The 111432-nt window shown below is 69.7% G+C and carries 113 protein-coding genes, 2 pseudogenes and 1 riboswitch (2 of these 116 running past the window's edge); of the genes and pseudogenes, 67 read left to right on the forward strand and 48 right to left on the reverse strand.

Features of this window, described 5'->3' with window-relative positions:
• On the forward strand, nt 1–709 hold the 3' portion of the coding sequence (locus tag AMK34_RS38690) for a GlxA family transcriptional regulator (protein ID WP_073848736.1). 254 nt of this gene lie to the left of the window's left edge; the window shows 709 of its 963 coding nt (coding positions 255–963); its start codon lies beyond the left edge, outside the window; the stop codon is at nt 707–709.
• 18 nt (nt 710–727) lie between these two features.
• On the forward strand, nt 728–1471 hold the full coding sequence (locus AMK34_RS38695; RefSeq protein ID WP_073848738.1) for a DJ-1/PfpI family protein: 744 nt from the start codon (nt 728–730) through the stop codon (nt 1469–1471).
• Here AMK34_RS38695 and AMK34_RS38700 read toward each other — a convergent pair.
• Nucleotides 1468–2694: an FAD-dependent monooxygenase gene (locus AMK34_RS38700; RefSeq protein ID WP_073848740.1), complete on the reverse strand. Its 1227-nt coding sequence runs from the start codon at nt 2692–2694 to the stop codon at nt 1468–1470. The two genes, AMK34_RS38695 and AMK34_RS38700, sit on opposite strands and share 4 nt — an antisense overlap.
• Before the next feature lie 31 nt (nt 2695–2725).
• Nucleotides 2726–5713 carry an ATP-binding protein gene (locus AMK34_RS38705; RefSeq protein WP_073848742.1) on the reverse strand — a complete coding sequence of 996 codons (2988 nt, stop codon included), beginning with the start codon at nt 5711–5713 and terminating at the stop codon, nt 2726–2728.
• A 507-nt stretch (nt 5714–6220) separates the two neighbouring features.
• Here AMK34_RS38705 and AMK34_RS38710 point away from each other — a divergent pair.
• Nucleotides 6221–7852 carry a purine-cytosine permease family protein gene (locus AMK34_RS38710; protein ID WP_073848744.1) on the forward strand — a complete coding sequence of 544 codons (1632 nt, stop codon included), beginning with the start codon at nt 6221–6223 and terminating at the stop codon, nt 7850–7852.
• 9 nt (nt 7853–7861) lie between these two features.
• Here AMK34_RS38710 and AMK34_RS38715 read toward each other — a convergent pair whose 3' ends face one another.
• From AMK34_RS38715 to AMK34_RS38730, 4 genes are read right to left on the reverse strand one after another with little or no spacing between them, the layout of a single operon-like run.
• Entirely contained in the window at nt 7862–9202 is a 1341-nt protein-coding gene (locus AMK34_RS38715) for an ABC transporter ATP-binding protein (protein WP_073848747.1), read from the reverse strand.
• The gene (locus AMK34_RS38720) at nt 9199–9984 is read right to left on the reverse strand and encodes an ABC transporter permease (protein WP_073848748.1); all 786 of its coding nucleotides are present in this window, start codon (nt 9982–9984) and stop codon (nt 9199–9201) included. Before AMK34_RS38720 ends, AMK34_RS38715 begins: the two co-directional genes overlap by 4 nt.
• A complete protein-coding gene (locus AMK34_RS38725; RefSeq protein ID WP_083650121.1) occupies nt 9978–10919 on the reverse strand; it encodes an ABC transporter permease in 942 nt (313 codons plus the stop codon). The genes AMK34_RS38720 and AMK34_RS38725 overlap by 7 nt, the downstream gene beginning before the upstream one ends.
• Before the next feature lies 1 nt (nt 10920).
• Nucleotides 10921–12429: an ABC transporter substrate-binding protein gene (locus AMK34_RS38730; protein WP_073848750.1), complete on the reverse strand. Its 1509-nt coding sequence runs from the start codon at nt 12427–12429 to the stop codon at nt 10921–10923.
• A gap of 80 nt (nt 12430–12509) precedes the next feature.
• A riboswitch (cobalamin riboswitch) is annotated at nt 12510–12664 on the reverse strand.
• 23 nt (nt 12665–12687) lie between these two features.
• Between AMK34_RS38730 and AMK34_RS38735 the strand changes: the two genes are divergently transcribed.
• Both AMK34_RS38735 and AMK34_RS38740 read left to right on the forward strand, forming a co-directional pair.
• Nucleotides 12688–13431, forward strand: coding sequence for a class I SAM-dependent methyltransferase (locus AMK34_RS38735; RefSeq protein ID WP_073848752.1), 744 nt, complete (start codon nt 12688–12690; stop codon nt 13429–13431).
• Between the two features lie 228 nt (nt 13432–13659).
• On the forward strand, nt 13660–15393 hold the full coding sequence (locus AMK34_RS38740) for a cation:proton antiporter (protein ID WP_073848979.1): 1734 nt from the start codon (nt 13660–13662) through the stop codon (nt 15391–15393).
• A 10-nt stretch (nt 15394–15403) separates the two neighbouring features.
• Here AMK34_RS38740 and AMK34_RS38745 read toward each other — a convergent pair.
• From AMK34_RS38745 to AMK34_RS38755, 3 genes and pseudogenes are all read right to left on the reverse strand, one after another.
• Nucleotides 15404–17085: pseudogene (locus AMK34_RS38745) on the reverse strand (FAD-dependent oxidoreductase).
• Nucleotides 17082–18263, reverse strand: a complete 1182-nt coding sequence (locus AMK34_RS38750; RefSeq protein WP_073848754.1) for an NAD(P)/FAD-dependent oxidoreductase — start codon at nt 18261–18263, stop codon at nt 17082–17084. Before AMK34_RS38750 ends, AMK34_RS38745 begins: the two are co-directional and overlap by 4 nt.
• A gap of 118 nt (nt 18264–18381) precedes the next feature.
• Nucleotides 18382–19629 carry a PucR family transcriptional regulator gene (locus AMK34_RS38755; protein ID WP_241832959.1) on the reverse strand — a complete coding sequence of 416 codons (1248 nt, stop codon included), beginning with the start codon at nt 19627–19629 and terminating at the stop codon, nt 18382–18384.
• A 130-nt stretch (nt 19630–19759) separates the two neighbouring features.
• Between AMK34_RS38755 and AMK34_RS38760 the strand changes: the two genes are divergently transcribed.
• The 4 genes from AMK34_RS38760 (at nt 19760) to AMK34_RS38770 (ending at nt 23002) form a co-directional block, all read left to right on the forward strand.
• Nucleotides 19760–21172, forward strand: a complete 1413-nt coding sequence (locus AMK34_RS38760) for a fatty acid desaturase (RefSeq protein WP_073848759.1) — start codon at nt 19760–19762, stop codon at nt 21170–21172.
• 15 nt (nt 21173–21187) lie between these two features.
• Nucleotides 21188–21706, forward strand: a complete 519-nt coding sequence (locus AMK34_RS38765; protein ID WP_038510860.1) for an RNA polymerase sigma factor — start codon at nt 21188–21190, stop codon at nt 21704–21706.
• 7 nt (nt 21707–21713) lie between these two features.
• Nucleotides 21714–21842 (forward strand): hypothetical protein, encoded by a 129-nt coding sequence (locus AMK34_RS43810; RefSeq protein WP_267284147.1) that lies wholly within the window; start codon nt 21714–21716, stop codon nt 21840–21842.
• 62 nt (nt 21843–21904) lie between these two features.
• The gene (locus AMK34_RS38770; protein ID WP_073848980.1) at nt 21905–23002 is read left to right on the forward strand and encodes an Rv2629 family ribosome hibernation factor; all 1098 of its coding nucleotides are present in this window, start codon (nt 21905–21907) and stop codon (nt 23000–23002) included.
• A 162-nt stretch (nt 23003–23164) separates the two neighbouring features.
• Here AMK34_RS38770 and AMK34_RS38775 read toward each other — a convergent pair whose 3' ends face one another.
• The gene (locus AMK34_RS38775) at nt 23165–24076 is read right to left on the reverse strand and encodes a DMT family transporter (protein WP_051972792.1); all 912 of its coding nucleotides are present in this window, start codon (nt 24074–24076) and stop codon (nt 23165–23167) included.
• Nucleotides 24077–24149: 73 nt separating this feature from the next.
• Here AMK34_RS38775 and AMK34_RS38780 point away from each other — a divergent pair, with 73 nt between their 5' ends.
• Nucleotides 24150–25073: a LysR family transcriptional regulator gene (locus tag AMK34_RS38780; RefSeq protein ID WP_073848761.1), complete on the forward strand. Its 924-nt coding sequence runs from the start codon at nt 24150–24152 to the stop codon at nt 25071–25073.
• Nucleotides 25074–25088: 15 nt separating this feature from the next.
• Nucleotides 25089–25451, forward strand: a complete 363-nt coding sequence (locus AMK34_RS38785; RefSeq protein ID WP_038510867.1) for a DUF5313 family protein — start codon at nt 25089–25091, stop codon at nt 25449–25451.
• Here AMK34_RS38785 and AMK34_RS38790 read toward each other — a convergent pair.
• Together AMK34_RS38790 and AMK34_RS38795 are read right to left on the reverse strand one after the other, a co-directional pair.
• On the reverse strand, nt 25434–26111 hold the full coding sequence (locus AMK34_RS38790; protein ID WP_038510869.1) for a response regulator: 678 nt from the start codon (nt 26109–26111) through the stop codon (nt 25434–25436). The two genes, AMK34_RS38785 and AMK34_RS38790, sit on opposite strands and share 18 nt — an antisense overlap.
• On the reverse strand, nt 26108–27205 hold the full coding sequence (locus tag AMK34_RS38795) for a sensor histidine kinase (RefSeq protein WP_073848764.1): 1098 nt from the start codon (nt 27203–27205) through the stop codon (nt 26108–26110). The genes AMK34_RS38790 and AMK34_RS38795 overlap by 4 nt, the downstream gene beginning before the upstream one ends.
• Nucleotides 27206–27398: 193 nt before the next feature.
• On the opposite strand from AMK34_RS38795, the gene AMK34_RS38800 reads away from it, so the two are divergent.
• The 4 genes from AMK34_RS38800 (at nt 27399) to chrA (ending at nt 30170) form a co-directional block, all read left to right on the forward strand.
• Nucleotides 27399–27743 carry a DUF6223 family protein gene (locus tag AMK34_RS38800; RefSeq protein ID WP_073848766.1) on the forward strand — a complete coding sequence of 115 codons (345 nt, stop codon included), beginning with the start codon at nt 27399–27401 and terminating at the stop codon, nt 27741–27743.
• A 122-nt stretch (nt 27744–27865) separates the two neighbouring features.
• Nucleotides 27866–28627: an arsenate reductase/protein-tyrosine-phosphatase family protein gene (locus AMK34_RS38805; RefSeq protein ID WP_083650124.1), complete on the forward strand. Its 762-nt coding sequence runs from the start codon at nt 27866–27868 to the stop codon at nt 28625–28627.
• Nucleotides 28624–29007: a VOC family protein gene (locus AMK34_RS38810; RefSeq protein ID WP_073848771.1), complete on the forward strand. Its 384-nt coding sequence runs from the start codon at nt 28624–28626 to the stop codon at nt 29005–29007. Before AMK34_RS38805 ends, AMK34_RS38810 begins: the two co-directional genes overlap by 4 nt.
• Nucleotides 29004–30170 (forward strand): chromate efflux transporter, encoded by a 1167-nt coding sequence (gene chrA / locus AMK34_RS38815; RefSeq protein ID WP_073848773.1) that lies wholly within the window; start codon nt 29004–29006, stop codon nt 30168–30170. Before AMK34_RS38810 ends, chrA begins: the two co-directional genes overlap by 4 nt.
• 3 nt (nt 30171–30173) lie before the next feature.
• Here chrA and AMK34_RS38820 read toward each other — a convergent pair whose 3' ends face one another.
• Nucleotides 30174–30788, reverse strand: coding sequence for a carbonic anhydrase (locus tag AMK34_RS38820; protein WP_038510883.1), 615 nt, complete (start codon nt 30786–30788; stop codon nt 30174–30176).
• Nucleotides 30789–30834: 46 nt separating this feature from the next.
• Nucleotides 30835–31284 carry a MarR family winged helix-turn-helix transcriptional regulator gene (locus AMK34_RS38825; protein ID WP_073848981.1) on the reverse strand — a complete coding sequence of 150 codons (450 nt, stop codon included), beginning with the start codon at nt 31282–31284 and terminating at the stop codon, nt 30835–30837.
• Nucleotides 31285–31363: 79 nt separating this feature from the next.
• Between AMK34_RS38825 and AMK34_RS38830 the strand changes: the two genes are divergently transcribed.
• A complete protein-coding gene (locus tag AMK34_RS38830) occupies nt 31364–31840 on the forward strand; it encodes a cupin domain-containing protein (RefSeq protein ID WP_073848982.1) in 477 nt (158 codons plus the stop codon).
• Here AMK34_RS38830 and AMK34_RS38835 read toward each other — a convergent pair.
• Nucleotides 31825–32205, reverse strand: coding sequence for a hypothetical protein (locus tag AMK34_RS38835; protein ID WP_241832960.1), 381 nt, complete (start codon nt 32203–32205; stop codon nt 31825–31827). The genes AMK34_RS38830 and AMK34_RS38835 overlap by 16 nt on opposite strands.
• A 99-nt stretch (nt 32206–32304) precedes the next feature.
• Here AMK34_RS38835 and AMK34_RS43815 point away from each other — a divergent pair, with 99 nt between their 5' ends.
• Nucleotides 32305–34581 carry an ATP-binding protein gene (locus tag AMK34_RS43815; protein ID WP_073848777.1) on the forward strand — a complete coding sequence of 759 codons (2277 nt, stop codon included), beginning with the start codon at nt 32305–32307 and terminating at the stop codon, nt 34579–34581.
• A 34-nt stretch (nt 34582–34615) separates the two neighbouring features.
• Here the strand turns inward: AMK34_RS43815 and AMK34_RS38845 are convergent, their stop codons facing one another.
• The 4 genes from AMK34_RS38845 to AMK34_RS38855 form a co-directional block, all read right to left on the reverse strand.
• Nucleotides 34616–35476, reverse strand: coding sequence for a poly(ethylene terephthalate) hydrolase family protein (locus AMK34_RS38845; RefSeq protein WP_081975980.1), 861 nt, complete (start codon nt 35474–35476; stop codon nt 34616–34618).
• Nucleotides 35400–35660: a hypothetical protein gene (locus tag AMK34_RS43335; protein WP_198941847.1), complete on the reverse strand. Its 261-nt coding sequence runs from the start codon at nt 35658–35660 to the stop codon at nt 35400–35402. The genes AMK34_RS38845 and AMK34_RS43335 overlap by 77 nt, the downstream gene beginning before the upstream one ends.
• Before the next feature lie 204 nt (nt 35661–35864).
• Nucleotides 35865–37055, reverse strand: a complete 1191-nt coding sequence (locus AMK34_RS38850) for an oxygenase MpaB family protein (protein WP_073848780.1) — start codon at nt 37053–37055, stop codon at nt 35865–35867.
• Between the two features lie 39 nt (nt 37056–37094).
• Nucleotides 37095–38654 carry a long-chain-fatty-acid--CoA ligase gene (locus AMK34_RS38855; RefSeq protein ID WP_073848783.1) on the reverse strand — a complete coding sequence of 520 codons (1560 nt, stop codon included), beginning with the start codon at nt 38652–38654 and terminating at the stop codon, nt 37095–37097.
• 159 nt (nt 38655–38813) lie between these two features.
• Here AMK34_RS38855 and AMK34_RS38860 point away from each other — a divergent pair, with 159 nt between their 5' ends.
• Both AMK34_RS38860 and AMK34_RS38865 read left to right on the forward strand, forming a co-directional pair.
• A complete protein-coding gene (locus tag AMK34_RS38860; protein ID WP_038510900.1) occupies nt 38814–39977 on the forward strand; it encodes a TetR/AcrR family transcriptional regulator in 1164 nt (387 codons plus the stop codon).
• Between the two features lie 66 nt (nt 39978–40043).
• Entirely contained in the window at nt 40044–41147 is a 1104-nt protein-coding gene (locus tag AMK34_RS38865; protein ID WP_073848785.1) for an acyl-CoA dehydrogenase family protein, read from the forward strand.
• Between the two features lie 11 nt (nt 41148–41158).
• Here AMK34_RS38865 and AMK34_RS38870 read toward each other — a convergent pair whose 3' ends face one another.
• Entirely contained in the window at nt 41159–42379 is a 1221-nt protein-coding gene (locus AMK34_RS38870; RefSeq protein ID WP_073848787.1) for an oxygenase MpaB family protein, read from the reverse strand.
• A gap of 157 nt (nt 42380–42536) precedes the next feature.
• On the opposite strand from AMK34_RS38870, the gene AMK34_RS38875 reads away from it, so the two are divergent.
• Nucleotides 42537–43181 (forward strand): TetR/AcrR family transcriptional regulator, encoded by a 645-nt coding sequence (locus AMK34_RS38875; RefSeq protein ID WP_073848789.1) that lies wholly within the window; start codon nt 42537–42539, stop codon nt 43179–43181.
• Nucleotides 43182–43183: 2 nt separating this feature from the next.
• Here the strand turns inward: AMK34_RS38875 and AMK34_RS38880 are convergent, their stop codons facing one another.
• Nucleotides 43184–43945 carry an IclR family transcriptional regulator gene (locus tag AMK34_RS38880; protein ID WP_038510908.1) on the reverse strand — a complete coding sequence of 254 codons (762 nt, stop codon included), beginning with the start codon at nt 43943–43945 and terminating at the stop codon, nt 43184–43186.
• A 55-nt stretch (nt 43946–44000) separates the two neighbouring features.
• Here AMK34_RS38880 and AMK34_RS38885 point away from each other — a divergent pair, with 55 nt between their 5' ends.
• Genes AMK34_RS38885 through AMK34_RS38900 form a run of 4 tightly spaced genes read left to right on the forward strand, consistent with a single transcriptional unit; the run spans nt 44001 to nt 48064 of the window.
• Nucleotides 44001–44981, forward strand: coding sequence for a 2-dehydro-3-deoxygalactonokinase (locus tag AMK34_RS38885; RefSeq protein ID WP_073848791.1), 981 nt, complete (start codon nt 44001–44003; stop codon nt 44979–44981).
• Entirely contained in the window at nt 44978–45574 is a 597-nt protein-coding gene (locus AMK34_RS38890; RefSeq protein ID WP_073848793.1) for a 2-dehydro-3-deoxy-6-phosphogalactonate aldolase, read from the forward strand. Before AMK34_RS38885 ends, AMK34_RS38890 begins: the two co-directional genes overlap by 4 nt.
• 10 nt (nt 45575–45584) lie before the next feature.
• Nucleotides 45585–46733: a galactonate dehydratase gene (gene dgoD, locus AMK34_RS38895; RefSeq protein ID WP_073848795.1), complete on the forward strand. Its 1149-nt coding sequence runs from the start codon at nt 45585–45587 to the stop codon at nt 46731–46733.
• A gap of 5 nt (nt 46734–46738) precedes the next feature.
• Nucleotides 46739–48064, forward strand: coding sequence for an MFS transporter (locus tag AMK34_RS38900; RefSeq protein ID WP_241832961.1), 1326 nt, complete (start codon nt 46739–46741; stop codon nt 48062–48064).
• Here AMK34_RS38900 and AMK34_RS38905 read toward each other — a convergent pair.
• Nucleotides 48042–48776, reverse strand: a complete 735-nt coding sequence (locus tag AMK34_RS38905) for a hypothetical protein (RefSeq protein WP_073848800.1) — start codon at nt 48774–48776, stop codon at nt 48042–48044. The two genes, AMK34_RS38900 and AMK34_RS38905, sit on opposite strands and share 23 nt — an antisense overlap.
• Nucleotides 48777–48935: 159 nt before the next feature.
• Here AMK34_RS38905 and AMK34_RS38910 point away from each other — a divergent pair, with 159 nt between their 5' ends.
• The 9 genes from AMK34_RS38910 (at nt 48936) to AMK34_RS38950 (ending at nt 56267) form a co-directional block, all read left to right on the forward strand.
• Entirely contained in the window at nt 48936–49652 is a 717-nt protein-coding gene (locus tag AMK34_RS38910; RefSeq protein ID WP_073848802.1) for a helix-turn-helix domain-containing protein, read from the forward strand.
• 93 nt (nt 49653–49745) lie between these two features.
• On the forward strand, nt 49746–50606 hold the full coding sequence (locus AMK34_RS38915; protein ID WP_073848804.1) for an NAD(P)-dependent oxidoreductase: 861 nt from the start codon (nt 49746–49748) through the stop codon (nt 50604–50606).
• Nucleotides 50603–50992, forward strand: a complete 390-nt coding sequence (locus AMK34_RS38920) for a nuclear transport factor 2 family protein (protein ID WP_073848806.1) — start codon at nt 50603–50605, stop codon at nt 50990–50992. Before AMK34_RS38915 ends, AMK34_RS38920 begins: the two co-directional genes overlap by 4 nt.
• On the forward strand, nt 50989–52059 hold the full coding sequence (locus AMK34_RS38925) for a maleylacetate reductase (RefSeq protein WP_073848808.1): 1071 nt from the start codon (nt 50989–50991) through the stop codon (nt 52057–52059). The genes AMK34_RS38920 and AMK34_RS38925 overlap by 4 nt, the downstream gene beginning before the upstream one ends.
• The gene (locus AMK34_RS38930; RefSeq protein ID WP_073848811.1) at nt 52056–52925 is read left to right on the forward strand and encodes an intradiol ring-cleavage dioxygenase; all 870 of its coding nucleotides are present in this window, start codon (nt 52056–52058) and stop codon (nt 52923–52925) included. Before AMK34_RS38925 ends, AMK34_RS38930 begins: the two co-directional genes overlap by 4 nt.
• An 83-nt stretch (nt 52926–53008) precedes the next feature.
• The gene (locus AMK34_RS38935) at nt 53009–54220 is read left to right on the forward strand and encodes an MFS transporter (protein ID WP_073848814.1); all 1212 of its coding nucleotides are present in this window, start codon (nt 53009–53011) and stop codon (nt 54218–54220) included.
• Between the two features lie 8 nt (nt 54221–54228).
• Nucleotides 54229–55281: a zinc-dependent alcohol dehydrogenase gene (locus tag AMK34_RS38940; RefSeq protein ID WP_073848983.1), complete on the forward strand. Its 1053-nt coding sequence runs from the start codon at nt 54229–54231 to the stop codon at nt 55279–55281.
• Between the two features lie 84 nt (nt 55282–55365).
• A complete protein-coding gene (locus tag AMK34_RS38945) occupies nt 55366–55836 on the forward strand; it encodes a carboxymuconolactone decarboxylase family protein (RefSeq protein WP_073848816.1) in 471 nt (156 codons plus the stop codon).
• Entirely contained in the window at nt 55833–56267 is a 435-nt protein-coding gene (locus AMK34_RS38950) for an ester cyclase (protein ID WP_037345201.1), read from the forward strand. Before AMK34_RS38945 ends, AMK34_RS38950 begins: the two co-directional genes overlap by 4 nt.
• A 3-nt stretch (nt 56268–56270) precedes the next feature.
• Here AMK34_RS38950 and sigJ read toward each other — a convergent pair whose 3' ends face one another.
• The 4 genes from sigJ to AMK34_RS38970 form a co-directional block, all read right to left on the reverse strand.
• Nucleotides 56271–57182: an RNA polymerase sigma factor SigJ gene (gene sigJ / locus AMK34_RS38955; RefSeq protein WP_073848818.1), complete on the reverse strand. Its 912-nt coding sequence runs from the start codon at nt 57180–57182 to the stop codon at nt 56271–56273.
• 85 nt (nt 57183–57267) lie between these two features.
• The gene (locus AMK34_RS38960; protein ID WP_083650126.1) at nt 57268–58086 is read right to left on the reverse strand and encodes an RNA ligase family protein; all 819 of its coding nucleotides are present in this window, start codon (nt 58084–58086) and stop codon (nt 57268–57270) included.
• Nucleotides 58087–58188: 102 nt separating this feature from the next.
• Nucleotides 58189–58764, reverse strand: coding sequence for an ankyrin repeat domain-containing protein (locus AMK34_RS38965; protein WP_073848821.1), 576 nt, complete (start codon nt 58762–58764; stop codon nt 58189–58191).
• A 149-nt stretch (nt 58765–58913) separates the two neighbouring features.
• Nucleotides 58914–59465, reverse strand: coding sequence for a GlcG/HbpS family heme-binding protein (locus tag AMK34_RS38970; protein WP_037345206.1), 552 nt, complete (start codon nt 59463–59465; stop codon nt 58914–58916).
• Between the two features lie 186 nt (nt 59466–59651).
• Here AMK34_RS38970 and AMK34_RS38975 point away from each other — a divergent pair, with 186 nt between their 5' ends.
• A complete protein-coding gene (locus AMK34_RS38975) occupies nt 59652–60821 on the forward strand; it encodes a sensor histidine kinase (RefSeq protein WP_073848823.1) in 1170 nt (389 codons plus the stop codon).
• Nucleotides 60818–61444 (forward strand): response regulator, encoded by a 627-nt coding sequence (locus tag AMK34_RS38980; RefSeq protein ID WP_037345210.1) that lies wholly within the window; start codon nt 60818–60820, stop codon nt 61442–61444. Before AMK34_RS38975 ends, AMK34_RS38980 begins: the two co-directional genes overlap by 4 nt.
• Before the next feature lie 31 nt (nt 61445–61475).
• On the opposite strand, the gene AMK34_RS38985 is transcribed toward AMK34_RS38980, so the two are convergent.
• Nucleotides 61476–62534, reverse strand: coding sequence for an aldo/keto reductase (locus tag AMK34_RS38985; RefSeq protein ID WP_073848825.1), 1059 nt, complete (start codon nt 62532–62534; stop codon nt 61476–61478).
• 117 nt (nt 62535–62651) lie between these two features.
• Here AMK34_RS38985 and AMK34_RS38990 point away from each other — a divergent pair, with 117 nt between their 5' ends.
• From AMK34_RS38990 to AMK34_RS39005, 4 genes are all read left to right on the forward strand, one after another.
• Entirely contained in the window at nt 62652–63491 is an 840-nt protein-coding gene (locus AMK34_RS38990) for a helix-turn-helix transcriptional regulator (protein WP_073848827.1), read from the forward strand.
• Nucleotides 63492–63724: 233 nt separating this feature from the next.
• The gene (locus AMK34_RS38995) at nt 63725–64093 is read left to right on the forward strand and encodes a roadblock/LC7 domain-containing protein (RefSeq protein ID WP_073848829.1); all 369 of its coding nucleotides are present in this window, start codon (nt 63725–63727) and stop codon (nt 64091–64093) included.
• A 25-nt stretch (nt 64094–64118) separates the two neighbouring features.
• Nucleotides 64119–64490 (forward strand): hypothetical protein, encoded by a 372-nt coding sequence (locus AMK34_RS39000; protein WP_038510936.1) that lies wholly within the window; start codon nt 64119–64121, stop codon nt 64488–64490.
• Nucleotides 64491–64512: 22 nt separating this feature from the next.
• A complete protein-coding gene (locus AMK34_RS39005) occupies nt 64513–65223 on the forward strand; it encodes a hypothetical protein (RefSeq protein ID WP_073848831.1) in 711 nt (236 codons plus the stop codon).
• 69 nt (nt 65224–65292) lie between these two features.
• Here the strand turns inward: AMK34_RS39005 and AMK34_RS39010 are convergent, their stop codons facing one another.
• The gene (locus AMK34_RS39010) at nt 65293–66417 is read right to left on the reverse strand and encodes a S1 family peptidase (RefSeq protein WP_073848833.1); all 1125 of its coding nucleotides are present in this window, start codon (nt 66415–66417) and stop codon (nt 65293–65295) included.
• A gap of 196 nt (nt 66418–66613) precedes the next feature.
• Here AMK34_RS39010 and AMK34_RS39015 point away from each other — a divergent pair, with 196 nt between their 5' ends.
• From AMK34_RS39015 to AMK34_RS39035, 5 genes are read left to right on the forward strand one after another with little or no spacing between them, the layout of a single operon-like run.
• Nucleotides 66614–68263: a fatty acyl-AMP ligase gene (locus AMK34_RS39015; RefSeq protein ID WP_073848835.1), complete on the forward strand. Its 1650-nt coding sequence runs from the start codon at nt 66614–66616 to the stop codon at nt 68261–68263.
• Nucleotides 68256–68519 (forward strand): acyl carrier protein, encoded by a 264-nt coding sequence (locus tag AMK34_RS39020; RefSeq protein ID WP_037345229.1) that lies wholly within the window; start codon nt 68256–68258, stop codon nt 68517–68519. The genes AMK34_RS39015 and AMK34_RS39020 overlap by 8 nt, the downstream gene beginning before the upstream one ends.
• Before the next feature lie 5 nt (nt 68520–68524).
• The gene (locus AMK34_RS39025) at nt 68525–68836 is read left to right on the forward strand and encodes a hypothetical protein (protein WP_073848838.1); all 312 of its coding nucleotides are present in this window, start codon (nt 68525–68527) and stop codon (nt 68834–68836) included.
• Complete coding sequence (locus tag AMK34_RS39030; protein WP_073848840.1) at nt 68836–71793, forward strand: WXG100 family type VII secretion target; 2958 nt, start codon at nt 68836–68838, stop codon at nt 71791–71793. Before AMK34_RS39025 ends, AMK34_RS39030 begins: the two co-directional genes overlap by 1 nt.
• Nucleotides 71794–71813: 20 nt before the next feature.
• Complete coding sequence (locus AMK34_RS39035; protein ID WP_038510952.1) at nt 71814–72215, forward strand: hypothetical protein; 402 nt, start codon at nt 71814–71816, stop codon at nt 72213–72215.
• Between the two features lie 10 nt (nt 72216–72225).
• On the opposite strand, the gene AMK34_RS39040 is transcribed toward AMK34_RS39035, so the two are convergent.
• Complete coding sequence (locus AMK34_RS39040; protein ID WP_073848842.1) at nt 72226–73563, reverse strand: GntP family permease; 1338 nt, start codon at nt 73561–73563, stop codon at nt 72226–72228.
• Between the two features lie 143 nt (nt 73564–73706).
• Between AMK34_RS39040 and AMK34_RS39045 the strand changes: the two genes are divergently transcribed.
• From AMK34_RS39045 to AMK34_RS39055, 3 genes are all read left to right on the forward strand, one after another.
• The gene (locus AMK34_RS39045) at nt 73707–74585 is read left to right on the forward strand and encodes a LysR family transcriptional regulator (RefSeq protein ID WP_073848845.1); all 879 of its coding nucleotides are present in this window, start codon (nt 73707–73709) and stop codon (nt 74583–74585) included.
• Nucleotides 74586–74657: 72 nt separating this feature from the next.
• A complete protein-coding gene (locus AMK34_RS39050; RefSeq protein WP_073848847.1) occupies nt 74658–75707 on the forward strand; it encodes a tartrate dehydrogenase in 1050 nt (349 codons plus the stop codon).
• A gap of 82 nt (nt 75708–75789) precedes the next feature.
• Nucleotides 75790–76233: an SRPBCC family protein gene (locus AMK34_RS39055; protein WP_073848849.1), complete on the forward strand. Its 444-nt coding sequence runs from the start codon at nt 75790–75792 to the stop codon at nt 76231–76233.
• Between the two features lie 76 nt (nt 76234–76309).
• Here AMK34_RS39055 and AMK34_RS39060 read toward each other — a convergent pair whose 3' ends face one another.
• Genes AMK34_RS39060 through AMK34_RS39070 form a run of 3 tightly spaced genes read right to left on the reverse strand, consistent with a single transcriptional unit; the run spans nt 76310 to nt 79796 of the window.
• On the reverse strand, nt 76310–77362 hold the full coding sequence (locus tag AMK34_RS39060; RefSeq protein ID WP_073848853.1) for an NAD-dependent epimerase/dehydratase family protein: 1053 nt from the start codon (nt 77360–77362) through the stop codon (nt 76310–76312).
• A gap of 11 nt (nt 77363–77373) precedes the next feature.
• A complete protein-coding gene (locus tag AMK34_RS39065) occupies nt 77374–78957 on the reverse strand; it encodes a phytoene desaturase family protein (protein ID WP_073848855.1) in 1584 nt (527 codons plus the stop codon).
• 2 nt (nt 78958–78959) lie between these two features.
• A complete protein-coding gene (locus AMK34_RS39070; RefSeq protein ID WP_073848858.1) occupies nt 78960–79796 on the reverse strand; it encodes an arylamine N-acetyltransferase family protein in 837 nt (278 codons plus the stop codon).
• 72 nt (nt 79797–79868) lie between these two features.
• Between AMK34_RS39070 and AMK34_RS39075 the strand changes: the two genes are divergently transcribed.
• Complete coding sequence (locus AMK34_RS39075; RefSeq protein ID WP_073848861.1) at nt 79869–80456, forward strand: TetR/AcrR family transcriptional regulator; 588 nt, start codon at nt 79869–79871, stop codon at nt 80454–80456.
• Here AMK34_RS39075 and AMK34_RS39080 read toward each other — a convergent pair whose 3' ends face one another.
• Both AMK34_RS39080 and AMK34_RS39085 read right to left on the reverse strand, forming a co-directional pair.
• Nucleotides 80457–81518 carry a hypothetical protein gene (locus AMK34_RS39080; RefSeq protein WP_083650127.1) on the reverse strand — a complete coding sequence of 354 codons (1062 nt, stop codon included), beginning with the start codon at nt 81516–81518 and terminating at the stop codon, nt 80457–80459.
• An 83-nt stretch (nt 81519–81601) separates the two neighbouring features.
• The gene (locus AMK34_RS39085) at nt 81602–82558 is read right to left on the reverse strand and encodes a zinc-binding dehydrogenase (RefSeq protein ID WP_073848866.1); all 957 of its coding nucleotides are present in this window, start codon (nt 82556–82558) and stop codon (nt 81602–81604) included.
• Nucleotides 82559–82637: 79 nt separating this feature from the next.
• Here AMK34_RS39085 and AMK34_RS39090 point away from each other — a divergent pair, with 79 nt between their 5' ends.
• Entirely contained in the window at nt 82638–83273 is a 636-nt protein-coding gene (locus AMK34_RS39090) for a TetR/AcrR family transcriptional regulator (RefSeq protein ID WP_073848868.1), read from the forward strand.
• 1 nt (nt 83274) lies between these two features.
• Here AMK34_RS39090 and AMK34_RS39095 read toward each other — a convergent pair whose 3' ends face one another.
• Complete coding sequence (locus tag AMK34_RS39095) at nt 83275–83916, reverse strand: TetR/AcrR family transcriptional regulator (RefSeq protein ID WP_198941832.1); 642 nt, start codon at nt 83914–83916, stop codon at nt 83275–83277.
• A 62-nt stretch (nt 83917–83978) separates the two neighbouring features.
• On the opposite strand from AMK34_RS39095, the gene AMK34_RS39100 reads away from it, so the two are divergent.
• Nucleotides 83979–84338 (forward strand): nitroreductase/quinone reductase family protein, encoded by a 360-nt coding sequence (locus tag AMK34_RS39100; RefSeq protein ID WP_073848873.1) that lies wholly within the window; start codon nt 83979–83981, stop codon nt 84336–84338.
• A 94-nt stretch (nt 84339–84432) separates the two neighbouring features.
• Nucleotides 84433–85590: a serine hydrolase domain-containing protein gene (locus AMK34_RS39105; RefSeq protein WP_073848876.1), complete on the forward strand. Its 1158-nt coding sequence runs from the start codon at nt 84433–84435 to the stop codon at nt 85588–85590.
• A 245-nt stretch (nt 85591–85835) separates the two neighbouring features.
• Here the strand turns inward: AMK34_RS39105 and AMK34_RS39110 are convergent, their stop codons facing one another.
• Entirely contained in the window at nt 85836–86750 is a 915-nt protein-coding gene (locus AMK34_RS39110; protein ID WP_073848878.1) for a LysR family transcriptional regulator, read from the reverse strand.
• A 72-nt stretch (nt 86751–86822) separates the two neighbouring features.
• On the opposite strand from AMK34_RS39110, the gene AMK34_RS39115 reads away from it, so the two are divergent.
• Nucleotides 86823–87791: a DMT family transporter gene (locus AMK34_RS39115; protein ID WP_073848880.1), complete on the forward strand. Its 969-nt coding sequence runs from the start codon at nt 86823–86825 to the stop codon at nt 87789–87791.
• Here AMK34_RS39115 and AMK34_RS39120 read toward each other — a convergent pair.
• Nucleotides 87705–88166, reverse strand: coding sequence for a universal stress protein (locus AMK34_RS39120; protein WP_073848882.1), 462 nt, complete (start codon nt 88164–88166; stop codon nt 87705–87707). The two genes, AMK34_RS39115 and AMK34_RS39120, sit on opposite strands and share 87 nt — an antisense overlap.
• Nucleotides 88163–89713 carry an MDR family MFS transporter gene (locus AMK34_RS39125; protein ID WP_073848884.1) on the reverse strand — a complete coding sequence of 517 codons (1551 nt, stop codon included), beginning with the start codon at nt 89711–89713 and terminating at the stop codon, nt 88163–88165. Before AMK34_RS39125 ends, AMK34_RS39120 begins: the two co-directional genes overlap by 4 nt.
• An 81-nt stretch (nt 89714–89794) precedes the next feature.
• On the opposite strand from AMK34_RS39125, the gene AMK34_RS39130 reads away from it, so the two are divergent.
• Entirely contained in the window at nt 89795–90376 is a 582-nt protein-coding gene (locus AMK34_RS39130; RefSeq protein WP_073848886.1) for a TetR/AcrR family transcriptional regulator, read from the forward strand.
• On the opposite strand, the gene AMK34_RS39135 is transcribed toward AMK34_RS39130, so the two are convergent.
• Complete coding sequence (locus tag AMK34_RS39135; RefSeq protein WP_073848888.1) at nt 90364–91254, reverse strand: LysR family transcriptional regulator; 891 nt, start codon at nt 91252–91254, stop codon at nt 90364–90366. The two genes, AMK34_RS39130 and AMK34_RS39135, sit on opposite strands and share 13 nt — an antisense overlap.
• Nucleotides 91255–91355: 101 nt before the next feature.
• Here AMK34_RS39135 and AMK34_RS39140 point away from each other — a divergent pair, with 101 nt between their 5' ends.
• Nucleotides 91356–92231 carry an NAD(P)H-binding protein gene (locus tag AMK34_RS39140; protein ID WP_073848890.1) on the forward strand — a complete coding sequence of 292 codons (876 nt, stop codon included), beginning with the start codon at nt 91356–91358 and terminating at the stop codon, nt 92229–92231.
• Between the two features lie 6 nt (nt 92232–92237).
• Here AMK34_RS39140 and AMK34_RS39145 read toward each other — a convergent pair whose 3' ends face one another.
• The 4 genes from AMK34_RS39145 to AMK34_RS39160 form a co-directional block, all read right to left on the reverse strand.
• Nucleotides 92238–93455: a glycosyltransferase gene (locus tag AMK34_RS39145; RefSeq protein WP_073848892.1), complete on the reverse strand. Its 1218-nt coding sequence runs from the start codon at nt 93453–93455 to the stop codon at nt 92238–92240.
• 144 nt (nt 93456–93599) lie between these two features.
• Entirely contained in the window at nt 93600–94265 is a 666-nt protein-coding gene (locus AMK34_RS39150) for a helix-turn-helix transcriptional regulator (protein ID WP_037345255.1), read from the reverse strand.
• Nucleotides 94266–94421: 156 nt separating this feature from the next.
• Complete coding sequence (locus tag AMK34_RS39155; RefSeq protein WP_038511008.1) at nt 94422–95069, reverse strand: TetR/AcrR family transcriptional regulator; 648 nt, start codon at nt 95067–95069, stop codon at nt 94422–94424.
• A gap of 51 nt (nt 95070–95120) precedes the next feature.
• Nucleotides 95121–97352: an ATP-binding protein gene (locus tag AMK34_RS39160; RefSeq protein WP_073848894.1), complete on the reverse strand. Its 2232-nt coding sequence runs from the start codon at nt 97350–97352 to the stop codon at nt 95121–95123.
• A 93-nt stretch (nt 97353–97445) separates the two neighbouring features.
• On the opposite strand from AMK34_RS39160, the gene AMK34_RS39165 reads away from it, so the two are divergent.
• Nucleotides 97446–98090 (forward strand): helix-turn-helix transcriptional regulator, encoded by a 645-nt coding sequence (locus tag AMK34_RS39165; protein ID WP_073848896.1) that lies wholly within the window; start codon nt 97446–97448, stop codon nt 98088–98090.
• A 6-nt stretch (nt 98091–98096) separates the two neighbouring features.
• Here the strand turns inward: AMK34_RS39165 and AMK34_RS39170 are convergent, their stop codons facing one another.
• Nucleotides 98097–98666, reverse strand: a complete 570-nt coding sequence (locus AMK34_RS39170) for a helix-turn-helix transcriptional regulator (protein WP_083650138.1) — start codon at nt 98664–98666, stop codon at nt 98097–98099.
• Between the two features lie 401 nt (nt 98667–99067).
• Between AMK34_RS39170 and AMK34_RS39175 the strand changes: the two genes are divergently transcribed.
• The 7 genes from AMK34_RS39175 to AMK34_RS42915 all read left to right on the forward strand — a co-directional run bounded on the left by AMK34_RS39175 (nt 99068) and on the right by AMK34_RS42915 (nt 104621).
• Nucleotides 99068–99595 (forward strand): Arc family DNA-binding protein, encoded by a 528-nt coding sequence (locus AMK34_RS39175; RefSeq protein WP_198941833.1) that lies wholly within the window; start codon nt 99068–99070, stop codon nt 99593–99595.
• 51 nt (nt 99596–99646) lie between these two features.
• Nucleotides 99647–100492, forward strand: a complete 846-nt coding sequence (locus AMK34_RS39180; RefSeq protein WP_073848900.1) for a DUF4097 family beta strand repeat-containing protein — start codon at nt 99647–99649, stop codon at nt 100490–100492.
• Between the two features lie 11 nt (nt 100493–100503).
• On the forward strand, nt 100504–101454 hold the full coding sequence (locus tag AMK34_RS39185) for an ATP-binding cassette domain-containing protein (protein WP_073848901.1): 951 nt from the start codon (nt 100504–100506) through the stop codon (nt 101452–101454).
• Nucleotides 101451–102239 (forward strand): ABC transporter permease, encoded by a 789-nt coding sequence (locus tag AMK34_RS39190; protein ID WP_073848902.1) that lies wholly within the window; start codon nt 101451–101453, stop codon nt 102237–102239. Before AMK34_RS39185 ends, AMK34_RS39190 begins: the two co-directional genes overlap by 4 nt.
• 241 nt (nt 102240–102480) lie before the next feature.
• Nucleotides 102481–103734: an HNH endonuclease signature motif containing protein gene (locus AMK34_RS39195; RefSeq protein ID WP_073848984.1), complete on the forward strand. Its 1254-nt coding sequence runs from the start codon at nt 102481–102483 to the stop codon at nt 103732–103734.
• 77 nt (nt 103735–103811) lie between these two features.
• On the forward strand, nt 103812–104243 hold the full coding sequence (locus AMK34_RS39200) for a MepB family protein (protein WP_073848903.1): 432 nt from the start codon (nt 103812–103814) through the stop codon (nt 104241–104243).
• Between the two features lie 159 nt (nt 104244–104402).
• Nucleotides 104403–104621 (forward strand): hypothetical protein, encoded by a 219-nt coding sequence (locus AMK34_RS42915; RefSeq protein WP_143202751.1) that lies wholly within the window; start codon nt 104403–104405, stop codon nt 104619–104621.
• On the opposite strand, the gene AMK34_RS39205 is transcribed toward AMK34_RS42915, so the two are convergent.
• Nucleotides 104591–105031 (reverse strand): hypothetical protein, encoded by a 441-nt coding sequence (locus tag AMK34_RS39205; RefSeq protein WP_241832962.1) that lies wholly within the window; start codon nt 105029–105031, stop codon nt 104591–104593. The genes AMK34_RS42915 and AMK34_RS39205 overlap by 31 nt on opposite strands.
• Nucleotides 105032–105515: 484 nt before the next feature.
• Here AMK34_RS39205 and AMK34_RS39210 point away from each other — a divergent pair.
• Nucleotides 105516–106727 (forward strand): annotated as a pseudogene (locus AMK34_RS39210) (alpha/beta hydrolase); the annotation flags it as partial.
• A 15-nt stretch (nt 106728–106742) separates the two neighbouring features.
• On the opposite strand, the gene AMK34_RS39215 reads toward AMK34_RS39210, so the two are convergent.
• Nucleotides 106743–107462, reverse strand: coding sequence for an ABC transporter permease (locus tag AMK34_RS39215; RefSeq protein WP_073848904.1), 720 nt, complete (start codon nt 107460–107462; stop codon nt 106743–106745).
• A gap of 14 nt (nt 107463–107476) precedes the next feature.
• Nucleotides 107477–108352: an ABC transporter ATP-binding protein gene (locus AMK34_RS39220; protein ID WP_073848905.1), complete on the reverse strand. Its 876-nt coding sequence runs from the start codon at nt 108350–108352 to the stop codon at nt 107477–107479.
• A 119-nt stretch (nt 108353–108471) separates the two neighbouring features.
• Between AMK34_RS39220 and AMK34_RS39225 the strand changes: the two genes are divergently transcribed.
• On the forward strand, nt 108472–109575 hold the full coding sequence (locus AMK34_RS39225) for a sensor histidine kinase (RefSeq protein WP_083650129.1): 1104 nt from the start codon (nt 108472–108474) through the stop codon (nt 109573–109575).
• The gene (locus tag AMK34_RS39230; protein ID WP_073848907.1) at nt 109572–110174 is read left to right on the forward strand and encodes a response regulator transcription factor; all 603 of its coding nucleotides are present in this window, start codon (nt 109572–109574) and stop codon (nt 110172–110174) included. The genes AMK34_RS39225 and AMK34_RS39230 overlap by 4 nt, the downstream gene beginning before the upstream one ends.
• On the opposite strand, the gene AMK34_RS39235 is transcribed toward AMK34_RS39230, so the two are convergent.
• A complete protein-coding gene (locus AMK34_RS39235) occupies nt 110171–110740 on the reverse strand; it encodes a helix-turn-helix domain-containing protein (RefSeq protein WP_038511041.1) in 570 nt (189 codons plus the stop codon). The genes AMK34_RS39230 and AMK34_RS39235 overlap by 4 nt on opposite strands.
• A gap of 68 nt (nt 110741–110808) precedes the next feature.
• On the opposite strand from AMK34_RS39235, the gene AMK34_RS39240 reads away from it, so the two are divergent.
• Both AMK34_RS39240 and AMK34_RS39245 read left to right on the forward strand, forming a co-directional pair.
• The gene (locus tag AMK34_RS39240; RefSeq protein ID WP_073848986.1) at nt 110809–111402 is read left to right on the forward strand and encodes a class I SAM-dependent methyltransferase; all 594 of its coding nucleotides are present in this window, start codon (nt 110809–110811) and stop codon (nt 111400–111402) included.
• Nucleotides 111399–111432, forward strand: partial view of a DinB family protein gene (locus AMK34_RS39245; protein WP_073848908.1) — the 5' portion only. 431 nt of this gene lie beyond the right edge of the window; 34 of the gene's 465 nt are visible here — the first part of the coding sequence; its start codon is at nt 111399–111401; the stop codon falls past the right edge of the window. The genes AMK34_RS39240 and AMK34_RS39245 overlap by 4 nt, the downstream gene beginning before the upstream one ends.

Genomic DNA, 111432 nt, shown 5'->3' on the forward strand with positions numbered 1-111432 from the left:
TCTGCTGACGCAGGTGCGGCGGCTGGCCGGACGGAGCAGGCGGATCGCCTCGGTGTGCACGGGTGCCTTCGTGCTGGCGGCCGCCGGGCTGCTCGACGACCGGCGGGTCACGACGCATTGGGGATACGGCGAGCTGCTCGCCGCCACCTTCCCGGCGGTGAACGTGGATCCCGCCCCGCTCTACATCCGCGACGGCAACGTGTTCACCTCGGCCGGGGTCATCAGCGCGCTGGATCTCACGCTCGCGCTGATCGAGGACGACTGCGGTCCGACGCTGGCCCGCGAGGTCGCCCGCGAACTGGTGACCTATCTGCACCGCCCGGGCGACCAGGCCCAGATCAGCACGTTCCTGGCCGTCCCGCCGCCGGGCAACCGGGTCGTGCGCGACCTCTTGGGATACATCGCCGCGCATCTCGCCGAAGACCTGAGCCCTCCGGCGCTGGCGGCCCGCGCCGGGGTCACCACGCGGCACCTCACCCGGCTGTTCACCGCCCAGCTGGGCAGCACCCCGGCCCGTACCGTGCGGACGGCGCGGACCGAAGCCGCCGCCCAGCTGGTGCGGTCCACCGCGTTGCCGCTGGCCGCGGTCGCGCGGCGATGCGGATTCGCCTCGGCGGAGACCCTGCGGACGGCTTTCCGCCAGTACTACGGGATCACCGGGGACACACTTCGCAGGATGACGGACATGCCCCGCCCGATCGGCGCCTGAGCTCCCCAGAATCGCGGCATGGACAGTGCGAAGACCACCCGCAGGACCGTTCTGGCCGGAGTCGCGGCAGCCGCGGTGTTCGGCCTCGGCACCGGCACGGCTCAGGCGGAGACCAAGGGACCGAAGATCGGCATCCTGCTCTACGACGGGTTCAGCCTGCTGGATCCGACCGGACCGGCCGAGGTGTTGTCCCGGCTGCCCGGCGCCACGGTGACGATGATCGCCCAGGAACGCGGCCCGGTGCGCACGGACACCCGTGACGTCGCGGTGCTGGCGGAATGTTCGGTGGCCGAGGTGCACCGCCTGGACGTGGTGCTGGTCCCGGGCGCGGGCAACCGCGGGACGGTCGCCGCGATGGAGAACCCGGTCCTGCTCGACTGGATCCGCCGTATCCATCGGCACACGACGTGGACGACGTCGGTGTGCACGGGATCCTTGATCCTCGGCGCGGCCGGGCTGCTCCGCGAGCGGGCCACGACGTACTGGGCCTCCGCGGACTATCTGGAGAAGACCTTCGGCGTACGTTATGTGCCCGAGCGCTACGTTCAGGTCGGCAAGGTCGTCACCGCGGCGGGGGTGTCCGCCGGGATCGACCTCGCCTTCCATCTCGCGTCCCTGTTGGCCGGTGAAGAGATCGCGCGCGGTATCCAGCTCGCCGTCGAATACGATCCGCAGCCGCCTTTCGACTCGGGCAACGCCGCGAAGGCCAGCCCGGAACTCAAGGCCCTCGCACTGAAACTGCTCGCGGATTCGCAGGTCTAACGGGGGCCGTCCGAGACCGGGCGCTGGGCGTAATCCTTCAGCACCAACGCGTTCGCCGCTTCCCGGATCGGGCGGGCCATCTGCTCCAGGACACGGTTGCGGCCGGGGAGATAGGGCATCAGCTTGATCATCCGCGTGTTGAACCACGCGAACGCCCGCGACTGCGGGATGATCCCGCGTAGCGCCATCTTGGCCAGAGCCTGGTTCTTCTCGACGTACGGACGCATTTCCCTTTCGTAGCGGGAAAACGCCGTCGTGAAGTCGTCCGAAGCCGCCAGCTCGCCCGCCAAGACGTACGCGCCGACGAGGGCCAGGCTCGTGCCCTGCCCTGAGGCGGGCGACGGGCAATAGCCCGCGTCACCGAGGAGGGTGACGCGCCCGGCCGAAAACCGGTCCATGCGGATCTGGCACACCGGGTCGAAGTAGAAGTCGCCCGCCTCGCGCATGGCGTCGAGCAACGCCGGGATCTCCCAGCCCAGTTCGGCGAACTGGCGGGCGACGAGGTTCTTCTGGCTCTCGACGTCCCGCCGGTCGTAGGGCAACGGCGGGGCGCTGAACCAGAACGCGGCCTTGGCGTCATCGGCACGCGCGGTGCTGTAGACGTTGACCATCTTGCCGGGCGCGGCCGAGTGCAGCAGTTCCCAGCGGTCGAGTTCGAAGGTGTTGGGCACGGTGGAGATCGAGATGTAGGCGTCGAACCGGTGCAGGAAGTCCTCCTCCGGCCCGAAAGCGAGCGCGCGGACGCCGGAGTGCAGCCCGTCGGCGCCGACGACCAGGTCGAACCGGCGCGGGGCACCGTGGGCGAACGTCACGTCGACGCCGTCGGAACACTGTGCCAGCCCGGTGATCCAGTCGCCGAAGACGTACTCGGTGCTCTCCCGGGTGGCGTCGTACAGGATCTTCGCCAGGTCGCCGCGGAGGATTTCGGTGTCGTCGCCATGGCGGAAGCCGAAAGTGTCGGCGTCGAGCGTGGCGAGCCGCTTGCCTCGTTTGTTCACGAACGCGGCGCCTCGCATGTCGGTGCTCGCCGCGTGCACCTCGTCGAGCAGGCCCATCCGGCGGACGACGTCGACGGCGACGCCGCGGATGTCGACCTTGTAGCCGCCTTCACGTGGGCTCGGGGCCCGCTCGACGACGGTGGCGCTGAAGCCGTGGCGGTGCAGCCACCAGGCGAGGGCGGGCCCGGCGACGCCGGCGCCGGAGATCAGGATGTTCTTCGTCATGTCCGGCAGCGTGGACGTGCCCGCTCACCGGTCACGAACCGAGCGCGAACCGCCGCTGACCGAGTTCGTGGATCGCCTGGTCAGGAGGCATTTCCCGGCCGCGGGCGAAGGCGTCGGAGTAGGCATCGGCGCCGATCCGGGCCTGGACCCGGTGCACCACTCCGTCGACGTCGGCGTCCCCGGCGACGGGCGCGCCGCGCAGCCCGACCGCCACGCCGAGCAGGAACGCCGCCCTCTCGTCCTCGTCACGCGCGGCGAGGACCCCGGCCAGCCCCTCGATCGCCTGGGCCGCGCCGGGCAGATTCGCGTACTCCAGCGCGGTCGCGAGCGCTTCCTGGTGCAGTTCGGTCGCCGCGTCGAGGTCGCCGGCGGCGGCCATCGTCCAGCCGAAGCCGGTGTGGAGCCGGATCCGTGTCTCGCCACCGGTCACCGGGCCGGTGTCCAGGCCGAGCGCGGCGGTGTACCAGCGTCGGGCCGTCGCCAGGTCGCCCTCGCGACGGGCGATCTCGCCCAGCCCGCCTCGGGCCCGCGCGAGCGTCAGCGGGTTGCCGCGCGCTTGACTGGCGGCTTCGTAGTCGGCTTTCGCGGCCTCGATGTCACCCTCCCGCAGGACGCCGTCGGCGCGGCGGCAGAGCAGATCGGCGGCGTCTTCGAAGGAACCGAGTTCCGCGGCCAGACGCACGGATTCGTCCATCAGCTCGCGGAACCGGACGTGGTCGCCGCGCCAGTCCGCGAACTCGGCGAGCTTCTCCAGCGTGCTCGCCGCGCCCCAGCGGTCACCCAGTTCGCGGAACCCGGTCAGTGACGCGGAGAAGTGTTCTTCGGCGTCGGCGATCCGGCCGTCGTACTGCGCGCCGAGGCCGTCGCTGATCCGCGCGAACGCCCGCGACCAGCGATCGTCGCCGATGAGCGCGGCGAGCCGTTCCCCCTCCTTCGCCCTGGGGTGCGGGGAAAACGCCCACAGCAGGAACAGGTACGGGTAGCGCAGCGGGCCGTCGAGCCGCCGCAGGATCGGTTCGATCCCGACGTCGGCGGCCGACGCGTGGACGAGACCGAGGACGTATTCCTCGGTCAGCCCCGGCGGTGGTTCGGGGCCGATGGCGGCGAGCGCGGCGTCCGCGAACGGTGTCGCTTCGCCGCGCAGCCCACGCAACCACCAGTACCAGGTCAGGGCCGCGATGAGCCGCAAGGCGAGGTCCGGGGCGGCGGTCACGCTCCAGCGCAAGGCGGCGTGCAGTTCGGCGTGCTCGGCGCTCAGCGCTTCCAGCGCCACGAGCTGGTCCGCGCCGCGCAGCTTCGGTTCGGACGTGAGGGCGAGATCGAGGAAGTACTGGGCGTGTTCGGCGCGCCGGTCCTCGCCGTGCTCGGCGCAGAACGCGCGAATGGTCTCCAGCATCCGGTACCGGCCGCCGCCGAACTCGACGAAGGACTTCTCGACCAGCCCGGCCAGCACGCCTTCCGCGTCGGGCACGGCGCAGACGCGTTCGACGGCGTCGAGCCTCGCACCACCGGCGAACACCGAGAACCGGCTGGCCAGCCGCTGTTCCCGCGGGTCGAGGAGGTCCCAGCTCCACTCGACGACGCCGCGCAGCGTCCGGTGCCGTGGTTCGGCGGTCCGCTCGCCGCGGGACAGCAGCCCGAACCGGTCGCCGAGCCGGGCGGCGACATCGGCGGCGGACAGGGTCCGCAACCGCGCGGCGGCGAGCTCGATCGCCAGCGGCAGACCGTCGAGCTCGGCGCAGATCCGGGCCACGGCGGCCGGGTCCGGCGTCTGCCCGGGAGCGACCGCCGCGGCCCGCTCGGAGAACAACCGGGCGGCGGCGCCCGCGGGCAGGGGACCGACCGGTACCAGCGTTTCGCCGGTCAGGCCCAGCGCTTCGCGGCTCGTGACGAGCACCCGCAGGCCAGGGCACTCCGACAGCAGGCGCCGCACCAGCCGCGCGGCTTCTTCGACGACGTGTTCGCAGTTGTCGAGGACGAGCAGCGGCGACCGGTCGGCTAGCCCGGCGACCAGACGGTCGGCGGGATCCGAAACCGCCCCCGGTGTCAGGACGCCTTGTTCGCGCAGGCCCAGCGCGGCGAGGACGGCGGGCGCGACCTCGGTCGCCGCGGCGAGTTCGACGAAGCAGACTTCGCCGTCCTGCAAGGAAGTCGCTTCGACGGCGAGCCGTGTCTTGCCCGCTCCACCGGGCCCCGTGAGCGTGACGAGCCGCGTCGTCCCGAGCGCGGCGACGAGCCGGCCGAGTTCGTCGCGGCCGACGAATCCCGTGAGCGGCACGGGAACCCGGCGCGCTGGTGACCCTCGCAGAACGGCGGCGTGCGCGTCGGCGAGATCCGCGGACGGGTCGGCGCCCAGTTCGTCGGCGAGCCGGCCGCGGGCCTCGGCGAACGCGGCGAGCGCCTCGGCGGACCGGCCGCTGCCGTGCAGGGCGCGGACGAGCTGGGCGGTGAGCCGTTCCCGCAGCGGATGTTCCCGCGCGAGCTCACGGAGTTCGGCGACGAGCTTTTCGTGCTGTGCCAAGGCAAACCCGGCCTCGACGCGGTCCTCGATCGCGGCCAGCCGCAACTCGGCGAGCCGGGCCGCGCGCGGTGGGTCGGCGAGCCCGTCGAGAGCGGGCCCGCGCCAGAGCGCCAGGGCTTCGGTGAAGAGCGCGAGCTTCGTGTCCGCCTCGGCGGTTTCGCGCGCCTGGGCGGTGAGGCGTTCGAAACGGTGGAGGTCGACGTCCTGCGGGTCCACGGCCAGCCGGTATCCGGCGGGGGTGAACTCGACGAGCCCGTCGGGCGCGCCGCCGTCCTTCAGCCGCCGCCGGAGCCGGGAGACCTGGGACTGCAGGGCTTCGGCGGCGCCCTCGGGCGGATGGTCGCCGTGCAGGCCGTCGATCAGCCGGTCGGCGCCGACGATCCGCCCGGCGTCGAGCGCGAGGAGGGCGAGCAGACCCCGCAGCTGCGGCCCGCCGAGCGCGACGGGCGTCCCGTCGGGGCGGCGGGCTTCGACCGGCCCGAGGATGGCGAACTGCACGCCGTCGATTCTGGCCCACTCGCGCGACTCGTGACGGGACCCGGCCGCGCTGATGTCGCGAAAGCCACTTTCGGGACATCAGACGTCCCGAAAGTGGCTTTCGCGACACGCCACCTTTGCCTTACCCCTCAATAACCGCCTTTATCACTCGCGACAGGCATGAACTGGACACCTGGCCGACGCGGAATGTCCCTTGTGGACACTTCCTGAAGGTCGCCATGACTGGGAAACCGTGCAGCTGGGTTGTCAATCAGACATTTCGCCCTCTAAGGTTGTCGCTCTAGGGCGGCCGTGGCCGCTGACGTTGCGAAAGCCACTTTCCCAACCTCCAACGTTGCGAAAGTGGCTTTCGCAACACGCCGCCTTCGCCCTACCCGCCTTGTTAACGGCCGCGCGGACATCCGGCAACACACGGAAACCCGCCCGTCACAACCGGGCGGACGGGCGGAAACGAGGCGTTCGTACCTTCTGGCTCCCGTCCCCGGTGCCCTGGAGGAGACCTCGGTCATGACCATCGAAGAATCGGAGACCCGTGCCGCGCCCGCCGGCCTCGGCGCGACCAAGGAAACCCTCGAGGACTACACCCTCCGATTCGCGCCGAGGACGTACCGTCGCTGGACACCGGCGGTGGTCGGCGCTTCCGCGTTGGGCGGGATCGCCTACATGGCGGACTTCTCGATCGGCGCCGGTATCGGCCTGACCCACGGCACGGGCAACGCGCTGCTGGCGATCGCCCTGGCGGCGGTGATCATCTTCGTGACCGGGTTCCCGCTGGCCTACTACGCCGCCCGGTACAACATCGACCTCGACCTGATCACCCGCGGTTCCGGTTTCGGTTACTACGGTTCGGTGCTCACCAGCGTCATCTTCGCCAGCTTCACCTTCATCTTCTTCGCGCTCGAAGGCTCGATCATGGCGCAGGGCCTGAAATACGCGATATCGCTGCCGTTGTGGCTCGGCTACCTCGTGTCCACCCTGGTCATCATCCCGCTGGTCGTCTACGGCATGAAGGTACTGGCGAAACTGCAGAGCTGGACGAATCCGCTGTGGCTGCTGCTGATGGTGGCCCCGCTGGTGTTCCTCGTCGTGAAGGATCCCGGTTCGGTCCAGCGGTGGCTGTCCTACGAAGGCGAGGGCGGCGCCGGGCTGAGCACGGCCGCGATCATGCTCGGTGCCGGAGTGTGCCTTTCACTCATGGGGCAGATCGGGGAGCAGGTCGACTACCTGCGTTTCATGCCGCCGCGTACGGCGGAGAACCGGCGCGCCTGGTGGACCTCGATGGTGCTGGCCGGGCCGGGATGGGTGTTCTTCGGCGCGATCAAGCAGGCGATCGGCGTGTTCATGGCGGTCTACATCCTCGACGCGGTGGGCAAGGCGGCCGCCGTCGAGCCGATCGAGCAGTTCACCGGCGTGTTCACCGAAGTCCTGCCGTCGTGGCTGGTGGTACCGCTGGCGCTGGTCCTGGTGGTGCTCAGCCAGGTCAAGATCAACGTCACCAACGCCTATTCCGGATCGCTGGCCTGGACGAACTCCTTCACCCGGATCACGAAACGCTATCCGGGCAGGCTGGTGTTCGTGCTGGTGAACCTGGCCATCGCGCTGATCCTGATGGAGGCGGACATGTTCAGCTTCCTCAACGGCATCTTGAGCTTCTACTCGAACTGCGCGATGGCGTGGGTGGTCACCGTCGCCACCGACATCGCGATCAACAAATTCGTGCTCGGGCTTTCGCCGAAACAGCCGGAATTCCGGCGCGGCATGCTGTTCGCGGTCAACCCGGTCGGTGTCGTCGCGTTCCTGGGTTCCTCGCTCCTGTCCATCTCCGTCTACTTCGGACTCTTCGGGGCCGGCCTCCGGCCGTACTCGCCGTTGGTCGCGGTGGTGGTCGCGATCGTGCTGACCCCGTTGATGGCGGTGCTCACCCGAGGACGTTTCTACCTTCGCCGCACCGATGACGGCATCATCGAGCCGCCACTGGACGAAGACGGCAATCCGAGCGGCACCCACTACGACTGCGAGGTCTGCGGAGAGGCCTATGAGCGCCCCGACATGACGGCGTCCGCGACCGGCGGGACGATCTGCTCGTTGTGCCTGAGCACGGACCGCGAAGGACGCCACATCCTTCCCGCCCGGCCGTGATCGAAGGGCTCAAGCGAGACGTCCACCGGCCATGGTGAACGTGCCGTCGACGAACGGCGCGGCCGCGGTGTCGTGGCTGATCACGAGCAGCGCGATGCCGTGCCGGAGCGCCGTCGCGGTCACGAAATCCCAGAGCCGGTCGCGGTTGGCCGCGTCGAGGGCGGACGTCGGCTCGTCGCAGACGAGGACCCTGGGGCGGGCAAGGAGCGCGCGGGCCACGGCACAGCGCTGGAGCTGGCCGCCGGAGAGCAGACCGGGGCGGCGGTCGGCCGGGTCGACGCCGAGGGCGTCCAAGATCTCCGTCGCTTCGAGCCGGGCTTCTTCGCGGCCGAGACCGCGAAGGAAGCGGGCGGTGTCGGCGACCTGGTCGAGCACCCCGCGGAACTCGTCGAAGGACGCGCGGCTGTCCTGGTGGACGTATTGGACGGCCCGCAGTTGCGCGCGATCGCGACGGCGGGCGAGGCGGGGGAGCCGCACGCCGTCGACTTCGATCGTGCCCGCGGTCGGCGGGGTCAACCCGGCGAGCGCACGGCCGAGTGTCGTCTTGCCCGCTCCCGAGACGCCGGTGAGCATGGTGCGGCTGCCCGCCGCCAGCTCCAGATCGACGTCCTCGATGAGCGGCGTCCGCCCGGCGCGCACCGTGAGACCGCGAACGACGAGCACCGGCGACGTCGGCGACGGGGGCGCGGGCTCGTCGAGGCGCGCGTGTTCGGGGACGCCCTCGCACGGCAGGAGACGGTGGTCGCGGAGTTCGGCGACGTCGCCGTCCAGGGCACGTGCCAACGTGAGGTCGTGGGTCAGGACCAGCAACGCCGTGCCGGCGCCGGAAAGCTCCGCGAGCCTGGCGGTGAGCACGGCCTTGTTCGCCTCGTCGAGACCACTGGTCGGCTCGTCGAGGACGAGCACGCGAGGCCGGGTCACGAGGGTGGTGGCCAGCGCCATGCGTTGCTGCTGCCCGCCGGACAGCTGATGCGGGAACCTGCGCCATAGCTCCGGCTCCAGTCCCGCCTCCGCCAGGGCGGCGCGGGCCGCCGCCAGCCGTGCGGCGCGGCCACGGTGGTGAAGCCCGGCGAGTTCGGCCAGCACCGGTCCGCAGCGGCGGACCGGGTCCAGCACCGCCGACGGTTGCTGCGGCAGATGGCCGACGGCCCCGGCCGTCCGGACCGAACCGGACAGCGTGATCCCCGGGCGTGCCCGTCCGGTCGCGGCGAGGCCCAGGGTGGTCTTCCCCGCGCCGGACGCGCCGAGCACGACGAGGACGCGGCCCGGTTCGAGGGTCAGTGAGACGTCGTCGAGCAGGACGGTTTCCCCGGCGCGGGCGGACAGGCCGGTGATCTCCAGGACGCTCACGCGATCACCCGCCGGGCGGCGAGCAGCCGATCGGTGACGAGGTTCGTGCCGACGCACAAGGCCATCAGCAGTGCGGCGGGCACGAGGACCACCGCGGGTGCGGTGTAGAGGGCCTCGCTGTTGCGTTCGATGACCACGGCCCAGTCCGGGGAGTCGGCGGGTAGGCCGAGGCCGAGGAAGTTCGCCGACGCCAGCAGGTAGAGCACCACGCCGAGCCTGGTGCCGGCGTCGGTCGCCACCGGGCCGGTGACGTGCCGGGCGACGTATCCGAGCTGGATGCGCCACCAAGGTTTTCCTTGCAGGGTCAGGGCTTCCACGGCAGTACGGCAGCCGGGCGCCAGTGCGGCCGCCCGCACCACGCGGGTGATCGCCGGTACCTGGAGGACGGCCACGGCCGGGATGAGCACACCGGGCCCGCGGTGCCCGGTCGCGGCGAGCACCATGAGCACCAGCAGCGACGGGAAGGCCAGCACGAGGTCGAGGGAGCGCATCACGGTTTCGTCGGCCCGCCGTCCGTGCCCCGCGGCGAAGAGACCGAGCGGCAGCGCGGCCAGATAGGCGAGCAGGAGCGCGGCGACCGTCATCCCGATCACGGGAAGCCCGCCCGTGAGGATCACCGTGAGCGCGTCGCGGCCGAGGACGTCGGTGCCCAGCGGATGCGCGGCGTCCGGCGCCTGCCAGGGCGCGCCGACCGAAACCACGGGGCCCGCGAGCACCGGCCCGGCCACCGCGAGCACGAGCGGTATCGCGAGCAGCGACCACCCGAGTGCCCGGCTCACCACGTGACCAGCTCCCGGCGCGGGGTCAGCCGGTGGGCGACCAGATCGGCGGCGAGGTTCCCGACCACGACCACGCCGGCGAACACCAGCACGTAGCCCTGCACCTGCGGGATGTCCCGGTTCTGCACGGCTTCGACGAAACCCGTGCCGAGCCCGGTGATCGCGAACAGGGATTCGACGATCACCGTGCCGGTCAGCAGGCCTTCGACGGCGCGGGCGAGCTGTTGCACGGCGGGAGCGGCCGCGGCGGGTAGGAGATGCCGCAGCACGACGGTGCGTTCGGGCAGCCCGAGCAGGCGCAGATGTTCGGCCACCGGACCCCGGGTCTGCTCGGCGATCCCGATCCGCAGCTGCCGGGCGACGTCGCACAGCTGCCGGGCGACGAGCACGATCACCGGCAGCACCAGGACTTCGGGCCGCGCGGCCGGATCCGTTCCGGCCGCGGTGGCCGGAAGCAGTCCGGTGTGGACGGCGAATCCCGCGACCAGCAGCAGCCCGAGGACGAACTCGGGGATCGAATGCAGGAACAGCGTGACCGCGGTGAGCACCCGGTCGATCCGCGATCCTTCGCGCAGCCCGCAGACCACCCCGACGACCAGCGCGAGCGGAACGAGCACGAGCAGCGTCACCCCGGCGAGCGCCGCGGTGGCGGCGAAACGGCGGACGATCTCGTCGGCCACCGGGGCGCCGGTCACGAGCGACCGGCCGAGATCGCCGGTGACCAGCCCCGAAAGCCAGTTCCCGAACCGGTCGAGCAGCGGCTGGTCGAGCCCGAGCTGGTGGCGGACGGTCGCCACCTGCTCGTCGGTGGCCTGTTCGCCGAGCACGACCGAGGCCGCGTCGCCCGGCAGCAACGCGGTCACGGCGAACGTCGCGACCAGCACGAACATCGCCTGCACCACCGCGAAACCCAGCCGTCGTACGGCGTGACCCCGCACGTCAGGACAGCCGGGCGCGGTCGAACCGAGCCCAATCGAAGGTGTTCGGCGGCGCGGTCACCACCCCGGAAACCCGTTTCGACACGGCGATGGTCCAGGTGCTGAACCCCCAGGCGAGCAGACCGCCGGTTTCGTGGACGATCCGTTGCGCGTCGCCGAACAGCGCCAGCCTGGCGCGTTCGTCCGCGGTGGCCGTGGCGCGATCCAGCAGCGCGTCGAACTCCGGCGAGCCGAAGCCGTTCACGTTGTTCGAGCCGCGCGTGCGGAAGCGCTGGTTGAGGAACGTCGGGACGGGCAGGGTGGCCGTGCGGGTGAGCGCGGCGACGCCCTTGGTCTTGACCTCGCTGAAATAGGTGCTCGACGCGCGGGTGTTCGGGGTGGCGGCGAGCCCGATCTCCTTGAGCTGCTGGGAAATCAGTGTGGCCGCGGTGGCGAAACCCGGGTCGACGTCGCTGGTCTCGACGGCGAAGGCCAGCCCTTCCGCGCCCGCCTCGCGGACGAGCGACCGGGCCAGGTCCACATCGCGGCGGCGTTGGGGGATGTCCGCGGCATACCCGCGAAGTCCCTTGCCGAACAGGTCGTTGCCGATCTCCCCGCGTCCGGCCAGCGCGACGCGGTTCAACGCCTCTCTGTCCACTCCGGACAGTACGGCGCGCACCAGCCTCGGGTCGGAGAAGGGGGGTTGCGTCAGGCGCAGCATCATGCCCTGCATCGTCGTGCCCTTGGCTTCGAGCAGCGAAACGCGTCCGTCGCCCGCCAGCCGTGCCGCGGTTCCGGCCGCGAGGTCGTGGGCGTAGTCGACCTGCCCGGACAGCAACGCGTTGACGCGCGCGGTTTCTTCGTTGACCGGCACGAATTCCAGCTCGTCGATACTCGGCGCGCCGTCCCAATGCGACTCGTTCTTGCGGAACACCGCCGCGCCGCCGGGGGTGAACGAGACGAAACGGAACGGCCCCGAGCCGACCGGCGCGGTGAAGTCCGTCGTCCCGGCGGGCACGATCTCCGCACCGGGAGCGCCCCAGCCCGACGGGAATTCGAAGTCGGGCGCGGTCAGCGTCAGCTCGAGTTCGGTGGGGGACAATGCCTTGCTGCGGGCGAAGTCCATCTTCGCGAAGTATTGCCGCGACGAGGAAGCCAGCGCGGGGTCGGCGATCCGCCGGAAGCTGTAGAGCACGTCGTCCGCGGTGACCGGACGACCGTCGTGGAAGGCCGCCTGCCGCAGCCGGATCCGCCAGCGCGTGCCGGCGACGTCGCTTTCCCAGGACTCGGCCAGCCGCGGCCGCAAGGAGGTGTCGGCGTTGTAGGCGACCAGCGTGTCGAAGAGCGCCTTGGCCCGCGCCTGGTCGACGAAGAGCGAAACCTGGGACGGGTCGAGGGTTTCCTTCGACCCGCCCGCGGCGAACGCCACTCGCAACCGGCCCGTGTCCGCGGGCGCGGTCCCGCAGGCGGCCAACGGCGTGAGCGCGGCCAGCGCGAGCAGTCTCCGACGGGTGAGCGGATGACGCGTCATAGGGACCTCCGGGACGTCGAGCACTGTCCCGGGCGCGCGACCGCACGTGAACGGGACCCCGCTCCGCACTCCACGACAGTTGGGGTTGGCGGTGTCCGGCGGGCAGTCCGGCTCACGGCTCGGCGGCCGATCACGGTTGCGGGTCAGCGCCGGATTCACACCGGCTTCCCCCGACGGGCACCTTCTTACGTTGTGGCGCACACGGTAACCCATGACCGGCGTGTGCTACACAGGATCAAGATCACGAAGGGGAGGCCGGTGGACGAGAAGCTCGCGGCGGACTGGGTGCGCCGGTGGGACGTGCAGCAGGAACGCTATGTCGCCGACCGTGAAGAACGTTTCACCGTGGTGATCGACGTCGTCGAACACGTCTGCCGCGACGTCGCCGAGCCACTGGTGCTGGATCTAGGCTGCGGCCCCGGCTCGCTGACCACCAGGCTCGCCCGGCGGTTACCGCACGCACGGATCGTCGGCCTCGACGACGACCCGTTCCTGCTCGCCCTCGCCCGCGCGACCCGGCCGGAGCGGAGCGACATCGAGTACGTCCGGGCCGATCTCGCCGAGAGCGGCTGGCTGAAGTGGCGGCCTGTCGACGCCGCCGTCTCGACGACCGCGTTGCACTGGCTGCGCCCCGAGCGGCTCGCCGAGGCCTACCGTGACCTCGCCGTCGCGCTGAGGGCGGGCGGAGCGCTCGTGAACGGCGACCACCTCTACGACGAGCAACCGGCCATCCGCGAGCTCGCCGAAGTCGTCAAGGAGCGCCGGGCGGCCCGTGCCGGGGTCCACGCCAACGAGGACTGGAAGACCTGGTGGGCGGCGGTGGCCGCGGATCCCGCGCTGCGGGAGCGCTTCACGGCCGATGAGTTGCGCGGCACCTCGACCGGCTACGGCAACCGGCTCAGCCCGCAGGAGCACACCCGGCTGCTTCGAGCGGCGGGGTTCGCGGAGGTGGCCCCGGTGTGGCAGTCCGGCGACGACTACGTCCTGGCGGCCCTGCGCTGACCGGCTGCGGATGTTGTGAAAGTGGCTTTCGCAACACCTGCTCGGACTCTGCCACCCATGAGGACCGCAGGCCGGGGTGAAGGGGACTTTCCGCTCGTGCGATGAGGGGAAGGTCCCCTTCACCCTGTCGGTCGCCACCGTACTGACCGGCTCCGACTTGCGGGTCCGCCGGCCTCGTGTCCAATGGACACGGCAAGCCACTGACCGGCGAGAGGACACGTGAACCCGGTGAACCTGACCCTCGTCGTCGTCCTCGGTGTCGTCAGCATCGTCCTGGTGGCCGCGTTCTCCGAACGGCTCAACGTGGCCGCTCCGCTGAGCCTCGTGGTGGCCGGTATCGGCCTGAGCTTCCTGCCCGGCGTCCCGCATCCCGAGGTCGAACCGGAGCTGATCCTCGCCGGAGTACTCCCGCCGCTGCTGTATTCGGCGGCGGTGAACATGCCGGTGGTCGATTTCCGGCGGAACATCCGGCCGATCACCGGTCTCGCGGTGCTGCTCGTGGTGGGGACGACCCTGGGCGCGGGCTGGCTGTTCCACGAGCTGATCCCGGACATCGGCTGGCCCGCCGCGTTCGCGCTCGGTGCGGTCATCAGCCCCACTGACGCCGTCGCCGCGACTTCCGTGGGACGGCGGCTCGGCCTCCCGCCCCGGCTGCTGACCGTGCTCGAAGGCGAAGGACTCGTCAACGACGCCTCCGCGCTCGTCCTGCTGCGGTCGGCCGTCGCCGCGGTCGCCGGGTCGGTGTCCGTCTGGGGCATCGTGGGGGAGTTCGTCTTCGCGGTCGTCGTGGCGGTCGGGATCGGGCTGCTCGTCGGGATCGTCAACGTCCGGGTGCGCGCGTTGCTGGGCAACGCCGTGCTCAACACCGCGATCTCCTTCGTGGTCCCCTTCATCGCGTTCCTGCCCGCGGAAGAGGCCGGAGCCTCCGGCGTGCTCGCGGTCGTCGTCGCCGGCCTGGTGACCGGTCACCTCGCTCCGCGGCATCTGCGCGCGACGGATCGGCTCGCCGAGGCCGTCAACTGGCGCACCGCGGCCTTCCTGCTGGAAAGCGCGATGTTCCTGCTCATGGGACTCAGCGTCAAAACCCTCATCGACGAGGTGCACGACGACGGTTCGAGCGTGTGGCGCGCGCTCGGCATCGGGCTGGCCGCGTCGGCGCTCGTCATCGTCGCGCGCATCGTCTTCGTCGGGCCCTTGGTCGGTGGCCTGTACCGCGAGCAGCGGAAGGCAGCTCGGTTCAAGCCCCGGCTGGAAACGACGCAGGCGGTGCTGCGGGGCGACGAGTCGAATCCCGCCGTCACCGAACGGCTGGACAAAGCGTCACCGAGGCTGGTGGCGCATTTCCGGAAACGGCTCGACCGGGCCGCCGCCGACGTCGAGTTCCGGCTCACCGAGACCTTGGGCTGGCGCGGTGGCGTGGTGCTCGGCTGGGCGGGGATGCGCGGCGCGATCACCCTCGCGGCGGCGCAGACCCTTCCGCAGGACACGCCGGACCGCGCCCTGCTGGTCCTGATCGCCTACGTCGTGGCGACCACGACGCTGCTGGTCCAGGGAATGACGCTGCCCGCGGTCATCCGCGCGGCGCGCGTGCCGTCGGAGGACCCGGGCCGGTTGCGGCGCGAGTACGTCCGGCTCACGACCGAACTGGCCGACGCGGCGAAGTCCCTTTTGGACGATCCCGGCCTGGAGGATTCCGGCAACGGGCCCTTCGGTGACCGGGTCGTGGACCGGGTGCGCTCGGACGTACGCGTCCCGCCCGCGTCACCGGGCGACCGCCCGGCTCCGGAACAGATCGAGCAGTACCTGCGGTTACGCCTGCGGGTCCTGACCGAACAGTCCGAACGTCTCCAGCACGCCCGGTCGAGCGGCGCGTACAGCTCCGAGGCGCTGAGCCGGGCCCAGACCGCCCTCGACGTCGAGATGGCCAGGCTCGAACAGCTGGCGGACCGGCCGATCTCCTGACCGGATCACGTCACCGCAGGGCGGCGGGAGCACCGGCCGGGACCGCGGGATTCCGTGGCGGCACCGGATCGATCCGCCGGTAGGCCTCGCCCAACGGCGGGCGGGGGTCGGCGTCGCCGCGATTGGGCCAGTACGCCATGGCCCGTTCCGCCTGCGCGGTGATGGTGAGGGAAGGGTTGACGCCGAGGTTCGCCGAGATGGTGGATCCGTCGACGATGTGCAGGCCGTCGTAGCCGTGCACCCGGTGGTACGGGTCGATCACGCCACGGCCCGGATCGTCGGAGATGGCGCAGCCGCCGATGAAATGCGCGGTCATCGGGATGTTGAGGATCTCGCCGGTCGTCCCGCCCGCGATGCCGTCGATCTTCTCGGCGACGCGGCGCGCGGCGTCGTTGCCCGCCGGGATCCAGGTCGGGTTCGGTTCGCCGTGTCCCGGCCCCGAAACCAGTTTGTGGCGGCCGGTGCGGGTGCGACGGCCGGATACGGTGATGGAGTTGTCGAGCGTCTGCATCACCAGCAGGATGATCGTGCGCTCGGACCAGCGCCGCGGCGAGAACCACGTGACGTTGCGGGGATCCCGCACCAGCGTGCCCAGCCAGGTGAGCCAGCGCGGGACGCGTTTCCCGCCGTCGGTGAGCGCGGTCTGCAGCAACGACATGGCGTTGCTGCCCTTGCCGTAGCGGCACGGCTCGACGTGGGTGTGCGCGTCGGGGTGGATCGACGAGGTGATCGCGACGCCCCGGGTGAAGTCGGCGTCCTTCCGCTTCGTTTGGCACCGAGGATGGATTCCGAGTTCGTCCGTGTGAGCCTGCCGAGGCTCGCGGACAGCCGTGGCAGCGCACCCGTGGCGCGGGCACGGTGAAGCAGCTTCTGGGTGTTGTACGTGCCCGCGCTGAAGACGACCTCGCGGGCGGTGAACGTCCGCACGTTCTTGCGGCGGCGAGGCGAGGAGCCGGTCCGCACGGTACGGACGACGTAGCCGCCGTCCGGGGCGGGGCGGACGTCGAGCACCGTGGTCATCGGCACGACTTCGGCGCCCAGCCGTTCGGCGAGGTGCAGGTAATTGCGGTCGAGCGTGTTCTTGGCGCCGACCCGGCAGCCGGTCATGCAGGAGCCGCATTCGGTGCAGGTCCGGCGCTCCGGCCCGGCCCCGCCGAAGTAGGGATCCGGCACGACGCTCCCCGCCGGAGTCCTTTCGTCACCGAAGAAGACGCCGACGGGCGTCAGCCGGAACGACGAGCCGACGCCCATGTCGGTGGCGACCTCGCGCAGTACTTCGTCGGCGGCCGTCACGGTCGGGTTCCGCGTGACACCCAGCATGCGGCGAGCCTGGTCGTAATGCGGTTTCAGTTCCGTCCGCCAGTCGGTGATGTGGGCCCACTGCGGATCCTCGAAGAACGGCGCGGGCGGCTCGTACAGGGTGTTGGCGTAGTTGAGGGAACCGCCGCCGACCCCGGCGCCGCCGAGGATCACGACGTCGCGCAGGAGATGGATGCGCTGGATCCCGTAGCAGCCCAGCCGGGGCGCCCACAGGAAATTGCGCACGTCCCAGGACGTCTTGGGCAGCGTCTCCTCGGTGCGGCGCGGGCCGGCTTCCAGCACCGTGACGCGATATCCCTTCTCCGCCAGGCGAAGGGCGCTCACCGCGCCGCCGAATCCGGAGCCGATGACGAGCACGTCCACGGGGCTCATCGCGCGACCGCCTTGGCGAGGTCGGCGGCGTCCCGCCACGACGAGCGGCGTGCGACGTGCGCCCGGTACTTCATGATCCGGCCGGGCTGGTTCACCGCGAGCGCGCCGACGAGCCGATCGCCCGAGCGGTAGAGCGCCAGCCAGCTCTCGTCTTCGGGATCGCCGAACAGGTCGACGTCGTCGGCCGCGACGCCGACCATCTGGATCCGCTTGCCGTACCAGTCGGACCAGAAATACGGAACGGCCGAAAACGGCGTCGCTTTACCGGGGGCGACGGCGTTACGGGCGGCCGCCTCCGCCTGCGCCGAGGCGGAAGTCCAGTTCTCCAGCCGCATCGTGGTCTCGAACAGCGGGTTGTGCCAGCGTGCGACATCGCCCGCGGCATAGATCCCCGGGGCGGCACACAGCGTCCGGTCGCACAGCACGCCGTCTCCCAGCGGTACACCGGAGCCGTCCAGCCAGCCGACCGAGGGGCGGGCGCCGATACCGGCGATCACCAGGTCCGCGTCGAGCACATCGCCGTCGGACAACGCCACCTTGCTGCCCCCGCCGTCTGGAGAGATGTCGCGGACCGCCGTGGAAAGCCGCAGATCGACGCCGTTGCGGGCGTGCAGCCCCGCGAGCGCGGCCGCCATGCGCGGGCCGACGGCACGCACGAGGGGGACCTCGGCCGCCTCCACGATCGTCACCGCCGCGCCCCGCTTCCGCAGGGCCGTGGCGATCTCGGCGCCGATGAACCCGCCGCCGACGATGACGGCGCGGGAGGTCGTGGCGAGCCGGGCCCGGATGGCGCGCGCGTCGTCCAGCGTCCGGAGGGTGTGCACCCCGTGTCCCGGCAAGGGGATCGCGGCGCCGCCGGTGGCGATGATCAGCGATCCGAACGGGACGGCGGTCCCTCCGACCAGGACTTCACGGTCCTCTGTGGACAGTCTGGTGGCCGCTTCGCCGAGCCGGACGTCGATATCGAGGTCGGCGAGCGCCTCGGCACTCGCGAGCGTAGGCGGCGTCCGCTCCGGGTCTGTGAGGAACGCCTTCGACAACGGCGGCCGGTCGTAGGGCAGGTGCGGTTCGGCGCCGACGAGCGTGACGGGTCCGTCGTAGCCCGCCCGGCGGGCGCCGGTGGCGGCGCGCAGGCCCGCCAGTGATGCTCCGACTACGACCAGTCCTGCCTTGTCCATGGCTCAGTCCTCGCTGACGGTGTCCGTTGCGAGGAGTCTTCGCCGCGTGGCACGGCCGGGCATCGGTCCGCGGACCGGGAAAGGCGGGCCGGACTGTGCCCGGCGCACAAAACCGCGGTCAGTCGCCGACCGGGCGCAGGACGGCGGTGCCCAGCAGACGGCACGCCAGCAACGCCACTTCGACGTCGATGCGGCCCTCGGACAGCGGTCTGCCCCGCGCCTGTTCGGCCTTGCGGAGCCGGTACTGGATCGTGTTCTTGTGCAGGTGGAGCTCCTGGGAGGCCAGCATCAGACTGCTGCCGCTGGACAGATAGGCCCACACCGTCTCGCGCATGCGGCGATGCTGTTCGTCGTCGTCGGCCAGCGCGCCGAGCACCGTCCGCACCCAGGTGGCGACGGCGGCCGTGTCGGCGGCCACCAGGGCCAGCGGGCCGAGCTGGGACGCCGTGGTCACGGACCGGGACAGGCCGTCGCCGGCCATCAGCGCGACGGCCTGCGCCTGAAGGGCCTGCTGATGGGTGCCGCGGAAACCGTCCAGCCCGCTCGCGGGGTCGCCGAGCGCCACCCGGACCGGCTCCGGCGAGCCGTCCAGGACGCGCGTCACCAGGTCCGGATCGATCGACGACGCCGGGAACCAGGCCCAGACCGTGGACGCGTCCGGCGCCACGATCAGCGGCGCCCGGCCGCCCGCCGCGGTGGCGAGCAGACCGGCGTGCCGTTCGAGACTGCTGAGCCGGGCGCCCTCGTCGACGTCCGGCCCGCACCACAGCACGGCACCGACGTGCCGATCCGAGAGGACGTATCCGATCGCCTTCTCGATCTCGCCGCTTTCGACGGCCTTGCCGGACAGGACGGTCCGGACCTTCGCCAGCCGGTTCGCGTTGCGGTTGCGCAGCCAGGTGTCGCGTTCCAGCTGGTAGGCCTCGACGACCTCCTCGGAGATCTTGTCGATGTAGCCGAAGGCGACCGACGACAGTTCGGTCGCGGCGACGGCGACGTCCCCGGCGCTCACCGGCTCGGCCGCGATCCGGGTGATCATCTCCTGCTGGAAGGCGGCCTGGCCGAGCCGGTACGCCCGCAGCATCGTGGTGATGGGGACGCCTCGTTGCGCCAGCCGCCGGGCGAACTCCAGCGCGACCGGGGGCGCGCCGACGTCGACCCGGCGCGTGGCGCCGCCGAACACGCCCAGCGCGGCGATCAGGTTCTCTCGCACCGTGCTGACGAGGAGGTCCCTGGCCTGCGCGTCCTGCGCCAGCTCCGGCAGCTCGCCGGAGACCTCCTCGACGATCCGATCGCGCAGGGCGGCGACCTCGGTCAGCACCGAGCCCGCGACCTTGACCAGGGTGTCGGCGGCCGTTGACGTCACAGGCAGCACCGTACGCGCTCGGGGCCGTTGGTGCCGTGGACCCAAGCGGGCGGCCGCTTTCGGTTCAGCGCACAGTGATCCGCGCCGTCCGGCTTCCTACCGTCCCAGGAACACGGATTCGGAGGCTGCGATGAAGAAGTACCACCTCGCCGGGGCGGAGAACGGAGCCGCCACCTGGCACGACCGGAAGCGCTACCTGTGGTTGCTCGGGCTGGTGGTGCCGCTGCTGCCCTTCGCCGCGATCGGGCTCCACGCGGCGACCGGGGCGGGCGTCGTCCTCTGGCTGGGCCCGTTCGTCATCCTCGTTCTCGTGCCTCTCGTCGATCTCCTGGCGGGGTACGACCACACCAATCCGCCGGACGAGGTGATGGAGGCACTCGAAGAGGACCGCTACTACCGGTGGATCACGTATCTGTTCCTGCCGCTCCAGTACGCGGGTTTCGTGGTGGGGGCGTGGGTGCTTTCGGGCGACGGGATCTCCGTGTTCGGCAAGATCGGCCTCGCCGTCACACTCGGCACGGTGGCGGGTATCGGGATCAACACCGCGCACGAACTGGGGCACAAACGCGAGAACGTGGAACGCTGGGCGGCGAAGATCGCGCTGGCGCAATGCTTCTACGGTCATTTCTACATCGAGCACAATCGTGGGCACCACGTCCGCGTCGCGACCCCGGAGGATCCCGCGTCGAGCAGGCTGGGGGAGAGCTTCTACCGGTTCTGGCCGCGCACGGTCTTCGGTTCGGTGCGCAGCGCGTGGGGCGTCGAGAAGAAACGCTACGCCCGCAAGGGAAGCCACCCGTTCCACCTGGGCAACGACGTGCTGAACGCGTGGTTGATGAGCGCGGCGCTGTGGGGAGTGCTGATCGCGTGGCTGGGTTTCGGCATCCTGCCGTACCTCGTCATCCAGGCCGTCTTCGGGTTTTCGCTGCTCGAAATCGTGAACTACATGGAGCACTACGGGATGCTCCGCAAGAAGGTCACCAACGGCGCGAAGTCGCGCTATGAACGCGTGACGCCGTCGCATTCGTGGAACTCGAACAACGTCGCCACCAATGTCCTGCTGTACCACCTCCAACGGCACAGCGACCACCACGCGAACCCGACCCGGCGATTCCAGACCCTGCGTGATTTCCAGGAAAGCCCGGTGCTGCCGACGGGATACACCGGGATGATGATCGTCGCGCTCGTCCCGCCGTTGTTCCGCAGGGTGATGGACCCGCGCGTGGTCCGCCACTTCGACGGCGACCTCCGCCAGGCGAACGTCCAGCCGGGAAAACTGGCCTCGTTGCTGAAGAAATACCCGCCCGCCACCTTCGACGACCGGGAAATGTCCTTTTCGGACAGTGTCACCACGCTCGCCGACGAGGTCGACGCCGCCCGATGCCCGGGATGCGGCTACACCTACAGCGTCGTCGAAGGCAACGAGCTCGAAGGATTCGCCGCCGGCACCGCCTGGTCGGACATCCCCGACGACTGGACCTGCCCGGACTGCGGTGTCCGCGACAAGATCGATTTCGTGCCGGTCCGCCGCGAGGTGGTCTGACATGCGACCGCGCGGATGACCGATCAAGCGGCCTTCGCCACCATCTACCGGCAGCATTCCGTCCCGATCTTCCGGTACCTGCGGATGCGCGTCCCCTCCGCCGCGGCGGCGGAAGACCTCACCAGTGAAGCGTTCCTCCGTGCCTGGCGGAAACTTCCGGATTTCCAGCCGGGGGTCGGTTCCTTCACCGGATGGCTCTACACGATCGCCGACAACCTGGCCCGCGATTACCGCAAATCGGCAAGGTACCGGCGCGAACTGCTCGACGGCGAGGACCACGACGGTCCCGATCACCTCGGCGGCGCCGAACAGCTCGCGCTGGCCAGGATCGAGGCGGCCGCGCTCCGGCGGAGCCTGGCGGACCTCAGCGAGCCACAACGGCAATGCCTGCTTCTGCGGTTCTTCGCGGGCCTGACGGTCGCGGAAGTCGCCGAAGCGATGAACAAGAACCCCAACAGCGTCCGGGCCCTTCAGCACCGCGCGGTGCGCGCGCTCGCGACCTCGATGGCCGGATTCGCGACCGAAGGAAGGTGACCGCGCGATGTACGCGTTCCTGATGATCGCCAAGGTGATGGGTCCACTGCTCGTCCTGATGCTCTGCCCGATCTGGCTGCCGATGATCGGCGTGCTGGTGGGCAGGGTCTTCGACGCCTTCTCCGGCAAAGGGTGATTCACCCGCCTCCTCCCGGGTACCCGAAGATCGAAAGCGGAACCGACGAGGCAGGAGGCATCGTGCAAAGCTCAACGCTCCGGGACGTCACCGTCCGAGAAGGACCGTTCGCGTCGGTCTATTTCGACAACTCGCACGACACCGAGGACGCCGCCGCGCAAGTGGAGCTGCGCTGGCGGTCGCTCCGCAAACGGCTGGCCGACGAGGGCGCGCAGGAGCGGACACTCACCGCTCTCGACGCCGCGGTGGCCGCCGCCCCGCCTTCGGAGGGCAAGGCGGGCCGGGCCCTGGTCGCGGAGGGGGACGAGGTCGTACTCGACGAGGAACTCGTGGAGCCGCCGCCGCGTGAGGTCGCCCGCGTCGCGCCGCAGCCGTATCTCCTCCCGCTCCTGCGGCTCGCCCCGGCCGTCGTACCGCACGTCGTCGTGGTCGCGGACCGGACGGGGGCCGATCTGTTCGCGTCGGGTGAGGACGGTGCCGAACAGCGGACCGTCCAGGGCGAGGACCATCCGGTGCACAAGGTGCGCGGTGGCGGCTCGGCCTACTGGAACATCCAGCATCGGGTGGAGGCCGTGGCCGAACGCAACGCCGCGGAAGTCGCGCACGAGGCGGTGAAGCTCGCCGATTCCGTCGGCGCCGAAGTGCTGGTTCTCGCGGGAGAGGTGCAGGCGCGAGCGCAAGTGCGTGACGAACTCGCCCCGCGCGGCAAGGAGAAGGTCGTCGAGCTGGAGGAAGGCGGCCGGGCGGACGGAAGCGGCCCGGAGGCACTCGAAGCCGAGGTACGCCGGGTGCTGACCGAACACGCCGAACGCGGCCGCCAGGACGTGATCGACCGCTTCCGCGCCGAACAGGGTCGCGAGGGCGGCCTGGCGGCGGACGGGCTCGCGCGGACGACGGCCGCCCTGCGTTCGGGTGCCGTCGAGACCTTGCTGATCGACGCCGATTCCTTGGCCGATCGCCTGGTCTGGGTCTCCGGCGAACCGACCCAGGTCGCGGTCGCGAAGGAGGATCTCGAACTCTCCGGCACGGAGACGCTGACCGAGTGCCGCGCGGACGAAGCGCTTCCGGTGGCCGTGCTGGCCGAAGGCGCGGACATCGTCCCCGTCAGCGGTGAGGGTCTGGCGGAGGGCGTCGGCGCGGTTCTTCGGTTCGCGATCTGACGATCAGGACGTCGCGACGGCGTCGCGCGCCTTGTCCCCACTCGCCCAAGACGACAGCCGGCACTCAGCCGAGGAAACTCGACCTTCACACCTTCCCAAGTACATGAAGGCCCCCTTCCTTGCGCCTAGGTACATGAAGGGGGCCTTCACGTACTCCAGCCATCACGCGCCGGCCGCGGACACACGTTCCCGCCGCGGAGTCCGGCTCACCGCCCAAACACTGACGACGACCAGCAGACATCCGGCCAGCTGCGTGATCGTGGGCCGCTCGTGCAGGGCGATGACACCGAACACGACGGCCAGAACCGGGTGCAGCAACAGAAGTGAGGCACTCACCTGAGGCGCCAGCTGGGAAAGCGCTCCCGCGATGAGGAGCCAGGCGAGCACCTGCCCGACCAGCGCGAGCGCGATCAGCCACAGCCACGCGGCCAGGTCGAGGTCCAGGTCGATCCCCGTCCACAGACTGCCGACCACGACCGCCGCGGCACACGCCGCCGTCGTGGAAGCGCACACCGGGAACACGACATGGCCTTGGCCGCCGCCCTGCCGCATGAAGAACAGATACCCCGCGTAGGCGATGCCCGCGATGGTGCCGAACACGATGCCGCCGACCGGGTCCGTACCCGGCTCGGCCTGGCCGATCACACCGGCCGCCATGGTCACGCCGATCAGCATGACCGGTATGAGCGCGAGGAACCGTCTGGACGGGACCGACCCCAGGAACAGCCAGGTGAGCAGCGGGAACACCACCACCTGGATGGTGAGCAGCACCGTGGAGATGGACGCGCCGACGTCCTCGATGCTGGCCACCCAGAACACGTAGTCGATGCCGAGCAGCACCCCCGCCGCCAGGTCGAACCGCATCAGCCGCCACGGCCGCGGCCCGAGCCGCCGCCATTCCCGGATCGACAGCGGGACCAGCACCGTCAGCGCGATGGCGCAGCGCAGGAACGCGGTGGTCCCCGGACTCGCGCCGGACAGTTTGGCGAACCCGGCCGACACCGAAGTGCACGCCGCGCCCCCGGTGATGCGCAGTGCGGCCGTGCGGTGCCGATCGGGTGCCCGAACACTCATGGCGATCACTATGCCGAGTCCGGTCGCATAGCAAAAGTGAATGTTCCTACGGTGAAATCGGTAGCATCGCTTCATGAACCTGGGTCGGCTGCAAGCGCTCGCGTCGGTCGCGAAGTACGGATCCGTCGCCCGCGCCGCGGAAGTCCTGCACGTCACGCCGTCCGGGGTGTCGCAGCAGCTGAACAAGCTGGAGAAGGAGACCGGACACCCGCTGCTCGAGCCTGCGGGGCGCGGCATCCGGCTCACCCGTGCGGGTCAGGTGCTGGCCGAACACGCGGCGCGGGTGCTCGCCCAGGTCGCCGCGGCCGAAGCCGACCTCGCCGCGCTGGACCAGGAAGTGGCCGGGCCCCTGCGGATCGGGGCCGTCGGCAGCGCGATCCGGGAGCTGCTGCCGAACGTGCTGGCCGAACTGGTCGCCGATCGGCCACGGCTCAGGGTGTCCCTGCGCGACGGCGAGGTGGTGGATCTGCTTCCCCGGCTGCTCACCGACGAGCTCACCGTGCTGCTGATGGAGAGCTGGGAGGCCCGGCCGCCGCTCCTGCCCGCGGGGGTCGCCGTACGCACGCTCGTCCGGGAACCGGCCGAGGTCGCCCTCGCCGCGGATCATCCGCTCGCCGACCGGTCCGTCGTCGACCTGGCCGACCTCGCCGGGCAGACCTGGACCTGCTGCCCGGCGGGCACGGAAGCCCACGTGGCCCTCACGCAGACCATGCGCGGGCTCGGCGCCGAGCCGGACATCCGGTTCGCCGTCGCCGAGTACCCCACCCAGCTCGCGCTGGTCGCCGCGGGACTCACCGTCGCGCTCGTTCCCAAGATGGCCCAGCGGCCGACGCCGGACGGTGTCCGGTTCCTCCGCACGCGCCCGGTGCTGCACCGGGAAATCCGCGTCGCCTGGCGAACCGACGACCAGGGCCCGCCGATCCGCGCCCTGCTGGCCGCGCTGGTCTCGCGTCAAGAAGCGGTGAACGCGACAGCAAATGGGTACCCCTCCAGGTAGCGGAGGTGATTCGCGATGGACAGGCCAGGCCCGATCCGGTGGGTGCAGTACGTCTACGGGCGCAGGCTGCCGGAGCGATACCGCGAATGGGTGCTGTACGACGCGACCTCGCGCACGTGGCTGCTGCGGTTCGCCCTCCGGATCTGTTTCGAGGCGTTGCCGTGGCTCGCGATCGCGTTCGTGCTCCTGGTGACGCTCACGCCGATACCCGTTCCCGCGGTCCTGGGCGCGTTGATGCTGAGCCTGTTCCTGGGGCTGTTCTTCACGATGACCAGCGCCGACGAGCTGGCCGAGGTCCGGCTCGGCAAACACGGTTTCCCGCGTGGCACCGGAAAAGCGGCCAGATCCGCCCGAGGTGGCTCAGGCAGCTGGCCCTGATCGCTCACCCGGTGTGACGAGGCCTGATTCGTAAGCGAGGACCACGAGTTGCGCGCGGTCGCGGGCGTGGAGTTTGGTCATGGCGCGATTGACGTGCGTCTTCGCGGTCAGCGGGCTGATCACCATGTGATCGGCGATCTCGTCGTTGGACAGCCCCCGCGCGACCAGGACCACGGCTTCGCGTTCGCGGTTGGTCAGTTCCTTCAGCCCGGAACCGCTGCCGCCGCCGAGCGGGACGGTGACGTACCGGTCGATCAGCTTGCGCGTGATCGACGGCGCGAGCAGGGCGTCACCGCGCGCGGCGACGCGGACGGCGTGCAGGAAGTCTTCGGGCTCGATGTCCTTGACGAGAAAGCCCGCCGCGCCCGCGCGCAGCGCGTTGAAGACGTACTCGTCCAAGCCGTAGTTGGTCAGGATGACGACGTGCACGCTTGCCAAGGCCGGGTCGGCGGCGATGCGCCGGGTCGCCTCGATGCCGTCCACGCCGGGCATCTGGATGTCGATGAGCGCGATGTCGGGCAAGTGTTTTCTGGCGAGTGCCACGCCTTCGCCTCCGTCGGCTGCTTCGGCGACGACCTCGATGTCGTCCTCGACGTCGAGCAGCGCGCGGAAACCGCTACGGAGAAGGGGCTGGTCGTCGACCAGCAGGACGCGAATCACGAGCGCTCCACGGGAAGTTCTGCCCGGACGGAGAAACCGCCCGTGTCTCTTGGTCCGGCGTCGAGACGGCCGCCGAGCGCGGTGACCCGTTCACGCATCCCCAGCAGCCCGACACCGGGGATCGGTGCGGCGCCCGGTGTGGCCTTGCCGTCGTCCTCGACCTGGATCGTCAGCGCGTCGGGACGGTGGTCGATGCGCACCGACGCGGTCTTCGCCGCGGCGTGCCGGGCGATGTTGGTCAAGGATTCCTGAACGATCCGGTACGCGGTGCGGTCCACGGCCGCGGGCAGATCGTGTCGCCGCCCTTCGACGGTGAGCGTCGCGTCCAGACCGGCGGCCTGGGCGCGTTCCACCAGGCCGGGGATCCGATCGAGTCCGTGCGGCGGATTCGTGTCGTCGTCACGCAGGGCCTCCAAGGTCGCCCGCAGCTCCCTGGTCGCCTCACGGCCGGCTTCACGGATCGCCAGCAACGATTCCGGCACCGCCTCGCCCCGTTTGGTGGCCAGATGGACGGCGACCTCGGCCTGCACCTTCATGACGGAGATCTGGTGGGTGAGCGAATCGTGCAGTTCCCGCGCGATGTGCAGCCGTTCCTCGTCGGCCCGGCGCCGCGCGGTCTCCTCACGGGTGCGCTCGGCCTCCTCGGCCCGCCGTTCGGCCTGTCGTAGCGCTTCACCCGCCGCGCCGGCGGCGATCAGCCAGGCCAGCTGGAGCGCGTCACGGCTCTGGGCGAAGGCCTCACTGACGGAAAAGGCGTTGGCGGAGGCCAAAAGCACGAGCGGGAGCGCGCCGATCATGAGCACCGACCCGGCGACGGCGACGATCCGGTGTCCGGCGCGGACCGCGGCGTAGACCGCGACCAGGTAGGCGACGGCGGGCACGGTGAAACCCATGGCCTGGTATCCCAGCGCGCACACCGCGGTCACGGCCAGGACCGTGAGGGGCGCCCGGCGATGCGCGGCGAGCGCCAGGCCACCGGCGACCAGCACCACGTAACCGAGGGGGTTCATGGTGGTGTCCTCATCGGACAGTGCCGTGACCAGCAGGACCACCGTCACCCCGACGGCGATCGCCCAGTCCCAGACCCTGTTCATGCGAGAACCCTAACCAGCCGCCCCCGCGCGCGACTCCTCCGCACGGACGATCCCGGGACTACCACGCACGCGGTAGTCCCGGGATTTCCACGACCTCGGCGGCAGTCCGGAATGCCTGCGTTCACCGGACGACGCGGGGCGGGTCCGGCGGACACGATCTGCGGACATCAGTCACCGAGCGAAGGAGCACCCCATGACCGTCCACTTGCTGTCCGCCGCCTACCTGACTCCCGGGCGCCTGTGGTCCTTGATCGCCGTGCTGGTGGGGGTGATCGGGGTCGTCGCCGGAGGACTGGCCGTCGCCCGGAGCCGGTCCGGTGACACGCGACGAGGAGCCGTCGTGGCACTGGCGGCGGGGCTGCTCGGCATGGCGGGTGGCGTTTACGTGGTGACCGCGGCGAAGGGCGGACCTGGCACGGGCTACGGAATCGTCGGTGGGTTCCTCGCCTTGGTGGTCGGGCTGATCGCCGCGGCTCTTGGCGGGCTGGCTCTTTCGCGGTCCCGTCGTGCCGGGCGGGTGTCCGGCGAAGTCGCGTGACGTCCGCGATCGTGTTGCGAAAGCCACTTTGGCAACCTTCAACGTTGCGAAAGTGGCTTTCGCAACCCCGGTGCGACACCGAGGTCTAGATATATCAACCTGCATTGATGTACCTTCGGCCAGTGGCGACCTTCGAGACGGCAGATCCGCCGCCGTTCGTACGGCTGGCGAGCGATCCGCTGCGCTGGCGGCTGTTGCGCGAGTTGTCGCACGGCGACCGCCGGGTGCGGGAGCTGGTCGACCTGGTCGGGCAGCCGCAGAACCTGGTGTCCTATCACCTGCGCAAGCTGCGGGCCGCGGAGCTGGTCACGGCGCGGAGGAGCAGTTTCGACGGTCGCGACACGTACTACCACCTCGATCTGGGGCGGTGCGCGGACGCGCTCGCCGAGACGGGAAGCTCGCTGCATCCCGCCCTGTCGCCGATCGGGGTGGACGTGAAGCGGGCCGGGTCCCGGATCAAGGTGCTGTTCGTGTGCACCGGGAACAGCGGGCGCTCGCCGATGGCCGAGGCGCTGCTGCGGCACCGCGCCGGTTCGAGGGTCGAGGTGTCCAGCGCGGGCAGCCACCCAAAACCGCTGCATCCCGACGCCGTGCGCGTTCTCGCCGAGCGCGGCATCGCCCTGACCCACGAACCGTCCCATGTGGACGATCTCCGGCGCAGGCGATTCCATTGGGTGATCAGTCTTTGTGACCGGGTCCGCGAGGTCTGCCCGGAGTTCCCCGGGCATCCGCACGTCGTCCACTGGAGCCTGCCGGATCCGGCCAAGGAACCCGAGAGCCATCCGGCGTTCCGTCGGCTCGCCGGCGAACTGGACCGCCGGATCGGGTTCCTGACCGCCCGGTTCGGCGTGAAATATCGCGATGATGAGGTGAACAGGACATGACTTCGGATCTGGTGAGTGTGCGTTACCTGGTCGACGACGTCGCTGCCGCCGTCGAGTTCTACACGGGACACTTGGGTTTCGCCGTGCGTTCGAGCGTGTTGCCCGCGTTCGCCGACGTGGTGCGCGGGAATCTCCGGCTGCTGCTCAGCGGTCCGGCGAGCTCGGCGGGGCGCGCGCTGCCGGACGGTACGAAACCGGCGCCGGGCGGGTGGAACCGCATCCATCTCATCGTCGACGACATCGACGCCGAAGTCGCGAGGTTGCGCGCGGACGGCGTCCTGTTCCGCAGTGACGTCGTGACCGGGCCGGGTGGCCGCCAGATCGTGTTCGACGACCCGGCGGGCAATCCGGTCGAACTGTTCCAGCCCGCGGCCCGTTGACGCCGCACCACGAGCCGAGCCTGGGCACCGTCCTGCGGGAGTGGGGCCGGATCGGCTGCATCGGGTTCGGCGGGCCGCCCACCCATATCGCCCTGCTCCGCAAATTGTGCGTGCAGCGCCGGGAGTGGTTGTCGGATCAGGAATTCGAGGACGCCATCGCCGCCTGCAACCTGCTGCCCGGCCCGGCGTCGACGCAGCTCGCGATCTTCACCGCGTGGCGGGTCCGCGGCCGGGCGGGGGCGCTGGTCGGCGGCGCGGCGTTCATCGTGCCCGGCCTCATCGTGATCCTGGCGCTGGCCGCGCTGTTCCTCACCGGATCCCCGCCCGCCTGGGTACGCGGGGCCGGTGCGGGCGCGGGTGCGGCGGTCGCCGCCGTCGCGGTGCACGCGGGGGTCGGCCTGATCCCGGCGGGCTGGCGGCGCGCGGCGTCCACCGGCCGCGTGCGCTGGGCCCTGTACGTCCTGGCGGGTGTCGTGTCGGCCGCCTTGCTCGGGCCGTGGCTGGTGCTTGTCCTGCTGGGCTGCGGCGCGGTCGAACTGACCGTGAACCGCGCGCGCCGCGGTGAGTCCAGTGCCGCGTTGTTCGCCGTCCCCGCCCAATCCTGGGCCGCCGCGGTCGCGGGTGCCGGCGTGTTCGCGTCCGTCGCGTGGGTGGCGCTCAAGGTCGGGATGCTGTCCTACGGCGGCGGCTTCGTGATCATCCCGCTCATGCAGGACGACGCGGTGAACACCTACCACTGGATGAGCGCGGGGGAGTTCCTGAACGCGGTCGCGCTCGGCCAGGTCACCCCCGGTCCGGTGGTGCAGACCGTCGCCGTCGTCGGTTACGCCGCGGCCGGGCTCACCGGCGGCATCCTGGCGTCACTGGTCGCCTTCGCCCCGTCGTTCGTGTTCATCCTGTTCGGTGCCAAGCATTTCAACCGGCTGCGCGGCAACCCGAACGTCCGGGCGTTCCTCGACGGCGCCGGCCCGGCCGCGGTCGGCGCCATCCTCGGCTCGGCGATCCCGCTCGCGCTCAGCCTGACCCAGGGATGGCAGTACGCCGTACTCGCCGGTGCCGGGGTTCTGCTGTTCGTGCTGCGGCGCGGAGTGGTGACCACGATCCTGGCCGCGGCGGCCGCCGGAACCGGGCTCGCGCTCGCCGGAGCGCTCCTGCCGAGCTGAGGTTCAGCCCAGTCCCCGGGTGGTGACGACCCGCGCGTTGCCGTCGGACAGGTGGTAGGACAGCCCGACCACGGCGGTCTTCCCGGCGTCGATCTGCTCGGAGAGCAGCCGGGAGCGGTCGACCAGGAGGTCGACGGTGTGGCGGATGTGCTCGTCGATGATGTCGTCGTTGCTGGTGAGCCCGGCGGCGCGGGCGGCGAGGACGCTCGGGGTGACGCGCTCGATGACGTCGCGGACGAAGCCGTTGGTGCCGAGCCCGTCCTTCAGCGCTTCGCGGGTCGCGGCGACGGCACCGCAGGAGTCGTGGCCGAGGACGACGACCAGCGGGCAGTCGAGGATGCTGACGGCGTACTCGATGCTGCCCAGCACCTCCGAACCGGCGACGTGGCCCGCGGTGCGGACGACGAACAGGTCGCCGAGCCCGCGGTCGAAGATGATCTCGGCGGCCAGTCGTGAGTCGGAGCAGCCGAAGAGGACCGCGAAGGGGCTCTGTTCGGGGGCGGTCGCCGTGCGGCGGACGGCGTCCTGGTTCGGGTGTTCCGGGGTACCGGCCACGAAGCGCCGGTTGCCGGCGAGCAGAAGGTCGAAGGCCTCGGAAGGGGTCGGCGCGTCGCTCATGGAGCGGACATTACCGGCTGCGACCGGCTCCGGCAGGTGTGCCGCGTCACTGATCGAGTCGTCCGGAGACGGCACGCATGGCGCGGCCGACGGCCCGGAGGTCGTCGGGTGCGATCACGTCCACGAAGTGTTCGCGGACGGTGCGGAGATTGTCCGGTGCCGCGCGGCGCAACGTCTCGTATCCCTGGTCGGTGAGCCGGGCCCGCACGCCGCGGCCGTCGTCGGCGGTCGACTCCCGCTGGACCAGGCCGCGCGTCTCCAGCCCGTTTATGCGGTGCGAAAGGCGGCTGCGCGAGTAGTACGCGGATTTCGCGAGGTCCGCCATGCGCATCGACCGGCCGGTGGCTTCGGAAAGCCGCACCAGGAGTTCGAACTCGGCCAGGGAAAGCCCGTGCTCCTCGCGGAGCCGCCGGTCGAGCAGGTCCACGAAACGCACGGATCCTTCGATGAACGCCCGCCAGTCGCGCTGCTGTTCCGGGTCGAGCCAGTCGGTCACGGCGCACACAGTAACAGTTGACGCCTTCAACCACTTCGGGCTAGCTTTGGTTGAAGACTTCAACTAGATGGGGAACGCGATGACGAACGAAGCCTGGGTGATGCGGGAGAAGGACGCGGAGGTCATCGAGCGGCCCGCGTTGCGGCTGCTGGCCGACGGCGAGCACACGGGCGGGCTGCTCGGTGCGAACCGGTTGTCGCTACGACCGGGGGAACCCGGGACGAAACCGCACTATCACCGGAAATCCGCGGAAGCGTTCTACGTGCTTGACGGGGCGCTGCGGATGCTGGTGGGTGCCGAAACGATCACGGTCGAGCGCGGGGGTTACGTGGTGATCCCGCCGGGCGTCCGGCACGCGTTCGCCGCGCCGCCGGAGGTCGCCGCGGACGTCCTCATCACGCTGGCGCCCGGCGTCGACCGGTTCGGCTATTTCCGGATCCTGCCCGAGATCCTGCGCGGAAACGTCGCACCGGAAGAGGTCGAGCGCCTTCACGAGCAGTACGACGTGCACTTCGTCGACGCGCCCGAATGGGACTCGCCTCAGCCGACGCCGTAGCGCTCGCGCACCTGGCCGACGTTCGGCACGCCGGTGAACCCGAGGTCGTTCGCCCCGACGACGATCGTCCCGTCGTTGTTCGTGTACTTCTGCGGGGTCGCCCAACCGTCCTCGAGATCGGGAGAAGCGGCGAAGGCGCGCAGGACCTCTTTCATCACCGCGATCGCCTTGCCCTTGTCGCCCGCCGCGATCCGCACGTCGCCTCGCTGCCATCCACCGCCGAAGCCGTTGTCGCAGTCCCAGGTCGCGGAGATCACGCCGGGGACCGCTGTCGCTGCCGCGGCGAAGGCCTCTTCGCATTTCTCCGCGCTGGACGCGCACGCCGAGACGGGCAGGGTCAGCGCCATGACCACGGTGACCGTCACAACCCGCGCACATCGCCTCATTCGGGCATTATGCGGGGATGCCCGGGCTGTGGTGTGAACAGCCCACTCCGTCCGGCGAGCATGTTTCGATGGGGAATCATGACGAACGACAGCGAGGTCCGGTCGCGGCCCCTGACGAGCTACGTCAACCGTACGGACGACGAGGACGAGGTGCGGCGGCTGCTCGGCGCGGGCCGTCTGGTCACCTTGACCGGCGCCGGTGGCGTGGGCAAGACACGGCTGGCCGCCCAGGTGGCCAGTTCGCTCACCCGGGCCTTCCCCGGCGGCGTGGCGGTCGCCGGACTGAGTGAACTGCGGGACGAACGGCTGGTCGCGCGCACGGTCGCCGACGCCTTGGGCCTGCACGACACGGCGGGACGCACCGACCTGGAGGCCGTCGTCTCGTATCTGCGGCCGCGGCGGTCGTTGCTGCTGCTGGACAACTGCGAACACCTCCTCGACGGCAGCGCGGACCTGGTGACGGCGTTGCTGCGTGACTGTCCGGATCTCGTCGTCCTGGCCACCAGCCGCTGCTCGCTGGGGCTGGCCGGTGAGCACGTCCTGGCGATCCCGCCCCTGGGCGTGCCCGACGAGGAGGTCGGGACACCGCGAGAGGCGTTCACGTTCGGCGCGGTGCGGCTGTTCGCGGAGCGCGCCGCCAACGTGTTGCCCGCTTTCGAGGTCACCGAGAGCAACGTCGCGGACGTCGTCCGCCTCTGCCGACGGCTCGACGGACTGCCGTTGGCGATCGAACTCGCCGCGGCCAGGATCCGGGCCCTGTCGCCGTCGCAGATCGCGGAACGGGTCGAGAGCAACTCGGGCGTGCTGGCCACCGGGCTCCGCATGCCGGTCGAGCGGCATCGGACGCTGCGCGCCACCATCGAGTGGAGTCATTCCCTGTGCACGGAGACCGAACGGGTCGTCTGGGCACGCTGTTCGGTGTTCGCCGGGCAGTTCGACCTGTCCGCCGCGGAGGACGTCTGCGCCGGAGCCGGACTGGACTCGCTCGCCGTGCTCGACGCGGTGGACGGTTTGGTGGACAAGTCGGTGCTGGCGCGCATCGACGGCACGGACCGGGTCCACTACCGGATGCTCCGCTTGCTCCGCGAATTCGGCGGGCACCGGCTCGCCGAATCCGGTGACGAGCTCGCCGTGGCGAGGACGCATCGTGACCACTACGCCTGGCTGATCGACCAGGCCGCCGCGACGTGGTTCGGGCCGGGGCAGGACGAGGCGTACGAGCGCCTGACCGCGGCACACGCCGACATCCGCGAGGCGCTGTCGTGGTCGCTCCGCACCCCCGGCGAAGGCGCGGTGGCGTTGGGGATGGCCGTCGGCGTGATCGAGTACTGGGTGGCCCGCGGCGCGGCCTGGGAACTGCGGGACTGGATCGATCGCGCGCTCGAGGCGATGCCGCCGGAGACCCGGGGCCGGGCCCGCGGCCTGGCCGTCGCCGCCCTTTGCGCCGCGCTGCACGCGGATCTGCCGGGCGCGCGGCAGCGGTTGGCCGCCGCCGAGGCGATCGGGGACGACGAAGCCGCCCCCTACATCGCCCATGCGTGTGCTTTCGTGAGGATGCTGTCCGCGGAACCGAACACCATGGTCCGCGCGGCGGAGGCCGTGCGGCTGTTCGGCGAGCGAGGCGACGTACGGCGCCAGATGCATCCGATGTTCATCCAGGGGGTCGCGCTGGCCTACCGGGGCGACCTGCCGGGCGCGCGGGAGTTGCTGGGCTCGATGCTCCGCACCTGTGAGGAAGCGGGGGAGTACCGGTATCGCTCCATGGCGCTGTACGGGTTGGGAGTCGTGGAAGTCTGCTTCGGTGGAGATGACGACGACGGCGAGCGATTCATCCGCTCCGCGCTGGAGATCGACCTCCGTACGTCGGACATGATGTCCGCGGCCTACCGCCTGGACGGTCTCGCCTGGGTCTCGGCGAGGCGCGAGGAGTGGGTCCGGGCGGCGGAACTGTTCGGGACCGCCGCCACGCTCTGGGACCGCTGCAACGCCGAGCCCGACGTGGCCGTCACCGCGTCGCACCGGATGTTCCACGACGCCACCCGGAACGCCTTGGGGGCAGCGAGGTTCGACTTGGCTTTCGCCGAGGGGCGGCGGCTGAATCCGCACGACGCCCTGGCCGGTCCCGAGGCTTCGTCCGCCGGAGAACCGGCCGACCTCCCGCCGCTGACGCCGCGCGAGTCGGAGATCGCGCGGCTGGTCGCGGCCGGGCTGAGCAACCGGGACATCGCGGCGAGACTGGTCATCGCCCGGCGAACGGTCGAGACGCATCTGCAGCACATCTCGCACAAACTCGACTTCGCCAACCGGACCCAGCTGGCCGTCTGGGTCGAGCAACGGGACCGCGGACCGCTGTGACCCGCCGAGGTCACGGCGGCCCGCGCCCCTTGAGTCAGCCGAGCGGGCAACTTCCCCGATATACGGCGATCTTCGGGTCGTTCGCCGGGAGCGGGCACAGGAACTGGTCGTACCTGGTGTCTTCGTCGACGAAGCGTTTCAGCCAGGAAAGGCTGTACTTCGCGATGGTCACGTTCGGCTTCGTCGGCGCCATGTGACCGGCGCCGGCCAGCAGCATGTACGCCTTGTCCAACGACTCGGGAAGGCTTTGGTAGAACGGCCGGGAATGCGAGCCGTCCGGGGCGATGAAATCGTTCTGGGCACTGACGACGAACGTGGGGACCTTCAGGTCGGAGAACGTCGTGTTCGGGTTCCAGCCCGTCAACGGGATGGCGGCCTTCAGCGTGGGTGCTTTCTGCGCGGCTATCAACGACCCGCCGCCGCCCATCGAATGGCCCATGACGGCGAGCCTGCCCGGGTCGACGCGGTCCTTGGCCTGGCTCTTGTCCGTCACGTAGCGCAGAGCCGCGAGCAGCTGATCGGACCGGACGTCCGGGGTGTCCCAGGTGCTCTTGGTGGAGAACGTGATGACGACGAATCCCTGGGAGGCCAAACGCGGGCCGTACCAGGCGATCGCGCTCTCCGTTTCCAGGAAGCCGGGCGCGATCGCGATCGCGCCGAAGGTGCCCTGGCCGGTCTCGGTCGGGTAATGGATCGTCCCGCCGCCGAAACCTTGTCCGGCGGGGACCTTCTCGGTCGCGGTCTGGAACGATCCCCTGTCCGCCTCGATACTGGCGTTCGTCGGAGCGGGGCCGCGGGCATAGGGATTCTCTTCGGCGTCAGCCGGTGCCGCCGCCACGAGCAGTGCGGTCACCGCACTGAGCACCGCGGCGCCCCATCGTGATCCACGCTTCATCGCGCATGTCCTCTCGGAAGAACCGTTCCGGAGCCGGAACGGTTTCCCAGATATAGCGGGGACCCGGCCGGGCGCGCGTCGTGGAAACTACTGAGAAGCGAAAAACTGTCACGTCGGGAAGGTTTTCGGCCTCGTGAATGCGGAAGTCCGTGAAGGCCTCCTTGAGGGACTCTTCCTTGTTCACCCACCAGTCTTTGACGGATGAGTGTCCCCAATGCGGCATTGGGGACACTGAGCGTCTCCGATGCCACATTGGGCGCACCGGATGGAGCCGCGACTCGGGGCAGACTGGTAGTAGGTAAGCCCGTGAAGGCCTCTTTGAGGGACTCTGGGTCCCTCAAGGAGGCCTTCACGGACTGGGCATGCAGGCGAGGCGTGACGGGGGCGGTCAGGTGCCTGCCCGGTTCCCGGTGGGGATGGTGATCAGGGTCGTCGTCGGTGAGGTGCCCTTGTTGAGGAACAACATCGCCAGCGCCCGCACCATCTGGTCGAACATGTAGAACCCGGCCGGCATGATCGGGATCAGCCCCTCGCGGAACGCGATGTAGGCCGGCCACGCGGTGCGGATGAGGGCCGCGGATGCGTAATCGCGGCGCAGCCCGAGCCAGTCGCCGATCGCGTCGCTCAGCACGTAGCGCACGAATTCGTTCAGGAATCCCCGGGTCACGCCAAGATCGACCTGCGCGGTCAGCCCCAGCAGATCTTCCGCGAGCTCTTTTCCTTCGTGCGAAGGGGAAAGGATCGGCGTGAGCACCTGCGCCGACTGAGCTTCCGCGGCCGCCCACGTCTTCGGGATGAACTCCTCCCGCACGCCGAGCAAGTGGATGGCGACCTGCCACATGTGGAGGAAGGCGTCCTCGTCGGCGGCCGACATCGGGACCTTCCATTCGCGCAGCTTCCGGTGCACGTAGGTGCCTAGGCTGTGGAAGGTGACCAGGATGTCGCCGTTGCTGATCGGGATCCGCTCGTCCGCGACGGCCTTCCAGTACGGCGACTGCGGCAGAAGATGCCGCACCGCGGCGTGCACCAGCCGCGTCTTGTTGGCGGTGACCACGAACTGGCCGTCGGGCTCGAAGGCGTTCAGGTCGCTCAGGTCGTAGCCGAAGGTGAACGTCTTGGCCGCGCGGTCCTGCATGTCGGCCCCGCCCGCGGACCAGTAGACCGATTTGGCCTCACGCGGGATGACCGTGCTCATGATGCCGCTGCCGAGCCCGTACAGCATGAACAGATAGGTGTCCTTGCGCCGGTTGAAATCGGCCGCGCGGCGCAGTTTCGTGGGGTCGGCCCAGGACGGCAACCGGTTGACGCGCTGGAGGTGGCCCGCCAGATCGGCGGGCAGTCCGCCGGGGAGCGGGTCGTTGTTGTCCACCCAGGACCGCAGCGCGGTGTTGACCGCGGGCACCTGGCCCGCTTCGAGAACCCCCGCCATGATGCGGTCGATCTCGTCGTCCCAGACCCACCAGGGGTCGGCCGCGGTACCGGTCTGCGTCGCGCCCCAGGCGGGGGCGACGCTCGCCGCGCCCACCAGGCCCAGTGCGACGCCGAGGGACAGGACATTCCTCCTGCTGAGATCGCTCATTTACTTACCTAACTTCCTTGGTAGGTTCCGATGAGTGATTCACCATCGTTTTTCGTCCAGGTCGCGAAGCGCACCCTTGACCACTTTCCCGCCCGCGTTGCGCGGGAGTTCGGGGACCACCACGAGATCCTTGGGCATTTTGAACGAAGCGAGCCTGCCGTCGAGGAATTCGACCAGTTCGGCCAAGGATGGTTCGGGCTCTGTCGTGGTGATGAAAGCGACCGGCACCTGGCCCCAGCGCTCGTCGGGCCGTCCGATCACGGCGACCTCCCGTACCGACGGATGCGCGGAGATCGCGTTTTCCACTTCGGCGCAATAGATGTTCTCGCCGCCGCTGATGATCATGTCCTTCTTGCGGTCGACCACCCAGATGAAACCGTCTTCGTCCTGCGAAACCAGATCGCCGGAATGGAACCAGCCGCCGGCGAAGGCTTCCGCCGTCTCCTGGGGTTTCTTCCAGTAGCCCTTGGTCACCGAGGGCCCGCGGTAGACGATTTCGCCCACTTCGCCCGGCGAGACGTCGTTCATGTCGTCGTCCACGACGCGGTATTGGAGCGTCGGGATCGGTTTGCCGACGGAGCCGAGTTTGCGCGTCGAGTCCTCGCCGCTGAGCACGCAGGTGATCGGGGAGGTCTCGGTCTGGCCGAACACGGCCACGTTGAGGGCGCCGGGGAACTTCTCGGCCATGGCGAGCAGCGTCGCCCGCGTCGCGGGAGCCGCGCCCCAGCTGATGATCCGCAGTTTCAGCTTCCGTTCGGCGATGTCCGGCTGGGCGCAGAGCAGATCCCATTGCTGGGGAACGTTGAACACCACGGTGGCGCCTTCGCGTTCGTAGGCGTCGAGCACCGCGCGCGGATCGAAGGCGCCCAGCGGGTGGATCACGACCACCCCGCCGACCAGGAAGTTCGCCACGATCGAACCCAGTCCGGCGATGTGGAAGAACGGTGCGGTCAGGAAGGCGACGTCGGTGTCGTCGAAGATCTTCATCGCCCGGATACAGGTGATCGCCTGCATCTGCAGGTTGCGATGGGACAGCATCACCCCTTTCGGCCTGCCGGTGGTGCCCGAGGTGTACATGATCAGCGCCGTCGATTCCTCACTGACGTCGGGCAGTTCCAGCGGTGCGTGCGCGGTCAGGAATTCCTCGTACTCCGTGCGCCCTTCGGCGTCGTCCGGTTCGCCGATGACGAGCACGGTCCCGATCGACGCGGCGTTCGGCGCGGCGTCGAGCAGGGGGAGCAACCGCGCGTCGACGACGACGGCGGACGGCGTGCAGTCGGCCAGGATGTAGTCGAGCTCCGCCGGCGCGAGGCGGAAACTGAGCGGGACGGCCATGGCGCCCAGGCTGTTCGCCGCGAACACGGTCTCCACGAACCACGGGTGGTTCAAGGTCAGCGTCGCCACGCGATCGCCTTCGGTGACGCCTCGTGCGGCGAGGGCGGCGGCCAATTGCAACGACCGCCGTGAGAGTTCCGCCCAGGTGGTCGTCTCGCCGAGGTACCGCAGAGCGGGCTTGTCCGGTCGCATCATCGCGTGCGTTGCCGCGTGCGCCATCCAGTGGTGCCGGAAGGACGAGGCGGGAGCCGAAGCGGTCGACATGGCCATCCTCAGGTGTCGGAACGGGACCTCTCGCGTGGCCAGTATGCATGCCAAGCCGCCGGTTGAGAAGCGATAAGTTAATCGAAAATCACATTGCGGCGCCGGTTGCGCCCGTCAGTCGTCCCTGGTGGTGATCCGGTTCGTGGTTGACTTCCCGGCATGAGCGCCGAGTCGACCGCGGCCGTCCGGCCGCGCAACCGCAAGCAGCAGATCGTCGACGCGGCCGGGCGGATCTTCAGCGAGCACGGCTACCACGCGGCGTCGATGGAGGAGATCGCCGCCGACGTCGGCATCACCGCGGCGGCCCTGTACCGGCACTTCCCGAACAAGTACGCGTTGTTCGCCGCGTGCGCGAACGTCATGGCCGACCGGCTCGTCGCCACGCTCGACGAGGTGGCGCCCGGCGCGCCGCTGGCGGACGTGCTCGCCGCCGTCACGCAGGGGACGGTCGTCCATCGCGCGTCGAGTGGCCTGTACCGCTGGGAATCCCGGTACCTCGAACGTGCGGACCGGCAGTCGCTCGCGCTGAAGTTCGGGCAGGTCGTGGACCGGGTGGCCGAGGCGGTGCGGCGGGAGTACCCGCTCCCAGACGAGGGTTTGCGGGCGGTGGCCGCCCTCGGCGTGATCGGATCGATCACGATGCACCGCACCTCGATCGCCCAGCGCCGCGTCGAAGAAGTGCTGGTCGAGTCCGCCCTGCGAGTGGTCGCGACCGATCCGGCGGCGGGTGCCGGGGGCGCGCACGCCGTCGAGTTGCCGTCCAATCCGGAGCCGCGCACCCGGCGTTCGGAGATCCTCGCGGCGGCCATCCCGCTGTTCGAACGGGACGGATTCGCCAACGTCACGAACGGCAGGATCGCCGAGGCCGTCGGTCTGGTGCCCTCCGCGCTCTACCGATACTTCCCCGGCAAGGCCGACATTCTCGCCGCCGCTTGCCTGCAGGCCGCGGGAATCCTGGCCCAGGCGGTGGAACAGAACCTTCGCGACGTCGAGGGCCCGAGCGACGCGCTGCTCGCGCTGGCGCGGACCTATGTGGCCTACAGCTTCGAGCACACCGCGCTCACCAGTGTCGCCAACGCCGAACTCGCGGGTCTGCCCGCGGCCCTGCAACGTCCTTTGGTCAGCGCGCAGCGCGAACACATCGCCGTCTGGGAACAACATTTGCGGTCGGCGCGGCCGGAACTCGACCAGCGTCAGGCGAGGGTGCTCGTGCACGCCGGTTTCGGGGTGGTGGTCGAAGCGGGACGGAGGTTGCGCTGGGAGGACGTCCCCGCCAACCGCGACGCCGTCAGCGCCTTGCTCGTCGGCGCACTGGGGGTTTGACGCCGTTGATACGGTGATACGTGACTTGATGCCGCGTATCATCACGGCGGTTCGACGGGAGAAGAAATGCGACTCACCTCCGAGCAGAACGAATTCGCCGCGTCCGTGGCGGAGCTGTGCCGCCGCGAAGGTGGTGCCCGGGAAGCCCACGACGACGTGCTCTACCGCAAGATGGCCGCGCTGGGCTGGATCGGCGCCGGGCTGCCCGCCGAGTTCGGCGGGGCCGACGGCGGCATGGTCGACATCTGTGTCTTCCTGGAACAGACCGCGCGCGGGATGGCGCCGATCGGCGGCTTCACCACGTCGATCATCGTCGCCGAGGCGTACCGCAGGTTCGGTTCGCCCGAGCAGAAGAAGCTCGTGATCGGTGGCGTCGCGGAAGGCGAGGTCGCGTCGATCGCGATGTCCGAACCCGAAGCGGGATCGGACGTCGGCGCGCTGACCTGCCGGGCCGAACGCCGTGACGGCGGCTGGGTGATCAACGGCCAGAAGACCTGGTGTTCCAACGCGCATATCGCGAACACGATCCTGCTCGTGGCCAGGACGTCGTCCGAGGGCGGCAAACACGACGGCCTGACGATGTTCCACGTCCCCGCCGACAGCGCCGGGCTCACCGTCAAGGGCATCGAGACCTTGGGCGGGAGTGACGTCAACGACCTCTACTTCACCGACTGCGTGCTGCCCGCGGACGCCGTGGTCGGCAAGGTGGGGGAGGGCTGGCGGCAGCTGATGGCGGGGCTGAACCTGGAGCGGCTGATCCTCGCCGCCGGAATGCTGGGAACCGCGCAGCGCGCCTTCGACGACACGCTCGCCTACGTCCGCGAGCGTCGCCAGTTCGGCAAGCCGATCGGGACCTTCCAGGCCATCCGGCACCGGCTCGCCGATCTGGCGACGGAGATCGAGTGCTGCCGCCTGCTGGTCTATCGCGTCGCGGAACTCGTCGACGAAGACCCCGAACGGCTGCTGCCCAGGGAAGCGTCGATGGCGAAGCTCAAGGTGACCGAGACGGCGAAAAAGGTGGCGCTGGAAGGTATGCAGATGATGGGCGGCTACGGCCACGCGATGGAATTCGACATGCAGCGGCATGTGCGGAGCACGCTGGTGTCCACTGTGTACGGTGGAACCAGCGAGATCCAGCGCGACATCATCGGCAAGACCTACGGCCTCTGAACGCCTTCCGGTCAGGACGGCCGGTTGGCGTCGGGGATCTCGATGCTGATCGGCCGTAGTTCGGACAGGAACAGCAAAGCGGCCTTGCGAAGGAACTCGTCGAACAGCCAATAGACCTGCGGTGCCGTCGGGAAGGGCAGCAGTCCTTCCCGCACGGCGACGAAGGGGCCCCACGCGGTGCGGAGAAGCGGGTCCCAGATCGGCTCACGCGGGATCTTCAGCCAGTTCGCGATCCGGTCGCCGAGCAGGAACCGGGTGAACGCGCCGAGGATGGGCTTGCTGAGGACGCCGGCGTCGACGGACGAACCGAGGCTGAGCAGGATGTCGGCCAGTTCGATGCCTTCCGTTGTGGCCGCCAGGATCGGGGTCAGCACCTGGGCGGCCTGCGCGTCCGCCTCGGCCCACGACGCGGGAAGGTATTCGTCCGCGATGCCGAGCATATGCCCGCCGAGTTGCCAGGAATGCAGGAACGCCTCCGACTCGTGCGCCGGGATGGGGACCTTCCAGGCGGTCAGCTTCTGCATCACGGTCGTCGGAAGACTGTGCCAGGTCACCATCATGTCGGCCTGGCTGATCGGGATCCGTTCGTCGGCGACGGTGTCCCACTGCGGCGACTGGGGGAGGAGATGACGCACGGCCGCGTGCACCAGCCGGGTCTTCACACACGTCACGATCATTTCGCCGTCGGGGGCGTAGGCGTTGCGGGTGCCGATGTCGTAGCCCAGTTTGGCGGTCTTGGAGATGCGGTCCTTCATGTCCGCGCCGCCCTTCGAGTAGTAGACCGCGCGTGCCTCCTTGGGAATGACGGTGCTCATCATTCCGCTGGCGAAACCATAGAGGACGCCGAGATACAGGCCGCGCTTCTCGTTGAACTCGTACGCGGTGGCCAGTTTGCGCTGATCGGCCCAGGACGGCAGCCGCCGTGCCCGTTCCATGAAATCGCGCAGATCCGACGGCAGTTCGTCGGGGAGCGGCTGGCCGTTCTTCTTCCAGGTGCGCAAAAGCGCGTTCACCTTCGGCAGGTCGCCCCGGAGGATCACCGAGGCGACCAGGGTGTCGGCCTCCGGATCCCAGACCCAGCGCGGATCGGCCCCCGTTCCGGTGCCCGCCACCGAACCCGCGGCGGACCACGTCCATGGCGCCGCCTGTGCGGGAGCAGCGAGGCCCAACGCGCCGAGCGCGCCGAGTGCCCCTCCGGCCTTCAAAACGCCACGCCTGCCGTGTTCGTCCATGTCGCCGTTCCTCCGCGTCGAGTCGGCCGAGCTCTGATACGATGAAACACGTTGCGAATCTGCGTATCACCATGAGAGCACGACGGCCGGGACTTCACAAGGCCCGATGTGACGAGGTGCCTTGTCCGCAAGGCACAATCGGGTGCGGGAGGTGGCCATGGAACCGGCGTTGGAGTCCTTGCTGGAGCTGGCGTACTCGGACGCCGTCGAGCGGGTCGACGAGACGGACGAGACGCGGACGCGGATCCTCGACGCGGCGTACACCCAGTTCTCCAAAACCGGCATCCAACGGTCCACAATGGAGGATGTCGCCCGGCGCGCGGGGGTTTCCCGGATCACCGTCTACCGGCGCTTCCCGGGGAAGGACGTCCTGGTCGAGCAGGTGGTGCGGCGGGAGTTCCGGCGGTACTTCGACCGGTTCCTCGCCGACATCGAGCAGGCGGACACCGTCGGCGAACGCGTGGTGCTGGGCTTCGTGAGCTCGCTGCGGGCGATCCGCGGCAATCCGCTGATCGGCGGGCTGCTCGACGTCGAGCCGGACCTCCTCATGGCGTCCATGATCGGCGACGGTGGCCGCACCCTCGCCACTGTCCGCGCCTTCGTCGCGGGCCAGTTGAAGCAGGAACAGGCGGCGGGCAACGTCTCACGGAAACTGGACGTCGATCTCGCGGCCGAACTGATGGTGCGGGTCTCGACCTCGTTCCTGCTGATCCCCGGCCAGGTCGTCGACGTCGACGACGACGAGCAGCTCGCCGCCGTGGCGAGGCGGTTCCTCGTGCCCCTGCTGGAGTTGCGGGACTGACGTCAGGGCTCGCGGTGGCCGAGGCCTGCGGAGACCTGCCGGGCCGCGCGGCCGACGACGCGGTTCAGGCCGCGCATCCGGGCGGCGGGCATGTACGGCCGGGTCGCCGAAACGCTGATGGCCCCGGCGATCGCGCCGGTGGCGTCCCGGATCGGCGCCGCGACACAGCGGATCCCCGGTTCGTTGTCCTCCAGGTCCATCGCCACCCCGGACTCCGCGTACTCACGCATGCGCGCCAGGAACGCGTCGACGTCCTCCGGGCGCACCCTGCCGGGTTCCACGGGTGTCTCGGCCAGGTAGAGGTCCCGCCATTCCGGCGCGGAGTCCAGCAGCAGCGCCATGCCGACACCGGTGCGGGTCAACGGCATCCGGTGCCCGATCCGGGAACGCATCTCCGCGCCCCGTGAACCGGGCAGCTTGTCCAGGTACAGCACCGAATCCCCGTCGCGGACGGCCAGATGCACGGTGTCGCGCAACTGCTCCGCCAGCTCCTCCAGCACCGGCCGGGCGACCACCGGCAGCGGACTGCCGTGCAGGGCCTGGAAACCCAATTCGATCAAGGTGGGCCCGAGCGCGTAGCCGTCCCGTCCGCTGCGCAGGTACCCCTCGCTGACCAGCAGCTGGACCAGCCGGTGCGCGGTACTGCGGCCCAGCCCGGTGTCCTCGACCAGGCCGCGGAGGTCGGTCGCGCCACTGGCGACCGCGCGGATCAGCGCGAGGCCGCGGGCGAGCGTCTGGGTGCCGGGCGGTGCCGTGTCGGACATGCCGGAATCCTACATATAGGGACGGCGATCGCATTATCGGGAACGCGCCCGCACGATGTCGCTCGTGACCGACACCGGACCCGCCTTGATCGCGCTCGACTGGGGAACCTCCGGTCAGCGTGCCTGGCTGCTCGGCGCGGACGGCGGGATCCTGGCCGCCCGCAGCGCCGGGCGTGGACTGCTGACCACGACCGAGGACGTGGACCTCGACGACCCGCGAGCCAGGGCGGCCGCCTACGAGTCCGCCTTCCGGAAGACCTGCGGAGACTGGCTCACCGAGTTCCCCGGGCTGCCCGCCCTCGCCGCCGGCATGGTGGGCAGCGCGCAGGGCTGGACCGACTCCGGATACCGCACCGTTCCGGCGGGGCTCGACTTCCCGTCGCTCGTCCCCGTGTCCCATCGCGACGGCGTGCTCCATCTCGTGCCGGGACTGCGGATCCCGTCCGGCGCGCACCCCGGCGACGTGATCCGCGGCGAGGAGACACAACTGGTCGGCGTGCTCGAAGCGCTCGGCTACCCCGGCGGACCGCTCACCGTGGTGCTGCCCGGTACGCACAGCAAATGGGTCCGCGTCGAGGACGGGGTCGTCACCGGATTCACCACCGCGATGACCGGCGAACTGTACGGATTGCTGATCGCGCACGGCATCCTCGCCCGCACGGCCGCCGACCCGGTCGCCGACGACGAGGCCTTCTCGCGGGGTCTCGCCGCGGGACGGCGTTCGCGCGGGCTCGCCACCGAGGCGTTCGGCGCCCGCCCGCTCGTGCTCGACGGCGTCCTGGAACCGGAGTCGCTGCCCGACTACCTCTCCGGTGTCCTGATCGCCGACGAGATCTCGCATCTGTTGCATGACGCGGACACCCGCGTGGTGCTGTGCGGTGCGGGCGAACTCTGCCGTCGCTACGCCGCCGCCCTCGCCGGAAGGGGAGTGGAGGCCATCGTGCTGTCCGAGGAGGTCACCGCCCGCGGGCTGTGGCGGATCGCGACGGCCGCCGGACTGCTCGAAGACCGTCTCGAAAGGACACTGAAACCGTGACCGGATTGATCGCGATCCTGCGCGGGGTAACCCCGGCCGAGGTCGTCGGCATCGGCCGGGCGCTCGTCGACGCCGGATTTCCCGCCATCGAGGTGCCACTGAACTCGCCGGAACCGTTCGCGAGCGTCCGTCTGCTCGCCGACGCGTTCGGGGACCGGTGCGAGATCGGCGCGGGTACCGTGCTCACCACCGAAGACGTCGTCCGGGCGCGGGCGGCCGGGGCGCGGTTGATCGTGGCTCCCAACACCGATCCCGCGGTGATCTCAGCCGCCGTGGCCGAGGGGATGACGCCGTATCCCGGCGTCGCCACGCCGACCGAGGCCTTCGCCGCGCTGGCCGCGGGTGCCCGGTATCTCAAGCTGTTCCCCGCCGACGCGGTCGGGATCGGGGGCATGAAGGCGTGGCGTGCCGTGCTGCCGCGCGAGGTCCGACTGCTGCCGGTCGGCGGGGTCGACGAAACGAACCTGGCGGCCTGGGCCGCCGCCGGGGCGGCCGGGGCGGGGCTGGGTTCCTGCCTCTACCGGCCGGGTGACACCGCTGATGTGGTCGGCGTCCGTGCCCGCGCACTTTCCGAGATCTGGCACCAGGAATAGGAAAAGAACCATGAAGATCGTGTCAATGACGACATACCAGGTGCCGCCGCGCTGGTCGTTCCTGAAGATCGAAACGGACGAGGGCGTCACCGGCTGGGGCGAACCGGTCCTGGAGGGCCGGGCCGCTTCGGTGGCGGCGACCGTCGAGGAGCTTTCCGACTACCTGATCGGCAAAGATCCCTCGCAGATCGAGGATCTGTGGACCGTCCTGTATCGCGGCGGGTTCTACCGGGGCGGCGGACTCCACATGAGCGCGCTGGCCGGCATCGACCAGGCCCTGTGGGATATCAAGGGCAAGGCGCTCGGTGTCCCGGTGCACGAACTGCTCGGCGGCCGGGTACGCGAGGCGATCAAGGTGTATTCCTGGATCGGAGGCGACCGCCCGGCCGAGACCGCCCGCGCCGCGCGCGAGGTGGTGGACCGCGGGTTCAGCGCGGTGAAGATGAACGGGACCGAGGAACTGTCCTATCTGGACACCTGGGACAAGGTCGACCGCTGTGTGGCCAATGTGGACGCGGTGCGCCAGGCGGTCGGCCCGAACATCGGTATCGGGGTGGACTTCCACGGCCGCGTGCACAAGCCGATGGCCAAGGTCCTGCTGCGCGAACTGGAGCCGTACCGGCTGATGTTCGTCGAGGAGCCGGTGCTTTCCGAGCACGTCGACGGTTTCGCCGACGTGCTCCGCAACTCGCCGATCCCGATCGCGCTCGGCGAGCGGCTGTTCTCGCGGTGGGATTTCAAGACCGTGCTGGCGTCGGGTGCCGTCGACATCATCCAGCCGGACCCGTCGCACTGCGGCGGCATCACCGAAGCGCGCAAGATCGCGCACATGGCCGAGGCGTACGACGTCGGCCTGGCGCTGCATTGCCCGCTCGGCCCGATCGCGCTGGCGGCCTGCCTGCAGATCGACGCGGGTTGCTACAACGCGACGATCCAGGAGCAGAGCCTCGGGATCCATTACAACACGAGCAACGATCTGTTGGATTATCTGGCGGATCCGTCGGTGTTCGCCTACGACGACGGACAGGTCGTCATCCCCCGCGGGCCGGGGCTGGGCATCGAGATCAACGAGGAGTACGTCGCCGAACGGGCGGCCGAGGGGCATCGCTGGCGGAATCCCGTGTGGCGGCACGCCGACGGCTCGTTCGCGGAATGGTGAGCGCGATGACCACCGCCGTCCAGACCGCCGTGCGCCCCACCAGGTTCCGGGTGCTCATCGCGGTGATGCTGTTCATCACCGTCGTCATCAACTACCTCGACCGGTCGAACCTGTCGATCGCGATGCCCGCGATCGCCGGCGAACTCGATCTGTCCAAAGCGGAACAGGGCATCCTCCTGTCGGCCTTCGGCTGGACCTATGCCGCGTTGCAACTGCCCGGCGGCTGGCTGGTCGACAAGATCCCGCCGCGGCTGCTCTATCCGGCCTGCCTGATCCTGTGGTCGCTCGCGACGTTCTTCATGGGGATCATCGGCGGGTTCGTCGCGCTGATCGCGTTGCGGCTGATGGTCGGCGTCTTCGAAGCACCCGCCTATCCGATCAACAGCAAGATCGCGACCGTCTGGTTCCCGGAACGCGAACGCGCCACGGCGATCGGCTTCTACACCTCGGGCCAGTTCATCGGCCTCGCCCTGCTGACGCCCGTGCTGTCCTGGCTGCAGACCGTGCTTTCGTGGCATTGGGTGTTCATCGCCACCGGTCTGGTCGGCATCCTCTGGGCCGTGCTTTGGTACGCGAAGTACCGCGAACCGCGTGACTCGCGGGCCAACGAGGCCGAGGTGGAGCTGATCCGGTCCGGCGGCGGCCTGGTGGACCTGCCGCGTGAGCGGCCGGAGCGGGCGCGGATCACGCGTGCCGATCTGGCGACCGTGCTGGGCAGCCGGAAACTGTGGGGAATCTACTTCGGACAGTTCTGCCTGACCTCGACGCTCTGGTTCTTCCTCACCTGGTTCCCGACGTATCTCGTCGAGTACCGGGAAATGGACTACATCAAGTCCGGTTTCCTCGCGTCGCTGCCGTTCATCGCGGCACTGGTGGGCGTGCTGGTTTCCGGTGTCCTGTCGGACTTCCTGGTACGGCGTGGCGCTTCGCTCGGAGTGGCGCGGAAGGGCCCGATCATCGCCGGGCTGCTGCTGAGCACCGTGATGGTCACGGCCGGATTCACCGACTCGACCACGATGGTCATCGTGATCCTGTCCATCGCCTTCTTCGGCAACGGGCTCGCGTCGATCACCTGGTCGCTGGTCTCCGCGCTGGCGCCGCGGAGGCTGCTCGGCCTGACCGGCGGGATGTTCAACTTCATCGGGAACCTGTCGTCGATCGCCACGCCGATCGTCATCGGCCTGATCGTCACCGACGACAGTTTCGCGCCCGGCTTCGCCTACATGACCGTGATCACGGTCGCCGGGATCCTGTCCTACGTCTTCCTGGTCGGCAAGGTCGAGCGCGTGGCCGAGCGGGACGGCGCGGTCAGCGCGCGAACGCCAGGGTGATCCAGTTCGAGAACTCGCAGGCGAGGTGCATCCGGTGCTGGGTGACCATCGTGGGCATCGTGAGCCGCGGGAACTCGACGCAGAGGTGGGCGTGGAAGCCGTCGGCGTGGTCGCGGAACTCGTGCCGGACCCCGCCGATGGCCAGCCCCGACCCGGACCTGGCGACGCCCGACGCTTCGAAGGGGAACGCCGCGTCCCGGTGGGTGACGATCTCCGCGGTGTCGGTGTAGTCGACCAGGAACCGGGTCGCGAGCGGGCTGCCGCCGGTCGTCTCGACGACCTCCTGCCGCCCGTCGGGCGCGGTGTCGATCAGGAAGTGGTCCGGGTTGGCGGCGATCATGCTGCGGGCGTAGTCGTCCCGGCCGGTGTCGTCGAACCAGGCGAGGAATTCGGCGGCGGTCCCTGCCCCGCGCACGAAGAGGTCACAGGTGCTGGTGACCCGCCGGCCGCGGGAAAGGTGGGTGGACGTCCGCGCGACGGCGTCGGCCCGGCGGATGTCCCGGCCGAGGCGGCGGCGGATCTCGTCCGGGCCGAGCTCCAGTTTGGCGTCGGCGAAGGCCGTCCGCATCAGGGAGAGTTCACCGGTCGGCGCCGGGAGGCCGATCTTCGCGGCGGCCTTGCCCATTCGCTTCGTCTCCCACGCTCGCACGTCATCGCGTGAGACGGGGCGCCCGGCCAGCACGGCCTCGATCGTCGGTTCGGTAGTGGGCATCGGTGCCTCCGGATCGGTGAGCGGGTTGCGTCGCAGTGTTTAATGCTACTGAACGGTACTGTCAAGTGAGACGCGCCGCAGGTCACCCTGGCCGGCGCGGAGGCTCGAACCCGGCGGTACTGTTCAGTGCCGTCGAACTGAGGTGCAAGGGGGCTCGCGGTGGAGGACAGGATCGGGCCCGCGCTGCGGCAGGCGCGGGAAGAACGCAAGCTGAGCCTGCGCAAGGTGGCGACCGCCGCCGGGATCTCGGCGAGCCTGCTCTCGCAGGTCGAGACCGGCCGGTCCCAGCCTTCGGTGAGCACGCTGTACGCGCTGGTCAGCCACCTCGGCATCTCGCTCGACGAACTGCTCGGCATCGGCGCGGGCACGCCCGCCGCCCAGGAGCGGCCGGCCGCGCCGACGCCTTCCGGGGTCGTCCAGCGTGCCGCGGACAACCCCGTCCTCGAGATGGCGAACGGCGTCCGGTGGGAGCGGCTCGCCATCGGCGGCCAGACCGACGTCGACGCCCTTCTGGTCACCTACGAGCCCGGCGCGGCCAGCTCGGTCGACCGGAAACTGATGCGGCACAGCGGAACCGAGTACGCCTACCTGCTTTCGGGCGAGCTGACCCTGCTGCTCGACTTCGACCGGCATCTGCTCGCGCCGGGCGACTCGCTGTGTTTCGACTCCACCCGTCCGCACATGTACCTCAACCACGGCACCGAACCCGCGCGCGGCGTGTGGTTCGTATCCGGCAGGCGCGACCTCGACCACACCCGCGAGTGGGTGGAATCCCAGGTCGGGGGCCTCTCCGGCGAGAACCGGGCGCGGCCGTCGAACGCCGTCGAGGCCCTGGCGCTGCTGGGTGTCCCGTCCGTGAAGGGCGACCGCGACTGAGGCTCTCCCGTCCGCTGCTACTTGACGCCTGCGTTCAAGTGTTCAATATTAGTGAACACTTGAGCAAGGCAAAGGTGACGGAGAGGAGATGCCGTGCTGATCGGATTCGCCGGCCTCGGCCGGATGGGGCTGCCGATGGCCCTCCGGCTCGTACGGGCGGGACATACGGTCCTGGCCCATGACCCGGGTCTCGGCCGGGTGCCGGAGGGCGTCACGGCGGTCGGCTCGGCGGCCGGGCTCACCGAAGCGGAGCTGTCCATCAGCATGCTGCCGGACGGCGCGGCGACGCGGGATCTGGTGCTGACCGGGCTGGCCGGTGCCGGACGGGACCACCTGCACGTGGTCATGGGCACCGTCGGACCCGCGCTCGTGAAGGAACTGGCCCGAACCGGGCCGGTGGACGTCATCGACGCGCCGGTGTCCGGGAGCGTGTCGATGGCCGAGGCAGCGACGATCACCACCATGGTCGGCGGCACCGCGGAGCAGTTCGAACGGGTCCGCCCGATCCTCGCGGCGATGACGTCGGCACAGTTCCACACCGGTCCCGCCGGTTCGGGGTCCGCGGCGAAACTGGCGGTCAACGCCGTGCTCGCCACCCTCAGCCAAGGCGTCGCCGAGGGCCTGCTCATCGCCGAAGCGGGCGAGCTGGATCTCAAGGTCTTCTATGACGTTCTGCGCGCGAGCGCGGCGGGCGCGCCCTACGTCGGCTACAAGGAGGCGGCGTTCCTTGCCCCGGCGTCCGCCGGTGTCGCGGCCCCGATCTCGTTGATCCGCAAGGATCTCGGCCTCGCTCTCGAACTCGCCGCCGGACTCGACCTGCCGGGGGCGGAAGCCGCGTACGCCGTGCTGGACGAGGCGACGGCGACAGGGCACGGCGAAGAAGACATGGCTCAGGTGCTCGCGGCGCTGCGGCTGCGCAACCGGCCGGTGACCAAGGAGGAAGCACTCGCATGACCAGCGGCGACGTCGAAACGACCATCCGCGCCCTCGAGGACGCCCGGTACGAGGCGGTGATCGCCGGCGATTTCGCCGCCTTCGCCGCGCACGCCCATCCCGAACTCGCGTACACCCATTCGAACGCGGTCACCGACACCCTTGAGTCCTATTTGGACAAGCTGCGTTCGGGTTTCTACGTCTACCACCGCATCGACCATCCCGTTGACCGGATCACGGTGGCCGGCGACACCGCGGCCGTGGTGGGACGGATGCACGCCGACATCACCGCGGGCGGGACCCGCAAGACCCTCGCGAACCGGTCATTGGCCGTGTGGGTGCGCGAGGACGAGCGCTGGTTGCTGCTGGCGTATCAGCCCACCGTCCTGCCGGAGCCCGCGCGATGAACGCCTTCGTCTACGACGCGTTGCCGGGCCGGGTCGTGTTCGGCCCCGGTGTCGCGCGGACCGGGCTGCTGAACGAGGTCGACACGTTCGGCGCCGGGCGGATCCTGCTCGTCGCGGCGGATTCGGAGGCGGACCTGGCGCGTGAACTGTGCGCCCCGTTCGCGGACCGGATCGCGTCGACGTTCTCGGGAGTCCGTCCTCACGTCCCGGTCGAGGTCGCCGAACGCGCCCGAGCGGCGGCGGCCGGAGCGGATCTCGTGCTGTGCGTGGGCGGGGGATCGACGACCGGGACGGCCAAGGCCGTCGCGCTCACCACCGGGCTGCCGATCGTCGCCGTGCCCACCACGTATGCCGGATCCGAGGTCACCCCGGTGTGGGGGCTGACGGAGGAGAGCCGCAAACGTACCGGCACCGATTCGCGGGTGCTGCCGCGGACGGTCGTCTACGATCCCGGACTCACCCTGACGCTGCCCGTGGACCTGTCCGTCGCGAGTGGACTGAACGCGATGGCGCACTGTGTTGAAGCGTTCTGGGCGCCCCGGCGGAATCCGGTGTCGAGCGCCGTGGCCGAAGACGGGATCCGGCATCTCTCCGCCGGACTGCCCGCGGTCGCCGCCGACCCCGGTGACCTCGACGCGCGTACCGAGTTGCTGCTCGGCGCGTATCTCGCGGGCTCGGCCTTCGCCGTCGCGGGATCGGGGCTGCACCACAAGATCTGCCATGTCCTGGGCGGCGCCTTCGACCTCCCGCACGCTCAGACCCACGCGATCGTGCTCCCGTACGTCCTGGCGTTCAACGCGTCCGCCGCACCCCGAGCGGCTTCCCGGATCGCTTCCGCGCTCGGCCTGGCCGACGCTGTCGAGGGATTGCGGCGGCTCGGCGAAAAGCTCGGCGTGCCGGCCGGTTTGCGGGAACTCGGCCTGCGCGAGGACTACGCCGACGTCGTGCTCGAAGACATCCTCGCGCTCGCTCCCGCCGACAATCCGCGTCCGGTCACCGCCGACGGCCTCGGCGCCCTGCTGCGTGCCGCCTGGGCCGGGACCGATCCCGCGAAGGAGATCCCATGAGCCCCGCTTCGGACCGCGAACAGGCCGTGACCGACGAGGTGCTGGCCAGTTTCGACGGGACCACCGATCCACGGCTGCGGCAGGTCATGCAGAGCCTCGTCCGTCACCTGCACGCCTTCGCCAGGGACGTCCGCCTGAGCGAACGGGAATGGGAGGCGGCCATCGGGTTCCTCACCCGCGCCGGGCAGATCACCGACGACCGCCGCCAGGAGTTCATCCTGCTGTCCGACGTCCTCGGCCTGTCCATGCTGACCGTCGCCATCAACGAGCCGAAGGTGCCCGGGGCGACCGAAGCGACGGTGTTCGGCCCGTTCTTCGTCGACGACTCGCCGGAGATCCCGCTCGGCGGGGACATCGCGCGCGGCGCCGCCGGGACACCGTGCCATGTGTCGGGGCAGGTCCGCGACACCGACGGCACCCCGATCCCGGGTGCGCGGGTGGACGTGTGGGAAGCCGACGAGGACGGTTTCTACGACGTCCAGTACACCGACGACCGCACGGCGGGACGAGGCTGGCTGCGTACCGGGCCAGGCGGCGAATACCGGTTCTGGTCGGTCCTGCCCGCGCCCTATCCGATCCCGCACGACGGCCCCGTCGGCGATCTGCTGAAGGCGGCGGGCCGGGGGCCGATGCGGCCCGCGCATCTGCACTTCAAGGTCACCGCGCCGGGGTATCGGACGCTGATCACGCATATCTTCCTCGACGGCGACCCCTACCTGGACGACGATGCCGTGTTCGGCGTCAAGGAAGGTCTCGTCGTGGAGAGCGGGAAGCACCACGGCGGCACCGCCCCCGACGGCTCCCGGCCCGCGGGTGAATGGGCGAGCCTGACCTTCGATCTCGTGCTCGTCGCCGAGCCCGCCTGACCCTGCTTTTCCCGCCCGGCGGCCCCCATCACGGGGGCCGTCCGGTTCCCCCTGCCCGGAAAACCTCACTGTGGAGGCGCAAGATGCGAAGTACCCGATGGATCGTGTTGGGCGGGTGTTTCCTCGCGTATCTGTTCGACGCGCTGGAAATCGTCCTGCTGTCGTTGTCGCTCCCGGCGATCCGGCACGACATGGGCCTGTCCGCGACGCAAGCGGGTCTTCTGGCGACCGCGACTTTGCTGGGCATCGGGGTCAGCAGTGTCGCGGGCGGCTACGTGGCGGACAACTTCGGCCGGAAGAAGGCGCTGATCGCGTCGCTGGTCATCTTCGGGGGGTTCACCGCGGCCTTGGCGGTCGTGCCGAACTTCGCCGTGTTCCTGATCCTGCGGTTCCTCGCCGGGATCGGACTCGGCGCGGTATGGAGCGTCGTGTCGGCGTATGTGGTCGAGACCTGGCCTTCGCGGCACCGGGGCCGCGCCGCCGCGTTCGTGATCAGTGCCTTCCCCGCCGGAGGCGCGCTCGCCGCGGTGGTGTCCGGGCAGTTCCTGCCCGACTGGCGGCTGATGTTCCTCGTCGCCGGCACTGCGGTGGCCGTGCCCGTACTCGTCGTGCTGGTGTTCTTCCGCGAGTCGGCCGACTGGGTCGCGCACAAGGTGCAGCGGACCGAGCACGCGGTCACCGTGCGGGACGTGCTGAACGGATCGCTGCGCCGGACCACCTTGCTGGGCACGCTCATGGCCGCGCTGGCGCTCACCGGTTATTGGGGTGCGACGACCTGGCTGCCGACCTATCTCACCGCCGAACGTGGTCTCCCCGCGGGCGACGTCGCCCTGTTCGTGACGATCCTGAACCTGGGAATGTTCCTGGGATACAACGGTTTCGGCATGCTCGCCGACCGGGTCGGCCGCCGCAGGACGATCATCCTGACCTTGCTCGGCGTCGCGCTCACTCTGCCCGTCTACGCCTTCACCACCCATCAGGCGAGTCTGTTGTGGCTCGGCCCGCTGTTCGGCGCGTTCACCGCCTTCTTCGGCATTTTCGGTTCTTATCTCGGCGAGTTGTTCCCCACACGAGCCCGCGCGACCGGCGCGGGATTCTGCTTCAACGTCGGCCGCGGTATCTCCGCCTTCGCACCCTTCGGTCTGGCAGGGCTCGCGGGAGTCGTCGGCTTCAGCGGAGGACTCCTGGTGTGCGCCGGTTTCTTCGCACTGGCCGCGCTGGCGACGTTGCTGCTGCCGCGAACCGGCGCCCACGAACCCGTCGCCGACCGGCTCGAAGTCGAGGCCGGCACATGAGCGGGACCATGAAAGCCGCCGTGTACCACGGAAACCGCGACCTCCGGATCGAGCGGGTCCCGATTCCGGAACCCCGCGCGGACGAGGTGCTCTTGGCCGTCCGGCGCAGCGGTATCTGCGGCACCGACGCGACCGAGTGGGCGGCCGGGCCGGTGATGGTGCCGCTGCACCGGCGGCATCCGGCCAGCGGTCACGTCGGGCCGATGATCCCCGGCCACGAGTTCGTCGGCGAGGTCGTCGACGGCCGTGGCGGGCTGCCCGCGGGCACGCTCGTCGCGGCGGGTGCCGGAGTCTGGTGTGGACAGTGCGACCGCTGCGCGCTGAGTCGTACCAACATCTGCCGTGCCTACTACACCCTCGGCCTGAACGCGCCGGGTGGCTTGGCCGAGTACGTCGCGGCACCCGTCAAGACGGTGAGGCCCATTCCCGACGGGCTCCCGCTCGACGCGGCGGGAATGGCGCAACCGCTGGCGGTCGGCCTGCACGCCGCCCGGCGCGCGGGAGTACGCGACGGCGACTCCGTCGTGATCATCGGCACCGGTGCGATCGGCACCTTCGTCCTGGCCGGTCTCGGTCATCTGAGGCAAGCGGAGGTCACCGTGATCGACCTCCCCGGAACCAAACTCGAACGCGCTTTGAAGCTGGGCGCGAATCGCACACTCTCCGCACGCGAGGACGTCGTCGACGCGGTCTTGGAGAGCACCGCGGGCCGGGGCGCCGACGTGGTGATCGAGGCGAGTGGTGCACCCGGGCAGTTCGAGACCGCGCTGAGGATGGTGGCCACCGGCGGCCGCGTGCTGGCCGTCGGCCTGCCCAAGGAAAAACCCGCCGTGGACCTGTTCGCGCTCACCCTGCGCGAAGTCACCGTCGACTCGACCGTGGCCCACGTCTGCGACGAGGACCTGGGCCCGGCACTGGAGATCCTGTCCGAAGGCACGCTCGGGCCGCTGATGCTCCATTCCGTGATCGGGCTGGACGATCTGGTCGCCCGTGGCCTCGAACCGCTCGCCGATGGACAGGTCGACGGCAAGATCCTGGTCGCGTTCGGCGGACCCCGGTGACCTCGGCGGAGATCACCGGCCTCACATTTCGCGCGGCCGCGTCGTCGGTAGGGCAGAAACATCCACTACCGCAAGGAGAACACGATGATCGCGCGGCTCGACTACTTCGCCAACCCGGTCGGCGGAAAGTTCATGAGGCCCCTGATCTCGGCAGGAAAGGGGCTGGCCGACTCGCCGCTGTCGCTCACGATCCAGGAGCTGGTCCGGATGCGCGCGAGCCAGATCAACGGCTGCGCGGTGTGCCTGGACATCCACACCAAGGAAGCCGCCGCCGCGGGCGAAACGGACGTGCGGATCAACCTGGTCGCCGTCTGGCGTGAGGCGACGGTTTTCAGCGAGGCCGAACGTGCCGCGCTGGAGGTGACCGAGCAGGCCTGCCGCATGGCCGACGGCGGCGGGGTCACCGATGAGGCGTGGGCGAACGCCGCCAAGCATTTCGACGAGGACCAGCTCGCCGCTCTGGTGGGAGTGATCTCGCTGATCAACGCCTTCAACCGGGTGAACGCCATCGTCCAGAACCCCGGCGGCGACTACCGGGTGGGGCAGTTCGCATGACCATCACCGAGACGGCACGCAATCGGGCGGCGTTCAGCCGCTTCCACGAGGCGACCAACACCGGCGACTTCGCCGTCATCGAGAAGACGATCGACGAGGTCGTCGCGCCGGACGTGGTGTTCCACGCGCCGGTACCGATGGAGACGACCGGAGCTCAGGCACTGAAACAAGTGTGGACGGTCCTGCTTCGCGCCTTCCCCGACCTGCGGGTCAAGGCCGAGGACGTACTCGCCGACGGGGACAGGATCGTCTGCCGGAACACCGTCACCGGTACCCATCAGGGCGAGTACCGGGGACTGCCCGCCACCGGGAAGACCGTTTCCTACAACGAGATCTTCATCCTCCGCTTCGCCGGAGGGCGGGTCGCCGAGATCTGGGGTGTGGTGGACGTCCTCACCCAGCTACGGCAACTCGGCGCCCTCGCGGCGTAGCGGTCAGGCTCCGGCCCAGGGCCGGAGCTTCTCCGGATTCCGCATCCCCCAGATGTGCTGGATGCGGTCCCCGGCGACGTGGAACGCGAAGACGGCGACGGTCTGTCCTGCCTGCTGGAGCACGAGGCCGGGCAGGCCGTTGACGTCCCGCTCCACCAGATCGAGGCCGGACGTCCACCGCGCCAACGTCATCAGATAGGAGGCGACCTCGTCGCTCCCTTCGAACGGATGCAGTGCCGCCCTGACGACCCCGCCGCCATCGCTGGCCGCCTTCACGTCGGGATCGAGGAGACCGATGAGCGCTTGGATGTCCTGGGCCTCCCAAGCCTTCTTGAATTCCCTGACGAGATCGGCCTGCCGGGCGACCGGGGTGGGCGCGACCTGCGTCGCGCGAATACGTCGTCGCGCGGAGGACGCCAGCTGGCGGCAGGCGGCCGGGCTGCGGCCGACGATCTCGGCGACTTCGGCGAAGGCGTAACGGAACACGTCGTGCAGGACGAACGCGACCCGCTCGGCCGGGGTCAGCGACTCGAGCACGACGAGGAACGCCATGTTGATCGACTCGTCGAGGGTGATCCGGTCGGCCGGGTCGACGGCGGGCGGCCGCCCGGTCGTCCACTCGACATGCCCCGGCAGCGGTTCGGGAAGCCACTCGCCGACATAGCGTTCCCTCCGCGCACGCGCCGACCCGAGGAGGTCCAGGCAGATCCGGCTGGCGACCGTCGTCAGCCAGGCTCCCGGGGACTCGATCGCGTCCCGCTGCGCGGGGGATAAGGCGTACCAACGGGTGTAGGTCTCCTGCACCACGTCCTCGGCCTCGGAAAGGGAGCCGATCAGGCGATACGCGAGCCCGATCAGCTGGCGCCGCTCACTCACGATCGCCTTGAGTCCCGGATCGAGCGTCGGTTCGTTCATGGGTTCGTCCCCCTGGTCGCGTGTGGTGTCCCGGGTACGACGAGACACCGCCGCCGGATGTGAGGTCACCTCCGGCGGCGGCGGGCTAGGCCATCACCGCGCGGGGGAAGTCCTTGCGCTTGATCTTGGCCCGGCGTCCGTCGGGATGGTGGAACACGACGCCCTCGGCCACGTGCCCGGGCGAGAACCGGCTGTCCAGCGTGTCGAGGAAGTCCCGCAGTTCGTGGTAGCTGCGCGGTACTTCGGGCAACGCCGGTGCCTGGAGATCGAACGGGACGCACCGGTGCTCTTCCAGCCCGAGGGGATTGCCCTGGATACGTGGGCCGAGCGCCTCGCTCGGATGCTCCCCGTCCGGCCAACCGGACACGTCGGTGTTCCCGGCCGCGGCGAGGATCCACTTGTCGTCGGCGGATTCGCTGTCGGTGTCCACGTACCAGCCGTCCACGATGCCCTGCTGCTTCTGCGCCTTGCTCGGGTTGCGGCGCCGCTCGACCCGGACCAGCTGTCCCGCGCGCACGGTCAGCCGGACGTTGGTGCCGTCGAGTTTCTCGGTTCCCACCCCGGCACCGTCGAATACCCAGGCGCACTCGGCGCGAGGCCGGTCGACGACGTGGAAGCGCTCGTCGCGCTCGAAAAGCGTGGGGATTTTCTCCATGACTGTCTTGCCTTTCACGACGTGCCCGATGAGTTCCTCAGGAGTGATGGCGCCGGCGGTCAGCCCACCGGCGAGCGCCCGTATCAGCTCCGCCACGGAAACGTCGGCTTCGACGGCAACGTGCTTCAGCGCCTTCTTTTCTTCAGGGGAGATCCACGCGACCAGCCGTGACCACCCTTCAGGAGGCGTCCATCGGGCCAGTGCCGCCGAGTCCTTGCGCGGCCTGCCCCGTCCTCGTGCCTGCTCCACGGCTGAACCGTAGCCAGCCGTGGAGACTTGTGTCAATTGGCATAACAGAAAATAATCGCCAGGTGAGGGCCCGGTCCGGAGGGTCGATCAGCCCCGCCGGAGTCAGTGTGCCCCGGCTTCGCCGAGGATCCGGGCGACGGCCGTCTGGCCCTTGGTCCGGGCGTGGGCGAGAGGAGTGACGCCCTGCTTGTCGGCGAGATTCACATCGGCGCCCGCGGCGACGAGCGCCCGGACCACCTCCTGATGGCGCGGCCCGCCGTCGCCGAGGATCACCGCTTCCAGCAGCGCGGTCCAGCCGAGGTCGTTCACGTGGTCGACGTCGATCCCGCTGCCCGCCACCAGCCGCACGTACTCGGCGTGCCCGCGTTCGGAGGCGGGGATCAGCGAGACCCCGCCGTACCGGTTGGTGATGGTCAGATCCGGCTTGGCTCCGAGCAGCAGCTTCGCCATCGGGACGCTGCCGGTGACCCCGGTGACCAGCCAAGGTGTGTCGTGCCGCCCGTCGAGCGCGTTCGGGTCGGCGCCCGCCTTGACGAGGATTTCGGCGATCTCGAGCCGGTTCTCGGTGACGGCGACGAGCAACGGGGTCCGGCCGCGATCGTCGCGGGTCTCCAGGTCGGCGCCGTCGTCGACGGCCTGCCGGACCCGGTTGGCGTCGGCTTCGAAGAGTTGGCTCACAGGGACTCCTTGACGGGGCGGCTGGGACGACGCGGGTGGCGTGGTGGTGGTGCTCGGTGCCGCCGGGGGTGGCGCGCTCGGTGCCTGCGGGGAGCAGGCACCGAGCACGAGGGCGGCGAGCAGAGCCACGATCGCCCGCTCACCGATCATCAGCGAAGTTCCCCGATGGCGCGCAGGCCCGCCGCGGCGAACTTCTCGTCGAGGTCGCCGCTGGGCGCGCCGCCGACACCGATCCCGGCGATCGGGCCGCCGTTCGCGGCGACCGGCACACCGCCGCCGAGGAAGAGCGTGCCCGGGATGTCGCGGATGGTCGGACCGTCGCCCTGGGCGTTCTTGGCCAGCGCGGAGGTCGGCTGTCCGAAGGAGACCGCGGTGAAGGCCTTCCGCTTGGCGGACTCCTCCGTCTGCGGCCCGGCGCCATCGCCCTTGAGCAGGACGCGGACGTCGCCCGACCGGTCGATCACGGCGACGGTGACTCGCTGGCCCTCCTTCTCAGCGGCGTCCAGCGCGGCCTGCGCGGCGCGGGTGGCGGCGTCGACGCCGAGCACGCTGGTCTGCACCACGGCCTGCGCGGCGGCGGGCGGCTGGGGCTTGCGGTCCTGCTGTGCCTGCGCCGCGCCCACGCCGGTGGCCAGCGCGACGGTCGCGAGGCCGGCCGTCATGCCCAGGACGAGACGAGTGCGGGGGAGCTTGGCGTTCATCGGATTTCCTTTGCGGTGAGGGGGTGTTTCGTTCTCCCTCGACTTTCCCGCCTGGCGGGCCGTGGCGAATCGGGAGAGCGGATATCGATCGGACGCCGAGCGGTCGGTGCGGGCATCAACCGAACGATTGATGCGGAGCACCCCGCCATCCCACATACGATCATCGGCGAGGAAGGGAGGACCGGAATGAAACCGCATCTGGGCGAGACCACAGGGCTGAACGCCGCGATGCACGCCGGGTTCTTCCTGCTGCTCGCAGCGTCCGTGGCACGGTTCGTCGCGGGGCACGGATTGAGCGGTGCCACCCCGCTGATCCTCGTGCTCACCGGCGCGCTCGCGCTGGTCTACGTGGCGGGTGTGCTGAGCTGGGAGGCGCTCGACCGGTGGCGTCCGGTGTGGCTGACGGCGGTGATCGCGGTCTGGCTGGCACTGGTGGTGGCCGCGCCGAGTTTCGCCTGGTGCGCCGTGCCGTTGTTCTTCGTCTGCCTGCAGATGCTGCGCCCGCGGATGATGATCGCGGTGGTCGTGCTCCTGACCGTCGCGACCATCCTCGCCCAGCTGAGGATCGCGGACGGGTTCGATCCGAGCATCGTGCTCGCGCCCATCGCGGTCGCGCTGATGGCCACGATGACGTTCCTGCAACTCGACCGGGACCGGCACGAACTGGGTCAGACCGTCGGGGAGCTCCTGCGCACCAGGATCGACCTCGCCGAGAGTCAGCGAGTGGCCGGGATGGTGGAGGAACGGGAGCGGCTGGCGCGAGAGATCCATGACGTCCTCGCGCAGGGGCTTTCGAGTCTGCGGATGCTCCTGCAGGCGGCGCAGCGGTCGTGGGACACCGATCCGGCGCTGGCCAGAGCCCACGTGTCCCGCGCCGTCGACGCGGCGGGGGACAACCTCGACGAAGCCCGCCGGTTCGTCAAAGGTCTCGGGTCGCCGCGGCTGGAGAGCACCGGCCTCGGCGAGACCCTGAGCGCGCTCGCCGAGCAGGTCGCGTTCGCCGCCACGCACCCGGTGCGCTTCGAGACCAGTGGGGATCCGTATCCCCTGGAACCCGAAGTGGAGGCCTGTCTGCTCCGGGTCGCGCAGAGCGCGCTGGCGAACGTCAGCGAGCACGCCAGGGCGACGAAGGCCGCCGTCACACTGACCTATCTGGCCGACAAGGTCGTCCTCGACATTCGAGACGACGGCGTCGGTTTCGCCCCGGCTTCGACCCGCGCGAGCGGCCTGCGGGGGAACGGGTTGCGGATGATCGGTGAGCGGGTCGCCGAACTCGGTGGTGAGATGGTCGTCGAGAGCGCGCCGGGAGAGGGCACCGCGCTCGCCGTCGCCGTGCCCACCAGGGAGGTTCGATGACCGTCCGGGTGCTGATCGTCGACGACCATCCGGTCGTGCGGGCCGGTATCGCCGCGTTGCTGGCCGGTGAGCCCGGCTTCGAGGTGATCGGCGAGTGCGCGAGCGCCGAAGAGGCCGTGCGCTTCGCGACCGCCCAGAAGCCGGACGTCGTGCTGATGGACCTGCAACTCGGCGACGGTCCGGACGGCGTGAGCGCCACCGAACGCCTGACCGCCCTGCCGGATCCGCCGAAGGTGCTGGTGCTCACCACCTACGACGCCGAGCTGGACATCACCAGGGCGGTGGCCGCCGGCGCCACCGGTTACCTGCTCAAGGCGGGACCGCCCGAGGACCTCTTCAAGGGCATCCACGCGGCCGCGCGTGGAGAGACCGCGTTGGCGCCGCAGGTCGCGGCCCGGCTGTTCGGGCATATGCGGGCTCCGGCGCCAGCGCTGAGCCCTCGTGAGACCGAGATCGTGCAGTTGGTGGCGGAAGGGTTGATCAACCGGCAGATCGCCGCGCGCCTGTTCATCTCCGAAGCCACGGTGAAAACACACCTCGTCCACATCTACGACAAACTCGGTGTCGACAGCCGTGCCGGTGCGGTCGCCGTCGCCACGGAACGGAGGATCATCCGCAACTGAAGGCGTCGCCTGCCGGGCCCATCCACGAGGTTCAGCGGCGCGGTTCGATCGTCATGTCGCCACGGGTCAGCGCGAGGATCGAGTCCCTGGCGAGGATGTCGTGCGGGAAGCCGAGTTCGATCGCGGAGGCCTCGCCGAGGCGGGCCAGGTGCGAGTCGGTGAACTCGACCTCCAGCGCGCCGAGGTTGTCCTCCAGCTGCTCGGTGGTGCGGGCGCCGATGATCGGTGCCGTCACGCCCGGGTTCCGCAGAGTCCAGGCCAGACCGACCTGGGCGGGAGTGTGGCCGAGTTCCGCGGCGACCTCCTGCACGACGTCCACGATGGCGAAGTTGCGCTCGGTGAGTGTGCCCAAGGCGAGGTTGAAGTCCTTGCGGGTGCCGTCTTCTGACGGCGTCGCGGACAGATCGGCTCGGCTGTACTTCCCGGTGAGCACCCCGCCGGCCAGCGGCGACCAGGGCACCACGCCCAGGCCCATCTCGCGGGCCATGGGGATCAGGTCACGTTCCCCGGTGCGCTCGATCAGGTTGTACTCGATCTGCAGCGCGATCAGTGGAGACCAGCCGCGCAGGTCGGCGATCGCCTGCATCCGCGACACCTCCCAGGCCGGGGTGTTGGAGATCCCGACGTACAGGACCTTGCCCTGCCGGACCAGATCGTCCATCCCGCGCAGGATCTCTTCGACCGGCGTCGTGAAATCCCACAGGTGCAGGTAAAGCAGATCGATGTAGTCCGTGTCCAGTTGCCGCAGGCTGGCTTCCACCGACGCGAACAGGCTCTTGCGCTGGCCGCCCCCCGAATTCGGGTCGCCGGGGCGGCGCAGGGTCGTGTACTTCGTCGCCAGCACGAGACTTTCGCGGCGGTCCCGGGCGAATTCGCCCAGCAGCCGCTCGGAGCTGCCGTTGGTGTAGGTGTTGGCGGTGTCGATGAAGTTGCCGCCGCGTTCGACGTAGCGGTCGAACAACTTGCGTGCCTCGTCCTGCTCGGCGCCCCAGCCCCATTCCGTGCCGAAGGTGGCCGCGCCCAGTGCCAGCGGGGAAACCCGCAGCCCGGACCGGCCCAGCAGCCGATAGGTGTCGAGGGTGAGCGACATCGGGTCCTCCTGTGCTCGTGTTCCGTTGTCGAAGACGAGTCTGCGACCGCCGCGAGCGGGGGATAAGGGAGAACACTTCCTGGGAACAGGGGTCCTACCCTGGCTGTTGGACCGGACATGACGACCTCCACCGTGGACACGACACAGGAGCTGGCCGCGTTCCTGCGGACCCGGCGGGAACGCCTGGACCCGGAGGAATTCGGCCTGCCGTCGCGCCGTCGGTCCCGGCGGACCCCGGGGCTGCGCCGCGAAGAGGTCGCCGAACTGGCGGCGGTCAGCGTCGACTACATCGTGCGGCTGGAACAGGCCCGTGGGCTGCGGCCGTCGGCCGACGTCGTGGAGGCGCTGGCCAGGGCGCTGCGCCTGGCTCCCGACGAACGCGCCTACCTCTTCGATCTGGCCCGACAGCGTCCCCGCAACGCCGACAAGCCCGCCACCACCGCGGCACCGTCGCTGGCCCGGCTGGTCGCGGATCTTTCGCCGCTGCCTGCCATGCTGATGAACCACCGCTACGACATCCTGGTCTGGAACGACGAGATGGCGAGGCTGCTGGTGGACTTCGGCACCCTGCCGCCGTCGCAGCGGAACGCGATGTGGTTGTGCCTCAAACACCCCGAGATCCGCGAGTTCTACGCGGATCGTGAACGTGTCGTGCGGGAGGGCATCGCCCATCTGCGCGCCGCGTGGGCCGCGCATCCGGACGACCAGGCCCTGACCGGGCTGATCACCGAATTCACCGCCGACGAGGAATTCGCGCGGCTGTGGGCGGAACGCGACGTCAAGGTCAACGGCCGCGGGCGCAAGGTGATGCGGCATCCCGAGGCCGGTGTGGTCGAACTGGACTACGAAGTGCTCACCCCGCTCGAGGATCAGGACCAGCGCTTGGTGATCTACCGCGCCATGTCCGAAGAAAGCCGCTCGGCGCTGGGCCGGTTGTTCACCCTTCCCCGGCGGTAGGCAATTCGCGTACCGCGCCGATTTCCGGTGCCGACGGTACGAAGAAACCCATGACCTGGCGCGTACACGGAAAGTGTATGAGCCGATCGCGTGATGCGCCTATGACGTCGGTTCGACGCATAGGTGACGGCTGATTTCGGTGGTACGGTCCATCGCGGTCGAGAAACCTCCAACGAGTGATCATTGCCTCGTGTCATTCAGTGATGGGCCTTCGGAAAAAGAGAGTATGAGTCGTGGATTTCGACGCACTGATCGCCGAATTGCGGACCTTGCGGGACAATGTCGCCGGGGTGACCGACACGGTGATAGCCGCTGTCGACGGAATACCGATCGTCGCCGACGCGGCGAAGAACATCGACCCCGCGGAGGTTTCCGCGCTTGCCGCCGCGAATCTCGGGATCGCGCGCCAGGCGGCCGAAGTGACGGGCAAGGGCACGCTGCGGCAGACCGTCGTGTTCAGCAGTGACGGCTACATGGCCGTTTACGCCATCGACCGGATGGCGCTCATGGTCATCATGGGAGACCGGCAGCTGAATGTCGGCCGCCTTCTTTTCGAATGCCGCCCGGTCATCGATCGGATCAGCTCGATACTGGCCGCTTAGTCGTCAAACCAGGAAAGTGAGTCCGATGAACATCGATAACGCGCTCAAGGAATGCATGTCGATCGCCGGGGCGGTCGGTGTCGCGCTGGTCGATTACGACAGCGGGATGTCGCTCGGCACCAGCGGGGGAGGTGATTGGCTCAATCTGGAGGTCGCGGCGGCGGGTAACACCGATGTCGTCAGGTCGAAGATGCGGGTCATGTCCGCCCTGTCGCTCAACGACAGCATCGAGGACATCCTCATCACGTTGCACCGCCAATATCATTTGATTCGGTTGCTGGATTCCGTGAACGCCAGGAGCTCCCTCTTCCTGTACCTGGTGCTGGACCGGGACCAGGCGAATCTCGCGCTGGCCCGGCACTATCTCAAGCGCGTCGAGACGGAGTTGCAGGTCTGAAGACGAACGGGGGAAGCCGGCGATGACCGGAGTCGCGTCCAGTCACCACGCACTCGTCGCCGGCTCGGCGCTCATCGGCGTTCTCGGCTCGTTGTTCCCGGCGGGGGTGAAGCTCGTCGGCGATCGACTCGAGTTCGTGTTCGTCCTGCCGGACGGCCGCGAGGCCCTGGACGCCGAACCATCGGACCACCCGTTCGTCGCGGTGAAGGAACGGATCCGGCAGGGTGGCGGGATACCACCACCGCGGTTCTTCCTCGACACCGACGGCAGGTGGACCCGGCTGCACGTGGAGCTCGCCGGAATCGCGGTCCGGGCGGTGATCGTGCTGCCGGACGAGCTGACGGCGGGGGCGATCAACGCGCCGTTCCTCGGCCATTGGCAGAACCAGGTGCCCGGCGCCGTGCGGCTCGCGGTGGACGAGTTCGCCCGGATCCTCGCGCGGTGCCGTCATCGTGCCGGGGGACCGGAGCCACTGATCGACCTGGAACTGGTGTACGTGCCCACCCGGGACTTCGAGGCCGTGTTCGCTCGCGCCCACGAGCCGGTCCGGCCGTTCGTCGCGCCGGTCCGTCCCGCGTTCAAGATGCGCTGGCACGCGGTGACACCCGCGCAGCGCAAGGCCTTCACCGCTGACCTGATCGACGTCACGAGCGCGGGCCGGTGGCTTCGCCGCAGGCCGACCGCGACGGTCATGGGAGTCGAGCTGGAACTCCCGCCGAGGCACTGGCGCTAGGCCATCGCGTGTCCGTGAAGGCCTCCTTCACTACCTTCAGGGTAGGCAAGGAGGCCTTCACGGCCTGCGTCAGGCGGTGACGAGCGACAGACCGTAGTTCTGCAGGATCTCGTTCACCGGCTGGAACCAGGTCTCACCCCCGGAACCGCAGTTGCCCCAGCCGCCGGAGGTGACGCCCTGCGCCTGGTCGCCGGTGATGAAGGAACCGCCGGAGTCGCCGGGTTCGGCGCAGACGTTCGTGCGGGTCATCTGGTGGACGGCGCCCTGCGAGTAGTTGACCGTCTCGTTGTGCCCCAGCACGGTGCCGCAGTGCCAGTGCGTCGTCGAACCGGACCGGCACACCGACGTGCCGACAGGCGCGACCCACGAGCCGCGGACGAGCGCGTCGCTCACGGTGCCCCAGCCGAGGACGACCGGCGCGGTCCACCAGCCGTTGCCGATCCGGATGAACGCGTAATCGTTGCCGGGGAAGGAAGAACCGGCGAAGCTGCCCATCGCCGAGCCGTCCCAGCCGACGACCGGGCTGCCGGTGCCGCCGCAGTGACCGGCGCTGACGAATCCACCGTGGACGCTGAACCCGATCGAGCAGCGGGTGTTCCCGTTGATGTAGTACGGGTCGCCGCCGACGGTACCGGCCGCGAACGGTTCGGCCTTGGGCGCGGTGACCGTCGTGACCGGGCCGGATTTCCTTGCCCTGGCCAGGAAGTCGTCGACGTCGGCACCTTGCGCGCCCGGCCGCAGCGCGACGACGACGCTGCCGCTGCGCGGGTCGGCGCGCCAGCCGCTGACGGCGGCGGGGGCGGGCCGGGTCTTGGCCGACATGTCGATTTCGGCCTTGGCCGCGTCGAGTCGGGCCGCGCTGATCGCGACCGCGGTGGGTTCGGCGCCTGCCTCCCGGACCGCGGACGCCGCCGCGGGATCGGTCACCCCGACGACGAGTGCACCGCGCGCCGGATCGAACCAGGCGCCGCCGAACGCCGCGCCGGCGGCCCGCTGCGCGGCGGGCAGCACCCGCGAGGCGGTCATTTCCTGGGTGAGCCGGGTCGATGCCTGCGCGGCGGTGAGCCCCAGATCACGCTGCATCGCGGCGAGCAATCCGGGGGAAGCCTGCGCGACCGGGGCGAAGGCGGCGGAAGTGAGACTCGCGGTCAGGACGGCGGCGCCGCCGAGTGCCAGGGCGATTCTTCGACGCATGGTTACTCCTCCAAGGCCGGGGGAAAGAAACACACTGCCCGCCGAGTGTGGGGCCGTGACCGGCGAAAGAGCGAGGAATGTCCGGTCTTCTGTCCGGAATTCCCTAGAGCGAACGCCGCCGTTGAACGTCTACTTAGGACAGTCTGCGAGCGGGCCCTCCGCGCGCTCTCGCGGCGGTTCCAGTACGTTGCGGGACATGACCGCGTCGCCGGAGGATGTGCCGGAACAGGTGCTGCGCACCTCGATCGTCGAGCGGCTGTTCGCTCGTGAGGCCGACCCGCGGCCGCTGTTCACGCACCAGGACCACAGTGCCGGTGTGGACAGCACGGTCACCTGGACGGAGTTCGTCTCCCGAGTGCGAGTGGTCGCGGGCGCACTGCGCCTGGTCACACGGCCGGGTGATCGCGTCGCCGTCCTCACAGGCCAGGACCTGAATTACCCCTTGGCCTTCTTCGGTGCCCTCGCCGCCGGTCTGGTGGCCGTGCCGTTGATGGCGCCGGGCAGCGCTTCCCAGCGCGGCAGGCTCACCGGGGTGCTGGCGGACTGCGGCGCAAGGGTTTGGCTGACCTCTTCGGCCGCCGTCGCGAAGGTACGTGAAGCCGGCGAGCCGGATCACCTGATCGTGGTGGACGAGCTCTCCGGGCCGGGGATCGATCCGGTCCCCGTCGCGCCGGAAAACCCCGCGTATCTGCAGTACACGTCCGGATCCACCCGGGAGCCCGCCGGTGCCGTGATCCCGCACCGGGCGGTGGTCGCCGCCTGCTGGCAGGCGAGCCGGGCGTACGCCGTCGACGAGGGCACGACCTGTGCCGGATGGATCCCGTTCTTCCACGACATGGGCCTGATCCAGCTGTTGTGCCTGCCGGTTCACGCGGGAGCGCGATCGGTGTTCATGTCGCCCGCCGAATTCGTGCATCGCCCCGTGCGCTGGCTGCGGCAGCTCGCCGATCACCCGGCCGTGTTCACCGCCGCGCCGAACTTCGCGTTCGACCTGGCCGTCGAAGCCGCCGAAGAAGCAGGGGAAGACCTCGATCTCTCCGGCGTCCGGGTCGCGCTCAACGGCGCCGAACCGGTGCAGCCACGGACGGTCGCGCGCTTCCTGGAGGTCTTCGGCCCGCGGGGGTTCCGCGCCGAAGCGCACCGTCCGTCTTACGGCCTGGCGGAGGCCACTGTGTACGTCGCGAGCGCGGGCGCCGAAGGACCGCGAAGCGCGGTATTCGACAGAGAAGCCCTGGCACAGGGCCAAGCGATCGAGATTCCGGACGGCCAGGAACTCGTCTCCGTCGGGCGCCCGCTCGGCCAGCGGGTCCGGATCGTCGGCGACGGCGTGGCGCGACCCGACGGCCTCGTGGGGGAGATCTGGATCCACGGACCGAACGTCGCGTCGGGATACTGGGGCCGTGGTGACGCCGCCGCGTTCGGAGGCGAACTCGACGGCGTCGGCGGTTGGCTGCGCACCGGTGACCTCGGTGTGTTCCACCACGGGGAGCTCTACATCACCGGCAGGCTCAAGGATCTCATCGTCATCGACGGCCGCAACTTCCACCCGCAGGACATCGAAGCCGTGGCGGGGGAGGCGCATCCGGCGATCCGCCGCGACCGCGTCGCCGCATTCGGTGTCTCGGACGAAAGGGGCGAAGGGGCGATGTTGGTAGCCGAATGGGCAAAGAACGCCGATGCGGATGTCAAAGAAGTGACGAGAGTGGTATTGCGCGCCGTTTCACGGGAACATGATCTGACGCTGCGATCTGTCCGTCTGGTTCCCTCCGGTGACCTTCCGCGCACTTCCAGTGGCAAGGTCGCGCGGGCTGCGGCGAGGGCGCGTTATAGTCGGCCCCGTGGGTGATCACCGCGCGGAGGTCGTGAAGGTCGTCAGTGAGACTTTTCGGCTTGATCCCGCCGAAATCGAGTCCGACGCGCCGCTCGAAGAGCTGGGTATCGACTCCAAGGGACGGATAAAACTCCTGTCGGCGCTGGAGATCTACCACGACGTGAGGATCGATCTGGACCAGCTGGACCGGTTCACCGACATCGGGTCGGTGGCCGAAGTGCTCGAAGAGGCACTCGGCGGTAAAGCCGACGGATCCGACGAAAGGCGCTGAAAAGAATGAGTGGGGGCTTCACCGCGGCGACCGATGCGCTTTCATCGGCGTCGAAGAACATCGGAAAGCTGACGGAGCAGTTGCTCGACGACAACCCGGATCTGTCGAACACTCCGGTGAACGCGGCCGGTTTCGGCCAGGCGCACGGCGACCACGCGAAGAAGTACACCGACGGGGTGGCGGCGTTGTGGGCGTCGGTCCAGGGGTACAGCACCACACTCGGCTCGTTCGGCACGAACCTCGGCACCGCGGGTACCGCGTACGGCACCAACGAGGACGAACAGAAGAACAAGATCACCAAGACGGGGATGCGCTAGTGGCCACCAAAACCACCTGGACCGACGTCAAGGCCGTCCTCGACGACCCGGCCGTTCCCGCCGAGCAGAAGACCAAGCTCATCGGTTCGTGGATGCGGACGCATCCGGCGCCCCCGCCGTGGACGGCGGACCAGGAGCCGGAGGAGATCAAGCAGAAGCGCAAGGAAGCCGAGAAGTACGCGGCGTCCTACAACGCCCTTCCGTTCCTGCCCTACGACGACGACCTCGACAAGGTCTACAACAGCGCGAAGGGCGCGGGCGATCAGGCCAGCTTCAACCGGAAGGCGGAGTCGAAGGCGGTCGACGAGGGCAACAAGAAACTCGACGGCACCAAGGAACCCACCGCCGAGGGTGCGGGGACCAAGACGTCGGACGAGATCTTCGACGCCGCCGCGCCCGCGCTCAAGGTCTTCGAAACCTTCGGCTCCCTGCTGGGGAAGCTCCCGGAAGACTGCCGGGGCACCACCCGCGCGCTCGACTTCGAGAAGGACATCAAGAAGCCGTTCGACGAGCAGCGCGGCATCAACTTCAAGAACTTCGTCGACGACGCCGCCCATTTCAAGACCGGCTCGAAGACCGTCCAGAAGACCATCGACGACACCGGTTCCCAGCTGAACACCCTCTACGGGACGTGGACCGGCAAGGCCGCGGACGCCTCCTCGGACAACTACAACGAGAAGATCCTCCCCAAGGCCAAGAAACTCTCGGAGACGCTGAACAGCGCGAGCGAAGCGACGCTGCACACCAGCGCGGCGGTGTTCAAGCTGTGCAAGGGAAAGGCCGACACGGTCATCGATCTCTACAAGGAGATCGTCGGCAAAGCGGACTTCCCGATGGCGCAGAAGGTCGTCGCCATCGCCGCCGGTGAGAAGAGCGGCAAGGAGGACCTCGGCGCGATCGCGGGCTGGATGGACGTCAACTTCGGCTCCAATCTGGTCCAGCAGCTGAACAACGACGGCTGCTGCGACGACGACGAGTTCAAGAAGGCGGGCCAGAACCTCGCCAAGCAGTGGATCCAGCGGCAGTTCATCCCCGAGATGTGGACCATCATCTACGAGGGTTTCGCCAAGTCCTGCAAGGACACCAAGGAATTCGTCGACCAGGCCTACGACGAACTCGACAAGGTGATGGGCAAGGTCAAGAACGAGTTCGAAGGCGCGGGTGACAAGGGCGGCGCCGGCGGTGCGGGCGGACCCGGCGGCACGGGCGGCGGACCCGGTGGCCAGGGCCCGGACTTCACCGGTGGCCAGGGTGGCACAGGTGGCGGGCCGGGTGGCGGCCCTGGCGGTTCGGGAACCGGTGGCCCCGGTGGCGGACCTGGCGGTGGTCCCGGTGGTTCGGGCCAGGGTCCGGACTTCACCGGCGGTACCGGTGGTGGGCCGGGCGGCGGCCCCGAGGGTGGCACCGGCGGAGGTCCCGGTGGTGGCCCCGGATCGGGTGGTTCCGGCCCCGGCGGCGGCACCGGCCCGGCGGCGCAGAAGCCCCCGCCGATCCCGGACGTGAACATCCCCGAAGGCGGAGGATCGCCTGGCGGTGGACCGGGCGGCGGCACCGGTGGTGGACCGGACGAGAAGAAGGACCAGACGTCGCCATCGGGCTCGGCACCGCCACCATCGAACGGCGACGAGCAGAAGGCCGCCGCCGAAGAGGCGAAGAAGCAGGCAGCGGCGGCCGCCGAGAACGCGAAGAAGCAGGCTTCCGAGGCGCTGGGCAAACTCGGTGACGGCCCGACCGGTGGCGACCTCGGCGGCTCCGGCTCCGGTCCGGGTGGCGGAGGTACCGGTGGTGGTCCTGGCGGCAGCGGAAACACGGACGCCGCGGCCGAGGCCAAGGCAGCGGCCGAGAAGGCCACTGAAGACGCGAAGAAGCAGGCCTCCGAAGCGCTGAAGAAACTGGGCGACGCCCCCGGCGGCATGGGCGACGGCGATTCCCAGGACGGCGGCTCGAAGGATGGCGAGAAGTCCGCGGACGAGGCGAAGAAGAAGGCTTCGGAAGCCTTGGACAAGCTCGGCGAAGAATTGCCCGGCGAAGGCGGCGACAAGCTGACCGGCGACAAACCCGGTGAGGACGGCGATAAGGCCGAGGACGGCGAGCGCGAGACACTCAAGGTCAAGCAGGGCGACAAGACCTTCGAGATGACCGAGCCGGACAAAGACGGCGAGATGGAGATCAAGGTCGGGGACGGTTCCGGGCCCGCCAAGGACTTCAAGCTCGACTGGACCGGCGACGGCGACGAGTCCAAGCTGGGCTCCACTCCCGGCTCGGACGACGGGAAGCCGGACAAGGACGGCATCCACCGTCCGGGGCCGGACGGCAAGATCCACATCCAGGACGGTGATGTGAAGATCACCGCCGAGCGTCCCGACGGTCCGTCCGGGCCGACGGTCGTCACCGTCGACGACGGCACCGGCAAGCCGACCACGTACACCCTCGGCGAGGACAAACCCGCCACGGACAAGGCATCGCATCCGGCGTCTCCCGTCACCGGGACGGTGCAGCCCGACTCCAAGCCGGCGTTCACCCCGCATGAGGGCGGCGGCGGGACAGTCCCCGACGGGATCCGCGGCGGCGACGTCGGCGGTTCCGGCGGCGGCGGTGCTTCGGCGCCGTCAGTGCCGTCCATGCCCTTCGAATCCGCGAGCCCCGCGGCCGGTCAGCCACTGACCGAGGGCGTGCACACCGGTGGCGGGACACAGCAGCCGCAGCACGTGGCCGCGGGTGCCCCGTCCGCTCCGATGAGCGGCACGGCGGGCCAGCCGTTCGGTGGCGGCGCGATGCCCCCGATGGGTGGCATGGGTGCCGGCGGAGCGGGCGGCCAGGGCGGCGGAGACCAGGAACGGACCAACCGCGCGTACCGGATCGAGGGCGAGGTGTTCGACCAGATCAACGAACCCACCGGCCGGATCACCGGGTCGTTGCTGGACGATGAGGATCAGTCGGTCACCCGCAAGCGGTGAGCCGGGGCAGGGGAGAACAGATGAGCGCCGAGGACACCGCCGCCATGAGGGCGACCCTGGACGGTCTCGTCCGCGAGCAGTCGGAGCGCCGGGCGCTGCGGGATCAGCGGGCCGACGAGATCAAGGCCAGCTCGCAGGAGTTCATGACCAAACAGGTCCAGACCGCCCAGCGGTACGTCGAGCACCGGCGGGAATTGGGGCAGCGCAAGACGAAATCCGGTTGGAGCACCGATCGGTCGCACGCGCAGCCGGGGAACACGTCGGCGTTCGAAGACGACTCCGTGGACATGGCGGCTCCGTTCGGCTCAGAGCCGCCTCCCGTCCCCACCGGACGCGACACGCCCCGGCGTGCTCCTCGCGCCCGCCCGGCACCGGCCGACGACGAGGACGACGCCTTCCTCAACAACCGTTGGCGCGACTGATCTCGCGCCGTCAGACGACGAAGCCGAGCACCAGCACGATCGGGAGCGAGATCACCGACGCCAGTGACATGGCGACGGTGTGGGTCTTGAACGTGCCCCGGGTGCTCAGCCCGAGCAGGGATTGGAACATCCAGAAGAAGTTGCTGCTCACGTGAGGGAGGAACAGGGCGCCGGAGCAGGCGGCGAGGGCGACCAGCACCACCGGGACACCGAGTGAGCCCGCGATCGGCGCGAGGATGCCCGCCGCGGTGATCGCGGAGATCGAGATCGATCCCATCGCGATGTGCAGGACCGCGGCGATCAGCCAGACGAGTACCAAGGGCGGCAGGAAACCGGTGCCGAACGAACCGGCCAGCACGTCGCGCAGCCCCGACTTGCCGATCACCTCGGCGACCGAGCCGGAGAGCCCGGACAGCACGAGAATGGGGCCGGCCAGCGCGAGCGCCTTGCCGACGGCCGCGTTGACTTCGAACGGGGGAAGGACGCGCCGGGCGAGCAGATGCGCGAGGCCGGCGCCGATCGCCATCGCGAGCACCGGCTCGCTGAGCAGTGAGACAGGCCCGAGCGGGAAGCGGAAGGCGTCCGCGAGCGCGCCGAGGGCGATCAGCGACAAGGTCAGCAGGACCGGTGAGACGGACAGCGACAGGGGAAGCTGCCGGGTGACGGTGGTGGTGACGGCTGTCTCGCCGCCGGTGTCGGACTTGAGCTCGTCGGTGGCCGGATTCCACCGGAGCGCCCGGCGCAGCACCACGGTGAAGACGAGCGTCGTGAGCACCGCTGTCGGGAGGCCGACGGCCAGCCCGAACAGGAACATCTCGCCGAGCGGCACCCGGAGAAGCCCCGCGACGGCCAGCGCGGCGACGCCGGGGACGACGAACACGAGCCCGACCTCGATCCCCGCGGTCAACGCGCCGCCCATGAGCGCGACACCCCGCGGGCCCAGCCTGCCGCCGAGACGCCGGGCGAGCGGCGCGGTGAGCACCAGGACCACGTCCGAGTAGATCGACGTGAACACGGTCGACAGCGAGACCGCGAACACCATCGGCACCCGCTTTTCGCCGAAGACGCCCAAGAGCCGTTCGAGGACGCGATGCAGGGTGTTCGTGGCCGTGAGCAGTGACCCGATGACGACGCCGAACGTGATGAGCATGCCGATCTCGGCCATCACGTCACCGAATCCGGCGGCAAGCGCTTCGGCCGTGCCGTCCACTCCGAGCCCCGTGGCGAGCCCCAGATAGGTGGCGCCGATCAGCAGGCCGAAGATCGGGGGCGTCTTGAGCCAGGTGATCATCACGACGATGCCCACGATGGCGATACCGGTATGGGCAAGGAGCCAGGCATCGGACACGGTGCCCTCCTCGGGCTCGCGGCGGGACGGCGCCGGTGCCGTCCCTCGTAGCGACCCAGTAAGCCCTTCGGGTGGCTCGCCGGTCCAAGACCGGGTAGCTGGCAAGCTGATAGGCCTCGACTATCGACCGAGAGGAGGCCGGAGTGGATGCCCGTCAACTGAAGTACTTCCTGGCCGTCGTCGACGCCGGAAGCGTCCACCGGGCCGCTGAGCAGCTCTTCGTCGCCCAACCGTCGGTCTCCCAGTCCTTGCGCACGCTCGAGCGCGATCTCGGGAGTCTCCTGTTCCACCGGACCGGCCGTCGGCTGGTGCTGACCGCGGCGGGGCACGCGCTCGTGGCGCCCGCGCGGGAGGTCCTGCGCGGGCTGGAACTCGCCAGGGCGACGGTCGAAGCCGTCGACGGTCTCCTCGGCGGGGAACTGGTCATCGCGTCGATGCCGTCGCAATCGGTCAGCCCGCTCACGGACCTGATCGCCGCCTTCGCCGCGGCCAACCCGCTGGTGCGGATCTCCGTCCGCGCGGCGAGCACACCCGCCGACGTCGGGAAGATGCTCACGACCGGCGACGTCGAACTCGGCGTGGTCGCGGCCTCGCCGACGGCGGCGGAACTGCCTGGCCTGGAGGCGTCGCATCTGGAGACGCAGCGCTTCGCCTTGCTGGCCCGCGACGAGGCGGCGCTTCCCGCCACGGACCCGGTCCGCCCCGCCGAACTCGCCGGGGCCGCGCTCATCGTGGGCCAGCAGGGCACAGGGATGCGCCGTGTGGCGGATGCCGTGCTCCGTGAAGCTCCCGGCAGCCGGTTCGCCGTCGAAGTGGAACATCGGGAAGCCGTTCTGCCGCTCGTTCTCGCCGGAGTCGGCATCGCGGTGGTCAGCGATTCCTGGCGCGCGCTGGCGAAAGCGGCGGGCGCGTCCGTCCGGGCGCTCGACTGCCCCGATTCGCTGGCGGTGTCGCTGGTGCATCGGCCGGGGCGGCTGAGCCCTGCAGCGGCGGCCTTCCGCGACTTGGCTGTGGCGGGCTGATAGGCGCAGCCTCTCAACGCGGCAGCAACTGGGTCTTGGACGCGCGCGCCCGCTTCACCGTCAACTGGACCCATGACCAGTTACCGCATCGCGCTCATCCCCGGCGACGGCATCGGCGCCGAAGTGCTGCCGCCCGCCCAGGCGGTGCTCGCCGCCGTCGGCGAACGGCACGGGATCGAATTCCGTTACGACTCCTTCGACTGGTCCTGCGAGCGCTACCTCGCCGAGGGCGCGATGATGCCGTCCGACGGGCTCGACCGGATCCGGCGGCACGACGCCATCCTGCTGGGCGCGGTCGGCTGGCCGGGGGTGCCGGACCACGTGTCGCTGTGGGGGCTGCTGATCCCCATCCGGCGCGGTTTCCGGCAGTACGTCAACCTGCGGCCGGTCAAGGTGCTCGACGGGGTGCCGAGCCCGTTGCGCGGCGCAGGGGACGTCGACCTCGTCGTGGTCCGCGAGAACGTCGAAGGCGAGTATTCCGAGATCGGCGGGCGGCTCGGCCGGGGGACCGAAGACGAACTGGCCGTGCAGGAGGCGGTGTTCACCCGCAAGGGGGTCACGCGCGTCGTCGAGTACGCCTGCGAACTGGCCAAGACCCGCCGCAACCACGTGACTTCGGCGACGAAGAGCAACGGGATCGTCCACACGATGCCGTTCTGGGACGAAGTGGTGGAGGAGGTGGCGGGGCGGCATCCGGACGTGCGCACCGGGAAGGAGCACATCGACGCGCTCGCCGCGAAGCTGGTCTTGGCACCGGAACGGTTCGACGTGATCGTCGGTTCCAACCTCTTCGGGGACATCCTGAGCGACCTGGCGGCCGCGGTGGCCGGGAGCATCGGGGTCGCTCCGGCGGCGAATCTCAACCCGGAGCGGGAGTTTCCGTCGATGTTCGAGCCGGTGCACGGCTCCGCTCCCGACATCGCGGGGCAGGGCAAGGCGAATCCGTTGGGGGCCTTGTGGTCCGCGGCCATGATGCTCGACCACCTCGGACATCCCGAAGCCGGAGAGGAACTGCTGGCCGCCGCTTTCGGCGCGCTGGCCGACGGTGTCAGCACCGTCGATCTCGGCGGGACGGCCGACACCGCCGGGTACACGCAAGCGGTGCTGGACCGGGTGGGCTGAACGCGTACGGGTTTGCCCTTGCCGCCGCAGGGTATTCGCCCCGGGTGAGACAGGGCGGATCGGTATCAGGGCGGGATGGTTCATGGTCGACGTGAAGATGACGGTAGACACTTCTCCCGAGCGCGTGTTCGAAGTGCTCGCCGACGGGTGGACTTACGCGGCCTGGGTGGTGGGCGCCTCCCACATCCGTGACGTGGACAAGGGCTGGCCCGCGCGGGGAACGCGCATCCATCACTGCGTCGGGTCTTGGCCTGTCCTGCTCGACGACGTCACCAAGGTGCACGTCGCCGACCCGCCGCGGCTGCTCGAACTCGAGGCGCGGGCCTGGCCGTTCGGTACCGCCCGGATCCGGTTGGAACTGCGGGAAACCGAGCCGGGGACCACGGAGATCCTGATGTCCGAGCAGGCGACCCGCGGCCCGGGCCGCGTGTTGCCGGAGGCGGCGCAGGCGCTCTTCCTGGTGCCTCGGAACCGGGAATCCTTACGGCGTCTCGCGGATCTCGCGAAGGGGCGTGCCGAGGTCTGAGATCGCGTTGCGAAAGCCACTTTCGCAACGTTGAACGTTGGGAAAGTGGCTTTCGCAACACCCCACCGCTACCTCACTAGCCGGCGGACTGGTCCTGATGGCTCGGCCGCCCGAACCGGATCCGGTCCCGCGGCGGGTCGAGGGGGCGGCTGTCGCCGTGGCGCCCGGCGCGGATGGCGGCGAGGAGATCGGTGATCGTCGCCGCCGGGTCGTGCCGCGGCCGCCAGCCGAGTTCCTCTCGCGCGCGTCGAGTGTCCACAAGGGACGCTCGATCGGCCAGGCGCAACCAGGACGGGTGCAGGGGTTGCAGACCCAGCCGCCAGCTCGGCCAAGCCAGCGTGGTCAGCAGCTTCAGCGGTACCGGAATCCTGAGCCCGCCTGCCAGCTTGGCGAGGTCGCGGCTTTTCAATACCGGCTCACCGGCGAGGTTGAACGCCCCGGTCGCGCGACGGTCGAGGATCGCCCGGATCGCTTGCGCCACGTCGTCGGAGTGCACCACCTGCATCCGCAGGCCCGGCCACAAGGGTACCGGGAGCCAGTCGCCGCCGAGCGGCAACGGCGGCGCCAGCGGGCTGAGCAGCCATCCGGAGAACTCGGCCGCCGCGTCCGGCTGCACGACGCCGCACGGGCGGATCCGTGCCACGCCGATGTCCGGGTAATGATGGCAGAACTCGTCCAGCTGCGCCTCGAAAGCCGCTTTTCCCGCGCTGTAAGCACTTTCGGCGAGCCCGCCGCAGGGCCAGTCCTCGTCGACCTCGCGCCAGCGGGCGGCCGGGGTGTAGGCGGCCACCGAGGACGCGCACACGATGTGCTCCACGCCGGCGTCGGCGGCCGCGCGCAGGACGTTCGCGCTGCCCGCGACGTTGGTGCGGCGCATCGCCGGATCGTCCGCGCGCGGGTGGATCGCCCAGGCGAGATGCACGACAGCGTCCGCGCCGTCGAAGACCTCGGTCAGCGTCTCCCAAGCGTCGTTCGCGCCGACGTCCTGCTGGACCCAGCGGGCCGACGAATAGGGCGCGGCGGTCGTATCGGGCCGGTGGCGTGCCACCCCGATCACTTCGTGGCCTTTCAGGGTCCGGAGCAAGGCGGTCCCGACGTTCCCGCTCGCGCCGGTGACGACGATCTTCATCCGCGGCGTCCTCATCGGTAGACGGCGCGATGCGCGGCACGCACCGTCGCCCGGTAGACGGAACCGGCCCAGCCGTCCCTGGCGAGGGCGGCCCTGGCGGCGTTCGATCCGGGGGCGCCGTGCACCGCCCCGCCGGGATGCGCCGACGCGGACGCCAGGAAGAGCCGGTCGATCGGGGTGTCGGCCCGGCCGAGACCGGGGACGGGCCGGAAGAAGAGCTGTTGCTGGATCGCCGCGGTCCCGGCGTTGATCGAGCCTTCCACCAGACTGTGGTTTCCTTTCTGCAGCTGGGCGGGCCCGGCGATCGCGCGGCCGGCGATCAGGTCGCGGAAGCCGGGCGCGTGCCTTTCGATGACCTCTTCCATCCGGTCGGCGTGGTGCCGTAACCGGGAATCCGGCCAGGATTCGCCCCTCGGTACATGGGTGTAGGCCCAGGCCGATTCGGTCCCGGCGGGGGAGCGGGTCGGGTCGGCGGTGGTCATCTGCCCGAGCAGCAGGAAGGGGTCATGGGGCACCCGCCCGCAGGCGAGATCGTTGGCGATGCCGGCGAGCCCGTCGAGATCCGCTCCGATGTGGACGGTTCCCGCCTGCCCGACTTCGGCGGCGCCCCAAGGGATGGGTGAGGACAACGCCCAGTCCACCTTGATCGTGGCGTCGTCCCAGACGAACCGGTCCAGATCGGACATCAGCCGCGCGGGCAGATGCTCGGCACCGACGAGATCCCGGTACAGCACCGGAGCGGGGACGTCGGCGAGCACGGCCCGGCGGGCACGAACCGTCCGCCCGTCCGCGTCACGGACACCCACCGCCCGGCCGCCCGAGAGCATCACTTCGGTGACCGGAGTGCCGCAGACGATCTCGCCGCCCTTGGCGGTCAGGCGGTTCACCAGCGCGTCGGTCAGCCGTCCGGCCCCGCCCTCCGGGACCGGGAACCCGACGTCCTGGCCGAGCATGGTCAGCAGCCAGCCGAAGACACCGCTCCCGGCCTGGTCCGGGCCGAGGTCGGTGTGCATCGCGTTGCCCGCGAGCAGCAGCCGGGCGCCCGCACCGTCGAATTTCTCCTTGCCGAACCCGCGAGCGGTCAGCGTCAGCATTCTCGCCAGGCGGAGCGACTCCGCGGTGCCGAGCGTCTTGAACAGCCGCGCTCCCGACCGCACCGGCGGAAAGGGACGCACGATCGCGTCCAGCAGTGGCTCGCGCAGACGCCGCCAGCTCGCGTGTTCGGCCCGCAGGTTGTCCGCGTCCCGTTCGTCGAACTCCGCGACGGAACGCGCGGTGCGTTCGAGGTCGCGGGACTGCAGGACGTACCGGTCGTCGGGCAGCACATGCGCCAGCACCGCCGGGGCGTGCCGCCAGCGCAGGCCGTGCTCCTCGAGGCCCAGCCCGGCGAGCACCGGCGACGCCGCTCCGAGCGGGTAGAAGGCGCTGTAGATGTCGTTCCGGAAACCCGGCGCGGTGAGTTCTTCGGTCCGCACCGCGCCGCCGGGCTTCGGCGTCGCCTCGATGACCAGCGTCTCCCAGCCCGCGTCGGCCAGCAGGTTGGCCGCGACCAGGCCGTTCGGCCCCGACCCGACCACGACGGCGTCGACTTCCATGATCAGGGCATACCCCGGACGCGCGGGTTCAATCCCTGAAGGGCCAGCCAGGTTTCGTGTTGTTCCTCGGTCTTGGCCCACAGGGCGGCCAGCTCGTCGGCGCCGATGTCGTCCAGCGGGACCCGGAACTCCCGCAGTGTCCCGGCGAATTCGTCCAGAGAGGACAGGGTGTGGCGGTCTCCGTCGCCGCGTTTGACCGTTCGCGCGCGAAGGGCGAGCTCGCGGCCGTCGCGATGATGTTGCGCCACGAGCACCTTGGCGAACACGGAATCCGGTGATTTGGTCCGCGCGCGCTCGGCGTACTCGGCGATCTCGCGGGGTGCGGTGCGGAAGTCCCAGGAGTCGATCGCGCCGCCGGAATGGTGGTGCGCCCGCCAGGTCCCGCTGTCGAGACGTTCCATCCGGAACGTCAGTTCTCCTTGCCGGTGCGTGCCTTCCCGCAGGAGGAGCGGCTCGAGGAACGCGTCCCCGATCCCGGTGTCGGCGAGCCAAACCTCGCCGTCGACGTCGACCAGCAGGGCGATGTGGTTGCCCCATTGGCCTTCGCCGCGCGTCGAGCGCAGGACGGCGGACTCCACGACGGTCACCGCGAAGCCGGCCGCCTTCAGCAAGAGACCGAGCGCTCCGTTCATTTCGTAGCAGAGGCCGCCACGGCCGCGGCGCGCGAACTTGTCGGTCAACGCCTCCGGGGTGAGCAGGATCGGCCTGCCGAGCTGCACGTCGAGATTCTCGTAGGGGACTCGCAGCCGCCACGCGCGGTGCAGGTTCCGCAAGGTGGTCAGATCGGGCCGGACGGGCTCGCGGTACTCCAGCCGGTCGAGGAACGCGTCGATGGTCATGGTTCTTCTCCTCCCAGTGACTCCAAAGTTAGAGTAACTCTACTTTTGGAGTTCATCCAGTATGCTGGCGTCATGACCGAACCGGCGGGCTTGCGCGAACGGAAGAAGCGGCGCACCCGGAAGACGTTGATCGAAACCGCGTATCGCCTCTTCGAGCGGCAGGGCTACGACGGGACGACCACCGCCGAGATCGCCGCGGCCGCCGAGGTGTCCCCCGCGACGTTCTTCAATCACTTCGCCACGAAGGAGGACCTGGTCCTCACCGAAGACGGGTCACGCATCCTGGACGCGGGGCTTGACGTGCTCATGGCGCGTGGGGCGGGCGAGACGCCGGCCGGGCTTCTGCGGCGGGCGATGCTGCGGATGCTGGCCGAGGCCGGAGCCGGGCTCCGTGATCCGGCGGGCGAACCGGAGCGGATCCGCCTGGAGCTGATCACGTCGGTGCCGTCGTTGCGCGCGACGATGCTGCAGCGGGCGTTCGACGCTCAGCAGCGGCTTTCGGCCGCGCTGTGCCGATCCTGCGAAGGCGAACTCGACGAGATCGACGCCGCGGCGATGGTCGGCGCGGTCACCGGCGCGATCTTCGCCGCCGGGCTGGCGGCACTCCGGCTCGGGAGCCCGCTCGATGAGGCGATGCGGCGGGCGATCGAGCCGTCGTGATCACGAACGGAACCAGGCGATCCCGCGATAAGTGGAGCTGTCCGCGGCGAAGCCGTAGCCGATGATGACGGTCCCGCTCGCGTTGATGTGCTGGGCCACGATCGCCGTGAGCCCGGCAGGCGACGGGAGCGGGAGCGGTGTCGCGTCCGCGTCCCAGCGGACCGGCCGCACCGTGCCCTGGCCGGCGGATTCGCCGACGACCGTCCCGGCGTCGTCGATGTCGAAACACGTGGTGGCGTCGTCCGACGGCAAGGGCCGGAGCACGGTGGGGCGTCCGTCGGGATCCCAGCGCGCGCAGGTGCCGCGCCGGTCCGCGGTCACACCCCAGCCGATCGCGACACCGCGCCCGGTGATCCGGACGAGCTGGCCCGCGGAGAACTCCGGGTCACCGGTCAGCAGGACGGTGCCGCCGTCGCGGTTCCACACGACCCCGTCGCCGAGGATGGCGCCGGAGTCGGTGATCCCGCAGGCCGTCGCGCGGCGTGGCGGGGGCAGTTTGCTGATCTTTCCCTCGGCCGTCCAGCGCACCGCGGTCCGGGTGCCCGTGCCGTTCTTGGCCGAGCCGACGACCTCGTCCAGTCCGTTCAGGTCGTGGCCTTGCGTCTCGCCGTCGCCGGGAAGGGCGGCGAGTTCGACGGCCTCACCGCCGGGTCCCCAGCGCAGCGCCCGCCACCGGTAGCCTGGCCACATCACGTTGCCCAGCACCGATCCGCGTGCGTTCACCCGGCACGCCGTGCCGGAGACCGCGCCGTCGGGGAGTTCGAGCGCGCACACCCGGCCGTCGGGCCGCCAGCACACCGGCCGGAGGTGCTCGCCGACGTAGAGCGAGCCCACCACGAGTCCCGCGGCGTTGACGCTGATCGCGCGGCCGCCGGAACAGCCGTCGAGGATCGGAAAAGGCGTGGGGGCACCGTCGCCGTCCCACCACACCGGCCACGAACCCGACTCGCCCACGATCGTCCCCGCGTCGTTCACGCAGTACGCGCCGGTGCCCTCGCCTTCGGAGAGCGGCCGCAGATCGACCGCCGTGAAGCCGGGTCCCTCGGGCATCGGATCGGGCACGAGTGGGCAGCCTAGTGCGAGAGCGCACGCGATGGGGAAACTTGCACTGACCGGGTGACAAGGGCGCTCCACAATGGACCTGGCTACGGAGTCAGCACGATCCTGCCGAACACCTCGCCGTCGTCCATCTTCCGGTGCGCCAGAACGGCTTTCTCCAGTGGCAGCAGCTCGTGCACCACGGAACGCAGTTCACCGCGCGCCGCCGCGGCGAACAGGTCCGCGCTCGCCGCGAGCCGATCCGGCTCGGGGATCGAGTCCGCGCTGAAGGCGGCGAACGACAAGGACTTCCGGAACGACGCCATCAGTTTCGCGCCGAAGTCCGACGGCGGCATTCCCGCGACCACGCCGACGGCGACCAGGCGGCCGTTCGGATTCAGCCTGTCGAAGAAGGACGGCATGTCCACACCGGACACGATGTCGATGATCACGTCGTAACCCGCCGGGCCGTCGCCCGCGCCGGAGCGGTCGAGGACGTGGGTCGCGCCGAGCTCGCGCAGGCGGTCGCCGCGTTCGGACGAGGACGTTGTCACCGCCACGGCGCTCGCGCCACCGCTCGCGGCGAGCTGCACGGCCATGATCCCGATGCTGCCTGCCGCCCCGCGCACCAGCACCGATTCGCCCGCCGCGAAATGGGCGTGGGCGAGCGCGAACCGGGCCACCATGCCAGAAGTGCCGACCGCCACCGCGTCGGCGGCGGGCAGGTTGTCGGGCAGGGGCACCACCTTCTCGGCCGGGATGGCGACTTGTTCCACGTAGCCGCCTGCCTCGCCGGTGAACGCCCAGACGCGCCGCCCGGCCCAGGCCGGATCGACACCGTCGCCGACCGCGGTGACGGTGCCCGCGACCTCGTTGCCGGGGATGTGCCCTTCCCGGAAACCGAAACCGGCGAGGGCGCCGCTCCGGATCACGGTGTCGACGCCGCCGACGCCGATCGCTTCCACGCCGATCAGCACTTCCCCCTCGGCGGGGACGGGGGAGGGGAGGTCGATCACGGCGAGGCCCTCGGGGGCGCCGAACGTCCGGATCTCGACTGCGCGCATTTTTCGTCTCCTGCTCGTCGATCACTGCCGCGGCGGACGTTAACGGACGCCCCCGTCCGTTTCGGCTAAAGTGAGAGTGGTGACCGATCGTTTGCCTCGGATCCCGCGCTCCGACGCCCTGGACAACCGGGAACGCATCCTCGAAGCGGCTCGCGCGCTGTTCGCCACCGAAGGCCTGAACGTGCCGCTGAGGGAGGTCGCGCGCCGCGCCGAAGTCGGCCCAGCCACGCTGTACCGCCATTTCCCGACCAAGGAGATCCTGGCGACGGAGGCCTTCGCCGACCAGATGCGCGCCTGTCAGATCGTCGTGGACGACGGGCTGGCCGACCCGGATCCGTGGCGTGGCTTCTGTTCCGTGATCGAGAAGATCTGCGAGCTGCACTCGCGCGACCGGGGTTTCACGGCCGCCTTCGTCTCGGCCTTCCCCAAGGCGATGGATTTCACCGCGGCCCGCGACCACGCGCTCAAGGCGATCGCCGAGCTGGCAGGCCGGGCCAAGGACGCCGGAAGACTGCGGCCCGACTTCGTCCTCGACGACCTGATCCTCATGCTCATGGCCAACAACGGAATCCAGGCCGCTTCGGCGGCCGCGCAGGTCGCGGCGTCCCGGCGGTTCGCCGCGCTCGTGATCCAGGCCTTCCGGGCCGTGCCGGAGCCGTCGCCGCTGCCGCCGGTGGCACGGCTCGCCCTGGTGTTGCCGGGCCTGACGCGCTGAGTCATCTCCGGCGGGCTTCGAGACCTTCCAGGATGAGGTCGAGCCCGTAGTCGAATTCGCTCGTGTGGTCGTAGTCCGGATGCTGGGCGTGGCCGGTGATCACCTCGGCCAGATAAGGGAATTCGCCCGGCGGTAGATGTTCCAGGATGTCGTCCGCGACTTCCGCGACCTCCCCGCTCGCCGGGAGATTCGCCTCCTGCAGCACGAAACCGCCGATGTAGCTGTCGATGAGCGAGACCGCGTGCACCGCCATGGGAAGCGTGAATCCCGCCCGCCGAAGCACGCCCAAGACGGCGTCGTGGTGGCGCAGGGTCGCCGGCCCCGGATTCCGGCGGGAGTCCACGAGACCGAGTGCCCAGCTGTGCCGCGACAGCACCGCGCGTGCGGACGAAGCCCGTACGCGGATCGCCTCCCGCCAATCGCCGGTTTCGGCGCCGGGCAGTTCGATCGCGGCGAACACGGCGTCGACGACGCCGTCGAGGATCGCGTCCTTGTTCGGCACGTGGTGGTACAGCGACATGGCCTCGACGCCGAGATGCCGCGCGACGCGGCGCATCGTCATCGCCTCCACGCCGCCGCGGTCGGCGACTTCGATCGCGGCTTCCAGTACGCGTTCCCTGGTCAGTGATCGGCGAGGCGGCACGTTGACAACCTTACAGGCGTAAGTCAGCCTTACGAGTGTAAGGCCATCGAGAGGAGAGCACGATGCCGATGCCGAGATGGTGGGGACACGTCAACAAACGGGTCTTCAACCCCCGCGCGATCGCCGGCGGGAAGTACCCGGTGCTGATCCACGTCGGCCGCACGTCGGGAAAGACCCACCACACGCCGCTCGACGCGCATCCCGTCGACGGCGGCTACCTGTTCGTCCCGGTGTACGGCCCGGACGCGGACTGGGTGCGCAACATCTTGGCGGCACGGGAGGCGCGGCTTCGGATCGATGGACGGGAAGTGGCCCTCGCCAGACCCCGGCTCGTCGGACCGGACGAGTTCCCCGACGGCGTGACGCGTCCGCCGAAACTCCTCCGCGTCACCACGTTCCTCCGGATGGACCTGAAACCCTGAGGAGATCCCTGTGCTCCATTAGTACCAGGGAGGGAGGCGACATCGTCCTCCAAGCCGATGCCCGGTATGCCCGCGGCTTCGTAGTTTTGCCGGTATGAAACGCACTTCAGTGGTCATCGCCGTACTCTGCGCGGCAACGCTCGTTTCCCCGGCCGTCGCGTCCGCGGCGCCACCCCTGCACCGGACACTGCAGCGCGACGCCGACACGCTCGTGGCGAACGGTTCTCCCGGCGTGCTCATGGAGGTGAGCACGGACAGGGGAAGCTTCAAGGTGCGCAGCGGTCACGGCGATCTGCGGACCAGGACCCCGATGCCGTGGAACGGCCACTTCCGGATCGCCAGTTTCAGCAAGACCTTCCTGTCCGCGACGATGCTCCAGCTCGTCGGTGAGGGACGGCTTTCCCTGGAGGACACCGTGGACCGGTGGCTGCCGGGGGTGGTGAGCGGGAACGGCAACGACGGCAAGGCCATCACCATCCGGCAGTTGCTGCAGCACACCAGCGGTCTGCACGACTACATGGCGGAACTCGACGTCTTCACCGAGAAGGGCTTCCTGCGTCACCGGTTCGACGAGCTCAGCGCGACGGAGGCGGTGAAACTGGCGGTCGGCAAGCCGCCGGAGTTCGCGCCGGGGAAGAGCTGGGGCTACTCCAACACCAACTACGTGCTCGCCGGGCTGGTGACCGAGAAAGTGACCGGCCAGGACTGGCGGCGGGCGATCATCGACCGGATCGTCCGCCCGCTGGACCTGCGCGAGACCACCCTGCCCCATACGTCGCCGTTCATCCCCGCGCCGCACGCGCGCGGCTACGACCGGTTCGTCGTCGAGGGTTCGAACCCGCCGCTGCTCGGACGGCGGGTGGACGTGACGCTGATGAACCCGTCGATGGGCGGGGGAGCGGACGGTTCGATCAACAGCACCACCGAGGACGGCAACAAGTTCCTGCGGGCCCTGCTGGGCGGCAAGGTGCTCAAACCCGCGCTGCTGGCCGAAATGAAGAAGACCGTGCCCGCGCCGGGGCTCGGCGAGTACGGTCTCGGCCTCCAGAAGACGACCAGCTCCTGCGGCGCCTACTGGGGCCACGGCGGCGCGCTGCCCGGCTATCTGACGGGGAACGGCGTGACCGAAGACGGTAAGCGCAGCGTGATGGTCTCGCTGAACACCCTCACGCCGTACATCCCCGGCGCCCCGTTGCCGGAGGTGCATCCGGTCGAGCCGGTGATCGACCACGCCCTCTGCGGCCGCGCCTGATCCGCCTCGTGAGTGGCGTGGTCGGCGCGGGTGAGTGACCGGGGTGAAGGCTCCCTTCGCCGCATTAGACGCGGCGAAGGGAGCCTTCACCCCACCATGGCCCGCCCGCGACCATGCCACCTTTGACTTATCCCTCGATAACCAAGGATGTCTTGGTCCGTGAAGGTTCTGGTGGTGTGTCGCGAAAGCCACTTTCGCAACCTTCAACGTTGCGAAAGCCACTTTCGCAACCCCTGTCAGGCCACTCACGAGCCCCAAGATCTCGCGGCCCCCACCAGTGCCTCGACGCATTCCGCGACGGCCGGCCGTGTTTCCCCCTGCGGCTGCACGGCGTACAGCTGCCGGTGCAGGGCCGGTTCGAGCGGGGCGCACACCACCGTCGGCGGCGCGATCGTGGTGGCCATACTCGGCACCAGCGTGACCGCGCCCAGCCCGGCGACGACGGCGAACTGCGTGCCGAAACCGCTGACCGTATGCCGCACGATCGGCTCGATCCCGCGTTCGCGCAGGGTCTGGCGGATCCAGGCGTTCGCCAGGGTCGGGCGCGCCCACGCGACCCAGATCTCCTCCGCGAGTTCGTCGGCGCGCACCGAATCCGCCCCGGCCAGCGGATGTCCGGCCGGGAGCACGATCATCGCCGAGTCGTCGCGCAGTTCGGTCCAGCGGGTGGCGGGTGGCCGGGTGAGCGGCAGGTTCTCCCAGCTTTCGACGACCACGACGTCGAAGACGCCGTCGGCCAGCGCGGGTAGGGCCACCTCGGGTTCGACCTCGTGCAGCCGCGCCTCGATGCCGGGGTGGCGGACGGCGAGCCCGGTGAGCGCGGGCGTGATGAACGTGTGCACGCCCGAGGGAATCGCGCCGATCTCGACGACGCCGGTCGTCTCGCCGGTCAGGGAGTCCAGATCGGCGCGGGCGGCGCGGAGTTCGGCGAGCACCCGGTCCGAGCGCTGCGCCAGCAGCAGTCCCGCCGGGGTGAGCCGCACGCCGCGCCCGTGCCGCACGAGCAGCCCGGTGCCCGCCTCCCGTTCCAGTTTGGTCAGCTGCTGGGAGATCGCCGACGGCGTCACGTGCAGCAGCTCGGCCGCCGCGGCGAGGGATCCCCGCCGCCACACCGCGTGCAGCATCCGCAGCCGTTCCACATTGGACAGATCGCCACTCATTAGCCGAGCTTAACCCTCGGGGTAAGAGGATCTCGCTGGTCCTCGCGGTCGTCGTGCGATCGAATCGAAGACATGCGGCACCACCGAATCCTCATCGATCCGCGGGTACAAGGAGTGCTCGGAGCCCTCGCGATCGCCCTGTCCGCCCCGCTCGTCGCGTTGTCCGGCGTCAGCTCGACGACGGCGACGTTCTTCCGCTGCCTATTCGCGTTGCCGATCCTGGTGATCCTGGCGCGGTCCCGCGAGCGAGGACAGCGACCGACCCCGGCCGCGCGACGCAGGCACGTGCTGGCCGGTGTCCTGCTCGGGATCGACATGGTGCTCTGGAGCGAGGCCATCCTCTCCGTCGGCGCGGGCGTCGCCACGGCGCTGGTGAACGTCCAGGTGGTCCTCGTCCCGCTGGCCGGGTTGCTGTGGTTCGGCGAACGACCGCCGCGGGCGTTCTGGCTGTCCATCCCGGTGATGCTGGCGGGGACGGCGGTGGCCGGGGGACTGGCGGACGGCGGTGCCGCGGGCAGCGATCCCTGGTACGGAACCGTCATGGCGGTACTGGCGGGCGTGGCCTACGCCGGGTACCTGATCCTGTTGCGCCGCGCCGGAACCGACGGCGGCGGCCGTACGACGATGCTCGCCACGGCGACCGCGGCGTCGGCGAGCGTGGGCGGTCTTTCGGGGCTGTTCGCGGGGAATCTCGACGTCACGCCGCCGGTGTCGGCATTGGTCTGGCTGTTCGTGCTGGCCGTGACCGGGCAGGTGCTCGGCTGGCTCCTGATCGGGCGCGCGCTGTCCGCGCTGCCCGCGAGCGGCGGGTCCGCCGTGCTGATGCTGCAACCCGCCGCCGCGATCCTGTTCGGGGCCGCGCTGCTCGGCCAGTGGCCGACACCGCTGCAGCTGGCGGGCTGTGCGCTCGTCGTCGCGGCGGTGGGGGCCGTGTCGTTCCTCGGCGGCCGGTCGTCAGGGAACGACCAGCACCGGCCAGTGCCCGGTCCGGATGAGCCTGGTCGCGACCGACCCCGCGAACCGGTGTCCGGCCTGCTGTGAGGCGCCGACCACGACGGTGTCGACCAGGCTGCGGTCGGCGGTGTCGCGCAGCGCGGTGTACGGATCGCCGAAGATCCTCAGGAAGCTGACCGGCACTTCCAGCTCGTCGGCCGCCGTGCGGATCTGCTCGCGGATCTCTTCGTAGAGCCGCGTCGCCGTGTCGAGTTCCACCGTCGCCGCGACCGCGGGGCCGAGCGTCGGACGGCAGACGAAGGCGACGATCAGCCTGCCGCCCTCGCGCCGGGCCATGCCGAAGGCGAAGGCGGCCGCCCGCATCGCCGTGTCGGAGCCGTCGACCCCGGCCAGGATGGCCCGCCCCGTGTGATGCCGGGGCGGGCCGAAACGCTCCACAGTGGACTCGAAGGCCCCGTTCATCGCGCGACCGGGACTTCCGGCTCCGTCTCCACGTCGAGCGTGGTGCGCAGGGTGAGCGGCTTGAGCAGCAAAGCCGCGATCACGCCCACGACGCCCACCGCCGCGGAGATCAGGAAGATGTGCGCGGTCGCGTCGCCGTACACGGTGTGCACGATCGTCTGGACCTCCGGCGGCAGTGCCTTGAGGTTCAGCGCGCTGACGCCGCCCGTCGACGCACTCCCCGCCGGCACGTGCAGCGCGGTGGACAGGTCGGCGGTGACCCGGTTCGCGAGTACCGCGCCCAGCACCGAGACGCCGATGGTGCCGCCGAGCGACCGGAAGAACGTGACCGACGCGCTGGCCGCGCCCAGATCCCGCAGCGGCACGGTGTTCTGCACGGCGAGGACGAGGTTCTGCATCGTCATGCCGACCCCGATGCCGACCACCGCCATCGCGATGCCCACCAGCCACAGCGGCGAGGCGTGGTCGACGGTGCCCAGCCCGAGGAAACCGATCACCAGGGTGATGGTGCCCGCCACGATGTACGGCTTCATCCGTCCGGTGCGGCTGATCAGGCGACCGGACACGGTCGAGGAGACGAGCACGCCGCCCATCAGCGGGATGGTCAGCAGACCGGCTTCGGTGGGGGAGTAGCCGCGGCCGATCTGGAAGTACTGGCCGAGGAACACCGCGCCGCCGAACATCGCCATCCCGACCGCGAGGCTCGCGACGATCGCCAGGGCCGGGGTGCGCTGGGTGATGATGTGCAGCGGGACGACGGGTTCGCGGACCTTCCGTTCCACCAGCACGGCGAGGACGAGGAGCACGACGCCGCCCGCCACCATGAGGGCCGTCTGCCAGGACAGCCAGTCGAAGCCGTTGCCCACGAACGAGACCCAGATCAGCAGCACACTCACGCCCGCGGCGATGAGCCCGGCGCCGAGGTAGTCGACCTGGACGTTCTCCCGGCGCACGGTCTCCAGTTTCAGGGTCCGCTGCAGCACGATGAACGCCGCCACCGCGATCGGCACGCCGACGAAGAAGCACCAGCGCCAGCCGAGCCACGGCACGTCCACGATCAGGCCGCCGAGCAGCGGCCCGCCGACCGTGGCGACCGCCATGACCGCGCCGAGGTAACCGTTGTAGCGGCCGCGTTCACGCGGCGGGATGATCGCCGCGATCACGACCTGGACCAACGCCTGCAGGCCGCCGACGCCGATGCCCTGGAACGCGCGGGCGGCGATCAGCTGTCCGGTGTTCTGGCTGAACCCGCTGATCGTCGAGCCGATCACGAAGATCACGATCGCGATCTGCACCAGCGTCTTCTTGTTGAACAGGTCGGCGAGTTTGCCCCAGATGGGTGTGGTGGCCGTCGCCGCCAGCAGGGTGGCCGTGACCACCCACGTGTACTGCGTCTGCGTGCCGTTCAGCGAGCCGATGATCAGCGGCAGGGCGGTCGACACGACCGTCGAGCTGATCATCGCCACGAGCAGCGCGAGCAGCAGACCGGACAGCGATTCGAGCACCTGCCGGTGTCCCATCGCCCCTGACGGTGCCTCGGTCTTCATGGCGTCCTTTCGAGCGGCGGTTGTTGCTCATTGTGCAAACTTGCACAGTGGGAACTTTATTCCCGTCGCTACGCTGTCCTGGTGGACACCCTCGACACGCTCCGCACCCGCAAGAAGGCGGCGACGCGGCAATCACTGCACGAGGCCGCGCTCCGGCTGGCGATGGAGCACGGTCTCGACGGCGTGACCGTCGAGGACATCGCCGACGCGGTGGGCGTGTCCCGGCGGACCTTCTCGAACTACTTCGCGAACAAAGAGGACGCGATCCTGCACGCCGACCGCGAGCGCACCGGGCTGCTGGTGTCGCTGGTCGAAGGCAGGCCGTCCGGCGAAAAGCCCTGGCAGGCGCTGCGTGCGGCCTGCCGGGAGCTGTACCGCGCGCATCCCGTCCCCGATCGCGAGTGGGTGGCGCAGCTGCGGCTGCTGCGGCGGCATCCGTCGCTGCTCGCGCGGCAGGCGGGCGATCAGTTCGCCCTCGAGCGCGACCTGATCGCGGTGTTGCTGGCCAGGGGCCACGGCCTCGACCAGGAGCTGGCCAGGCTCACCGCGGCGACCTTCCTCGCCACGTTGCGGACGGGGAACGTCCTGTGGCTGGAAGGCCCCGAGGAACAGCCGCTCCCCGAGGTCGTCGACCGGTTGCTGGGCCGCGTTCAGCTGCGGTGACCGAGGGCGTACGCGGTCGTCACCACCGTGGTCGCCGCGCGGACGAAGGCGGCGACGGCCGGTGAGCGGGAGCCCTGCGGCCACATCACCGCGAGCGTCGTGGGCTCCAGATCGTCGACGGGCAGGTACGTGATGCCCGCCCGCCGGTAGCGATCCGCCACCGAGACCGGCAGGAAGCAGACGATGGCGCCGAGTTCGACCAGTTTGAAGATCTGTGTCAGATCCGAGACGGGACCGTGGGGTGCCGCGGTGGCGGGCGGACCGGCCGAAGGACCCTGACCGGCGGGAGCGCCGTCGGGGAGAAGGCGGCCTTCGAGATCCGCCAGGGTCAGCCGAGACCGTGCCGCCAGCGGATCGTTCGCCGCCAGCGCCACGAGCCGGGGTTCGGTCAGCAGCGGCTCGAAGTCCAGGCGGCGCGCGTCGAACGGGGACGGCACGAGCGCTACATCCGCCCGACCGTCACGCAGTTGCGACGGTTGTTCGCCCCGGCCGCCGAGGACCAGTTCGATCGGCAGAGCGCCTTCTTCGGCTTCGTAAGCCTCGATGATCTTCGGCAGCAAGCCGGCGTCGTGGTCGGCCTTCAACGCCAGGCGCAGCCGGGGATCGGGGCGGCCCGCCTGCCGTGCCCGCCGTTCCGCCGCGGCGACCGCTTCGAGCGCGGTCCTCGCGTCCCGCAGGAAGACCTCGCCCGCGCTCGTCAGCGTGACCTGACGGGTGGTGCGTTCGAGCAGCCGGACGTCCAGCCGTCGTTCGAGGTCCCGGATCGCCCTGGACAGCGGCGGTTGCGCCATCGAAAGCCGCTCGGCCGCCCGGCCGAAATGCAGCTCCTCCGCGACCGCGACGAAGTAGTTGAGCTGCCGCGTCTCCAGGTCACTCATATCCCCAGGGTATCAATGGCGACCGAGGCGATCCTTCAGCTCGACGGCCTTCGTGGCTTGACTGGGTGACGTCGAAAATCCCCTATCACCTCGGAGTCTTCATGATCGTCGTCACCGCGCCGACCGGACAGATCGGCAGCCGGGTGCTCGGCACCCTTCTCGAAAGTGGCGAACCGATCCGCGTGATCGCCCGCGATCCCGCCCGTCTGCCCGACCACGTCCGCGAGCACGTCGAGATCGTCAAGGGTTCGCACAGCGACGCCGCTGTCGTCGACGAAGCCTTCGCCGGCGCCGACACCGTTTTCTGGCTGGTCGCCGCGGACCGCCGGGCCGAAAGCCTCGAAGCCGCCTATCTGGACTTCACCCGGCCGGCTTGCGCGGCCATCGAAAAGCACGGCGTGTCGCGGGTGGTCGGCATCTCGGCGCTCGGCCGCGGCTTCGCGGAGAACACCGGATACCTGTCGGCCTCGCACGCCATGGACGACCTGATCGCGGGCACGGGCGTGGCCTACCGCGCGCTGACTATGCCCACGTTCATGGACAACATCCTGTGGCAGGCCGGATCGATCGGCGAGGACGGTGTCTTCTTCGGCCCGCTTTCCGGCGATCTCAGGGCGCCGACCTGCGCGACTCGCGACATCGCCGAAGTGGCGGCCGGATGGCTGCTCGACCGGTCGTGGCAGGGGGTCGCGGACGTTCCGGTCCTGGGTCCGGAAGACCTGTCCCAGAACGATCTCGCGGAGATCATGTCCGACGTCCTCGGGCGCCCGGTCCGCTATCAGCGGGTGCCCATGGACGCCTTCCGCGCGACGCAGCTCGAACACGGCTGGTCCGAGGCGATGGCGCAGGGGATGGTCGACATGATGGCCGCGAAGGAGGCGGGTATCGACAACGCCGAACCGCGGACCCCGGCGGCCACCACGCCGACCACCTTCCGTCAGTGGTGCGAGGAGATGCTCAAACCGCGTGAGTGCTAAACAGTTCTAGCCGTCCTTAACACTCACGAGCATTTTCGCGGCCACCGTCGCCCCGTCGGTCCGGATCGTGTCCGCCACGGCCTTCGCCCGCGCGCCGGTTCCGGGGGAGAGGGCCGTGGTGAGCGCGGCGGTCAGGGATTCGACGGTCGGCAGCGGATCCTGGTGTGCCACACCGATTCCCAGCTCCGCCACCCGCCCGGCCCAGAACGGCTGGTCCGCGATCCGGGGGACGACCACCTGGGGCGCACCCGCCCGGGAGGCCGTCGTCGTGGTGCCCGCGCCACCGTGGTGCACGACGGCGGCCACCCGGCGGAAGAGCGCCTGCTGATTGACTTCGCCGACGACGAAACAGTCGCCGGCGTCGTCGATCGAAGCCAGACCCGCCCAGCCGCGGGCGAGCAGGATCCGCCGTCCCAGTCCGCGGGCGGACTCGATGGCGACCCGGGCGATGTCCTTCGGCGCGTACGCGGCCATGCTGCCGAAGCCCACGTACACCGGCGGCTCACCGGCTTGCAGGAATTCCTCCAGATCGGCCGGGAGCGGCCGATCGTCGGGCCGGATCCACGCTCCCGTCGGCACGAGGTCGAGATCCGTCATCCCCTCCGACGGGCACAGAACCGGGTCCGCCGCCAGCCACGGCGAACCGGTGAAGACGTGATCGCGGACGTTGTCCACCGGCGGCAGCCCGATCGCCGCCCGGTGACTGTTGAGCGCGCCGCCGTACAGGGCGTCGACGCGTTCGGCGTCCTGCCGCCACAGCACCCGGTTGTCGGTCTCGCCCTCCGGCGACGGCGTGCCCGGCCGCATCCCCGGGGCGAAATGCCGCGACGGCAGCCCGAAGGTGTGGAAACACGCGTACACGTAAGGAATTCCGAGTTTCTCCGCGACGTCCCGCGCGCCGGCGGGCAGCAGGCCGGTCGCGAGGATCGCGTCGCACCCTTCTTCCGCCGCGGCGGAAAGTGTTTCGAACCGGGCGGCCACCAGCGCCGGGGCAAGCTTCAACGCGTCTTCCCCCGTCGGCGGTTTCGGCCCGGCGACCACCGAATGCACCGTCGGGCCGAGCGGCACCGAAGGCACACCGGCCTGCTCCAGCAATTTCACGAATTCCTCGTCCGGCGGCGCGCACACCACCGCTTCCGCGCCGAGTTCCCGCACTTCGATCGCGAGCGCCACCAAAGGTTCGACATCCCCGCGTGACCCCCACGACGTCAGCAAAACACGCACTATGCGACTCCCGTTTCCGCAGTTTCCGGCTTCGGCGGGCAATTCTGGGGGACGACCGGGGCCTTGCCGCAAGCCCCCATGTCCGCTATAAGTTGAAGGGGGCGGGGAAATGTTCGCCTTCTTCGTCCACTCTGGACGGCTTCTTCAGATCGAGCCCGTGCGCAGCGCGAAGGCGACGGCGTGCGTGCGGTTGTGCAGGCCGTATCGCGACATCACGCGGTGGAGGACGTTCTTCACCGTGCTCTCCGAATAGGCGAGTTTGGCCGCGATCTCTTCCGTGCCATGGCCGTCGGCGAGCAGGCGGAGCACCTCGCGTTCCCGGTCCGACAGCCCGGACAACGCGAGCCCGTTGGGGACCAGCAGGTCCTCCTGAATCCGTTCGAGCTGGGAGAGCAGGCTGCCCTGCAGCCGCGGCGGCAGCGCGCCCGCGCCTTGGCTGACCGCGAGGATCGTCCGCACGAGGTGCTCGCCGTCAAGGTCGCGCCGCGGCAGCAGCGCGGCCATGCCGCATTCGATGGCCGTCATCAGGACCTGGACCGGGAAATGGTCGGTGACGATCACGCATCTCGGTGGTGCCGGGAGCGACGACGCGGCGCGAACCTGGCGCAGGAAGGCGAAAACCCCGTCGCCGATCGAGTCGCCGACGGTCACGACGACTTCGGCGGACCCGAGGTCGGCGTCGGACAGCACGTCCAGCCGCTCGTCGGCGCCGAGGATGCTCGTCGTGCCCAGCCCGGCCAGCAGATCCGGGGCGTGCACGGCGACTCTGACGCGGTCGGTCCTTCTGCTGATCTTCTCCCCGTGAATCATGATCGAAGTCCCCCCGAAGCGCCCGGATAACCATGTTAGTAGCTCTTGCGGTACTTAGAAGCTATAACGTTACAACGTTGCATGTCAACCGTGGCAACGTCACAGGGCAAGACGCTCGAGAGGCGGGAAAGGTTCAGTGCGACGGCGATCGGCCGGTCACCGGGTCGTGAGGTCGTCCAGCTCGTCCGAGATCAACAGATCGGGGTCGAATTTCATTCCGGTGAAATGGCCGGCGAGTTCGAGCGAGAGCACACCGTGCAGGCGGGTCCAGAAGGCGAGCGCGCGGTGGAGGGTCGCGGACGGGGCCGGATCGTCGCCCGCCCAGTCACGGTGACCGTCCAGGTGCTTGTCGAACGGGGTTTCCGGGCCGTCCACGGGGATCGCGCGGCACGCTTCGAGCAGCACGGCCATGACCTCGCTCGAAATGGCGGTGGTGTCTTCGGGCGCGTGGTAGCCGGGGACGGGTGTGCCGTAGATGAGGAAATAGCGCTGCGGGTCGCTCCGGGCCCAGTCCCGGATGGTGACGGCGAGACCGGCCAGGTCGGCACCGCCGTCGAACGCCGCCCGGACGGTGTCGGCGAGGCTCCGGTACGCGTCGCGGATGAGCGCGGTGATCAGGTCGTCGCGGCTGGCGAAGTACCGGTACAGGGCCGGACCGCTCATGCCCACCTGTTTCGCGATCGCGTTGAGCGACAGCGCGGGCACCCCGGCGGTGGCGATCTGCTCCCAAGCGTGCTGTTTGATCTCCGCGCGCACCTGGTCGCGATAGCGCTCCCGCGGGCTCTGCCCGTCCGCGTTGGTCATCGGCCCTCCCGCTCCGTCGGCCCGAAGCTTAGTTGGCGCACGAGCCGCCGATCACTCGGGCAAGAGCGCCTGCTCGGCCAAAGCCTGTTCCCGCCACGCGCTGAACGACGGCCCGGGGGAGAGCTCCACGGCCAGGGTCAGGCATTCCCTGGCCTCGTCGAAGGCGCCGGCCTCCCGCCAAGCCCGTCCCTCGCGGATCGCGCTGATCACTTCCAGCCCGCCGAAACCGCCTTCCCAGGCGAGCCACCGGCTGGTGCGGTACTGGCCCGCCGCTTCCCGCCATTCGGCGAGATCGGCGAGCACGTCGCCGATGGCGCGCAGGGTCAGGGTCTTCAGCAGCCGGTGGAAATCGGGATACGTGTCGCCCGCCAGCCGTTCGGCGTCGGAGAGCACGGCCCGGTGCACGGCGAGCGCCTCGGTGTGCCGTCCGGCGTTGAGCAACGCGCGCCCGTACATGTTCCGCGCCGTGGTCTGGCCGTCCCAGAACGGCAGTTCGTGCGCCAGTTCGTACCCGCGCTTCGCGAACTCGAACGCTTCCTCGCCCTGCCCGGTCAACCGCAGCACCTGGCCGAGGTAGATGCACGCCCACGTCTGCTCCACCTGGTCGCCGATCCGGACGGCGATGTCCAGCGCGCGGCGATGCTCCGCCACGGCACCCTTCTCGTCACCGAGACAAACGCTGGCGGCCCAGCCGACGAAGTTGAGCAGCTTCGCTTCGGCACCGGCGTCGCCGAGCGCGCCCGCCGCGGCGGCACCGAGCGAGAAGATCTCCCACCACGGCCGCTGGGCACTTCGTCCGTCGGAGTACCAGTGCAAGGCGATGGCGAGGTCGCGGACCTGCTGATGCCGTCCCTTCCGCGCCCCCAGCCGATGCGCGGCGACCCAGTTCCCGCCTTCGACGTCCAGCCAGCGGGCGGCCTCGTCCCGCGAGCCGAACCGGCCGGTGTCGGATGCCTTGGGATAGAACAACCTGGCCGCTTCGGCCGCCTTGTCGAGCAGGTGGGCGAGCACGATGTCACGCGCGGCGGGCTCCTCTTCCGCCTCGAACCGTTCCTCCGCGAACAGACGGATCAGGTCGTGGAACTGATGCCGTTCGGGTTCCGCCGTGGTCTGCAGGAGGCTGGCGTCGACGAGTTCGTCGAGATGATCGCGTACGTCGGCGGCGGCCGCGCCGGAGACGACGATCGCGAGCTCCAGGCCGAAATCCGCGCCGGGCACGGTCGCCAGCCGCCGGAACAGCCGTCGTGCCTCGGCCGAGACCGCGCGATACGACAGGTCGAAGGCCGAGCGCAGTTGCAGATCGCCCGCCGCGAGCGCGCGCAGCCGGGTGCTTTCGTCGCGCAGCCGGTCGGCGAGCTGGGCAAGGGACCACTGCGGCCGGGTGGCGAGCCGGTTGCCCGCGATCCGGACCGCGAGCGGCAGGAATCCGCACAGTTCGACGAGTTCGCGGGCCGCGGCTGGCTCCGCGCGGATCCGGTCGGCGCCGACGATCTTGGCGAGCAGTCCGGTCGCGCCGTCGTCCGACAACGGTTCGAGCCCCAGCCAACGGGCGCCTTCGAGCCCGGCGAGAGTGCGACGGCAGGTGATCAGGGTGAGGGAACCGGGCCCGGCGACCAGCAGCGGACGGATCTGTGCTTCGTCGGCGGCGTTGTCGAGAAGTAGCAGGACCTTCCGTCCTTCGAGCAGCATCCGCAGCAACGCCGACCGTTCGGCTTCGGAGGCGGGCACCTGCCCCGGCGCGACGTCCAGCGCGCGCAGCAGCCGGTCGAGCGCGGCCCGGGCGCTGAGCGGTTCCTCGTCCATCCCGCGCAGGTCCACCGCGTAGCCCCCGTCCGGGAACTCCGCGCGCCACAGATCCGCCGCCGTCACCGCGAGCGCGGTCTTCCCGACCCCGGCCTGCCCGACGATCGCGACCACGCCACCGCCCTCGGCGACCTTCGCGGAAAGCTGGTCCAGCTCGTTCTCGCGGCCGGACAGATCCGCGGTGGGCGCGGGCAGCGCGCAGGTCGCCGCGACCTGGGCGGCCAGCGCCGGATTCCGGCGCCGCCCCTGCTTGGCGACGGTCAGGAAGAACTCGCGGTCACGGCCGGTCAAGCCGAGCGCGTCGGCCAGCACCTCGGCGGAGCGTCGCTGGGCGGCCCGCGCGCGGCCGCGTTCCAGCTCGCGCAGGGCGCGGACACTGATACCGGAGGCCTCGGCCAGCCGCCCCTGCGTCCATCCCGCGGCCCGCCGGTGCTCGAGCAGGAGCTTGCCGAACACCGACCGCGTCTCGTTCGCCTCCACCGCGGTCCATTCAACCGGCAGGCTTGCGATGACGGAAAGCTGCCCCCTGCTTCCGCTTGTCCCGCCTTCTCCGCGGCCGGTTACCTGGAAGGCATGTCGACGATCATGACGACGCCCGTCCGCCCGGTCGTCCGGACCGAGGAGCGGCGGGAGATCCGGGTCGCCGTGCACGCAGGTGATCCGCTCGTCCTGGCGGGGCTGCGCAGCGCGCTCGGCGGAGGCCCCGGCATCACCTTGCGCGAAGACCCGGCGAAGGCCGACGTCCTCGTCGCGGTCGCGGGCGACGACCCGAGGCACATCCCGGCCGGATCCGCCCGGCTGGTGCTGGTGGCCGACCACCCCAACCAGGCCGAGTTGTGGGCTGCGGTGGAGCGCGGTCTGACCGTCGTCGTCGCGCGTTCCGAGGCGACGCCGGAGCGGTTGCTGCGCGCGGTCGCCGACGCCCACGCCGGCCGGGGCGATCTGCCCGCCGATCAGCTCGGCAGTCTGTTGCGCGGGATTTCGCGGCTGCACAAGGAAGTTCTCCAGCCGCGCGAGCTCACGCTCAGTGGCTTGTCGCCCCGCGAGACCGAAGTGCTCCGGTTGCTCGCGGAGGGATTCGACACCGGCGAGATCGCCCGGCGGGTGGCCTACTCCGACCGGACCGTGAAGAACATCCTGCACGGCCTGCTCAGCCGGTTCAATCTGCGCAACCGCACCCACGTCGTGGCCTACGCGCTCCGCGAAGGTCTCATCTGAGCGCCTTCAGATGACCCCTTCCCGGATCGCGTAGGCCACCGCGTGCGACCGGTTCCGCAGCCTCAGCCGGTCGGTGACCGCGTAGATGACGTTCTTCACCGTCCGTTCCGAATAGGCGAGTTCGGTCGCGATCTCCTGGGTGTCGAAGCCGTCCGCCATCAGGCGGAGGACGTCGATCTCCCGCGAGGAGAGCGCGGCACCCGCCGGTCCGTCCGGCGCGAGCGGCTCCCGGTGGAGCCGCTCGGCCTGGTCGGCCAGCCTGCCGAGGAGATCGCGCGGCGGCGCCACGGCGCGCGACGCGGCGGCACGGACGCTGTCGGCCACGCGGGAGTCGGTCATCGCCGACCTCGGCAGAATGGCGACCACCTTGCACACCACCGCCGCCGTGAGGCCGCCCTCCTCGATCCGGTCGGTCACCAGCACGATCGGCTTGCCGAGTTCGGCGGCGACCGCGCGCAACGCGGCGACTGCGTCGGCCGAAAGCCGGTCGAAAGCGGCGACGACGACATCGGTTTCGTCCCGTGCCCGGCCTTCGGTCACCACCACGGACGCGCGTGTCTCGAGAAGGTCGACCATGCCGGCCTTCGTGATGGGGTCCAGGGCGCAGACGCTCACCCGAACTGTTCGCATGTGCCCGTCTTCCGTCCACTGTGGATCTTCGATTTGTCAAGGGCCGCAAGGACAAAAAGCGTTGCCCGCATACGCGAGCGGACCTCTTGTACGGTGGAACCGGGTAGCGGCCCGCCTCGGGTGACCCCCACATCCGGCGGCGGGTCGCTTCCTTTTCGCACGGCTCGTGGCGATTCTCGCCCGCCGTGAACGACACCGGCAACGCGTTCGGCCGTGTCCTGCTTCCCCCGCCAGCCGAGACTGGCCGAAGGGGCAAAAGTGACGCTGACCTGCGAAGACGCCACTTTGGCATCATGTGGCACCAACTTGCCCTTGCGGTGGCGCCACAATGGTGCCATGATGGCATCATGGATTTGACGCCCTTTGTGGACACCGTTCGCCGGGAACTCGCCGTCGCCGCCGAGGCGGGGGGAGCCGAGGCGAGCGCGCTCGCCGAACGCCTGACCGCGCCGCTCGCGTCGGCCATTCGTCTCGCGCTGCTGGACGCGTTGTCCGCCGCGTCGGACGAGATCACCCGTGACCTCGCGCCGGGTTCGGTCGAGGTCCGGCTGCGTGCCGGGGAAGCCAGCTTCGCCGTCACGCTTCCCGCGGTCGAGCAGGCAGCACCTACCGCTCCAGCCGCACCTGTCGCACCTGTCGCGCCGGAGCCGCCGCTGCCGGACGAGGAAGGGGCCACGGCCCGGATCAACTTCCGGCTCCCGGAAAACCTCAAGACACGCGTCGAGGAAGCGGCGGCCGCGCAAGGCCGTTCGGTCAACGCGTGGCTCGTGCGAGCCGCTTCCGCGGCCTTGCAGCCGTCGGAGCGGGCCACGCCACCCGCCCCGATGAGCGGCGGCCATCGCGGCGTCCAGCGTTACACCGGCTGGGTCAGCTAGACCTCCCGGACCAGCACAAACACCGATCACACCACCTCTGAGGGGACAACCATGCCTTCTTTCGCCACCCCGGAACCCATTCTCGCGGACCTCGAACCCGTCGTCGGCAACGTCCGGATCGTCGCCGGAGACCGCACCGACACGGTCGTCGAAGTCGCCCCGCTCGACGAGAACAACGAATCCGACGTCGACGCCGCGAAGCGCACCGTCGTCGAATTCTCCGGCGGCACCTTGACCGTCCGCGCGCCGAAGATGCGCCTGCTCGACTTCTCCAGGCGGACGAGGTCGATCGACGTGACCATCGAACTGCCCGCCGGCTCCCGGGTGCAGGGGAGCACCGGACTCGGCGACCTGACCGTGACCGGGCGGATCGGCGCCTGCCGCTACAAATCCGGCACCGGGCACATCCGGCTGGACCGTACCGGTGAGCTGAAACTGCACACCGCGTCCGGGAACATCGTCGTCGAGCACGCCGACGGCAACGCCGACATCAGCACGAGTTCCGGCCGCGTGCAGGTCGGCGCGATCGACGGCACCGCGGTGGTCAAGAACTCCAACGGGCCCACGACCGTCGGGACCGTCGCCGACTCGATCCGCCTCCGCTCGGCCAACGGCGACATCACCGTCGACAAGGCCGAAAGCGGTGTCGAAGCCAAGACCGCCAACGGATCCGTCCGTGTCCTCGACGCGGCCAGGGGCACGCTCACCCTCGAAACGTCGCTGGGGGACGTCGAGATCGGCATCCGCGAGGGAAGCGCCGCCTGGCTCGACGTGAACACCAGCTTCGGCCGCGTCGTCAACGACATGACCGCCTCCGCCGCGCCCGGCGACGCGACCGACAAGGTCGAAATCCACGCCGGTACCGCCGTCGGCGACATCATCGTCCACCGTTCCTGAAGGGAATCCCGATGCGAAACCCGGCCATTTCCGCGACCGGACTGCGTAAGTCCTACGGCGACAAGGTCGTCCTGGACGGTATCGACCTGCATGTCCCGTCCGGCACCGTCTTCTCCTTGCTCGGCCCCAACGGCGCGGGCAAGACCACCACGGTCAACATTCTGTCCACTTTGGTCACTCCGGACGCCGGTGGCGCGACCATCGCCGGAGCCGACCTGGCCACGGACCCCGACGGTGTCCGTGCCGCGATCGGCCTCACCGGCCAGTTCTCCGCGGTGGACAATCTGCTCACCGGCGAGGAAAACCTGTTCCTGATGGCGGATCTGCACCATCTGCCGCGCCGCGAGGGCCGCAAACGTGCCGCCGAACTCCTGGAACGCTTCGAGCTGACCGACGCCGCGAAGAAGACGCCATCGACGTTCTCGGGTGGCATGCGCCGCAAACTCGATCTGGCGATGACGCTGATCGGCGACCCCAAGGTCATCTTCCTCGACGAACCGACCACCGGTCTCGACCCGCGCAGCCGCCGCACGATGTGGCAGATCATCCGCGACCTCGTCGACGGCGGCGTGACGATCTTCCTCACTACGCAGTACCTGGAGGAAGCGGATCAGCTCGCCGACCGGGTCGCCGTACTCGACGGCGGCCGGATCGTCGCGCTCGGCACGCCCGACGAACTGAAGCGACGCGTACCCGGCGGGCACATGCAACTGAAGTTCCCCGACGCGGTCTCGTTGCGTGACGCGACCCGTGTGCTTCGAGTGTCCACGTCGGATGACGAAGCCCTGGCGCTCCGCGTGCCGACCGACGGCACCGTCGCCGCCCTGCGCGCCGTCCTGGATCGGCTCGACGACGAAGCCGTCGCCGTCGACAGCCTCACCGTGCACACGCCGGACCTCGACGACGTGTTCCTCAGCCTCACCGGTCACCGGACCGAAGCGACCAAGGAGATGGCCCGATGAGCAGCCTCGCCCTTTCGGTGCGCGACTCGACGACCATGCTGCGCCGCAACATCCGGCATATGCAACGGTATCCGTCGCTCACCATCATGCTGATCGGCCAGCCGATCGTGTTCCTGCTGCTGTTCGTCTACGTTTTCGGCGGCACACTCGGGAACGGTCTCGGCGGCGGAGGCGGCCGGGCCGAGTACGTCGGCTATGTCACGCCCGCCATCCTGCTCGTCACCGTGTGCAGCGCCGCTCTCGGCACCGCGATCTCGGTGGCGACGGATATGACCGAGGGCATCATCGCGCGGTTCCGCACGATGGCGATCAGCAAGGCCTCGGTCCTGACCGGGCACGTCGTCGGCGCGTTCATCCAGACGGCGTTCGCGCTCGCCGTGGTCTTCGGGGTCACGCTCCTCATCGGCTTCTCCCCGACGGCGGGGGTCGGCGAATGGTTCGCCGTCGTCGGAGTGTTGTTGTTGCTGACCGTCGCGCTCACGTGGCTTTCGGTGGCGCTGGGCCTGGCGGCCAAGAGCGTGGAAACGGCCAGTAATACACCCATGATCTTCATGTTGCTGCCGTTCCTCGGGAGCGGATTCGTGCCGACCGATTCGATGCCGGCCTGGCTGCGCTGGTTCGCCGATTACCAGCCGTTCACGCCCGTCATCGAGACCATTCGCGGTCTGCTGCTCGGGACTCCGATCGGCAACAGCGGCTGGCTCGCACTCGGCTGGTGCGTCCTGCTCTCGGTTGTCGGGTATGTGTGGTCGAAGTCCTTGTTCGCCAAGGAACGTGACCGCTGATCTTGGGGTTGCCGCTGGGGGTCGCCCCGGACCGGGTTTCGTCCGGTCCGGGGCGCTTGGTTTCCGCATTCAGTCGACTAAATGCGTGGGGGTATCGCATTTAGTCGACTAATTGCGTGAGTTGGCTTCGCAGGGTGATTCGGCATTGGCGGCCGTTTCACTCTTCAGTGTTGTCGACGCGAGTTGGCTTGTTGCTTAAAATTACGAACACGTGTTCGATTTTTTCGGGTATTCTGGAGGGGTGTCCGAGACCTTCCTTCCCGAGTTGCCGCAGGAGCTGTGGCGCGCTGGCAAGCTGGAGCTTGCTCATGGCGTGCAGCAGTCCTTGCAGGTGATTCGGATCGCGACCGCCTGTCTGGGGCAGTTTCTGGCGGAGATCGAGTCTCGGGGCGCCAAGGACTTGTATGGGCATGGCAGTACGGCTAGTTGGTTCGCGGACCTGGCCGGGTTGTCACGGGGTGAGGCCGGTGCGATCGTGAAGCGGGCGATCGCGCTGAACCCCACCCGAGCCTTGGATGGCACCGAGGTTCCGCCGGTCGCGCCCGCTACCGCTGCGGTCGCTGCTCAGGGGCTGGTCGGGGATGAGCGGATCGATCAGATCCTGGAGATCTTGAAAAACCTCCCCGCCGAGATTTCGGCTGAGGAGCGGGCGGGTGCGGAGCAGATCCTCGCCAATCTCGCTCCGAGTGCCGGTCCGCGGCAGCTCGCCAAGGCCGAGGCGAACCTGCAGGGCTTGCTCAACCCGGACGGCAAGGAACCCAAAGATCCCGAGCCGAAGGAACCACGGCGCGAGATCACCCTGGAACGCCGCAAGGATGGGTTCTGGAAGCTCACCGGCCTCCTCGATGACGAGACCGGGGCCCGGACTGCCGCCGCGTTGGAGGCGCATGCGCAGCCGCGGCCGGTGGATGAGTTCGGGCAGGCGGATCTGCGGATGAAGTGCGAACGCATGGGAGATGCCTGGGCCGAGCTGCTCGATCTGGCGATCGCCTGCCCGGACCAGCCGGGGACCAGCGGCTACCGCACCTTGGTGCACGTCACCATCGGACTCGAAGAACTGAAATCCGGTCTTGGCACCGCCTGTCTGGACTTCGTCGGGACGATGACCGCTCGAGAAGCCCGTCTCGCCGCCTGCGACTGTCTGATGGTGCCGGTGGTGATGGGTTCCTCGGGGGAACCACTGGATATGGGGCGGCTGAGACGGTTCGTCACCCCAGGCCAACGACGCGCACTCAACATCCGCGACGGCGGCTGCGCCTTCCCAGGCTGCCATCGGAAACCCAAGAATTGCCACGCCCATCACATTCATCATTGGGCAGACGGCGGGCCCACCGATCTCCGGAATCTGGTCCTATTGTGCGGTTTCCATCATCGGCTGATTCACCACGGTGACTGGGAAGTACGCATGGCCGCCGACGGCCTACCGGAGTTCACCCCACCCCAATACCGAGATCCGCTCCGAAAACCCCGGCGCAACACCCTGCATCACGTCTGAACCCCGAGGAGCCCGCCAGCCACCCAGGCGACGGGCCCCTCGGCATGCCCCCGGCCGCTAGCAGCTAGTTTTGCGGTGTGCAGTTCAGTGCGTTCGAGGCTTATGCGGCCGAGGTGGGTGTGACCGTTGTGTTGACCCCCGAGACGCAGAACAGCGGCTATGAGGCGGGAATCGTCCAGATCTGCGACGAGGCGTGGCATATCCGGACTGCGCGAAACACTCCGGCCAAGCCGGGCGCTTTCGTCGCCTTCTGGCAGAGGGACGCGAGCGGAACGACGACCCCGTTCAGTGACGACGATCCCGCCGCAGGCTTGCTTGTCTTCGTCGAGCAACACGGCCGACGCGGTGTTTTCCGGTTCACCGGCGCGCATCTCGCCGAACTCGGCATCACTTCAGGGCGACGGCCGGGCAAACGTGGGTTCCGGGTGTATCCGAGCTGGTGCGACGGGTTGAACACGCAGGCCGCAGCCACGCAACGAGCTCAGGCGTCGGCGTTCCGGGAGTTTTGAGCTCACGCAGTGCTGCCCATTAGTGGTGAGCCATGGCGCGTCAGCCGGAGGTCTTCCCGGGTTCGCGGCGTTATCCCCCCAATGGAAGGGCGGCCGACCTCGTAAGTTCGGGTCGGCGGCCCGTGATCAGATCCGCCGCCCCGATCACCTACTTGCTTGATGGGCATTGGTACCGCACGGGCCGCGTCGAACGTCGGTCCGCTGCTCGACGACCGCTCGCACACGCACCGGCCGGGCACGATCGCGTTTCTCGACGACCCCTCGCGGGCGTTGTCCACCGGGCGTTCACCCCGAAGGCTCCCGAGCCGATCGACCCAGGAGCCCGAGCCGATCGGCCGGGAGGCCGGTCACGGGAAGTACGGGTTGTCGTTGCCGTAATCCTTGCAAGAGTCCAACCCCGGCCGGATGTCCGTGCACACCCGCAGTGTGGGCCCGTAGATGCCGTTGCTGTCAGAGCCCGAGATGCCCTTCCAGGTAATGGTCTTGCCGCAGCCCTCGTTGTTGTCGCGCCGCTTGCCCTGCCACTCGCTCGTCCACCCCTTGTTGATGATGAAGTAGAAGTAGACGGGGTTCCCGTCGCACTTCGCGTCCTTCAACGTGACGTCGGCCTTGAAGCTGCCCCGGCCGGTCCACGTCAGCGTCCCGCTGAAGCTCGCGCCGCCGTCCGGTGACTTCCCGGAGATGGACTTCGACTGGTCCGCCGCCGCGGATCCCGCGCCGACGAACGTCAGCGCGAGCGCCATGAACACCGACACAAGACCTGCGACGACCCTCGAACGAGCTCTCATGACAATCCCCTCGTGATCTGCCGACAGCGCCCGGACCACGCACCCATCGGGGCGGATCCGGACTCGCGTCAGCTGTTTCCCCGCCCACCTCGGGCGAGGCACCTACGATCCCGGGAGCGCTTTCATCCTGCTTTCATGCCATGAAACCCCGAAAAGCCCCCCAGCGGGCTAGAGGCCTCCGACCGCAGACGGACGCCCCCGCACAAGCCGGCTCCCTAGCCTGAAACCCGGGATTTTCCTCGACATCAGGGAGTTCGCGTTGCCAAGGAAAACAGCCGCCCTGGTGGCATTACTGGTCGCCGCCGCGTTGACCCCGGCGACCGCCACCGCGGCCCAGTCGATCACGTGGCACGGTTGCGCGACCGGGCCCGGCGACAGCGTCGGCGTGGAGCTGGACAAAGCGGGCGCGCAGTGCGCCGACGTCGCCGTGCCGGTCGACTACCGCCATCCGCGCGGGCGCCGGATCACGGTCGCGCTGGCCCGGATGAAGGCCACCGATCCCGCGCGCCGCCGCGGCGTGGTGCTGCTCAACCCGGGAGGGCCGGGCGGGCCGGCGAGGGAATTGGTCTTGGCGGGGGCGTTCATGCCGGAGATCGCCGCGCGGTACGACCTCGTCGGCATGGATCCGCGGTTCGTCGGGCGCAGTTCGCCGCTGCGGTGCGACTGGCAGACCGACACGTTCACGCGGTCGGCCGGGCCCGACTTGAAGAGTTTCGGCGAAAGTGTGGCCCTCGCCAAAGAACTGGCACGCGGTTGTTCGGGTAACGACCCCATGTTGTTGCGGGCGGCGTCGACCCGCAACACCGCACGGGACATGGACCTCGTCCGCGAGGCGCTCGGCGAGCGGAAGATCTCCTACATCGGCGCCTCTTATGGGACGTACCTCGGCGCGGTGTATCTCCAGATGTTCGGCGCGCGGGCCGATCGGTTCGTGCTCGACTCGGCGGTGGATCCCGAGGCGTACGGGCCCGGGCTGCTCCGCCCGACCGCGCCGTCGCTCGACGCCGCGTTGCGAAATTGGGCACGGACGGCGAAGGGCCTGGGGGAGACCGTGGACCAGGTCCTGGCGACCGTGCGGGACATCGCGCGTTCGGCCGAGCGGCGGCCGTTCGCGGTCGGAAAGTACACAGTGGACGGTCACACGGTGCCGTATGTGTTCTTCGCGAACCTTTATGACGACAGGCCCGCTTCGCAGGCCGAGTTCACCGCCACCGTACTGACTCTCCGGGCCGCCGCGGCCGGTCTGCCCGCCACGCCTTCGCCCGCGTTGAGCGCGCTTCTCGACGGCCTGACGACGGGTTCCGGCGCCGCGACCGACCGGGCCGGGACACCGGTCGTCTGCGCCGATCGCGCGGCCGACCGTGATCCCATGACCTACTACCGGGACATCCAGGAGCATCGCGCCGCCGAGCCCCTCTTCGGCCCGTTGTCCCGCAACATCACCCCGTGCGCGTTCTGGCCCGTGGCCCCCGCCGAACCCGCCACCCGCATCCGCACCACCGCGCCGGCGTTGCTCCTCGGCTCGACCGGCGATCCGGCGACGCCCTACGCGGGACAACTCGCCATGCGCAGGGCGCTCGCCGGATCGAGCATGGTGACGGTGGAAGGCGCGTACCGCCACTCGGTCTTCTTGAAGGGTGACGCGTGCGTCGACACGGCTGTGCGTGACTACCTGCTGAGCGGCAGGCTGCCGGCCGACCGGACCTGTCGGTCATCGGCGCGGCTCCCAGCGGAAGAGCCGCGTCGCCAGGACGACGGCGACGACGACCCACGCGAGGGTCGGGGCGAGCAGGAGCAGCGAATCGGTGAGAGCCACGCCGCCGTTCCACGCGTTGACGGCGAGTTCGGTGGCCGAACCGCCGGGCAGCAGGCGTTTGAGTAGCGTCAGCTCGTCGGTGCCGGAGATGCCGACCCAGCTCGCCACGGCGATCACGCCGAGGCTGACGGGCAGGGTGGTCACCTGCGCGTGTTCGGGGGAGTTGGTCAGACCCGCGGTGGCCAGGCCGAGGCCGATCATCATGGCGACACTGGCGAGCACTGCCACCACCAGCAGACCGACGTTGGCGGGCGTGTCCGTGACGACGCCCAGCACGGTCATGATCACGGCCACCTGGACGAGTGAGATGACCGTGACCGGCAGCACCAGCCCGGCCAGGATGGACGCGTCCCCGGCCGCGGTGGAGCGCAGTCGCTTCAGGAACAGGTTCTGCCGTCGTGAGGCCAGCGTGGTCACCGCGCTGGTGTAGAGACCGAACGCGCACACGGTGAACATCACGATCGCCGCGATGTAGCCGAGGCTGCCGATCTCGGCGAAGACCTCGTGCTGGTAGACGAAGAACGCGGAAATGGCGAGGGGCATCACGAAGCTGGTGATCAGGACCGACCGGTTCCGGAAGATCTGGATCAGTTCGCTACGGGCTATCGAGAGCATGACAACTCAGTCCTTCAGTCGTTTTCGATGGCGCGGAACACGTCGTCGAGCCGGGTCGGCCCCGCTTCGAGATCCGGTAGTTCGATCGCGTGGTCCTGCGCCCACCGGAGCAGGGTGTGCAGGTCCTTCTGCAGCCCGAAGGTCTCGATGACGAACTTCCCGTCGTGCTCCCGTTTGCCCCGCACCGGCAGCGCGGGAGCCGAGGACGGCAGCGAGAACCGGATCACCGACGGCAGCGTCCGCGTCAGTTCGGCGACCGTGCCCTCCCGGTGGAACGTGCCCCGGTGCATCAGGCCGATGCGGTCGGCGCGCTGCTGTGCCTCTTCCAGGTAATGCGTCGTGAGCACGATCGTCGAGCCGTCCTCGCGCAGGTTGTCGACCGCGTCCCACAGCGCGTCCCGCGACTGGATGTCCAGCCCGGTGGTCGGCTCGTCCAGGAACACCAGCCGCGGCGAGCCGTACACCGCGGTCGCGAAGTCGAGCCGCCGCTTCTCACCGCCCGAAAGCTGGGACACCTTCGTGTCGGCCTTGCGGCTCAGGTCCACGATGCCGAGCACCCGTTCGAGCCGGTCCGTGCGGCGGGTCAGCGCCCCGATCAGGCGAATCGACTCCTTCACCGTCAGATCCGGTGAGAAACCGCTCTCCTGCAACATGACGCCCATCTCGGGGCGGACGGCCGCGCGGTCCCGCGGGCTCTTCCCGAGCACCCGGACGGTGCCCGACGTCGGATTCCGGTGTCCTTCCAGGGTTTCCAAGGTCGAGGTCTTGCCGGCCCCGTTCGTGCCCAGCAGGGCGTAGAACTCGCCTTGCCGGACCTGGAAGGACAGATCCTTCACGGCGTGGAAGTCGCCGTATTTCACGTTCAGACGGTCAACGTCGATCGCTGTCATACCTCGATCTCAGCCGTCCGGGCACGCCCCGGCCAGTGCGGTCACGTCACGAGGAGACCATGACGTGGTGTCACTGTTGCCCCCGCCGAAGGAGAGCCGATACTGGGTTCATGTCTGATGTGGACACCGAGCCGGCGAAGGGACAGCTGCGCAAGCTGAACCTCACCATGTTCGTCCCGCTGCTCGTCGTCGGTGGGGTGATCGTGGTCGCCTCGGATTCGCGGACCTGGTGGCACGCGGTCGTCCTGAGCGTGGGTGTGCTGGCGGCTTTGGTCGCCTTCGTGCGCTGGGCGGCGGGCGAGGTCCTGCGGGTCGCGATCCCGTGCCTGGTGATCACGGCGGCCGTGTGGCCGTTCTCGGTGCTGCTCGTCGGCGGCAGTTCGGCGTTCTTCGGCGTCTTCCTCGTGGGCTCCCTGGTCGTGCCGCAACTGCCACGCCATCGGATCCCGGCGGCCGTCGCGCTCGTCGGCTACATCGCCGCGGTGGGCGCGTTGAGACTGCTGGTCTCGAACGAGGACGTGTCCGGTGAGCTGGTCAGTTTCGTGTTCGTGCCGGCCGCGATCACCGCTGTCGTACTCGGCCTGATGTTCCCCAACAAACGCTTCTACGACGTCGTCAAGGAACTCGAGGAGTCGCGCGAGCGGGAGGCGGAACTGGCCGTGATCAGGGAACGCGTCCGGTTCGCGAGCGATCTGCACGACATCCAGGGCCACACGCTGCACGTCGTGAAGCTCAAGACGGCGCTCGCCGCGAAACTGGTGGACATCGACGCCGGGCGGGCCAAACAGGAACTGGCGGAGATCCACGCGCTCGTGGCCGACACGATCACCCAGACGAAGGAACTCGCCTACGCCCAGCGCCGGCTCAACCTCTCCGCCGAACTGGAGAACGCGAGGAACCTCTTCGAGGCCGCGGGGATCCGCGTGCGCGTCGACCGGGAGGCGGACGTCGATCCGGCGGCGGGCAGGCTGCTCGGCCAGGTCCTGCGCGAGACCACGACCAACATCCTGCGCCACGCGCAGGCGACCCGCGTGCGGATCACCCTGTCGGAATGGAGCATCAGTATCGTCAACGACGGCGCCCCGCGAACGCCACTGCCCGAACTCCGCGGGCTGGCCGCGCTCGAACAACGCGTCGTCGCCGACGGCGGGGAACTGACGGTGGAGCAGGAAGACGGGCGGTTCGTGACGGCGGCGTCCTTCCCGGCCCTGGAGGAACGATGACCACGGTGGTGCTCGCCGACGACGAAGCCTTGCTGCGCAAGGCGATGGCCGCGTTGCTCCCGCTCGAAGGCGAGATCACCGTCCTGGCCGAGGCGGAGAACGGCGAAGAGGCGGTCGAGGCCACCCTGCGGCACGAGCCCGACGTCCTCGTCATCGACCTCGAAATGCCCGGTGTGGACGGGCTCGGCGCGGTCGCGGCGATCCGGCGTACCCGGCCGGACCAGGTCATCCTCATGCTGACCCGGCACGCGAAACCCGGTGTGCTCCGCAAGGCCCTCAAACTCGGCGTCCAGGGCTTCGTCAGCAAGGCCGCCGACCCGTCGCACATCACGTTCGTCATCGCCACGCTGCATCAGGGAAAACGCTGGATCGACCCGGACGTCTCCGCGCTCGCCGTCGTCGACGACTGTCCGCTCACCGAGCGGGAGCTGGAGGTGTTGCGGGTGACCGGCGAGGGCTATTCGGTCGCCGAGATCGCCGGACGGCTCCACCTCGCGCAGGGCACCGTGCGCAATTATCTCTCGAACGCCATGCAGAAGACCCAGACGCAGACCCGGCACGAGGCCGCCCGGTACGCGCGCGAGCACGACTGGCTCTAACGCGCCCGCACATGGGCGCGTTCGCCCTGCGGTCCGAACAGGACGAGGGTTTCGACGGCGTGCCCGTCGGCCGAGCCGAGCCAATGCGGGAGCGCGGTGTCGAATTCGGCGGCCTCACCCGGCGGGAGGACCATGTCCCGGTCGCCGACCACCAGCCGCAACCGTCCATTGAGGACATACACCCACTCGTAGCCGCCGTGGGTCTGCGGCGTGGGTTCCGCCGGTGCGTCCCGGCTGGGGATGAGCATCTTGAACGCCTGCACCCCGCCCGCGCGCCGGGTGAGCGGCAGGAACGTCATGCCGTGGCGGTGAATCGGCTGCAGATGGATCCGCGGATCACCGGTCCGGGGAGCGCCGACGAGGTCGTCGAGCGGCACGCCGTGCACCCGGGCGAGCGGGAGCAGCAGTTCGAGCGTCGGCCGCCGCCCGCCGCTTTCCAGCCGTGACAAGGTGCTTTCCGAGATCCCGGTCGCCGCCGACAGTTCGGCGAGGGTCAGGCCGCGGTGTTTGCGCAGCGCTCGTAACCGCGGGCCGACCGCGTCGAGCACCTCGTCCGTTTCGTCCATGCCCTCGATCTTGCCAGGTCGGCAAGTTTTCGTGCCAAACCGGCGGACCGGCGGCGAAGGTGGCGATCATGAGCGCTACGAGATTCTGGGACGAACTCCACGAACGGCGGGCCGCCGGAACGCCGAAGGTGAACGCGAGACTGGCCGAGATCGCGGGCTCGCTGACCCCGGGCACCGCGCTGGACCTCGGCTGCGGAGCCGGGGGAGACGCGCTCTGGCTGGCGGCCCGAGGCTGGCGGGTGACCGCGGTCGACATCTCCGGAGCGGCCGTGCGCTCGCTCCAGGCACGCGGCGAGCCGATCACGGCGCTTCGCGTCGACCTCGCCGAAGACTTCCCCGAGGGCACCTACGACCTGGTGTCCGCGCAGTACTTCCACACGCCCTTCGAACTGGACCGGGCGCGGGTGCTCCGCACCGCCGCGGGCTCGGTGAATCCCGGCGGGCGGCTGGTCGTCGTCGACCACGGTTCCGCCGCGCCGTGGTCGTGGGATCAGGACGCCGAGTTCGCCACTCCCGGCGAGGTGGCGGCCGGACTGGACCTCGACCCGGCGGTCTGGTCGATCGACCGCGCGGAGGCGGCCGAACGCCTGGCCACCGGCCCGGCGGGCCGGACCGCGACGGTCGTCGACCACATCCTGATCCTCCGGCGGGCCGGGCGATGAGCCGGAAACGCGACACCGGGCCGCCGTCGA

Source organism: Amycolatopsis sp. CB00013 (assembly GCF_001905755.1).
GTDB lineage: Bacteria > Actinomycetota > Actinomycetes > Mycobacteriales > Pseudonocardiaceae > Amycolatopsis > Amycolatopsis japonica.

Bases quoted from the DNA above. Each gene is read 5' to 3' on its own strand.
- AMK34_RS38700 (WP_073848740.1), bottom strand. From the start codon at position 2,694: ATGACGAAGAACATCCTGATCTCCGGCGCCGGCGTCGCCGGGCCCGCC.
- AMK34_RS39015 (WP_073848835.1), top strand. From the start codon at position 66,614: ATGACCGCGTCGCCGGAGGATGTGCCGGAACAGGTGCTGCGCACCTCG.
- AMK34_RS39140 (WP_073848890.1), top strand. From the start codon at position 91,356: ATGATCGTCGTCACCGCGCCGACCGGACAGATCGGCAGCCGGGTGCTC.
- AMK34_RS39035 (WP_038510952.1), top strand. From the start codon at position 71,814: ATGAGCGCCGAGGACACCGCCGCCATGAGGGCGACCCTGGACGGTCTC.
- AMK34_RS38820 (WP_038510883.1), bottom strand. From the start codon at position 30,788: ATGAGCGACGCGCCGACCCCTTCCGAGGCCTTCGACCTTCTGCTCGCC.
- AMK34_RS38850 (WP_073848780.1), bottom strand. From the start codon at position 37,055: ATGAGCGATCTCAGCAGGAGGAATGTCCTGTCCCTCGGCGTCGCACTG.
- AMK34_RS38945 (WP_073848816.1), top strand. From the start codon at position 55,366: ATGATCGCGCGGCTCGACTACTTCGCCAACCCGGTCGGCGGAAAGTTC.
- AMK34_RS39025 (WP_073848838.1), top strand. From the start codon at position 68,525: ATGAGTGGGGGCTTCACCGCGGCGACCGATGCGCTTTCATCGGCGTCG.
- AMK34_RS38920 (WP_073848806.1), top strand. From the start codon at position 50,603: ATGACCAGCGGCGACGTCGAAACGACCATCCGCGCCCTCGAGGACGCC.
- AMK34_RS38870 (WP_073848787.1), bottom strand. From the start codon at position 42,379: ATGGACGAACACGGCAGGCGTGGCGTTTTGAAGGCCGGAGGGGCACTC.
- AMK34_RS39240 (WP_073848986.1), top strand. From the start codon at position 110,809: ATGAGCGCTACGAGATTCTGGGACGAACTCCACGAACGGCGGGCCGCC.
- AMK34_RS39165 (WP_073848896.1), top strand. From the start codon at position 97,446: ATGTCGACGATCATGACGACGCCCGTCCGCCCGGTCGTCCGGACCGAG.
- AMK34_RS39070 (WP_073848858.1), bottom strand. From the start codon at position 79,796: ATGACCATCGACGCGTTCCTCGACCGGCTGGAGTACCGCGAGCCCGTC.
- dgoD (WP_073848795.1), top strand. From the start codon at position 45,585: ATGAAGATCGTGTCAATGACGACATACCAGGTGCCGCCGCGCTGGTCG.
- sigJ (WP_073848818.1), bottom strand. From the start codon at position 57,182: ATGAACGAACCGACGCTCGATCCGGGACTCAAGGCGATCGTGAGTGAG.
- AMK34_RS39050 (WP_073848847.1), top strand. From the start codon at position 74,658: ATGACCAGTTACCGCATCGCGCTCATCCCCGGCGACGGCATCGGCGCC.
- AMK34_RS39205 (WP_241832962.1), bottom strand. From the start codon at position 105,031: ATGAGAGCTCGTTCGAGGGTCGTCGCAGGTCTTGTGTCGGTGTTCATG.
- AMK34_RS43810 (WP_267284147.1), top strand. From the start codon at position 21,714: ATGTACGCGTTCCTGATGATCGCCAAGGTGATGGGTCCACTGCTCGTC.
- AMK34_RS39175 (WP_198941833.1), top strand. From the start codon at position 99,068: ATGGATTTGACGCCCTTTGTGGACACCGTTCGCCGGGAACTCGCCGTC.
- AMK34_RS38930 (WP_073848811.1), top strand. From the start codon at position 52,056: ATGAGCCCCGCTTCGGACCGCGAACAGGCCGTGACCGACGAGGTGCTG.
- AMK34_RS39135 (WP_073848888.1), bottom strand. From the start codon at position 91,254: ATGAGTGACCTGGAGACGCGGCAGCTCAACTACTTCGTCGCGGTCGCG.
- AMK34_RS38860 (WP_038510900.1), top strand. From the start codon at position 38,814: ATGAGCGCCGAGTCGACCGCGGCCGTCCGGCCGCGCAACCGCAAGCAG.
- AMK34_RS38875 (WP_073848789.1), top strand. From the start codon at position 42,537: ATGGAACCGGCGTTGGAGTCCTTGCTGGAGCTGGCGTACTCGGACGCC.
- AMK34_RS39220 (WP_073848905.1), bottom strand. From the start codon at position 108,352: ATGACAGCGATCGACGTTGACCGTCTGAACGTGAAATACGGCGACTTC.
- AMK34_RS38760 (WP_073848759.1), top strand. From the start codon at position 19,760: ATGAAGAAGTACCACCTCGCCGGGGCGGAGAACGGAGCCGCCACCTGG.
- AMK34_RS39075 (WP_073848861.1), top strand. From the start codon at position 79,869: ATGACCGAACCGGCGGGCTTGCGCGAACGGAAGAAGCGGCGCACCCGG.
- AMK34_RS39010 (WP_073848833.1), bottom strand. From the start codon at position 66,417: ATGCGTCGAAGAATCGCCCTGGCACTCGGCGGCGCCGCCGTCCTGACC.
- AMK34_RS42915 (WP_143202751.1), top strand. From the start codon at position 104,403: ATGGGCATTGGTACCGCACGGGCCGCGTCGAACGTCGGTCCGCTGCTC.
- AMK34_RS38845 (WP_081975980.1), bottom strand. From the start codon at position 35,476: ATGAAGCGTGGATCACGATGGGGCGCCGCGGTGCTCAGTGCGGTGACC.
- AMK34_RS39185 (WP_073848901.1), top strand. From the start codon at position 100,504: ATGCGAAACCCGGCCATTTCCGCGACCGGACTGCGTAAGTCCTACGGC.
- AMK34_RS38800 (WP_073848766.1), top strand. From the start codon at position 27,399: ATGACCGTCCACTTGCTGTCCGCCGCCTACCTGACTCCCGGGCGCCTG.
- AMK34_RS38925 (WP_073848808.1), top strand. From the start codon at position 50,989: ATGAACGCCTTCGTCTACGACGCGTTGCCGGGCCGGGTCGTGTTCGGC.
- AMK34_RS38750 (WP_073848754.1), bottom strand. From the start codon at position 18,263: ATGGACAAGGCAGGACTGGTCGTAGTCGGAGCATCACTGGCGGGCCTG.
- AMK34_RS38795 (WP_073848764.1), bottom strand. From the start codon at position 27,205: ATGAACAGGGTCTGGGACTGGGCGATCGCCGTCGGGGTGACGGTGGTC.
- AMK34_RS38855 (WP_073848783.1), bottom strand. From the start codon at position 38,654: ATGTCGACCGCTTCGGCTCCCGCCTCGTCCTTCCGGCACCACTGGATG.
- AMK34_RS38785 (WP_038510867.1), top strand. From the start codon at position 25,089: ATGGACAGGCCAGGCCCGATCCGGTGGGTGCAGTACGTCTACGGGCGC.
- AMK34_RS38970 (WP_037345206.1), bottom strand. From the start codon at position 59,465: ATGAACGCCAAGCTCCCCCGCACTCGTCTCGTCCTGGGCATGACGGCC.
- AMK34_RS38985 (WP_073848825.1), bottom strand. From the start codon at position 62,534: ATGTCGCTCACCCTCGACACCTATCGGCTGCTGGGCCGGTCCGGGCTG.
- AMK34_RS39065 (WP_073848855.1), bottom strand. From the start codon at position 78,957: ATGGAAGTCGACGCCGTCGTGGTCGGGTCGGGGCCGAACGGCCTGGTC.
- AMK34_RS39115 (WP_073848880.1), top strand. From the start codon at position 86,823: ATGCGGCACCACCGAATCCTCATCGATCCGCGGGTACAAGGAGTGCTC.
- AMK34_RS39170 (WP_083650138.1), bottom strand. From the start codon at position 98,666: ATGGTCGACCTTCTCGAGACACGCGCGTCCGTGGTGGTGACCGAAGGC.
- AMK34_RS39110 (WP_073848878.1), bottom strand. From the start codon at position 86,750: ATGAGTGGCGATCTGTCCAATGTGGAACGGCTGCGGATGCTGCACGCG.
- AMK34_RS39055 (WP_073848849.1), top strand. From the start codon at position 75,790: ATGGTCGACGTGAAGATGACGGTAGACACTTCTCCCGAGCGCGTGTTC.
- AMK34_RS39105 (WP_073848876.1), top strand. From the start codon at position 84,433: ATGAAACGCACTTCAGTGGTCATCGCCGTACTCTGCGCGGCAACGCTC.
- AMK34_RS39060 (WP_073848853.1), bottom strand. From the start codon at position 77,362: ATGAAGATCGTCGTCACCGGCGCGAGCGGGAACGTCGGGACCGCCTTG.
- AMK34_RS38765 (WP_038510860.1), top strand. From the start codon at position 21,188: ATGACCGATCAAGCGGCCTTCGCCACCATCTACCGGCAGCATTCCGTC.
- AMK34_RS39085 (WP_073848866.1), bottom strand. From the start codon at position 82,558: ATGCGCGCAGTCGAGATCCGGACGTTCGGCGCCCCCGAGGGCCTCGCC.
- AMK34_RS38710 (WP_073848744.1), top strand. From the start codon at position 6,221: ATGACCATCGAAGAATCGGAGACCCGTGCCGCGCCCGCCGGCCTCGGC.
- AMK34_RS38780 (WP_073848761.1), top strand. From the start codon at position 24,150: ATGAACCTGGGTCGGCTGCAAGCGCTCGCGTCGGTCGCGAAGTACGGA.
- AMK34_RS39000 (WP_038510936.1), top strand. From the start codon at position 64,119: ATGAACATCGATAACGCGCTCAAGGAATGCATGTCGATCGCCGGGGCG.
- AMK34_RS38775 (WP_051972792.1), bottom strand. From the start codon at position 24,076: ATGAGTGTTCGGGCACCCGATCGGCACCGCACGGCCGCACTGCGCATC.
- AMK34_RS39155 (WP_038511008.1), bottom strand. From the start codon at position 95,069: ATGACCAACGCGGACGGGCAGAGCCCGCGGGAGCGCTATCGCGACCAG.
- AMK34_RS38990 (WP_073848827.1), top strand. From the start codon at position 62,652: ATGACGACCTCCACCGTGGACACGACACAGGAGCTGGCCGCGTTCCTG.
- AMK34_RS39100 (WP_073848873.1), top strand. From the start codon at position 83,979: ATGCCGATGCCGAGATGGTGGGGACACGTCAACAAACGGGTCTTCAAC.
- AMK34_RS38940 (WP_073848983.1), top strand. From the start codon at position 54,229: ATGAAAGCCGCCGTGTACCACGGAAACCGCGACCTCCGGATCGAGCGG.
- AMK34_RS38980 (WP_037345210.1), top strand. From the start codon at position 60,818: ATGACCGTCCGGGTGCTGATCGTCGACGACCATCCGGTCGTGCGGGCC.
- AMK34_RS38950 (WP_037345201.1), top strand. From the start codon at position 55,833: ATGACCATCACCGAGACGGCACGCAATCGGGCGGCGTTCAGCCGCTTC.
- AMK34_RS38900 (WP_241832961.1), top strand. From the start codon at position 46,739: ATGACCACCGCCGTCCAGACCGCCGTGCGCCCCACCAGGTTCCGGGTG.
- AMK34_RS38905 (WP_073848800.1), bottom strand. From the start codon at position 48,776: ATGCCCACTACCGAACCGACGATCGAGGCCGTGCTGGCCGGGCGCCCC.
- AMK34_RS38935 (WP_073848814.1), top strand. From the start codon at position 53,009: ATGCGAAGTACCCGATGGATCGTGTTGGGCGGGTGTTTCCTCGCGTAT.
- AMK34_RS39230 (WP_073848907.1), top strand. From the start codon at position 109,572: ATGACCACGGTGGTGCTCGCCGACGACGAAGCCTTGCTGCGCAAGGCG.
- AMK34_RS38885 (WP_073848791.1), top strand. From the start codon at position 44,001: ATGTCGCTCGTGACCGACACCGGACCCGCCTTGATCGCGCTCGACTGG.
- AMK34_RS38830 (WP_073848982.1), top strand. From the start codon at position 31,364: ATGACGAACGAAGCCTGGGTGATGCGGGAGAAGGACGCGGAGGTCATC.
- AMK34_RS38695 (WP_073848738.1), top strand. From the start codon at position 728: ATGGACAGTGCGAAGACCACCCGCAGGACCGTTCTGGCCGGAGTCGCG.
- AMK34_RS39150 (WP_037345255.1), bottom strand. From the start codon at position 94,265: ATGATTCACGGGGAGAAGATCAGCAGAAGGACCGACCGCGTCAGAGTC.
- AMK34_RS38810 (WP_073848771.1), top strand. From the start codon at position 28,624: ATGACTTCGGATCTGGTGAGTGTGCGTTACCTGGTCGACGACGTCGCT.
- AMK34_RS39125 (WP_073848884.1), bottom strand. From the start codon at position 89,713: ATGAAGACCGAGGCACCGTCAGGGGCGATGGGACACCGGCAGGTGCTC.
- AMK34_RS43815 (WP_073848777.1), top strand. From the start codon at position 32,305: ATGACGAACGACAGCGAGGTCCGGTCGCGGCCCCTGACGAGCTACGTC.
- AMK34_RS39180 (WP_073848900.1), top strand. From the start codon at position 99,647: ATGCCTTCTTTCGCCACCCCGGAACCCATTCTCGCGGACCTCGAACCC.
- AMK34_RS39005 (WP_073848831.1), top strand. From the start codon at position 64,513: ATGACCGGAGTCGCGTCCAGTCACCACGCACTCGTCGCCGGCTCGGCG.
- AMK34_RS39190 (WP_073848902.1), top strand. From the start codon at position 101,451: ATGAGCAGCCTCGCCCTTTCGGTGCGCGACTCGACGACCATGCTGCGC.
- AMK34_RS39215 (WP_073848904.1), bottom strand. From the start codon at position 107,462: ATGCTCTCGATAGCCCGTAGCGAACTGATCCAGATCTTCCGGAACCGG.
- AMK34_RS38730 (WP_073848750.1), bottom strand. From the start codon at position 12,429: ATGACGCGTCATCCGCTCACCCGTCGGAGACTGCTCGCGCTGGCCGCG.
- AMK34_RS38865 (WP_073848785.1), top strand. From the start codon at position 40,044: ATGCGACTCACCTCCGAGCAGAACGAATTCGCCGCGTCCGTGGCGGAG.
- AMK34_RS39235 (WP_038511041.1), bottom strand. From the start codon at position 110,740: ATGGACGAAACGGACGAGGTGCTCGACGCGGTCGGCCCGCGGTTACGA.
- AMK34_RS38880 (WP_038510908.1), bottom strand. From the start codon at position 43,945: ATGTCCGACACGGCACCGCCCGGCACCCAGACGCTCGCCCGCGGCCTC.
- AMK34_RS38975 (WP_073848823.1), top strand. From the start codon at position 59,652: ATGAAACCGCATCTGGGCGAGACCACAGGGCTGAACGCCGCGATGCAC.
- AMK34_RS39120 (WP_073848882.1), bottom strand. From the start codon at position 88,166: ATGAACGGGGCCTTCGAGTCCACTGTGGAGCGTTTCGGCCCGCCCCGG.